Here is a 93,336-nt window from a genome sequence, read left to right as displayed (position 1 = left end):
TTGAAAAAGCATGGTCTGTCTTAAAAAGTAAAGTCAGGCACATCATTGCTCAGAACAATAAAACCATTCAGGAAGCTCTGGATATCGTATTTAAGATGATGTAGCTTATGTTTCATATTTGGCTATAGAACGTCCCCAAAAAAATCAGAGTAAGTTTTACAGTGGTAAAAAGAAGAAACATACGCTCAAAGCGCAAGTGATCTATCATCCAAAGAGCCAACAAATCATAGGTCTAGATCTATCGAGTGGTAGTCAACATGACATTAAATTGGCAAGGAAAACGATTGCAAAATTCAAGCATTGTGAATATGTGATTACTGATTTAGGATATCATGGACTAGAGGAATGTGGATTTAAGCTATTGACTCCTATTAAGAAAAAGAAGAATTCTGCCTTATCTGATATTGAGAAAAAGTACAATAAAATGATTGGAGAAATACGAATTGTGATTGAACACATCAATCGTCAATTAAAAACATTTAGAATATTGAGTGAACGCTACCGAAACAGACGTAAGCGATTCGGTTTACGCATCAACTTAATTGCTGCACTTGTAAACCGGATAAACTTGCAATAACGACTTTCGCAAGAGGTCTACTATCGTTATACCAGTAAGTGGTTAAGATGTGAGGTAAATATAATTGAAGGCTGAAAATAAAATTATTTTAAGCCTTATCAAAAATTTATATATGGAATTTAAAAGACCATTTCATTTGGATGATTGTTGTAAGTAAGCAACTTTTAAAATTCCTCTACCAGTAGTACTTATCATAATTCAGTATTACTTATCATAATTGAAATAAAAAACCGAGCTATACAGCTCAGTTTTTTATTTCAATCAATTCGATGACTAGTTTTCTAAAGCAGGAGTTGCAGCAGCAATGGCAGCCGCTACAGCATCATCTTCAGATTGGCTTGTAGAAGAACTTGATTTCGGAGATGGTGTTGGCTTTTCCACTGCTGGCTTAGGCTCAGACTGTACCGTTGGTTTCGGTTCTGTTTTTGGCTCTGGCTTTGGAGCGGCTTCTTCAGTAGCTGGTGTATCACGATATTCACGAGTAATGGTCGCAGTTGTATTATTTGAAACTTGATGCTCCACTGCCACAGGTGGTGCAGGAGGAATCTCAGCTTCTGTCGGCTCAACTGGATCTAATTGAGTTGGTTGTTGCTCAGTCGTTTCAACCGGTTGTTCCTGCTCTTGTTTCGGTTCTTCTTTTTTTACACATGCTGTTAAAACCAATGCAGTCGCAATTGCACCAGCAATTAAAAGTTTCTTATTCATAATCACTCAAAACAAAACTTGATAAATTGATGTTGCTAGTATAACAGCAAATTCACATGATGAAATCACCCTAAGTTTGTCTAAATCTTTATTGGAAATGATGATAGAATAACCAATTGTTTATTGTTCTTTGAATTGATGCGGATTGACTTTGCTTTATTGGTACAAGGTAAAGTAAAATTGCGCAACATTGTAGGCCGAATTAGGCTTGATTGTACGAGAAACCCAATGACCCATTTTATTTTCGTGACTGGTGGTGTAGTTTCATCACTAGGTAAAGGTATTTCAGCTGCTTCAGTTGCTGCACTTTTAGAAGCCCGTGGTTTAAAAGTTACCATGGTCAAAATGGATCCATACATTAATGTCGATCCAGGGACAATGAGCCCATTCCAACATGGAGAGGTTTTTGTCACTGAGGATGGTGCTGAAACTGATTTAGACTTGGGTTATTACGAACGTTTCTTACGTCGTGCAAAAATGACTAAGTTAAATAACTTTACTTCAGGCCGTGTTTACCAAGATGTTTTAAACAAAGAACGTCGTGGTGACTATCTTGGCGGTACAGTTCAAGTTATTCCACATATTACGGATAATATTAAAGAGCGCGTACTTCGCGCTGGTGAAGGTTATGACGTTGCCATCGTTGAAATCGGTGGAACAGTAGGTGACATTGAATCTCTCCCATTCATGGAATCTGTACGTCAATTGATGGTTGAGCTTGGTCATAAACGTACCATGCTGATGCATCTTACTTTACTCCCATATATTAAATCAGCTGCTGAGCTTAAAACCAAGCCGACACAACACTCTGTTAAAGAGTTATTGTCGATTGGTATTCAGCCAGACATCTTAATCTGCCGTACTGAATACGATGTAGATGCAGACACTAAACGTAAAATCGCGTTATTTACCAACGTAGAAGCACGTGCGGTTGTTGTCTGTAAAGATGCACGTACGATTTATGAAATTCCACGTACGTTTTATGAACAGGATGTTGATGATCTGATCTGTGAACGGTTTGGCTATAACGATTTACCTGAAGCAGATTTGACGGATTGGGATAATGTTGTTGAGTCTTTATTGAATCCTCAATACACAGTACGTGTTGCAATGGTCGGTAAATACGTCGAACTTCCAGATGCATACAAATCTGTCAACGAAGCGCTTTTACACGCAGGTGTTAAAAATCGCGTTAAAGTTCAGATTGATTACGTCAATGCAGAAGAACTTGAAAGCCAAGATGTAAATGAAGTATTGAAAGATGCTGATGCAATCTTAGTTCCAGGTGGTTTCGGTGAACGTGGTACTGAAGGCAAAATGAAGGCAATTCAATTTGCACGTGAAAACAAAGTGCCATTCCTTGGTATTTGTTTAGGTATGCAGTTGGCAGTCATTGAATATGCACGCAATGTTGCGGGTATTCTTGACGCAACGTCTACTGAATTCAACCGTTCAACAAAATCGCCATTGATTGGTTTAATCACTGAATGGTTAGATGAACGCGGTGAAGTCCAACAGCGTACAGCTCAGTCAGATCTTGGTGGTACGATGCGTCTTGGCGCTCAAAAATCAGAATTGGTTGAAGGTACGAAGACTCGCGATGTATATGGCAATGCTGAAATTATCGAACGCCACCGTCATCGTTACGAAATGAATAACCGTTTTATTCCAACTCTTGAAGAGAAAGGTATGAAAATTTCAGGTTATTCACCAGTACAACGTCTAGTAGAAACTGTTGAAATCCCTGAACATCCTTGGTTTATTGCTGTACAATTCCATCCGGAATTTACAAGTTCACCACGCGATGGGCATCCATTATTTGCGAGTTTTATCGATGCTGCAAAACAGCAATACGCTAAAACTAAATAATAACTGTATCGACGTTTTGATCGTTTAGGAACACACTAGGAAGTTTAAATGTCGCAACTAAAACCACAAGAAATTGTACGTTTAGGCGATATACAAATGGCAAATCACTTGCCATTTGTATTATTCGGCGGAATGAACGTACTTGAGTCAAAAGATTTGGCTTTTGAAATTGCTGAAACATATATTGATATCTGTACACGTTTAGATATTCCTTATGTATTTAAAGCAAGTTTTGATAAAGCCAATCGCTCAAGCTTAACTTCTTTTCGAGGTCCTGGTCTTGAAAAGGGTCTTGAATGGTTAGCCGACATTAAAAAACAATTTAATGTTCCGATCATTACTGATGTACACGAACCGTATCAAGCAGCACCTGTGGCTGAGGTGGCTGATATTATTCAGCTACCTGCCTTCCTCAGTCGTCAGACTGATCTGGTTGAAGCAATGGCAAAAACAGATGCCATTATCAACATTAAAAAAGCCCAATTCCTTGCACCGCATGAAATGCGTCATATTATGAATAAGTGCTTAGAAGCAGGAAATGACAAACTGATTCTGTGTGAGCGTGGCTCGGCATTTGGTTACAACAACTTGGTTGTAGACATGCTAGGTTTCGACACCATGAAAGAGATGAATGTTCCTGTATTTTTTGATGTGACGCATTCGCTTCAAACACCAGGTGGTCGTGCTGACTCAGCGGGTGGTCGTCGTGCGCAGATTTCGACACTAGCACGTGCGGGTATGGCAACAGGTCTTGCAGGTTTGTTCCTTGAGGGACATCCTGATCCAGATAAAGCGAAATGTGATGGTCCTTGTGCGCTGCGTATGTCGCAACTAGAACCATTCTTAGCGCAACTGAAAGAATTAGATACCTTGGTGAAAGGTTTCAAAAAATTAGATACTCATTAATGCTAATTTTAGCATTTCGTTATTAATCAACTGAGGAATTGTTCATGAGCCAAATCGTTGACATTCGTGCACGTGAAATTTTGGACTCTCGTGGTAACCCAACCATCGAAGCAGACGTAATCTTAGAATCTGGCGTAGTTGGCCGTGCATGTGCACCATCTGGTGCTTCAACTGGTTCTCGTGAAGCTTTAGAACTTCGTGATGGCGATAAAGCTCGTTACTTAGGTAAAGGCGTTAAAACTGCGGTGAACAATGTAAATACATTGATCCGTGATGCATTGTTGGGTAAATCAGTTTTCGAACAAAAAGACATCGATAACACGATGATCGCTTTAGACGGTACTGAAAACAAAGAAAAATTAGGTGCAAATGCAACTTTGGCAGTGTCTTTAGCTGCTGCGCGTGCTGCTGCAACTGAAAAGAACATTCCGCTTTACCAATACATCGCAGACTTACGTGGTCAGTCAATCTTGACAATGCCTGTACCCATGATGAACATCATCAATGGTGGTTCACATGCAGACAACAACGTTGATATTCAAGAGTTTATGATTGAGCCTGTTGGCTTCACTTCATTCTCTGAAGCGCTTCGTGCTGGCGCAGAAATTTTCCATTCTTTAAAATCAGTTTTAAACAAAAAAGGTTTAAACACTGCTGTTGGTGATGAAGGTGGTTTTGCACCAAACCTTCGTTCTAACGAAGAAGCGATTACTGTAATTCTTGAAGCAATTGGTCAAACTGGCTACAAAGCAGGTTCTGACATCATGCTTGCGCTTGACTGTGCATCTTCAGAATTCTATAAAAATGGTCAATACATTCTTGCTGGTGAAGGCAACAAAGCATTCACAAGCAACCAATTCTCTGACTACCTTGCAGGTCTTGTAAATCAATACCCAATTATCTCAATTGAAGATGGTTTGGACGAGTCTGATTGGGAAGGTTGGTCTTACCTGACTTCTATTCTTGGCGACAAAATCCAATTGGTAGGTGATGACTTATTCGTTACAAATCCTAAGATTTTACAACGTGGTATTAATGAGAAAGTAGGTAACTCGATCCTCATTAAATACAACCAAATTGGTACGTTGACTGAAACTTTAGATGCGATCTATCTTGCTAAAGCAAATGGTTACTCTACTGTGATTTCACACCGTTCAGGCGAAACTGAAGATTCTACAATTGCAGATCTTGCAGTGGGTACAGCAGCGGGTCAAATCAAGACAGGTTCATTGTGTCGTTCTGACCGTGTAGCGAAATATAACCAATTACTTCGTATTGAAGAATTGACTAATGCTGCATATCGCGGTAAAGCTGAATTCAAAGGTTTGAATTAAGTTTAGCTGTCCATGTTAGAAGTCTTTAAAACAACTTCCAGTAAAGTGATTTTGGTGGCTGCGATACTGATTATCGCAGTCTTCCAATATCGCTTTTGGTTTGGTGAGGGAGGTTATTTCCCTCATCAGGCTTTAGTTCAAAATATTCAACAACAAATTGAAACTAATGAAGAACTAAAAGAAAGAAACCGCATTCTCGCGGCAGAAGTGTATGATTTAAAAAATGGCGTAGAAGCGATTGAAGAACATGCACGTTTAGACCTAGGTCTGATTAAGCCACACGAAACGTTTGTACAAATGAGTACGGTAAGTACAAATTACAAACCGATTTATATTGATCCAACTGCACAAGTAGACTTAAGAACCAATGAGCGAGCTCCAGCTGAACCTGAACAACCGTAAGTTATGGGCTATTATTCCTGCCGCAGGTTCAGGGAGTCGTTTTTCAAAGACACAATTAAAACAGTATCAAACCATTCAAGATAAGACAGTCATCGAGCATACGGTTCAACGCTTGAATGATTTGCCACTGACAGCATATGTGTTAGCGATTGCTGAAAATGATGATTTTGCACAAACTTTAAATTTCAAAAATTCCGACAAAGCATTGTTTTGTTTGGGTGGTCAAGAACGAGTAAATTCTGTTTTAAATGCACTCAATTTTTTAAGTGATTTGGCAGATCCAAAGGATTTAGTCTTTGTACATGATGCAGCACGTCCGTGTGTGAGTCGTGAAAATCTTTTTAATCTGGTTCAAACAGCAATGAATGAAAATTGTAGCGCCATTTTAGCCACTCCAGTACGAGATACATTAAAGCGAGTACCTCAGATTCAACCTTCAACTCACGAAAATACCGTTGATAAAACGGTAAGTCGTGAAGAGTTATGGCAAGCACAAACACCGCAAATTTCAACGATTGGCTTGTTGAAGTCAGCCATTGAAACCGCTTTAAAAGACCAAATCACGATTACAGATGAAGCAAGTGCTTTAGAATATATTGGTGAAAAAGTCAAAGTGGTGATGGGGCGCTCAGATAATATTAAGATTACATATCCTGAAGATTTAGAGTTAGCCCGACTGATTATTGCATCTCAAAATAGTTAATTTATAAACAATCAAGTAAAGGTATTTCATAAAGATCATGAAATGCCTTTTTTTATGGCAATTTTTAATTTGAAATAGACTTGAATATGATGACTATTCAGCATAGTTTGGTAGAAAGATAAGAAAAATCTTAACAAAGTTGAATCTTAATTTGTTGTGTAGATTTAACTTCAAATATTCTGAAGAAGAAAATTCTGTTAAAACGATAATAATCTAATGAGGTGCTGTATGCATGTAGTTGTCATGGGTGCAGGTGTGATCGGAACCACCACCGCGTATTATTTGTCTAGAGCGGGTCATGAAGTGACGGTGATTGATCGTCAACCGAATGTAGCTCTAGAAACCAGCTTTGCCAATGCAGGACAAATTTCCCCAGGTTATGCTTCGCCTTGGGCTGCACCGGGAGTACCACTTAAAGCCTTTAAATGGATGTTTCAGCATCATTCTCCCTTAGCGATTAAGCTCACTGGAGATATGTATCAATACCAGTGGATGATACGCATGTTGGCAGAGTGTAATATTAATCGCTACCAAATCAATAAAGAACGCATGGTTCGCTTGTCTGAGTACAGTCGTGATTGTCTAGATCAACTGCGTCAAGACACTCAAATTCATTTTGATGAAAGGCAGTTAGGGACCCTGCAATTATTTAGAAAGCAAGAACAACTTGATATTGCGGGTAAAGATACAGAAGTACTTAAGGAAGAGAACGTTCCATTTGAACTCTTAGATAAAGAGGGGGTCATTCGAGTTGAACCTGCGCTTGCACATGCAACTGTGGATTTCGTAGGTGGTCTGCGTTTACCGAATGATCAAACGGGCGATTGTCAAAAATTTACGACAGAATTGTCTGAAATCGCGAAAAAGCAGGGTGTACAGTTTTTATTTAATACGCATATCAAATCAATTTTAAAAAGCAATGATCAAATCCAAGCGATTATTCTCAAAGACGGAACAAAGATTAAAGGCGATGTGTATGTGATGGCACTGGGCAGTTATAGCCACGAAATGTTGAAGCTGATCGGTACAGAGGCACCTGTTTATCCACTGAAGGGATATTCCATTACAACAAAAATATTAGACGAATCTAAATCACCGATTTCCACGATTTTAGATGAATCTTATAAAATTGCACTGACGCGTTTTGATGATCGTATTCGGGTTGGAGGGATGGCTGAAATTAATGGCTTTGACCGTAGTTTAAATAGCACACGTGAAGATACGCTTTTAATGGTATTACAGCAGTTGTTTCCAAATGCAAGTGATATTTCTGATGCACATTTTTGGACGGGTTTAAGACCTGCAACACCAGATGGAACGCCAATCGTAGGTAAAACAACATTTAACAATTTATATACCAACACAGGGCATGGAACTTTGGGCTGGACAATGTCATGTGGTTCGGCACAATTGTTATCGGATATTATTTCTCAGCAAAAACCAGCAATTGAATATGATGATTTGAATATTTTTAGATATCAATCTTAATACTCTTCCAAATCAGCTGGAAATAGAGGGTATGAGGCTAATCATTTTCAAATGAATTTCTAATTTAGAAAATAACTGTGTTATTCACGACACTTATTATTATTTGAGTCACATTTTCAATATAATGGCGCTCAACGATTGAAAATAAATATTTGCTTGAATGGAACCATCCCAACAGTATAAATTTTTACGTCACGCTTTGCGTGATGGACGAAGTTTTAATTCAAAGTCATCTTTTTGGCATCGTGTGCATCTTGATCCATGGTTGTTAATGCTGTTGGTGTTGAATGCTATATTTGGATTAATTATTGTCTACAGTGCGACTTCAGAAGATAGCAGTATGTTGGTTCGCCAAGCTTCTAGTTTTGTGATTGGATTCATTGTGTTGATTATATTTGCACAAATCCCGCCAAAAGTTTATCAGGTTATTAGTCCATATCTTTATGCCTTATCTATTGTCTTATTAGCCTTGGTTTTGGTGATTGGTGAGGTGCGTTTGGGTGCTAAACGTTGGATTTCTGTGCCAGGCCTCGGCAGTATGCAACCCAGTGAAATTATGAAATTTGCCATGCCTTTAATGATGGCATGGTATTTTTCACGAAAAGCAATTCCTCCGAAATTAATTCATGTGATCATTGCACTGTGCTTGATGATGATTCCATTTGTGTTGGTTGTATTACAACCTGACCTTAATATTGGACTGATTATTCCCGGCATTTTTGTTATTTTCTTAAGTGGAATATCTTGGCGTATTATTTTGGGGGGATTTGGTGCACTTGCTGCTTTAGCACCAATCGCTTGGATGTTTGTATTACAGGAATATCAAAAGAAAAGAATTGTGACACTCTTCGATCCTGAAGCAGATTCTTTAGGCGCAGGATGGAATATTATTCAGTCTAAAATTGCCATTGGCTCTGGTGGCTTGGTGGGTAAAGGATTTACCGATGGTACTCAGTCCCATTTGGGTTATCTTCCTGAACATCATACCGATTTTATTATGTCGACGCTTGCTGAAGAGTTTGGTTTTCTGGGTGTATTGACTTTATTTGTTCTATTTGCAGCGATCATTATGCGTTGTTTATTCATTTCCTTGAATTCTTTTCATAGTTTTGGGCGACTATATGTGGGTGCAACAGCATTAACCTTCTTCTTTTTTGTGTTATTAAATGCTGGGATGGTAAGTGGTGTATTGCCTGTAACAGGCGATCCTTTACCTTTGATGAGTTATGGTGGTACTGCTGTCATTGCAACACTCGCGGGAATGGGGATCGTGATGTCGGTGCATACGCATCGTTAATGTGCAGAATTTAAAGTTAACCTGAGCAAAATCTCAGGTTTTTTTACAATTGAATGCTGGTCAATGTTTATTAAATGGCATATTAATTGCCTTATAACAATGAAAGATTATTGCAGGAGAGATGTTCTTCTCTGAACGCGCCGAAGGAGCAACGACCCCGGAATCTCTCAGGCAAAAGGACTGTAATCATCGTAAAACATCTGGAGAGAAGCCTTTTTTTAATCAAAAATATAAGGCTCACCGAAGGGGATGGATAGATTCAAATGGATTGAATCTGATTCGAAGCTCTCAGGTACAGTGACAGATGGGGCATATATTGGAATTCATTCCAAGGAGTGTATTTATGCCGCATGTGGTTATTATCGGTTCAGGGATTACAGGTGTTACATCTGCCTATGAGCTGTCTCAACTGGGTTACCAAGTCACTGTCATTGATCGTCATCTATTCCCAGCGATGGAAACCTCCTTCGCGAATGGTGGGCAACTGTCCGCCTGCAACGCAGAAGTTTGGAATCAGAAATCGACTGTTTTAAAAGGCATTAAGTGGATGGCGCAAAAAAATGCACCATTACTGTTAAATCCATCTTTTAGTGTGCATAAATATGCATGGTTGATGGAGTTCCTGGGCAATATTAAACATTATGAAACGAATACCCATGAAACAGTGCGTTTGGCACTCTTGGCGCGTAAACGCTTATTTGATATTGCTGAACAAGAACATATCGATTTTGATTTGGAGAAAAGAGGAATCTTACATTTCTATCACTCAGAACAAGATTATATCTTTGCAACCCGTGTCAATGATCTGTTATGTCATGGTGGCTTAGAGCGTCATGCCGTGAGCTTAGATGAAATTCGAAAAATTGAGCCAAGTCTTACTGGAAATTATTATGGCGGATTCTATTGTCCGGGAGATGCTACAGGTGATATTCATAAATTTACAACGGGTTTGGCAGATGTCACCCAAAAAAATGGGGTCAATTACTTGTTTGGTATGGAAGTCGTAAATGTTGAGCATACACCAAACAAGGTTTTCATTAAGTATCATCAAAGTACTGAAAATATGTTGCAAAACTCCGCTGTGGTTGAACATTTAGAAGTCGATGCTGTATTGGTTTGCGCTGGGATAGGCAGTTATCAACTGGCGAATCAGCTGGGTGATCGGGTCAATGTTTATCCCGTAAAAGGATATTCAATTACAGTACAGTTGGAGGATCAAAGGAGTATCGAAAATGCCCCTTGGGTCAGTCTGCTAGATGAAAGCGCCAAAATTGTAACGTCTAGATTAGGCGTTGACCGTTTGCGTATCGCAGGAACGGCAGAGTTCAATGGCTATAACCGTGATATTCGCTCAGACCGTATTCAACCATTAATTGATTGGACCAATAAGAACTTTAATATATCGACAGAACATTGTGTGCCATGGGCAGGACTTAGACCGATGATGCCGAATATGATGCCAGTCGTGCGTCGAGGCAAGCGAGAGCGAGTATTTTACAACACCGGGCATGGTCATTTGGGTTGGACTTTATCAGCCGCGACAGCCGCAATGATTAGTCAAGAAATTGCGATTGCTTATCCGGTATAGATGATCATTGCAATGTAAAGCAGTGAATAGATCAATAAAGAAGGCATCAGGACGATGCCTTTTATGCTTTATTTAGTGCGATGATGCGTTTGAATTAGAGAACTGTAAAAATCTCTTCTTCCTTCAGTCGTGATTTCGGCAATTTAGCGTTGAAGTCATTTTCGCTTCGATAGCCTAAGGCTAGTAATACAGATGGAATTAAGCCTTTTTCAGCCAAGCCTAATTCTTTAGAAATGATGTCTTCATCGAAGCCACCAATGGGTGTGGCATCAATACCTTCGATACCAGCAGCCAATAAGGTTTGACCTAAGGCAATAAAGGTTTGGTTTTCAGCCCAGCGTTGAATATCACCTTTTTCATTGCGATAAAAATCCACATAACCTGTTCTGGCATCTTGTTGAGCTTGTTTAGCAGTTTCATCTTTAAAGCGCCCACTTAGCTCATCTTGCTGAATTAAATTGTCCAAATGTTGTTCCGTAATATCAGCTTTGGTGCAGAACAAAATACTATGTGACGAATCTAAAATTTTAGGCGCATTATAAGCATATTTGCCGACGAGTGATTTCGCGATTCGCTTCTTGGCATCATCATTTTCGATAATAAAAAAATGCCAAGGCTGAATATTGATTGAAGATGGAGTAAGGCGAAGAATCTGAATGAGGCGATCAAATTGTTCTTGAGGAATTTTTTTTGAAGGATCGTATGCTTTTGTGGTGTAACGTGATTTAGAAATATGCAACAAATCCATGGTGATAATCTCAAGAAGAATGAGATTGATTTTACTGCAATATAAATGGCTTGCAATCAATAAGATTCAATATCGATATTCAATTTCTGTAGTCAGATGTTGTAATTAATTTTATGGGTAGATTGAGAAAGAATGAAGCCAAAAGATGGCCTCATTCTTACGACCTGATGGATTAGTACGCGTATTTTAAATCTGTGTATTGCTTCATCGCGGTTTGTACATTTTTGCTAATAAATTCTTGAATTTCTTCTGGAGTTAAAAGTTTACCTTGATTGGTAATCGCATTTTCCATCGGTGGTTTGCCTTCAGACGTTAAACGATAAACAAAATTAGTTTGAATTTTAAAATTAGATTCGGTTTTAATGATGCTGGTCACGTAACGATATTTATGCTCAAAATTATGATCAGTATGAGAAAAAATAAATTGATCAAAGAGTTGTAGTGCCTTGCCATCTTCTAGTGCTTTAAGCTCATCAACAATTGAACTCTCAAACTGTACGCCAAATTTTTCTGAAATCGGTTTTCCATCAATTAATAATGAAACTTTATTGTCATCGTGGTTTTCGATAGTAATGTTGTTAAATGCAGACATGTTTATTTCATAAAATTAAAAAATATAGTGGATCATATCAAAGATCACTATTGATATTATAATCGGGAGGTTGAAAAATAAGCAAATATTCGTTTTAAAGCTTGATTGTTAGGTTAGCTTATTTTACTACCTTCTAATAATTTAATCTCTGTTGCACTTTAGGTAAGAATCTAAGATTTATAAAAAGTAGTATGAGATCAAAAAACATACTACTTATCTGTTTAGTTTTCTATAAATTGTTGAATAATTTTTTGTTTGGTTTTAATAGTTTCAGCTAAATCATGCCCACTGATATTCAAACTTAAAATACTTTGATTTGCATGTAAGGGAATACAATCAACTGTCATACGTTGATTGTTTAAAATAGCTGTTTTTGAATAACGATGCAGATGATCATCGTGATGATCTTTATCGTAATCCTCATTTGTATTTAAAGTAGTCGCATTCAATGTTTCGAAAATTAAATTTGATTTTTCAAGACATTGTTTAAAGTTGAGTGCGTGGTAATTGGTTGTTATATAAGGTGTTATTGATTTCTTTCTATTTTTATAGATGTGAATTGTTTTGTCTGCAAGAACTTCATAGTTTAATTTTTCTTGTTTTAATACGGTGTGTATCATTTCGTCTAATGGAACGTCTTTAAATTTCAATCTAAGCGGTCTGTTATGATCAATATCCTCATCAAGATAATAATTATACGAGGAGACGTGATCGGTTAATTCTAAAAATCTGGAAATTTCTAATTCTTCAAAATCAAAGCTAACCTTTTTAGTTCCTACAACATCGGCTAGTACTGAGTCTTTGGTCTGTTCAGCAAAACTCAAAATGGAAGTGCACATCAGGCTTATGAGTAATATAATATTTTTCATTGGTTTTCCGGTCAAGCAAATAGAATGTTTTGGAGATTTATTCACTGGTTTAATTAATTTAAGTTTATATAATAAGTTGTATTTTCATATTTCAAAACAAAAATTAAGAGGTTGAATGATTCACTCTAGTAATTAAGTTCTTAGGGTATCTCAAAATGAATTCTTAAGATCTCTCAAAATTGGATAAATTTTTTCACGTATAATATTCCTCTAAAAAAGTTGGTTGTTTTTTTGCATTTATTTGAAAATTATAGAATTATCATTAATGTTTTTATTGTACTTTATATACGAGATAAAAAACTACTGATTAAATAAATGATTATAAATTTTCAGAATAAGACCATGTACTTAAATTCAAAGGTTGACTAATATTATCAATAACAAGGATTTTCGCTTCAAATTCTCGCCAATCCCCTAAAACGATTCTCTTCTTACCATTTACATCATGAATCTCAGGACGATGCGTGTGACCATGGATCAAAATATCCGCATCATGAAGCGCATTTTCAACTGCATGTTGGTTTACATCCATGATGTCATAACTTTTCATTTGATTCGCTTGCTGACTTTTTTGTCGAAAACCATTGGCTAATGACTTGCGGAAAGAGAGAGGGGTGCGTTTGAGTAAACCCAATATAAACGGGTTCCGAATCACTTTGCGAAATCTTTGATAAGCGATGTCGTCGGTACAGAGCATATCACCATGTTCAATTCGAACTTTTAAATTGGCGATTGTTAAATAATCGACATCTGGAATCGATTGACCACCAAAGCGATTCAAAAATTTTTGTCCCAATACAAAATCACGATTGCCCACTTGGACAAATATATGATTGCCAGACTGAGTAAATAACTGAAGTGAATTAACGATTTCATCTAGCCAATCTGAATTGTCGTCATCTCCAATCCATGCATTGAACCAATCACCAAGGATATAAAGCTGAGTGTTGCTGTTTTTATATTGTTCTAATAAATCTAAAAACCCCCGAACAAGTCGAGGGTGATCAGGTGACAAATGTAAATCTGAAATAAACAGATAGGTCACTTTTTTTCCTTTTTGAAATCCCTCCCAACCTCCCTTTACGAAAGGGAGGAGAACCTAATTTTAAAAGAGGTTATTCCCTCCTTTATTAAAGGACTTGCGTAGCAGTGCTACTCAGGGAGGATTTACAATTATTCAGAAATGATTTTAGCAGATTCAATGACAACGTTTTCTAAAGGAACGTCAGCGTGATAGCCACGGTTACCAGTACGAACACCTTTAATTTCGTTGACAACTTCCATACCTTCAGTCACTTTACCAAATACTGCATAGCCCCAACCTTGCGCTGTTTTACCAGAATGGTTAAGGAAACCGTTGTTACCAACGTTAATAAAGAATTGAGCAGAAGCAGAGTGAGGAGCTTGAGTACGCGCCATAGCGATTGTACCCAAATCATTGGTTAAACCGTTGTCGGCTTCGTTTTCGATAGAATCACGCGTTGCTTTTTCTTTGAAGTTTTCATCCATGCCACCGCCTTGGATCATGAAACCGTCAATAACACGGTGGAAGATAACGCCATCATAAAAACCATCACGAACGTATTCTAAAAAGTTAGCAACAGTTTTAGGTGCTTTTTCAGAGTTAAGTTCAAGAACAATACGTCCTTTATTGGTGTTTAATTCGACTTGAGGAAAACTCATTCTATAATCTCCTGATCATGGACAAAAAAGCCATGGGTTTGTGGTTGAGAGAAGCATAAGCAAACTGTAAACTACAAGGCAAGCAAAAACGTTACTTTCTTTGTTAATAAACAAAAATTAGCGTTTTAATTATCCTATTTTATCTTATAGAAGTGATTTATCAACTATGAAGCCAAATGATGTTGTTTCATCCCTGCCAAATAACCCGACAACACAAAATCAATCTGTCGATGCTGCGCAGCAAGAACAACAGCCGGGCTTAGACTTTGTACGTCAAGTTATTACAGATGATCTAGCTACAGGTCGTACACAACAAGTTGTGACGCGGTTTCCACCTGAACCTAATGGCTACTTACATATTGGTCATGTCAAAGCAATTTGCTTAAACTTTGGTATCGCAGATGAATACCAAGGCTTATGCAACCTGCGTTTTGATGACACCAATCCAGATGCAGAAGAGCAAGAATATGTCGATGGTATTGCCAATGATGTGAAATGGTTAGGCTTTAACTGGAATGGTGAAACACGCTATGCATCAAGCTATTTCGATCAGTTGTACACATGGGCTGTGCAACTGATTAAACAAGGGGATGCATATGTTGATTTACAATCTCCTGAAGAAATCAAATTGAACCGCGGTAACTTTGTAGAACCCGGTAAAAATTCACCACAGCGTGATGCAACAGTAGAAGAAAACTTAGCCCGCTTCGAGCAAATGCGTAATGGTGAGTTGGGTGAAGGGCAAGCAGTACTTCGCGCCAAAATTGATATGACGTCTCCAAACGTCCATATGCGTGATCCAATCATGTATCGTATTTTGCATTCTGAACATCATCAGACAGGCGATACTTGGAAAATCTATCCAATGTACGACTACGCACATCCATTGTCGGATGCGATTGAAGGTGTGACGCATTCACTCTGTACTTTAGAATTCGTTGACCATCGTCCATTTTATGATTGGGTGGTTGAGAAAGTTAAATCTCCATCAGTACCACGTCAGTACGAATCAAGCCGTTTAAATATTGATTATACCATTACCTCTAAGCGTAAATTACGTAAATTGGTTGAAGGTGGCTATGTGAATGGTTGGGACGACCCACGTATGCCAACAGTTGTCGGTATGCGCCGTCGTGGCTTTACGCCAGAAGGTTTACGTGATTTTTGTAAACGCGTCGGTGTAACAAAAGTGGATGGTAGTATTGTTGATGTGGCAATGCTTGAGTTCTGTATTCGTCAGTCTTTGGAAAATACAGCAGCTCGTGGTATGGCGGTGTTAAATCCACTTAAAGTAACTTTGACCAATCTGCCTGAAGATATGGATTTAACCCATTCACGTCATCCAAACGTGGACATGGGCGAACGTATTATTCCATTGACCCAAGAAATCTATATTGATCGTAAAGATTTTGAAGAAATTGCACCGAAAGGCTTTAAACGCTTAATTCCAGAAGGTGAAGTGCGTTTACGTCATGCTTATGTGATTAAGTGCGATGAGGTGATTAAAGATGCAAACGGTGAAGTAATAGAGCTTAAATGTTCAATCGATCCTGAAACTTTAGGTAAAAATCCTGAAGGTCGTAAGGTCAAAGGCGTAATTCATTGGGTTTCAGCGACTAAAGGTGTCGAAGCAGAAGTGCGTATATACGATCGTTTATTTAATGTCGCTGCGCCGGATGCTGACGATGATTTCTTACAACACTTGAACCCTGAATCTTTAAAAGTTGTTCAGGCGGTGATTGAGCCTGCATTAGCTCAAGCTCAACCTGAAGATCGTTTCCAGTTTGAACGTGAAGGGTACTTTGTTGCAGATCAGCATGATCATAAAGCAGAGAAACCGGTGTTTAACCGTATTCTAGATTTGAAAGATAGTTTTAAACCAGCGAAGTAAGTTTTAAACAGTTACATTGTCCAGAACCTCATCTTAGGATGGGGTTTTTTAAAATCTGATTTTTATACACTCCGATGCTTATAAGGTAAATATATGTAAATAAATTTTCTTGATTCATGTGAATATTCATTTTATTTTTTTAATTATGACACATCAATAATAACTAAGTCTTAGGGATTAAAGGATTTTATATTGCTTGTTAGACATATTTAAATGATATTGTAGATCATTTAAATTGTTTAAAAACAGTAATTTGAGTTGACAATAGCGTCATCAGGACGCATATTGAATTTGAACCGAAAGGTTTATTTTGAAACTATGTTTTCCTCGAAACCCTGCTTAAGCGGGGCTTTTTTTTGCAAATTTTTTAATTGTCTTTGTTTGAGTGCAACATAAACAGGTTTATTCAGTTTCTTTTGATCATTCAATTTTTTCTTAATATAAAACACCAGTGCAAAACAAGTTGTTGCTAGTGTGAGGAATAAGCTATTTAAATAGCTGACCAAAGAACTGATATAACCAATAGTGGTTAAACGGTTCATCATCTTAATCACTTGGGGACTAGATTCTACGCCTGTAATTGCCCAGCTACACAAGTGCTCACAATTATTAATAATCAGATGATAGTTATTTTCATGCATTCGGGAACGCATACGTCTAACCACAAGGCGGCCTTTATATTTGGGTGAATCATAATGTCTGACTGTGATTTTGCGGTTGCGAGCGAATTGTTGAATTGAAGTGATTTCAATGGGATGTTTTTTAAATAAATGTGCAAATCCTGAGTAGTGGATCACTCGTCCTTTACCTGCATAGATACCATGATGGCTATAGCCAAAATGATTGACAATTAAGTGATTGCCGACTCTAAACTTAGTGACGTGTTTGGATTGCATATTTGATTCCAATAAAGAGGGATTGCATAGTTTTATTGAAAAGTGAGTGTTGATTATAACAAATATATAAGCAGGATGATTCAAGAGAAGTGATTTCAGATTGGATGAAGGCTTATTAATTTCTTAAGACTGCTAAAGACAAAAAGGTATATTTGTCAATCTAAAAATTAAAATATAAATTTGTCCGAGATCGCTTTTAAATAATCAGATCAGGGTTATTGATCAGCTAGGTCTAAAAAGGAATTTTGCATTTTACAGGTTTCAATCGCTTGTTCTTTTGACATGCCTTTAATCTGGGCAATAAATTCATCTTTTTGAGCTTTCATTGCATCTTTAGGTATTCCACTGTCAATTGCCATTTTTTCGATCTTTTCCCAAGAGCTCTCACATTCAGATGGCATTTGACTACATGCACTTAAAATAAGTCCTGAACTTAAAATTAAAACTAATAAATGTTCTTTCATAGTTATTCCTTAACGTTATAGTTATTTCCACATATGTATTTAAATATTTAATTTCTAAAGTAATTAATGAATGGTGACAATTTTCTCAATCATTTATAAAAAGAATAGCAATAAAAAAGCACTTATGAATAAGTGCTTTTTTAATTCAGTGACGACTTTGCAATTACTGAATAGGTGGTTTGGGTTGGATCAATGTCAATAAATCTTTACGATTATATCCTCTAGACATTAAAACTTTCTTGATCCCGAAAATCACATCTTCATCGGTCGCTTTTTGCAAAGCTGCAATGAGTTGATCATTCGTTTTACAAGAACAATCATTTTCAACACAAGCAATCTGATTTTTATGTTCATTTTGCTGTGGTGTGTTTAAAAACAACTTTTGCCAAAAACTCATATAGAGCCTTCACATACAACCTAACATAGAGTGAAATATAGCCAATCTAAAATATAAAACAAGTACCAAAATGTGCTGTGCGTCTCATTTCAACAGTTATTATTTCGATAACAAATATGAAGATAAACGAAATTATGACAATTTAATGACTTGATATTTTGTAGCTTATTGATTTTTCATTAGTAAATTTTATCGTATAAAAAAGCTACAAAATTATAGCTTTTTAAGTTAGGAAATAAATTGTTTAAATTTTAACTAATAAAACACCTGATTCCACATGATGGGTATAAGGGAATTGGTCAAACATCGCAAACTTTTCAATGCGGTGAGTTTGACTAAGTGTTTTGAGATTGTCATGTAGAGTATCTGGATTACATGAGATATAAATGATTTTCTCAAAACCTTGTAATAACTTTAAAGTATCCTCATCGATTCCTGCACGAGGTGGATCTACAAACACCGTTTCAAAGTCATAAGATTGGATATTAATGTCTGCTTCTTGTAAGCGTCTAAATTCGCGTTCAGCATTATAAGCTTGGGTAAACTCTTCAGCAGATAGACGTGCGACTTGAATATTGTCGATATTGTTTTGTTCAATATTCCATTGTGCAGCATACACAGAAGATTTTGCCAGTTCAGTTGCAAGTACGCGATTGAACTTCAAAGACAGAGGAAGGGTAAAGTTACCATTTCCACAGTAAAGTTCTAAAAGGTCTTTGTCCGATTTTTCTATGCTTGAACATGCCCATTCGAGCATCTTTTGACAGACCACAGCATTGGGCTGAGTAAAACTACTTTCGATTTGTTTGTATTTAAATGTACGATCAAAAACTTTGAGTTCTTCAACAACGAACTCGTCACTTAAAATCACTTTTTGACCGCGACTGCGACCAATCACTTTAATATTGAGTTTTTCAGCTAAGGTTTTAACCGCAATCTCCCAATCTTCTTTCAGTGTTGAGCGATAGATCATTGAAACCAGCATTTCGCCTTTTAAAGTGCTGAGAAAATGCACTTCAAATAATCGCTTGGACAGAATCTCTTGAGATTTCAGCTCTTCAAGCAAAATAGGCATTAAATCATTAATGCTTTTATCTGCGATTGGGAACTCATCTATACGAACAACGGTTTTGTGTTGTCCATCTTGGCTACGTTCAAACATTGCATAGAACATATCGTCTTCAGTATGCCAAATACGAAATTCTGCACGCATACGGAAGTTCATTTCAGGAGACGCAAATACCTCTAATTCAGGCGGATTATATTCGGCAAATTGTGAACGAATGCGATCAATTTTGGCATCAAGCTGTTGTTGGTAAGATGAATTCATAAAATAAAAAAACTAGCACAGAGCAGAGGCGATGGTATCAAAGATTAGCCATTTTTTCTGCATAAACTTAGCTTGAATTGAGTTTAGAATTATCTTTTGGTGAGATGTTCAACTAAATATTCAATGAACACACGCACTGCTGGGAGCAAGCCACGTCTTGATGGGTAAACTGCATGGAAAATACCATGCGGCGCTTTCCACTCTGGGAGAACTTTGACTAATTTCCCTGAGGCCACATAATCTTCTACGATATTGTCTGGTAATAATGAGATACCACAATTTTGAGATGCTAAATCTGCCAGCATCATCAGGTCTGAACCCATCAGAACAGGATTAATTTTCACTTTAATCGTTTGATTATTCTCGCCATTTAGAACCATCTGTTGATCAGTGAGTTCATCGACCATACTCAGGATGCGATGTTGAGTCAGATCTTCAGGTGTATTTAGCATACCAAATTCATTTAAATAGGCTTGGCTCGCGAATAAATGCTGTTCAATATTTTCAAACTTACGAACGATTAGGCTCGGATCATCATCCAAACTCGAACGTACACGAAGCGCAACATCAATCCCTTCATTGATAATGTCGACACGTCGATTACTCACGATCAATTGAACTTTAATCTCAGGATAAAGCTTTAAAAAATCGGGCAATACTTTCGCCATTTCACTTTGTGCAATGGTAACAGGTAGGCTAACTTTGATTAAACCACGCGGTTGTTCACTCAAGTGATCGACTAGATCATGTGCAGACTGCGCAGCATTCATCATGACTTTAGCATGTCTATAAATATTCATGCCAATATCGGTAACGGCAAAGTGTCTTGAGCTACGTTGAATCAATCGAACGCCTAGGCTTTCTTCTAGATTATAGACACGACGGCTGAGTTTTGACTTGGGAATATCTGTAGCACGTTCAGCTGCACTAAAGCCACCGTGTTCTACAACAAGCGCATAGCAATAAAAATCATCTAAGTCCGACAGCATTTCCCCATTCCATTGTTGCAACGATTTGGCTATTAAATGAAATATTGTCGCATGAGGTCAATATAAAGTTTGTTTTTAAATTCATATTTCTAGATTTGTTTACAGCTCTATCAGTTCTTGTATTAAATATTAGATCATTCAAATTAAAATCTATTTATTACTACTCTATGACAAGGGGAGTCGCTAAAATATCAAGCATTTTATTGATCATTTTAAAGTCCTGAATATGTCCTTTCAACTTGTCGAAGTTCAAACACCTCATGAAAATTTACTTTGCCCACACTGTCAGCGTGCTGTGTTGGATTGGGATCTAGAGCAATATATTCAGCCATGCGAACATACTTTATTTATTGCGATGGATTTAGGTTTTGAATATATCTCAGATGAGTTTGAGTCGACCATGCAAAAAACCGTCGATGAAATTCATGCCAATGATGAAATGATCAAGGTTATTGATGAAATCAAACAATCAACGTATTCTTCATTTTTGATTTATAAAGCTGATTTAGGTGTTGACGGTTATTATCGTTATACCGGTTTTAGTCAATGCGATTATCATTATTAAAACTTATTAAAAAAGCTTGATCGTTATTTCTATGGATCAAGCTTTTTTGTATTGTAATTTCAAAAGTGAAATTAATACTCAATTAACCAATCTGAATCTCAGTCTTGGGATGGCTTAAACGACTTTTCTTTGGTGTTGCAATCAAATAGGCAAGGGTCAAAGGTCCTAATCGTCCTGTAAACATGAGTATCATGATAATCATCAAGCTCATCGGCTGTAAGTCTGCTGTGATCCCACGCGACAACCCTACCGTACAGGCGGCTGACACTGCCTCAAACATGAGATCCAAAAAGCTTTTGTTCGGTTCTAAGATCAATAAACTAAAGAAACCTATAAAGATGAGCATTGAAGTAATCGAGACGACTGCGAAAGCTTTATAGGTGGTTGTGGCAGGGATGGAATGCTTGAAGACGCGTAATTCATCAGAACGTCTTAAGAAGGTTATTACACTTAAAACCATAATAATAAAAGTACCGACTTTAATACCACCTGCAGTACTCAGTGATCCCCCCCCAATAAACATGAGTAACATCGTGACTAAGGTTGCAGGATCACTCATATTGTTCATTTCAATACTATTAAATCCTGAAGATCGTGGCACAGTGGCATGAAACCATGCATTTAAAGCTTGATCACCAAGGGACATGGGTGCAAGTGTTAGCGGATTACTGGCTTCAATACTCCATAACACGATAAAAGCAAATACGTTAATGCCTGCGATTGTTGATAGAATAAGTTTGCTGTTTGTGGAAAGCTTTTTCCAAGATTGAGAGCGCTTAATATCCATGAGAACCAAGAAACCGATCCCACCAATAATATAAAGTAGACTAATGGTGAGCGTCACCATATATTGCCCTGAAAAGCTCATTAAACTATTGGGAAAGAGTGAGAATCCACCATTATTAAAAGCTGAAACACTATAAAAAGCAGCATAGAACAGCGCTTGCTTAAACTCGTAAGTCGGCATCCACGCAATGGTTAAAATGATTGTTCCTATACCTTCGAAAAATAAGGAATAGAGCAGTACGCCTTTCATGGTAAATGTGGCATTGGCTAGGCTGGTTTGCCCGATGGTTTCTTGTGCCATCACTTGTTGTTTTAAACCGATTTTTGTAGACAGGCTTAGTGCGGCGAGAATCGCAAAGGTCATAAATCCTAAGCCACCACACTGAATTAACAGCATGATAATAAACTGTCCGAGTGTGGTATAGGCTTCACCGATATTGACCACAGACAATCCCGTAATGGTGACGGCAGATGTGGCTGTGAAGATTGCATCTAACCAACTGATGTCGCCATGATGTGAAAATGGCAATTTAAGTAAAAGAGATCCGATAATAATGAAGCTCAGAAAGCCCAGTGCCAATAAGCTTGGCGGGCTGAGATTGATACTATTGCTTTGTTTATTGACCAATCTCGCATAGAACTTCATCATTTTTGTTTAAATCTCGATGAAAGTTTACGCAATCGATCGACAGGGCCTTCGATAATTAAAATATCATCCGCTTGTAGTAACAGACCGGGGGCAACATCATAAATAATATGCGTACCGCGTTGTAGTAATAAGGGGTTAACACCATCGGTTTGATCGACAATTTCTTTAAATTCTATGCCTTTTAAATGTTCTTCAACTTCAATTTTAACAATAAAATGGTCATCGTTGAGTGCCATATATCGCCGCACCATAGGATAGCTTAAGGACTGTGCAATACGAATGCCCATATCTTCTTCTGGGTGGATAATTTGTTCAATCCCAAGATGCGACAGAATCATGTGATGTGACTTAGACTTAGCTTTGGCTAGAATTTTTTCTACGCCTAAATTTTTTAAATGTAGGACACATAAAATGCTGGCTTCAATATCATCACCGATAGCCACTACAACAGCATCACAATTTTGAACATTCAGTTCTTGCAAAACATGCTCATCCGTCGCATCCGCAATCACTGCGTGGCTGATTTGTTCCGAGATATTTTCAACGAATTTTTTCTCAGTATCGATGCCGATCACATCATGTTTTAATTGAGTTAGCTCTAGGGCTACAGTTGCTCCGAAGCTACCTAAACCAATAACTGCAAACAGGGCCATAACTAAAATATTCCTGAGCTAAATTCGAGGTGAGTTTATATTTTGTCGTGATTTTATATTTTTGGCTGATAATTTGATAGATTGAGCACTGACTTTTATAAATTAAAAATCAATATAGAGAAGATCATCATGTCACAACACATTTATAGCGTATTACAATCCCTTATTCCTGAACTAAAACAACCTTTAGAGAGCCAACAGGATGACTTTGATTATTTCCGAGATTGGCTCAATCAAGATGCTGAATATTTACATTATATTGAGCTTAAAGAGTATTTTGATAATGGTATTGATGAAAATTACTATTTTAAAAAATTTAATGTCAATACACAGCAATTGAACAAGGACATTGATCAGCAACTTTCGAATTTATTTGAACAAAGTGAAGAGGGCTTTGGTGGAGATTCATTTGATCAAGAAATGGATCTCATGGAGCAAACAGAAACCATCCTTTTTGATAATATTAAAAAAGTTGCAGATGAGCATCAATTGTCTTTATTAGTTGTATATCGTGAGAATCCCTACTGGCTACTCTTACCTAGCCAAAATCAGCAACAACTTGAGATGATCGTCCAAGAATTCAATCAAGCTTTTAATGATGATGGAGATCTCAATATGGCGATTTATGAGTAATTTCGCCATAAAAAAAGAGCTTCGAAGACGAAGCTCTTTTTAAAATAATCGTGATGATTTATTTTAGGAAACGCTGATAACCCAAATTATTGGTAATTTCATCATATGGATAAGTAATATTTTCCAAAGTCTGAATCAGACCATCTGGATTTTGCTGAGCATCCGTCGCTTCTAAACCGACAAGTACACGACCTTCGGCAGCACCATGGTTACGGTAATGGAAGAGGGTAATATTATGTGTTGGGCCAAGGCGTTCTAAGAAAGTCAGTAAAGCTCCTGGACGTTCAGGGAACTCCACACGGAACAAGCGCTCATTTTCAATATCCGCATGACCACCAATCAAATAACGAATATGGAGTTTTGCGACTTCATCATCAGATAAATCATCGACATCATAATGGAATTTTAACGTATCAAAAATTTCATGACGTTCTTTTTCGCCACCTTTTAAGCTGATGCCAACAAAGACTTGCGCTGCTGAAGAATGACTTGCACGGTAATTAAACTCAGTAATGTTGCGACCTTGTAAGGCACGGCAGAAGTTTAGGAAAGAGCCTTTTTCTTCAGGAATCGTTACCGCAAAAATTGCTTCCTTACGTTCACCAAGTTCTGTCCGTTCAGCAATATAGCGAAGACGGTCAAAATTCATATTGGCGCCGCAGACAATTGACACAAGATTTTTATTTTCCAAGCCATGTTCAGCGACGTATTTTTTAATTCCAGCAAGTGCCATCGCACCAGAGGGTTCTACGATGCTACGGCATTCGTCATACGTGTCTTTAATCGCAGCACAGATTTCATCGGTATTCACTAAGACCACATCACGTTCAACGATCGGGCCTGAATTGTCAGATTTCATTAATTGAATCACTTCAAATGGTTTTTCACCAATTTGAGCAACTGCAGTACCATCTGCAAATAAGCCTACAGAAGGGAGGACAACACGTTCACCTGCTTCAAAAGCTGCTTTTAAACATGCAGATTCGTCATATTCAACAGGAATCACTTTGACATGTGGTGCTACATCACCAAGGTAGGCAGCAACACCACCAATCAAACCACCACCACCTACAGCCACGAAGACATAATCCACATCACGCCATTGACGTAAAATTTCATTGCCAATAGTACCTTGACCCGCCATGACCAATTCATCGTCATAAGGAGGAATAAAAGTCATGCCTTCATCTTTGGCACGTTGAATCGCGTATTTATTGGCAACATCAAAAGAGTCGCCGTGTAGTACAACTTCACCACCTAAACGCTTTACGGCCTGAATTTTAATGTCAGGCGTGGTTTTAGGCATCACAATAATCGCGCGAATTCCCAGTTTTTGACCAGACAATGCCACGCCTTGAGCATGGTTACCTGCTGAAGCTGTAATTACACCACGTTCTAGTTGAGATTTTGGCAGTTGGCTAATACGGTTATAGGCGCCGCGTAGCTTAAAAGAAAAGACAGGTTGTAGATCCTCGCGTTTAAAGCGAATGTTATTATTAAGCTTTTCACTAATTCGTGGTGCTGCTTCGAGTGGAGTTTCGATTGCAACATCGTAGACTGTTGCTTGTAATATTTGTCGAACCAAACGAGACAGCATGTTAATTTTCCATCTAACAGTTTAAAATAGGGCTTTATTGTAACAAACCCCTGTGCATTTGGGCTGTAAAATCAGCATCAAATGTCAAAAAATAGTTGAGCCAAGTTATGAGTCTGTATGCAACCCAAGATGAAAAGAAACAAGCTGCTGCTAAAGCTGCTTTAAAACACTTGCCTAAAGGCGGTATTTTGGGTGTTGGTACAGGAAGTACTGTAAACTTCCTAATCGAATTGTTACCAGAACTTCAGCTTGAAGCAGCTGTTGCAAGTTCAGAAGCAACTGCACAACGCCTGAAAAAATTAGGCATTGAAGTGGTTGATATGAACCATGTCGGTGGTTTAGACGCTTATGTTGATGGGGCGGATGAAATTGATCGTCATATGCACATGATTAAAGGCGGCGGTGCTGCTTTAACTCGTGAAAAGATCGTGGCATCGATTGCGAAGAAATTCATTTGTATCGTCGATGATTCTAAGTGGGTCGATCAATTGGGTCGTGGCTTTGCACTTCCAGTTGAAGTGATTCCAATGGCACGTTCTGCTGTAGCACGTAAAATTGTGTCTATGGGTGGTGATCCTGTGTATCGTGAAGGCGTGGTGACAGACAACGGTAACGTCATCTTAGATGTTCATAACTTGAATATATTAAATGCTTTACAGCTTGAAAAAGATATCAATGACATTCCAGGTGTGGTGTGTAACGGTATTTTTGCAATCAATAAAGCGGATGTAGCTGTGGTGGCAACTGACAATGGCATTGAAGAGCGTACTGCAATCTAATTCATATAAATAGTCATTTGACACTTTAAAACCTCCTTTTTGTAAAGGAGGTTTTTCAACCATAAGAATAGATTGAAAAAATAGGATTTTGAAAAATAATACGATGACTTTAGCAGACCTTCCTGAAATCCAAATCGTTCGTAATGTTCGATCTACCCGTTTAAGACTGCGAGTCGAACCGCATCAGATTCGCTTAACTGCTCCTGTATTTTGTACCAAATCCCAAATTCAGAAGTTTATAGATCAGTCTGAAAGTTGGTTGCTTGAAACATGGAATAAACAACAAAGTCGGGTAATTCAGAAGAGTGAGCCGAGAGTACTTCCGACTGAGTTAAAACTATTTAATCAAAATGTACCTTTACAGATTTCTTATACGACGCAAAAACAAAATTTTATCTTAGACATAGATGCATTACATTTGTCAGTTTCAGATCGACAACCTGAAGTTTATTTAAAAGCTTTTGTCATACAGTATGCCAAAGATTATTTGCCCAATTATTTAAGTCAGATTGCTCAGGAGTGTCATTTACCTTATGGAAAATGTTCGATTCGGCAGCCGAAGACACGTTGGGGGAGTTGTACCTCTAAGCATGACATTATGTTGAATAGTGGTTTAGTGCTTTTCCCTAAAGAAATCACGCGATACGTTGCTGTACATGAGTTGGCACATACGAAGCATTTTGACCATAGTCAGCGCTTTTGGAGTGAAGTTGAAAAGCATGATGTGAATTATCAACAGCATCGAAAAATATTAAAAACAAGTTCGATGCCGTGGTGGTGGACGAAAAAATAAACATAAATATTGTGAGAAGAAAAATTGAATAATAAAAATAAGGAATATGTTGAAGATGAAAACAGCGGACTTAAATTGTCAGATCTTATAAAATTTTTTGGTTTTATTGTTTTTTTCCAAACAATGATTTTGTCTGGCTGTATTTTATCAAATATTAATCATTATAAGATGGTTGATAAAGGAACATATGAAGTTGTTACTTTTAAGCAATCAAAAGATACATCTTTGGTAAAGCATATTAATACTGTAAGAGGTGATGTATATGCACACTTTTATGTTCATGGTCATCAATATAAAAGCTATACCTGTGAAGGTATATTGAAAAAAAGGGATCAAATTGAAATTTGTAAATTAATACGTGATGAGAATAATAAAATTTTAGAGATTGAAACTGATCAGAGAATCAATCAGCAAAATAATAATGTAACTTATGAAATCAGAGAAATTATCTATCAAGATGCAACTAACAAAACTAAAAAGCTAGTAATAAAGAAAATTAATTATTCTGAACAACAGTTATTATACCAATATAAAAATAAAGTCATTCTTTATGTAATACTTGATTCAATTTTATTGTTACTTGCATGTCTTGTTTTTTATAAGTGTCGATATAGCGATAATTATAAAAAGAACAGTAAATTTACAGCAAAACTTTTTGATATTTGCCGTGTTCTGATCTTTATTTTTATTGCTTTTCAATTTGCACTGATTTGGCAGCTTTTGCTGAGTCTGTAATAATGATCACGACATTTAGGTTTAAATATCTTAATTGATAGTTCAGTTAACAGTTCAGAAAGCACTAACTTCCTGTCATACTACGCGATGTAAATGGATACTTTTGATTAGAGGTTAAGATCGTGATTTCAGTTGGTATTGTAGGTGGTACAGGTTATACAGGCGTCGAATTATTACGTCTTTTGCTCAGACACCCAAACGTACGTGTAGATGTATTAACATCTCGAACTGAAGATGGTCGCCGTGTTGACGATATGTTCCCAAGCTTACGAGGGCATACCGATCTTTGCTATTCAGATTTAAATATCGACGCCCTTAAAAAATGCGATGTTGTGTTTTTTGCAACGCCTCATGGTGTAGCGATGAAGCATGCGGAAGAATTGGTCGCTGCCAATACCAAAGTGATCGACTTAGCTGCGGATTTCCGTTTGCAAGATCTTGAGCAATTTGAAAAATGGTATGGCATGCAGCATGCTTGTCCAGAACTATTAAAAGATTCAGTGTATGGTTTATCTGAACTGAACCGTGAAAAAATTAAAAATGCACAAGTGATTGGTAATCCAGGTTGTTACCCAACTACGGTTCAGTTGGGTCTTGCACCTTTATTTAAGCAATCTGAAACCTTAGTTAAACCTGAAAGTATTATTATTGATGCGAAATCTGGAGTGTCTGGTGCAGGTCGTAAAGCCAGTTTAGGCATGATTTATTCTGAAAATGCAGATAATTTTAAAGCCTACGGCGTAGCAGGTCATCGTCATCAACCTGAAATTGTAGAAGCATTGGAAAATATTTCAGGTCTAAAAGATGTGTTTGATCACATTGTATTTGTTCCACATTTGGTTCCCATGATTCGTGGTATGCTCAGTACGATTTATGTGGATTTAACCGATGCAGGTGATCAAGCAGACTTACAAAGTTTATATGAAGATTTCTATGCCAATGAAACCTTTGTCGATGTGATGCCAGCGAACAGCTCGCCTGAAACACGTTCAGTGCGCGGAGCCAATCAGTTACGTATTGCATTGTATAAACCACAACCGAAGAAATTAGTGGTACTTTCAGTTCAAGACAACTTGGTGAAAGGTGCAGCAGGTCAAGCGGTTCAAAACATGAACTTGATGTTTGGTTTTGCAGAAGATGCTGGATTGCAAGGTATCGGATTATTACCATAAAAAACGCTTTTCAACTTCACACACATTTAACTTTAGCGTTAAATGTGTGTTTTGATACTAAGAATATTTAGAGATAACGATGTCGAACGCAGAAATTCATAACTTACCACAACCGAATAAGAAGGCTAAAAAGTCATTCTTAAAAGGAAATACGCCACTTTTGGTCGGTGGAGTTGTTCTTTGCGCAGGTAGCGTATTGTTAGGTTATACGGTCGGTCATCGCCAAGGTTTAACTGTTGTTGGTTATGATGCTGATGCTGAACAATTGGTTGAAGTGGTTGCTAAACAAAAGCATGAATTGTCAGAACTCAATAAAAACTTGAATTTGGCAGTGCAAGAGCGTGACGTAGCAGTTGCGAATTCGAATGATTTGTTTGCTTCATTTAACCAAGCCAAGGCAGATAAGGTTCAAGTTGAAGGAATGAGTGCGATTTATCGTGAAGTTCTTCGTCAACGAGGTGGGTTAAGTTTAACTGTACAAAACCTTGCGATTTTACCCTTACCTGAAAATATTTATGAGTATCAAATTGATTTAGTACAGGTGAGTCCAAACAAACGTCGTGCTGCAGGTGAGATTGAGTTACGTTTAATCCAAGGTACCGAAGTATTGGTTGTTCCGATTTCTGAAAATCGTTATAACTTTGAAGACTTTCAGCGTTTAACAGGTCGTTGGACCATGCCTAAAGGCTTCAGTCCTCAGTTCATTGAAATTCGTGTGAAAGGTGCTACGCCTGTGACTAAGCGATTTAGTTGGGGGCGTGGTAAAGCAATCGAAAACAGTCCTACGGTGGCAGCGGATGTACCGCAAGCTGCTGCTAACTCTCAATAATTGTAGATTTATAGAATTATGCGTAGAAATAAGCGTCATATGAGCTTAAATGAAATCAAATCATCATTTCATCAAACGGGTTATGTAGATTGGCACTTTAATCCACGCTTAGGTGATACACAAAACAACGATGTAGATCCAGATCATTCAGAGGGTGATTTGGCAGTTGAAACTGCACCGCCTCAATTTAAGCGTCCACCTTTATATCATGTAGTTTTACTTAATGATGATTACACACCAATGGATTTTGTAATTGAAATTTTACAACAATACTTTGGATTGAATCTTGACCAAGCGACCGAAGTAATGCTAACAGTACATTATGAAGGAAAAGGTATTGCTGGTGTCTATCCAAGAGACATCGCCGAAACCAAAGCCAATCAAGTTAATAATTATGCTCGCTCACAAGGTCATCCATTACTTTGTCAAATCGAGCCACAAGAATAAGGGGATCTCATGCTCAGTCGTCAATTAGAAGTTTCTTTACGTTTGGCTGTAAGCATGGCTCGTCAAAAGAGACATGAGTTTCTTACGGTCGAACATTTATTATTAGCATTATTAGACAATGACTCTGCCGTAAATGCATTGAAAGCATGTGGCGCAGAAATTGTAAGTCTACGTAAAGAATTAGAAGAATATGTAGAGCAACATACCCCAAAACTTGGTGAAAATAGCGAACAAGCACCGCATCCTACAGAAAGCTTTGACCGTATATTACAGCGTGCGATTTTCCATGTTCAATCGAGTGGTGGAGATCGTACTGTTGAAGGTGCCGATGTTTTAGTTGCAATGTATTCTGAGCGCGATTCATTCGCTGTGTATTTGCTTAAACGTCACCAAATTAACCGTTTAACATTAACTCAATATCTTTCTCACGGTGGTCGTAAGGAAGAAATTCATGTTGAGGAAGAAGTTGAAGATCTGGATGGTGAGTCGGGTGCTTCTGCAAATGCAGGACCTCTAGAACTCTATACGGTTAATCTGAATGTGGAAGCACAAAAGGGGAAAACTGATCCTTTAATTGGTCGTGAAAAAGAAATTGAGCGTGCGGCTCAAATCCTATGTCGTCGCCGTAAGAATAATCCGCTTCTCGTCGGTGATCCAGGTGTAGGTAAAACGTCGATTGCTGAAGGTTTGGCTTGGTTAATCGTCAATGGTAAAGCACCGAAACCTTTAGAAAATGCTGAAATTTTCAGTTTAGATATTGGTTCATTGGTTGCAGGTACAAAATACCGCGGTGACTTCGAAAAGCGTTTAAAACAACTTTTAAATGCTTTGAAAAAGAAACCAGATGCAGTGTTATTTATTGATGAGATTCATATGATTATTGGCGCTGGCTCTAGTATGGGCAGCACAATGGATGCATCGAACCTGATTAAACCAGCATTGGCGAATGGTACTTTACGTTGCATCGGTTCAACGACCTTCCAAGAATATCGTCAAGTGTTTGAAAAAGATCATGCTTTATCCCGTCGATTCCAAAAAATTGATGTGAATGAGCCATCAATTTCTGAAACAATTGATATTCTGCGTGGTTTGAAATCAAAATTCGAAGAATTTCATCATGTTGAGTATGAAGATAAGGCTTTAGTGTCTGCTGTGGAGCTATCTGCAAAATTTATTAATGATCGTTTCTTGCCAGATAAGGCGATTGATGTGATTGATGAAGCTGGGGCGCAACGTCGCTTGAAAGCTGAACAGGATGGCACTGTCATCACAGTTGAAAATATTGAAGATATCGTGTCTAAAATTGCACGTATCCCACCTAAAACTGTGTCTAAAGATGATAAATCAGTGCTTGAAAACATTGAACGTGATTTGAAACGTGTTGTATTTGGTCAAGATGAAGCAATTACAGCCCTTGCATCTGCAATCAAGTTATCTCGTGCAGGTCTAAAAGCACCAGACAAACCAGTCGGTAATTTTGTATTTGCAGGTCCGACAGGTGTAGGTAAAACCGAAGTCACCAAACAACTGGCTAAACTCCTTGGTGTGGAGTTGGTTCGTTTTGATATGTCTGAATATATGGAACGCCATGCGGTGTCACGTTTAATTGGTGCACCTCCTGGTTATGTCGGATATGACCAAGGTGGGTTGCTCACTGATGCGATTCATAAAAATCCGCATTGTGTTCTTTTGCTGGATGAAATTGAGAAAGCACATCCAGATGTGTTCAATTTGTTGCTCCAAGTGATGGATCATGGTTCATTGACGGATAACAATGGCCGTAAGTCAGATTTCCGTAATGTGATTATTGTGTTGACGACCAATATTGGTGCTGAAAGCATTTCACGTACCAGTATTGGATTCACAGAACAAGATAATAGTAACGACAACCAAGAAGCGATGAAAAAGGCATTCTCTCCAGAATTCCGTAACCGTCTAGATGGTGTAATTCAATTTAAAGCTTTACCAACCACGGTTATTGAATCTGTTGTGGACAAGTTCTTAACTGAACTTCAAGCACAGTTGGATGATAAACAAGTTGTACTTGAGGTTGATCAGTCTGCTCGTGATTGGATGGCAGAGCAAGGCTATGATCGTCTGATGGGTGCACGCCCTATGCAGCGTCTCATTCAAGAGCATTTGAAAAAGCCATTGGCTGAAATGATTCTGTTCGGTGAGCTGGCTGAAAATGGTGGTAATGTTGCAGTTACAGCGAAGAAAGAGAATGGTAAGTCTGTTGGCTTGAATCTTGAAGTATTTGAAGATCAAGCTGCTGAACCCGCTTAAGTCTGATTAAATTTAATAGCCCGTGCTTGCACGGGCTATTTTAGTTTTAGCTTAATGAAATTTTGATGAGAGCAACATTTATAAGTTTTGTTTTAATCTAATTTTTCCTCAATCATTTGACCCAATTATTTGATCTAATTTTGAGATAAATCACTATGGAATTTCAGTTCACAAAATTCATCACGACTTGTGCATTGTTTTTTATAACCGCATTGATGGAAATTTTAGGGTGTTATTTTCCGTATTTGATTTTAAATCAAGGAAAAAGTCACTGGTACTGGGTTCCAACAGTGTTGGCTTTGACAGTATTTGTGTGGTTACTGACTTTGCATCCTGCGGCATCTGGTCGTATTTACGCGGCTTATGGTGGAATTTATATCTTTAGTGCATTGATGTGGTTGAGGTTCGTAGATCAAGTTGATTTGACGTGCTGGGATATTTGGGGTGGTGCGGTGGTTTTAGTAGGGGTGGCACTGATTATATTACAACCACAAGGTTTGATTCGATAATTACGTCTTGTGGTTGCGCGGTGTAAGGAAAGGACTGAAACAGGAATTATTGGAACTTACATTCAGTGTTTTTGATATTAATATCATAAACTTGACTGCTTGATGCAAGTTTTAGATTTAAATCATACGGATTAACACGCTGAAAAGTGTGTTCAAAAAGTAAATCGCAATTTTTCAGTGAATTTTTTTTGATTAAATCCTTCACAGCTTTTATTCCAACGTCTTTTTCAAACTGTTCAAAGTCTGAAGTGGTGATCACGCCTTCAATTTGAATATGCTCAGCATTGGAAGTCATTTTTTCCATAATCATGTTTTGGTCAACTTGATAAGGTAGGGTACGTGAATCCTCTTCACTCATCGCCAGCAAAATTTCATTGAGTGCAGTTTTGTTTTTGATCTTAAATTGCGGATCTAAAATATTCTTTTCAATCAAATATTGGTCAAATTCAGTGCCTGCGGTGTCTGCTGCGTTAGTTGTACTTACAATGGAAAAGCAGCCAATGGATAAAACCAAAGATAGTAAACGCATAATCCCTCAATCCCTGATTTAATTTATAGATTAATTATAGTCATAAATAACTTCAAACGAGAATAAAAACCTGATATTGATTTAGTATTTGCAACACGTATTTAATTTATTGAAAAATATAAAAATTATAGATGGATGAACCTAAGAAAATCATTTCTAGATTAATTATGTAAGTTTTTAGGCAGATTTATTACGATAAATATACTTTGTTAAAAACCATTTAAGACCAATATTTAGCAGTGGAATTGAGTCATTGTATATCCCTTAATTTTTTAATGGGACAAGAAAAATATAACAGATAATTTTTTAAGATTACGGTTCATAAAAATGACAATTCAATTTCCATGTTTTGCATATAGTTTTGCACATAGCTTTGCACATAATATTTTACAAGGATGCATATATGGGTCAGGTTTATTCCAAGCAAGAAAAATCAAGTCGAATAAAAGGTATCGTCGGCGCCGCCTCGGGTAATTTGGTCGAATGGTTTGATTTTTATATCTACGCGGTATTTGCAGTTTATTTTACTAAAGCGCTAACTGCACCAGATATGGATTCATCGACTCAAGCAATTTACGTTTGGGGTGTGTTTGCAGCTAGTTTTTTTATGCGTCCAATTGGCAGTTGGTTGTTCGGTCACATTGCTGATAAGCATGGACGAAAGAAATCCATGGTGATTTCGATTTGCTTAATGGCAATCAGTTCTTTTTTGTTTGCAGCACTCCCAACTTATGAGCAAGTAGGTATGGCGGCGCCATTTCTTTTGCTTTTAGTACGTTTACTGCAGGGCTTATCGGTCGGTGGTGAGTACGGCGCAGTAGCTACCTACATGAGTGAGCTAGGGCTCAAAGGACAGCGTGGTTTTTTCTCATCTTTTCAATATGTCACTTTAACAGGTGGTCAACTTCTAGCCAGTCTATTGGGTGTTTTGTTCTTGGCATTTATGTCGGAACAGCAGTTACTTGATGGTGGATGGCGTATTCCGTTTGTGATTGGCGGTGTGGCAGCCATTATCTCTTTGTTAGCGCGTAGTCGTTTAGAAGAAACATTATCCAATGAAGATAGTGATAAAGAAGAATCAGGAACCTTAAGAGAGTTATTTAAAAATCATTGGAAAACATTTTTGCTTGTTGTGGGGTATACCTCAGCAGGTTCATTAAGTTTCTATGTGATTACCGTTTACTCTAAAACGTACTTGACCAATATTGGAATGGATTCCAAAACAGTCGGTCTGATTATGACTGGCTGTATTTTTGTGTTGATGGTTGCTCAACCGTTCTTTGGTGCTTTGTCTGATCGCATTGGTCGACGTCTATGTATGCTTTTATTTAGTTCATTGATGGCGATTTCTATCTATCCTGTGATGGTAATTGGTATGCGTTACTTTAGTGATACCCCAATAATGGTTGCCGCACTATTAATCTTCTTGATGTTACTGCTTAGTTTGTACACTTCGATTGGAGGAATTGTAAAAGCTGAAATGTTCCCAACGCATGTACGTGCACTGGGAGTTGGTTTTTCTTATGCAGTGGGTAATGCCATCTTTGGTGGCTCAGCGCCATCGGTGGCTTTGCAGTTCAAATCGGCAGGCATTGAAAATACGTTCTTTATTTATGTGATTGTGATGCTGATTATTTGTTTCTTTTGTAGTTTGAAACTGCCTAAAGAACCAGAATATTTGAAAGATGATCACTGATTCATAAAACTCATGACATAAAAAAGCCCACATTAATGTGGGCATTTTTATTTCTCATATTTCTAGAAATGGAATTATTTCAAATTTTCATTAATCAAGAATTCAACCAATGCTTTTTGTGCATGTAAGCGATTTTCAGCTTCATCCCACACCACTGCATTTTTGTGATCAAGCATATTTTCTGAAATTTCTTCGCCACGGTGTGCAGGCAAGCAGTGCATAAATAAGCAATCAGAGTGAGCAAGATCCATGAGGCGCTCATTCACTTGATAGTCAGCAAACGCTTTTTCACGAATTTTTTGCTCTTCTTCTTGACCCATGCTCGCCCATACATCAGTTACGATCATATCAGCATTGACAGCAGCGTCTTCGGCTGAGTTAACCACTTCTGCACAATGCGCAAATTCAGCTAAAAATTCTGGCTTAGGTTCATAACCCTTAGGTGCTGCAATTTTCAGTTTGAAGCCCCACATATGTGCAGCCTCAATATAAGAATTGCACATATTGTTGCCATCACCAATCCATGCAACTGTTTTACCTTCAATAGAACCACGATGCTCTACAAAAGTTTGGACGTCTGCTAATAGTTGGCAAGGGTGGTGATCATCTGTTAAAGCATTAATTACGGGCACTTTAGAATATTCAGCGAAACGTGTCACGATGTCATGACCAAAGGTGCGAATCATCACAATATCAAGCATGCTTGAGATTACACGTGCAGAATCTTCAATCGGTTCACCACGACCCAACTGTGTATCGCGTGATGAGAGGAAGATGGCACTACCACCAAATTGGCTCATACCTGCTTCAAACGATACACGAGTACGCGTACTCGATTTTTCGAAAATCATTCCCATTACTTTACCAACAAAGGGTTGGTAGACAACATGATTATGTTGCATGCGTTTGAGTTCAATCGCACGTTCGATGATACGGTTTAATTCTGCAGTAGAAAGGTCACGTAAAGTAAGAAAATGTCGTAGAGCCATGGTTACTCCACAATAATTGTGCCTTCAAAGCCGGATATGGCATTGAATAAGGACAATTGATTGTTGGTTGGTAAGAAAATCAAAGAATCGACTAATATACTATAAGATGTAGGAATTGCAAAAAAACTAGACTTTTTGATGAGCGTCTAAGAAGCGTTCAACGCAATAAGTAATATAACTGGTTACTTCTTCGTCATTTTCAGCGATTGGAATCCCCATAATGATTTGCCATTCAATATTTCTTAATATTCCAAAGAAAAAGTGTGCTGAATACAGAGGTTGCTCGCATAAAATTAAACCATTTTGATGCGCATTGCTGAGGGCGACCGCAATCGCGGATTGGATCTCTTTGGGACCTTTTTCATGAATGTTCAGTGCAAGTTCGGAATTACGCTGTGCCTGTTCCATGATAAGGTGAATGAAGGCAACGTTTTCAGGTAGTTTAATATGTGCATAAAAGTTGAAAAGCGTACTAATTAAATAAGATTTTAGATCAAAGGTTGTAGGATCATGCGAGCTACAGATATCTTTAAAAAATAACTCACGCCTATAGTCACAAATTGCTGAAAATAAGCCTTCTTTACTACCAAAATACTTATAAATCGATGCTTTAGAACCGCCTGCATGTTGAACAATATCATCTAAAGACACAGCATCATAACCATGTTTCAAAAACAATTTATTAGCACTTAGCAAAAGTGCCATACGGCGCTCAAGTCCACGGCGGGTCTGGGGGAGATCGCAACCCACCGTTTCAATTTGTGCTAATGGATTGATCATAAAAATGTATATCAATAAATATTCTAGGGTTATTACGATTATAGCAAAGTTGTCAATCAAAATCTGAATATAAACATGATTCAATTAATGAATGAAAATTCACTTTATATGACTAAAGTTTTAGAGCAAAAGCACTATTGGGTCATTTTTCAGCAAAAATTTATGGTTATACTCAAAGTTCGAGAATTATAGAACAACTGTGGAAAAGGATATGACAGAACAAACGTCTGCAGGCTTAAGATTTAGAAAAGCATTAGAAATTGAAAAGCCATTACAAATTATGGGCACTGTAAATGCTTATGCTGCCATGATGGCAACGCAAGTCGGTTATAAAGCGATTTATGTATCTGGCGCAGGTGTTGCAAATTATTCTTATGGCTTACCTGATTTGGGTATGACCAGTTTAGATAATGTACTTGAAGATGTTCGTCGTATCACTGAACGTGTCGATACACCTTTGTTAGTCGACATTGATACCGGTTGGGGTGGCGCATTTAATATTGCTCGTACTGTGAAGCAGATGATTGCTGCAGGTGCTGCAGCAGTGCATATTGAGGATCAAGTTGCGCAAAAACGCTGTGGTCATCGTCCAAATAAAGAAATCGTGACTCAGCAAGAAATGGTTGACCGTATTAAAGCGGCTGTAGATGCTAAGACAGATTCTAACTTTGTTGTAATGGCGCGTACCGATGCATTGCAAAAAGAAGGTCTTCAAGCGGTCATTGATCGTGCATGTGCATGTGTTGAAGCAGGTGCAGATGCAATCTTTGCTGAAGCTATGACCGATATCACCATGTATAAAACAGTTTGCGATGCGGTAGGTGTACCCGTTTTAGCCAATATTACTGAGTTTGGTGACACACCTTATTACACCACTGAACAATTGGGTGGGCAAGGTATTGCGATGGTGCTTTATCCTTTGTCGGCTACACGTGCGATGCAAAAAGCGGCTTTAGAAGTGATGCAATCTGTACGTCAAAATGGCACGCAAGTGAATGTATTAGACATCATGCAACAGCGTAAAGAGTTGTATGAATTTTTGGATTATCACACTTTTGAAAACACATTAGATAAACTCTTTACGGAAGGAAAATAAAAAATGGCTGAAGGAAAAGTACTCACTGGCGCAGGTCTGCGCGGACAAGTTGCAGGAAAAACCGCACTATCTACCGTTGGTAAAAGCGGTGCGGGTTTAACTTATCGTGGTTATGATGTGCGGGATTTGGCTGAAAACTGTCAGTTTGAAGAAGTGGCTTATTTAATTTTCTTTGGTGAGTTGCCAACGACAGAACAGCTTGCTGCTTATAAAGCAAAATTAAAATCTTTGCGTCAGCTTCCACAAGCGCTTAAAGAAGTCCTTGAGCGCATCCCTGCAGATTCTCATCCGATGGATGTGATGCGTACAGGCGTTTCAATGTTGGGTAATCTTGAAACAGAGCAATCTTTTGATCAACAGCAAGATGTAGCGGATCGTATTCTGGCAACATTACCTGCAATCATCTGCTATTGGTACCGTTTTAGTCATGATGGTGTACGTATCAATGAAAACACGGATGATGATTCAATTGGTGCGCAATTCTTGCATTTACTTCGTGGTGAAAAGCCAAACGAGTTGCATGAGCAAGTGATGAATGTGTCATTGATTCTTTATGCAGAGCATGAATTTAATGCTTCTACGTTTACTGCACGTGTTTGTGCTTCAACTTTATCTGATATGCATTCATGTATCACAGGTGCAATTGGTTCGCTTCGTGGTCCATTGCATGGTGGTGCAAATGAAGCTGCAATGGAAATGATTGAGAACTGGACGTCTCCTGAAGAAGCTGAACGTGAGATGCTAGGCAAGCTTGAGCGTAAAGAGAAGATCATGGGCTTTGGTCATGCGATCTATAAAGACAATGATCCACGGAATGACATCATTAAAATTTGGTCTGAAAAATTGGCTAAAGATGTTGGTGATACAGTGCTTTATCCAGTTTCCGTACGTTGTGAAGAAGTGATGTGGCGTGAGAAGAAATTATTCTGTAATGCTGATTTCTTCCATGCATCGGCATATCACTTTATGGATATTGCAACCAAATTATTCACACCAATCTTTGTGATGTCGCGTGTAACAGGTTGGGCAGCGCATGTGATGGAACAACGTGCGGATAACCGTATTATTCGCCCGAGTGCGGATTATACAGGGCCAGAATTGCGTAAAGTGGTGCCGATTGCAGAGCGTTAAGCTGATTAGAATATCAGAGAAAAAATAAAGCCTCGTGAAGAGGCTTTATTTTATGGTGATTCCAATAAAACTGCATCTTCAATCATGTAGCCGAATTCAGTGGGGATGCCAAGGTATTCGATGATCGCGATTTGATATTTTTTGCTCTTAGTTTCTGGGGTGCTAGACAGATTTAAAATATTGATTTTTGGTGTTGAGTAGCTGATAACACGCTGATTTTTACTCTTAAACGAAGTGTTTATGACTACATATTCTTGGGTGAACTTTGTGATTGATAGTTCTGAAGCATTTAACCAGAAGTGACCTAATTCACTACGGTTTTTTAGGACAAGAATATTTGCTTTTGCTTGTGTTAAGCATTTGAGTGGGGTAAGCCGTTTTTGAATTTTAGAGATTTCATTTTTAATTTTTGAAGTATGCATAAAGTAATCTTCATCGTTGATTTTTTTATAAATAGATTTTACTTCAATGGGTGTGTGGCTATTTTTTGTGTTTAGTGAAAAATAATAAAGTGCAGGTGGGCGATCGGATTCATCATAATAGTTACGGGTAAAGTAAATTTTATGATCAACTTTGTCATAGCCGAGGAGTTCGATCTTTTCAGGGCCGCCAACAGTTGCATGGATCAAGGTAGAAAAACTGATAGCAGAGCAAAAAGCGAATAATCTAATTTTATAGTTCATTAATAAAATAATTTATATTTATAATGAATTAATATCAGATTATTCGCTTAAATTAAAGTCTACTCCGTTAAAGACACAATTTCCTCTTCATCATCTTCCGCAGTATCCATACCTAATTCTTTCAGTTTACGGGTCAGTGTATTGCGTCCCCAACCCAGTAGCTCTGCAGCATGACGCTTACGACCACGGGTTTGCTGCAGTGCAGCGTTGATTAGGGTGCGTTCAAACATTGGAGTGGCAATATCAAGCAACTTCATCTCACCATTCTTCAACTTTTGGATTGCCCATTGATTGAGTAATTCATCCCAGTGTTGAATGATGACACGATCAGGATGGCTTGCTGAAAGGTTATCTTCAGACTTATGGATTGGCAATTGTTTAAGTTCTGATGGCAAATCTTCAGGGTAAACTTCACGTCCCGTAATCATCACAGTGAGCCAACGACAGGTATTTTCAAGTTGACGCACATTGCCTTGCCAAGGCAACTGTTGCATATATTCAACAGTCTCAGTGCGTAAAATCTTTGGACTGACACCAAGTTCTTTGCCTGCGCGTGCTAGAAAATGCTGAGCCAGCATTGGGATGTCTTCAGAGCGATGCGCAAGCTTGGGAATATGAATACGAATTACATTTAAGCGATGATATAGATCCTCACGGAAGCGCCCATCAGTCACTAACTTTTCTAAATCTTGATGGGTTGCGGCAACGATACGAACATCCACACGCACTGGAATATGCCCACCAACACGGTAAAACTCTCCATCTGCAAGTACGCGTAATAGGCGCGTTTGTGTTTCAAATGGCATATCACCAATTTCATCGAGGAACAGTGTTCCACCGTTGGCTTGTTCGAAACGACCTTGACGCTGCGAGTTTGCACCTGTGAAAGCCCCTTTTTCATGTCCAAAAAGTTCTGTTTCGATCAGGTCTTTTGGGATCGCTGCCATGTTTAAAGCAATAAAAGGTTTGCTACCACGTGGTGAGTGGCGATGTAATGCATGCGCAACCAGTTCTTTACCTGTACCTGATTCACCATTGATTAATACAGTAATATGAGATTGTGATAATCGTCCAATGGCACGGAAAACTTCCTGCATAGCAGGTGATTCGCCAATGATCTCAGTAGATTGAATCGGTTGAACTGTTTTAGTAGATTCTTGTTGCTGTAATTTGTTGAGATGCATGATGGCACGATTGACCAATGCAAGAGCTTCATCAATGTCAAAAGGCTTTGGTAAGTATTCAAAAGCCCCTGTTTGATAACTTGAAACCGCGGATTCCAAATCTGAGTGAGCGGTCATGATGATGACAGGAAGGTCAGGGTAGTTTGCTTTCACTTTTCCTAGAAAAGTTAGACCATCAATACCGGGCATGCGGATATCAGTGAGAATCACATCAGGGGTATTATCCGCCAACTCATCCAATGCAGATTGTGCTTCTTCAAAACTGGTAACTTCAAAACCTTCTTCTTTGAATGTTTTTTCTAATACCCAGCGCATAGCACGATCGTCATCAATGACCCAAATTTTATTTCGTGACATGTTTAAGCTCCCAAGGTATGTAAAGGCTAAATATTGTTTTTCCTGGAACGGATTGGCATTCAATCATTCCGTTGTGTTGATGCATAATATTCTGGGCGATACTGAGTCCAAGCCCAGTTCCTTTTGCTCGTCGAGTAACGAGTGGATAAAAAACAGATTCTAAAATATCTTCAGGCACGCCCGGTCCATTGTCTTCAATATCAATACGGACTGTAGAACGGTGGGTAATACCATTGATGGTGACGAGGCGCTGAATACGCGTTCTTAAAATCAGTTCAGGTTGTTCTTCTGTGAAAAATTCTTTGTTTTCGGTCATAGCTTGAACAGCATTAACGCTGATATTCAACATGACTTGTATGAGTTGATCGCGATCAGCATATACATCAGGTAATGAGAGATCATAATCACGAGTGATTTTAATTTTCTTTTTAGTTTGGTTAATAATTAGAGAGCGAACCCGTTCCAGAGGTTCATGTACATTTACGGGTTCGTAGCTTGGTAGTTGACGGGACCCCAGCATGGTATCGGCTAAGTTTCTTAAACGATCCACTTCACTGATGATAATGTCAGTGAATTCTGCATATTGAGGGTCATTGAGACTACGAGCAAGCAGTTGAGTTGCACCACGAATACCACCTAAAGGATTTTTGATTTCATGGGCGACACCTCGAATCAATTGTCGCGCAACTTGATGTTGTTGGAGCAGATTTTCTTCTTTAGAAATTTTCAACATGCGATCAATGGGATTTAATTCAATCAATAGCAGAGGGTGATAGGACTTGCCTGAACTGAGTCGAGCAACTGAATAATCTACATGCACATCTTTAAAGTTGATGGTAATGGTTGCATCACGCCGTGTATAGGCTTGACCATTTTCAAGTGAGTTGAGTAAGGCTTCATGCGTATTAAAGGTATCTGTTGGTGCTTCAAGGATATTGAGTACAGGTGAGCCTTGCGCTCGAAGTAAGCTGATGTCAAAAAGCGCTTCACAAGAAGAGTTAAGGTAAAAGATATTAAGCTCTGCATCGACCAAGAGAACGGCTGTAGCTAAGTTGTCTACCAGTAGTCGATAGTCGATGGGTGGTCGTTGATCCATTTACTTTAAAATCCTGTATTAAAATAGCGCAATTGCAGTAATGCCCTTTAAAAATTGCTCATTAAGAGGGAGATGTTTGCATAAAGCGTCCTCAAATAAAGCAAAATGCAAGCCAACTTTAAGTTATGAGTTTTTTATTATCTATTTATGATTGAAATGATCAAAACTTAAAACAGATTTATGTGATTTATTGCGGAATGCCACTCTATCAATAGCATTTTGCACTATATAAGTGCAAGAATATTATTTTAATAAATAATTAGAATTATTTTGGTGCGTTGCATATTCTCATAGCGTATCGGCTATTTTTATGAATCGAAAAGTCTTACAATACGCGCATTATAGTGGAGTGCAGATTCATGAAATCCCCCAAAGTCGGTTTTGTTTCTTTAGGTTGTCCTAAGGCATTGGTCGATTCCGAACGAATTTTAACTCAGTTGAAGACTGAAGGTTATGATGTAGCGTCTGATTATGACGGTGCTGATTTAGTTGTTGTAAATACCTGTGGTTTTATTGAATCTGCGGTACAAGAGTCTTTAGATGCAATTGGCGAAGCCATGAGTGCCAATGGTCGTGTTATTGTGACAGGCTGTTTGGGTAAAGATGAAGACAAAATTCGTGCAATGCATCCAAATGTTCTCAAAGTGACAGGTGCGGCAGCATATCAAGAAGTGATGGAAGCCGTACATCAATATGTACCTGAGCCACCAAAACATAATCCTTTTATTGATTTGGTACCTGAACAAGGTATTCGCTTAACCCCAAAGCATTATGCATATTTAAAAATTTCAGAAGGCTGCAACCACCGCTGTACATTCTGCATTATTCCAAGTATGCGTGGTGATTTAGTCTCTCGTCCAGTCGGTTCGGTATTGTCTGAAGCGCAAGCCTTAAAAAATGCAGGCGTAAAAGAAGTTTTAGTCATCTCTCAAGACACGTCTGCTTATGGTGTAGATACCAAGTACAAACTTGATTTTTGGAACGGTCAGCCAGTTAAAACCAAATTCTATGATATGTGCGAAGCACTGGGTCAGTTAGGTATTTGGGTGCGTTTGCATTATGTCTATCCATATCCACATGTGGACGCCGTGATTGATTTGATGGCGCAAGGTAAAATTCTTCCGTACTTGGATATTCCTTTTCAACATGCCAGTCCACGCATCTTAAAATTGATGAAGCGACCAGCCCATAGTGAAAATACATTAGAGCGGTTGAAGTTGTGGCGTGAAAAATGCCCTGAACTTGTCATTCGTTCAACTTTTGTTGTTGGCTTCCCGGGTGAAACGGAAGAAGATTTTGTTCAATTACTAGACTGGTTGAAAGAAGCTCAACTTGATCGCGTGGGTTGTTTTACTTATTCACCTGTTGAAGGTGCTACAGCAAATGATTTACCTGATCATGTGCCTGAAGACATCAAACAAGAACGTTACGAACGTTTTATGGAAGTTCAACAAGCAATCTCTGCTGCCAAACTTCAAAAACGTATTGGTCAGACCATGACAGTATTGGTGGATGACTTGGATGAAGAATTCCCAGTTGCGATTGCACGTTCATATGCAGATGCACCGGAAATTGATGGTAATGTTTTTGTTGAAGACATCGATAAGAGTCTCATCAAAGCTGGTGATTTGCTTGAAGTACGAATCACGGATGCAGACGAATATGATTTATTTGCTGAATTGATTCAAATTAAATCAGCATAATTGAAACAATGAACAGCAACGCAGAATACATTAAATAAATAGATATCGGAGCTTGAGATGCTAGATTCAAAAAAACCACGCTTTGGGCGTATCTTGTTGAAATTGTCTGGTGAGGCATTGGCAGGTAATAAAGACATGGGTATTGATGCTCAAGTCCTTGATCAAATGTCGTTATCGATTGCACACTTGGTGGGTTTAGGCGTTCAAGTGGGTATCGTGGTGGGTGGTGGTAATTTATATCGCGGTAGCCAATTGCAAAAAGATGGTTTAGTGGGTCGTGTGACTGGCGATCAAATGGGTATGCTCGCAACTGTCATGAATGGTTTGGCGCTACGTGATGCATTGGTGCGCCGTAATATTAAAACTCGTTTAATGTCTGCTTTACCGATTGGTACTGTGGTTGAGTCTTACTCAAGCCGTGATGCGATTCGTCATTTAGCGCGTAATGAAGTTTGTGTATTTGTTGCAGGGACGGGTAATCCATTCTTCACAACAGATACAGCGGCTTGTTTACGTGGTATTGAGATTGAGGCGAACCTCATTCTTAAAGCCACTAAAGTTGATGGTGTGTACAATAAAGATCCAAGCAAATATGAAGATGCTGTTAAATATGACACGCTGACCTTCGATCAAGTATTAGATGAAAAGTTGGGTGTCATGGATTTGACGGCAATTTGTCTATGTCGTGATCATAATGTGCCATTACAAGTATTCGATATGAATAAGTCAGGTGCGCTACTTTCAGTGGTTATGGGTGAAAAAGAAGGGACTCACGTTACAAACTAATGTACGTGAGGGCTAAAGCTCTTTATACTAGCCTGAATTAAGCTCAACACTTTAGATAAATTAAGTAAGGAAGATCAGATGATTAACGATCTTAAAAAAGACAGCGAAGACCGTATGAACAAAACTCTAGAATCTTTAGAGCATGGGTTTGCAAAAGTTCGTACAGGTCGTGCGCATCCATCAATTTTAAATAATGTTATGGTGTCTTACTACGGTTCTGACGTGCCACTGAATCAAGTTGCAAACGTCGGTGTTGAAGATTCACGTACATTATTGGTTCAGCCATTTGAGCGTTCAATGGTTGCTGCTATTGATAAAGCAATTCGCGAGTCAGATTTGGGGCTCAACCCAATCAGTGCTGATGCGATTCGTGTTCCTATGGCTGCATTGACTGAAGAAACGCGTCGTGATATGCAAAAAGTTGCACGTAATGAAGCAGAAAATGCAAAAGTTGCAATCCGTAATATCCGCCGTGACGTTCTAGGTGATATCAAAGCATTGTTGAAAGAGAAAGAAATCTCTGAAGATGATGAACGTCGTGCTGGTGATGATATTCAAAAAATCACGGACAAATTTGTAGCTGAAGTTGAAAAACGTTTAGCTGCTAAAGAAGCTGAACTGATGAAGGTTTAATCTCTCGGATGACCATTTCTGAAGAACAGATTATTCCTCAACATGTTGCCATCATTATGGATGGCAACAATCGTTTTGCCAAAAAGAAAGAAATGCAAAAAGGTGATGGGCATCGTGAAGGTAAACACGTCCTTGATCCGATTGTAGAGCATTGTCGTAAAGTCGGTGTTAAAGCCCTAACGGTTTATGCTTTTTCTAGTGAAAACTGGAATCGTCCCCAATACGAAGTTGATTTGCTGATGCAATTGTTGAAAGAAACAATTCATGAGCAGATTCCTCGTATGATCGAATTTGAAATTTCCTTGCGTTTTATTGGTGATCGTAGCCGACTCTCTTCAGAGTTGCGTGAATTAATGTTGCACGCTGAAGAAAGGACTGCTAAGTTTACCAACATGACGCTGACTATTGCAGTGAGTTATGGGGGGATGTGGGATATTGCACAGACTGCTCAAAATCTTGCGAAAATGGTTAAAGAACAGCAGCTAGATGTCGAGCAAATTGATGAAAAACTCTTTGCTCAGCAGATTAGTTTAGGTGATTTGCCTTCAGTGGATCTTTTGATTCGTACGGGTGGTGATTATCGCTTATCTAATTTCTTATTGTGGCAGTCCGCTTATGCAGAGTTGTATTTTACTCCAACTTTGTGGCCTGAATTTACCACGGAAGAACTGGATCATGCCTTCGGAGTGTTTTCAGGGCGTGAAAGACGGTTTGGTAAAACGTCAGAGCAAATTCAACAAGAGAAAATAGAGAACGAATAATGTTTGAGCGGATAATTACCGCCTTGGTTTTGGTTGCTGTTGTACTAAGCTGTATGTTTGCTACAACATCACCTGATCCAATGTTGGTGTTAATGATTGTCGCTGCGGGGGTAGGTGGTTATGAGTGGTTTAAACTCATGCCACGTCAAACTGATCAAGTGAGTAAAATCAAAGCAGGATGCTTTGGCATATTAACTGCCTTTTTTTCTGGTTTAGCATTATATTTTAATGATTTAGCACTGCTTTTATGGAGTGCATCCATTGTTACATGGTTGATTAGTCTCTTTTGGGTCAGAAGTTATCCATCGAATGATGGATGGTATAACCCAAGTCTTAATTTTATTGGCTTAGTGATTATCAGTGCTGCTGTTACAGCAATCTTTGAGGTATGGTCAAGTTCACCTTGGTGGTTAATGTATTTATTCCTTCTTGTTTGGGGGGCTGATAGTGGCGCTTACTTTGTTGGACGTAAATTAGGAAAGCGTAAATTAGCGCCTGAAGTGAGTCCAAATAAGTCAATTGAAGGGTTGGTTGGTGGAATCATTACCGCCGCAATAATCATCGTAGTAGTTCAATCGCTATATCTGAATTTGTCTTTAACACAACACATCTTATTCCTGATTCTTTCACTTGTCACTGTATTTAGTTCGGTATTGGGTGATTTGTTTGAGTCGATGATTAAGCGTCGAGCTGGAATAAAAGACTCAGGTCGTGTATTGCCAGGTCATGGTGGCGTACTAGATCGAATTGATTCATTGCTTGCTGCGGCGCCAATTTTTGCAGCGGGTATGTATGTTTTAAAACTTATTGGTGTAGATTTATAGATGTCTCAATCTGTTTGTATATTAGGTGTCACAGGTTCAATTGGTCAAAGTACGTTAAGAATTTTAGATCAGCATCCAGATGAGTATTCAGTCTTTGCTGTTTCGGCATTTAGTCGACTTGAGCAATTGAGTGAAATATGCAAACAGTATCAACCTAAGATCGCTGTAGTTCCTTTAAATAAAGTGGATGAACTACAAGCAATTTTTAAGCAAAAAAATATTCAAGGCGTTGAAGTTTTAGCAGATGAAGCGGGTTTAATCGCTGTTTCTGAGCATGTTGATGTTGATGTGGTCATGGCAGCGATTGTAGGTGCTGCAGGACTCCTGCCAACATTGGCGGCTGTAAAAGCTGGAAAGCGAGTGCTGTTGGCAAATAAAGAAGCATTGGTGATGTCTGGTGACATTATGATGCAGACTGCTCGTGAACATCATGCATTATTGCTTCCTGTAGATTCGGAACATAATGCAATTTTTCAGTGCCTCCCTCAGAATTATTTAGAAATCGAAAAGAAAGGTCAGCCAACCTTAGGTGTTGCTCAAATTTTATTGACTGCATCAGGTGGCCCATTCCTTAATCATAGCTTAGAACAACTTAAACAAGTGACTCCTGCGCAAGCATGTAAACATCCTAATTGGTCTATGGGTCAGAAGATTTCAGTCGATTCAGCAACGCTGATGAACAAAGGCTTGGAGTTAATTGAAGCCTGTCATTTATTTTCAATTGAAGAACAATTTGTTACAGTCGTTGTTCATCCGCAAAGTATCATTCATTCTATGGTTCAATATGTGGATGGTTCAACTTTGGCGCAAATGGGAAATCCTGATATGTGTACGCCGATCGCGCATGCTTTAGCGTGGCCGAAGCGTATTCAAACCGATGTGCCTGCTTTAAATGTATTTAATACTCAGCTCGATTTTCAAGAACCCGACTTACAGCGTTTTCCATCACTCAAACTCGCGCGTGATGCAATGCGTCAAGGTGGTGTGGCACCTGCAATTTTAAATGCTGCGAATGAAATGGCTGTCGAAGCATTCTTAGGTGAGCGTATTGGCTTTCTTGATATTCCACGAGTGGTTGAACATAGCTTAAATAAAATCGAAAATATGGCTGCAACTAGTATTGAAATGATTCTCGATATAGATCAACAATCACGTCAAATTGCTTCACAATATATTGCTAAGTTGAGCAGTTAATATGAATGTTCTATTTATTATCGTCGCTGCAATTTTGCTATTAGGGCCACTTATTGCCATTCATGAATTTGGTCATTATTGGGTGGCAAGAAAACTAGGTGTAAAAGTCTTGGTTTACTCCATCGGCTTTGGTCCAACGATTCTAAAATGGACATCAAGAAAATCAGGAATCCAGTATCAGCTTTCCGCATTACCACTGGGTGGTTATGTCAAAATGTTGGATGAGCGTGAGGGAAATGTAAGTGCAGAAGACTTACCCTACGCATTTAATCGACAATCACCATGGAAACGTATTGCGATTGTCGCGGCTGGCCCTTTGGTTAATCTGATTTTTGCTGTGCTTTTATTTTGGATTTTATTCTTACCTGCTCAAGAGCAATTGAATACTCGTATTGGTAAAGTGATTGAGAATACACCAGCCGCGTCTGTTCAAATGAAAGCTGGCGATAAAATTGTGGCTGTCGATGGTCAAGACACTCCAACTTGGGAAAAACTCAACTATGCGCTGGTTGATCGTGTAGGTGAGACAGGTTATATCCATTTAGAAACTTTACGTGATGGTCAGACTCAAAATGTGCAACTGCCTATTCAGGATTTTTTAAAAGATCAGTCACAGTCACCACTAGATATTTTAGGTTTTACACCATATCGACCCGTTATTCCTGCTGTTGTTTACAAATTAAGTGATGATGGTGCGGCAGTACGCCAAGGGATGAAAGAGGGGGATAAGATTATCTCTATCGACAATCAACCAATGAAAGGTTGGTTTGATGTGGTTGATGTGGTTCAAAAGTCGCCTGAAAAACTGTTGGCTATTTCTGTTTTACGTGATGGTCAAGTGATTAATTTACAGGTGATGCCACAAGGTAAACGTGACAATATGGGGAATACAACGGGTATGTTGGGCGTTCAAGCGCAAACATCTCAAATCAATATTCCTGCTGAATATAAGCAAACGATTCAATACAATCCAGCTGAAGCTTTTGTGGTTGCTGTTGAAAAAACAGGTCAGCTTTCTTCGATGATTTTAAACTCGATTGTTAAAATGGTTCGAGGTTTAATTGGGTTGGATAACTTGTCTGGTCCTATCACGATTGCAAAAGTTGCAGGTCAAAGTGCTGAAATGGGTTGGAAAACATTCATTTCATTTATGGCGCTGATGAGTGTAAGTTTAGGGATCTTAAATTTATTACCGATCCCTATGTTGGATGGTGGGCATCTTGTCTATTATTTTATTGAATTAATTCGTGGTAAACCTGTTTCTGAACAAATACAATTGGTTGGATTAAAAATAGGTATGTTATTGTTAGGAAGTATGATGTTCCTTGCAATATTTAATGATTTTATGCGTTTATAGCGTTTGATTGAAAAATTAACTTACTGGAAAACAATAGGCATGCAGCACAAACATTTATTTATGCCATTGGCACTCGTTAGCGCAATGGCAGCAGTACAACAAGTATATGCAGCAGACGAGTTTATCGCACGGGATGTGCGTGTAGATGGCTTGGTACGACTTACTCAAGCCAATGTTTTGGCAATGTTGCCAATCAATGCGGGAGAGCATGTAAATGATCCTGCGATTGCCAATGCGATTCGTGCTTTGTATGCCTCTAATGCCTTTGATGATATTCAAGCTTCTGAAGAAAATGGCGTTTTGGTTTTTAAAGTGGTTGAGCGACCAATCATTGCTAAAATCAATTTAAAAGGAAACAAGCTCATTCCAAAGGAAGCATTGGAAGAGGGTTTGAAGAAAATGGGCTTAGCTGAAGGTGAGATTTTCACAAAATCAGCAGTTCAAACTTTGGAAACAGAATTAGAACAACAATATGTTCAGCAAGGTCGTTATGATGCCGATGTAAAAGTTGAAACAGTTGCTCGTCCGAATAACCGTGTTGAGTTGAACGTCGACTTTAATGAAGGTAAAGCAGCAAAAGTTTTTGACATTAACATCATTGGTAATACTGTTTTTAAAGAAGATGATATTAAGCAAGTATTTGCTGTTAAAGAAAGCGGTTGGATGTCAGTAATTTCACGTAATGATCGTTATGCACGTGAAAAAATGGCAGCGAGTCTTGAATCTTTACGCGCTCTGTATTTAAACAAAGGTTACATTAATTTTGAAATTAACAATTCAAATTTAAATATTAGCGAAGATAAGAAAAAGATCTTTATTGAAGTGTCTATTGAAGAAGGTCAACAATTTAAATTCGCTGAATCTAAATTCTTGGGTGATGCACTTTATAAAACCGAAGAATTGGAAGCGCTTAAACTTTATAAAGAGGGTGATGTTTATTCTCAAGAGAAAGTAAATGCTGTTAAGCAATTGCTTCAAAGAAAATATGGCAATGCCGGTTATTACTACTCTGAAGTCAATGTTGTTCCTGAGATTGATCAGCAGAACAATACGGTTGCGCTGAATTATTATATTAATCCGGGCTCGCAAGTCACTGTGCGTCGTATTAACTTTAGTGGTAATACCAAGACTGCAGATGAAGTATTGCGCCGCGAAATGCGTCAAATGGAAAGTGCGCTAGCAAGTAATGAGAAAATCGAGCTTTCTAAAATTCGTTTAGAGCGGACAGGTTTCTTTAGTAAAGTCGACATGAAGTCTGTTCGTGTGCCAGGTGCGCCTGATCAGGTCGATCTGAATGTTAGTGTTGAAGAGCAACACTCAGGTACAAGTACCTTGGCAGTAGGTTATTCTCAAAATGGTGGTATTACTTTCCAAGCGGGTTTAAGTCAAACCAACTTTTTGGGTACTGGTAACCGTGTTTCAGTGGATTTCTCCCGTTCTGAAACTCAAGATTATTATAACCTGAGTGTTACAGACCCGTACTTCACGATTGATGGTGTGAGTCGTGGTTATAATATGTATTACCGTAAAACAAAGCTTGATGATGACTACAACGTCAACAACTATGTCACAGATAGTTTTGGTGGTGGTTTAACCTTTGGTTATCCAATTGATGAAAACCAAAGCATCAGTGCAGGTTTGAATGTTGATAATACTGAAGTGACTACAGGCCCTTACGTTTCTACCTATGTCCGTGATTATTTGCTTGCCAATGGTGGTAAAGGGTCAGGTAAAACAGGAATTTATTGTCCAACAGGTTTGTGGAATGAGACTGATAAAGTTTGTGGTGTAAATGATGAGGGGTGGGAGTCTTTTGAAAATGAATTTAAGGGTGAGTTCTTAACCTATAATTTGAATTTGGGTTGGTCGTATAATACTTTAAACCGTCCAATGTTCCCGACCTCAGGTATGTCACATCGAGTGAATGCTGAAGTTGCACTACCAGGTAGTGATGTTGAATTCCAAAAAGTGACTTATGATGCACAGGCTTTCTTTCCTTTAGGAAAGGACTTTGTACTTCGTGGATATGGTAAGTTAGGTTTTGGTAATGATTTACCTTTCTACAAAAATTATTATGCGGGTGGATATGGCTCGGTACGTGGTTATGACAACAGTACTTTGGGTCCAAAATATCCAGGTGTGACGTTTAATGAGCAGAACCAATTAGATCGTGATCCAGAAGAAGTGGGTGGTAACGCCTTAGTTCAATTTGGTACTGAATTGGTTTTGCCTGTTCCATTTAAAGGTGATTGGGCTCGCCAGGTTCGTCCTGTTATCTTTGCAGAAGGTGCACAAGTCTTTGATACCCAGTGCGATATTCCAAATGGTAATTTATATTTAAATGAAGCAAATCCAACTGTAGATGCTAAACAATATTGTAAAGATAATTTTGGCTTTAAAACCGACAATATGCGTTATAGCGTAGGTGTTGGTTTTACTTGGATTACCATGATTGGTCCATTATCTCTGAGTTATGCATTCCCATTAAATGATAAGTTGGGTGATGAAACGAAGAATGTCCAATTCGAGATCGGTCGTACTTTCTAAGTACGATCGCTACTTATTCAAAAATCGATTTAATTTGATTTGTGGAAGAGGCGATATAACAATGAAAAAATTAAGCTTAGCAATTTTGTCGCTTAGTTTATCTGCAGTAGTGAACGCGGCTGGTTATGGTGTGATTGATCTTGAAAAAGTTGTAGAGAGTAGTCAGTACTTGAAACAACAAAATGCAAGTTTAGAAGCATCTATTAAGCCTCAGGCCACCAAGCTTGAACAGTTGAACAAAGAGTTGTCAGCTTTGCAACAACAGTCTCAAGCGAAAGGTGCAAACCTAAAGCAGATCGAAACACAATACCAAGCTAAAATGACTGAATTTACGACATTGCAGCAAAGTGTCCAATCGCGTGTTCAAACGACGATTCAGACCACCAATAAGACATTTGAAACCCGTGTAAAACAAGCAGCAGAGCAGCTTCGTCAAGAAAATGGCCTTGATTTGGTTTTAAATAAAAATGCTGCACTGGCGTTTGACTCTAAATATGATTTAACTGCTAAAATGATTCAAAAGGTCAATGCAATCAAATAAGCAATGAAATCAAATCAGTTTCAACTCGATCATTTGGCTCAGCTTGTTCAAGGTGAGCCAATTGGTCAATCTCATCTCAAGCTGGTCGGTCTTGCTAGCTTAGGTCAAGCACAATCACATCACATTTCATTTGTAAATGCTGAAAAGTATTTGGATGAGGCGTTATCCTCTCAAGCGGGTGCGCTCATCGTCACTGCTGAAATGAAAGAAAAGTTAAGTACACATCAAAACTTCATTGTCGTTAAAAATCCATATCTTGCTTTTGCGATTCTGACGCATGCCTTTGAATCTAAAGTGACCAAACGCGGCATTGAAGCCACAGCTCAAATTGATCCATCCGCTATCGTCGCTGATGATGCTTATATTGGTCATTATGTAGTGATCGGTGAAAATGCTGTTGTAGGATCAAATACTATTGTTAACTCTCATACTAAAATTGATGAATATGTAGAAATTGGTCGTGATTGCTTTATTGATTCTCATGTCACTGTCACTGGCGAATCTAAAATTGCTGATCGCGTACGTATTCATGCTAATACCGTTATTGGTAGCGAAGGTTTTGGCTTCGCACCTTATCAAGGAAAATGGAATCGAATTGCACAACTGGGTTCGGTGATCATTGGAAATGATGTTCGAATTGGATCAAATTGTAGTATTGATCGGGGTGCACTTGATGATACCGTGATTGAAAATGGTGTCATTATTGATAACCTTGTGCAAATCGCCCATAACGTAAAAATCGGTGCTCATTCAGCATTTGCTGCTAAATCCGTTATTGCAGGCAGTACAACAATTGGCAAAAACTGTATTGTGGGTGGAGCTTCTGCAATCTCAGGACACTTAAATATCGTTGATAATGTAACATTGACAGGAATGTCAATGGTGACAAATAATATTTCTGAGGCTGGAACTTATTCTTCGGGAATCGGATTATTTGAAAATCAGAAATGGAAACGTACAGTTGTTCGCCTTCGACAATTAGCAGATGTGCCATTGACCAAACTTGTGAAAAAAATAGATGATATGCAGTCTCAAATCGAGTCAATCGAATCAACTTTAAATTTGCGTAAATAATTATGACTGAGTCTTCAACTTTACCTTTCGCGGTTCCTGAATTACCGATGCAGATCCAAACGATTCGTGAGTATCTTCCACATCGTTATCCATTTTTGCTTGTAGATCGTGTGACTGAAGTTCATGAAAACAGTATCGTGGGCTATAAGAATGTTTCCATAAACGAAGAGTTTATGCAGGGACATTTTCCTGGATATCCAATTATGCCAGGTGTGTTGATTGTGGAAGCGATGGCGCAAATCTCAGGAGTACTTGGTTTTATTATGAACGATGAGAAGCCGCGACCAGGTTCTTTGTTCTTATTTGCGGGTGCTGAGCGGGTTCGTTTTAAAAAACAAGTCGTTCCGGGTGATCAACTCGTGTTAAAATCAGAACTCATTATGCAAAAACGCGGCATTTACAAATACCAATGTACTGCCAGTGTTGATGGTGTGATGGCAGCGACAGCTGAAATTATTATCTCTCATCAGAAACTAGAGCAGGCATGAGTAAAAACGACTTAATTCATTCTACTGCAATTATTGATGCTTCAGCAGTTATTGCTGACGATGTCAAAATTGGTCCCTTCACGATTATTGGTCCAAATGTTACTATTGGTTCAGGCACGACAATACACTCCCATGTAGTGATTGGTGGTTACACACGTATTGGAAGCGGAAATGAAATTTTCCAATTCGCCAGTGTGGGCGAAGTTTGTCAAGACCTTAAATATTCAGGTGAAGAAACCTGGCTGGAAATTGGTGACAACAATAAAATTCGTGAGCATTGTAGTTTGCATCGTGGCACTGCTCAGGATAAGTCGTTAACTAAAATTGGTAGTAATAACCTGTTAATGGTCAATACGCATATTGCACATGATTGCGTTGTTGGAAGTAACAATATTTTTGCAAATAACGTGGGTGTTGCTGGCCATGTTCAGATCGCGGATTACGTGATTGTTGGTGGTAACTCTGGGATTCATCAATTTTGTAAGGTGGATTCTTATAGCATGATTGGTGGTGCATCTTTAATTGTTAAAGATGTTCCTGCCTATGTTATGGCGTCTGGAAATCCTGCACATGCGTTCGGTCTTAACCTTGAAGGTATGCGTCGTAAAGGTTGGTCTAAGCAAGTGATTAATGGCTTACGTGATGCTTTTAAACTAATTTATAAATCAGGCTTGACGACTGAACAAGCGATTGAACAAATAACAGCTGATATTTTACCAAACGTTACTGAAGTTCAATTATTGATTGACTCATTGATTGAATCTAAGCGCGGTATTGTGCGTTAAGTTATGTTGTAACTACTCTTTGTTGATAAGCTCTTTTCATATTTTACATGGATATAAAATATTGATTTGCAATAAATGGGTAGTGAATAAAAAAGACATCTTTGGATGTCTTTTTTAATGTCTAGTATTTCTGACTAAGCTGATTTAGCTATTTTTAAAGAAACCCGCTTCTTCAGATTGTGGATAGGTCGCAATCAACTTGTTTTTATAGACTTCAGCCGTTTGTGTGTTTTTATTTACATCTTTCGCAATGCTGTAGAGTTGGTAAAGTGATCTGGGAGCTTTGCTAGAATCTGGAAATTTGGCTGCTACCGTTTCATAGTTCTTTTTAGCTTCATCATAATTGGGTGGTTCAATCGCTAGATTGAATTCAGCCAACCAAAAATAGGCATTACCAGTATAGACACTATTTGGATTGTTCTTTACGAAATTTTGCATGGGCGCTATGGCTTTTTTAGCACCACCTTGTTTATAAGCTTCTAGTGCAACCGTATAAGCAGCTTTATCTAATTCGGCTTGATTAGTGCTACTTACAGTTTGATTGCCTGTTGATGCAGGCGTAGAGTTGCTTACTGGCTCTGAATTATCTAGCGGTAAATTGTGACCAGAAGTGGGATTTGTTTCTTCAGACTGACTTTCAGGAGCAGTTTCATCGGTTGGATCGATTTTTTGCTGTAGTAATTCTAATCGTTGGTCTAGATCAGTATAGCGATTGGTTAATTCTTTATTGAGTTGATCTATTTGGTGATCTTGTTCTTCAATTTTTCCACGTAACTCACGTAATTGATTCTCTAAACGCTGATTTTGCTGAATTAAATCCCAGCTGGTATTGGTTGGGGTAGGAGTAGCTTGTGGCGTATTAAAGGTTCCAGAGCTACTTTGGCTCAGACCGCGGGATTCAATTGGAATATTGGCATAAACTTGCCCGATACCGATGAATGTAAGAGAGAGGGCAAGTAGCGTATGCTTAATGAGCATTTTATTAATCCAAAATATCAAATATTTAATCTGTAGGTTAGATTAAATGTGAAAGTCAAAATTTAATCCAATGTAAAACAGCTTAGGATTGAATTGCAATACGTATTTACAATGTTGGTATACAAATTAAATAGATGAAAATTCACGAGTTGAATTTGAAGATTGCTTTAATTCTACATGGGTTGTTTGTAAAATAATCAGTTGAATGAAACACTTGGATATATTGTAAAAAGACTCTTGCAAGATTGCTAAAAGTCTCTATACTCTGACCTTGCAATGGTAGCCCCGCTGGTGGCTTCGCAATTGTACTCTGAAAACCCCGCCAGGACCGGAAGGTAGCAACGGTATCAGAAATACGATGTGCCGAAGTTTTGCTAGTGGGGTTGCCACCAGTTTCTTATAATAATATTATTTAATTCTAATTTATCATTTCACAATTTTTGTTTTAGCTTGATCTCGATTTAAACTTTATTTTTTATTCATGATCACTTTCTTTACGTGAAATCGCTTTCATAATCGCATCCATTTCAAACCCCCGATATTGTAAAAATCTGATCTGTTTGGCTTTAATTTTGGGATCTTTAGAAACGTCAATTCCATATTTTTTGATTTTTAATTGATAAGCTTCTTCATACCAATCAATTTCATTCATGTCATTTTGAGCAAGCTCTTTATCTATACTCTTTGCACGTAGCGCGAGTTTAATGCGATTGGGTCCTTTACCTTTTCGTATTTGGCTTCGTACCACCATTTCAGCAACTCGTTGATCACTCTGGTAGTTTTCTTTTGAAAGCTCATCGACGAGAGTAAGTACTTCTTCACGGTTATCAGCATATAAAGCGAGTTTTTCAATCAAATCTTTCTTTGAATATTCTTTACGGGTTAATACTGCAAAAGCGTAGGATCTTAATCGTGTGCCTGTTAATCCAGGTCGCTTAGTTTTTTGACCTGAATTCTCGGTATCTTCTAAAGTATCATCACTCGTATTGTTGGTTTTTTTTGAAAATGATTGATGATCAAATATTAATTCTGAGTGTGTTGAATTTGATAAATCTGAGGAGTTTGAATCTTTTGAGCTTAATTCATCACCATATTGATCTTTAAGTTTTTGGTAATCGATGAATTGAGGGAATTTAGCATCTTTTGAAGAGTCATTCATAACAGGATCTGCTCAAGTACAAATAAAATAAAACGCCCAAAAGGGCGTTTTATAGTTTAACGATATATGATGAGTTTAAACATCTAGAAAGTCAGTTTCTTCTTCTTTTTCATCGGTAGGTGCTGGAGTTGCAGTTACAAGTAGACGTTCGCGAATCATGCGATCGAGCTCGATTGCTATTTCAGGGTTTTCTTCCAAATGGCGTATCACGTTGTTTTTACCTTGGCCGATCTTATTGCCTTGGTATGAATACCAAGCACCTGCTTTTTGAACGAGTTCTTGCGCGACAGACAGGTCAACGAGTTCACCCAAATGATTCACGCCTTTGCCGTACATGATTTGGAAAACAGCTTCACGGAATGGGGGGGCCATTTTGTTCTTCACTACTTTCACACGTGTTTCAGAACCAACAATCTCATCGCCTTCTTTGACTTGACCAATACGACGAATATCAAGACGAATAGAGGCATAGAATTTCAGTGCATTACCACCAGTTGTTGTTTCTGGACTACCAAACATCACACCAATTTTCATACGAATTTGGTTAATGAAGATCACCATACAGTTTGAGCGTTTCGCATTACCTGTAATTTTACGCAGTGCTTGACTCATAAGACGTGCTTGAAGTCCCATATGCGAGTCACCCATTTCGCCTTCAATTTCGGCTTTAGGGGTGAGTGCAGCAACAGAATCGACAACGATCATGTCTACAGCACCAGAGCGTACAAGCATATCTGCAATTTCAAGGGCTTGCTCACCATGGTCAGGCTGAGAAACTAATAGGTTATCGAGGTCTACACCCAGCTTGCGCGCATATTGTGGATCTAATGCGTGTTCAGCATCGATGAACGCACACGTTCCGCCTGCTTTTTGGCATTGAGCAATCGCTTGTAAAGTCATTGTGGTTTTACCTGAAGATTCAGGACCATAGATTTCTACAATACGACCTTTTGGAAGTCCGCCAATACCTAATGCAATATCAAGTGTTAAAGAGCCTGTTGATACAGCTTCAACTGCTTGAACAGTATTGTCACCCAAACGCATCACTGAGTTTTTACCAAATTGTTTTTCAATTTGACTTAAAGCTGCAGTAAGCGCTTTGCTTTTGTTCTCATCCATCTCGTAACCTCAAAAACGATGTAATATCACTAATAACTTAAGTGGATGTATTAAATAAATTCTCATGTCCACAAGGCTTATAGTGACAGAAAAAAACTATGTATTCTATGTCATTCTAATGAGCTACGACATAAATTGTCGTGCTATTAGTCGTCATCATAAGACCATTGCTGATCGAACTGTTGACCATTTTCTTGTCTAAACTTACTGATATCTCGACGATCTTTTTTACTTGGTCGGTGGTCAGGTCGTGCAAGATTATGCAATTTTCTTTGCGAAGAAAGCAACTCGCGTTTTGCAATACTGGCTTCAGTCTCTTCATATAAGAGTTGTGCTGATGGAGCGCCACCGCGTACAGCGGAGAGTGCTTTTACCACGACAGTCTTTTTTTCAAAACCTTGTTGGATGGTAAGTTCCATACCAATACGAACTTCACGAGAAACTTTAATACGGTCATTATTGTGGTGAACCTTACCACCTTCAATCGCATGCTTGGCAATCGAGCGTGTTTTAAAAAAACGAGCTGCCCAAAGCCATTTATCGATGCGCATTGATTCATTCAGTTGCTCAGGCTGTTTTGACATTTAATTCCTTAAATTCAATCATGTCTAATAAGTTGAGTAATTCTGTAAGATTGTTAATCGCAGAGTATCCCAATTCATCAATATTGCGTTCTGGTCGATCACTCGACGGTTGGGTAATGGTGACCAAATGCTGAAGCCCAAATTTTTCAGCGCCTTTAAGCACTGGTGCAGTGTCATCAACGAGCATGGCATTGTTTGGATCGAATGGGAATTTCTGCTGGAGGATTTGCCAAAATTCAACAAATTCTTTGGAATATCCAATTTCTTCGCTACTGATCATGACTTCAAAATATGGGCTGAGATCGACATTTTCAAGTTTAAGTTTTAAACCTGCGCAATCAGCATTGGTCAGTAACCAACAACGATAGCCTTGCTCATTAAGTGTTTTTAATAGTTCAAAACATCCTTTGCGTGGACGGATTTTATCTTTAAAGTCGTGTTGAAGTTGAAGAACATCAATGCCCACTTTAGCCGTCCAGTAGCGAGATGAATACCATGATAATGTATGCTTGTGTTCTTGATAGAATGCATACAAAGTGTCATGACTTTGCGCTAAAGTACATTGATGTATTTGCGCGTGACGTTCTGGGAGTTTGACATTCCAGATCGAATCATCGAAAGCAAGGTCGAGTAAGGTGCCATCCATATCGAACATGATAATTGGCTTGGTTAAATCAGACATAAAATAGGTTTTTATCCATGTTTATTACAACTCAAGCACCACAAGATCAACAAATTTTAAATTTGGTTCCAATCATGGCGTTTGCAAGTAAAATTCTATTGGAAGAATACCAAAATTATTGCGCTGGGCGTGAGTTTAAAATTATAGAAAAAGATGATCATTCGCCTGTGACACAAGCGGATTTAAAAGTGAATGCTTATTTAATTGAACAATTGGCTATTTTAACCCCTGACATTCCTGTGCTTTCAGAGGAAAATGATCACTCTGAACGTCATACGTGGTCAACCTGTTGGATGCTTGATCCTTTGGATGGCACAAAGGAATTTATTCATGAGCGGGATGAATTTACCATTAATTTAAGTTTGATTGAAAATAATCAAACGGTATTTTCTGTGATTGCAGTGCCAACCGAACAAGTCATGTATGTCGGGTATTTAACTGAATTACCTTATAAATATTCATTTAGTCAAAAAACGTGGGAACGTTACTGTAAGTTTAAAGATAATGAAACTGATGCGATTCAAGTCGGTTTAAGCCACAGTAGTAAAAATCCAAAATACCAACAATATATTGAATATCTCGAACAAGACAATCCTGTGATTCGTCGTGAGGCGGGGAGCGCATATAAGTTTTGTATGATGCTTGAAGGTGAAATTGATATTTATCCTAGATTTCACCCGACTTCAGAATGGGATACCAGTTCTGGACAGGGATTGTTAGAAAGTATCGGTGGTGGTTTGGTGAGTTTAAGTGCGATTCCCTTTACCTATAATCAAAGAGATACAGTTTTAAATGATGGATTTATTGCCTTTAGAGATAAAGATAACCAAAAAATAGCATTAGAAGCCCTTACTAACGTCGTATTGTGAACTGGTTTACTGAAAAAGCCATGCTATAGTGTGTATTGATTAGACTATTTTACAATTCTTATGTCGCTGAAGTTGTTGCCACCCAGCATGTTACATGCTTTGGATTTGTTACCGGATCCAAAAATCCCTGTCACTTTGTTCACGCGTCATTCTGTGCGTGAGCAAGTCGCTGGGCAGGGGTTGGCGGGGTATGACTTACAGTTAACCGAATCCGGGCGTGAGCTTGCACAAGCTTGGGGGCAACATTTAGTTGAAAATACTGATCGGGTTATTCAGCATTGTATTTCAAGCCCGATCCAACGTTGTGTTGATACAGCTGCCTTGATGATTGAGGGTGCGGATCAGATTATTCAACCGAATACCCATCATATTGAAATTGTTGAACAAGGGCTATTGGTTGAACCTGGAAGTTTTGTTTTGGATATTCAGCAGGCAGGCCCTTATTTTCAAGACCAAGGTGCTTTGGGGTTTATTAATAGTTTTGTGAAGAATGCTTTACCTGGCATGAAGCATCCCATTGGTGGGGTGATTGATGTGCTTGAGTTAATTTATAATACTCATCCACAGCATAACAATGGTCTAAGCTTGGCTGTGAGTCACGATACTATTTTGGCTGCGATTATTACGGTCATCTCGGGCAGAACAAGTTTAGATCAAAGAGACTGGCCACAGATGATGGAAGGTTTGTTTGTGTGGTTTGAAGGTGATAAATTTCTAGATTCTAAACTGCGCTGGATTTGGCGTGGCGAACGGCACGAATTGGCAATCCGTAATTTTAAAAATTTATCTTTGCAATAAAGTTCAATATTAGCTTTTTCTTCATCAATTAAGTTATTTGAGCATGATTAAAGTGCGAACAGCTGAGGTGAAGAGTATTTTGAGTATTTATCTGTAAGTTAAATGGTTTAAATTATAAATTTTAGATATAAAAAAAGCCCTTAAAAGGGCTTTTTTACAATGCAACTTAGTTAGCAGCTAAAGCTTTAACTTGTGCATTTAAACGGCTCTTGTGACGAGCAGCTTTGTTTTTATGGATGATACCTTTATCAGCCATACGGTCAATTACAGGTACTGCAGTTTTGTAAGCTTCAGTAGCTGCTGCATAGTCACCAGCTGCGATAGCTGCAACTGTGCGTTTAAGATATGTACGAACCATTGAACGTAAGCTAGCGTTGTGTTTACGTGCTTTAACGTTTTGACGAGCACGTTTTTTAGCTTGAGCAGAGTTTGCCACTCGTGCACTCCTTGAAAATAGATTGGTCTGGGCGGGCTGAAATTACATCTAAAAATCTTCATCAGAAGAATTTTCACCAGCCCGTAAACAAGTGCCACATTGTGATTAATTGAGTCGGTAAAGTCAAGTCTTGACATGCTTTGACAACATTTAAGATGCATATAAAATCAATATAATCCGCTAAATTACATGAATCCAAGAGGGAATGATTAAAAAATGACTAAATTGATAAATAAAGCGGTCGTCATTGGAGCAACAGGATTGGTCGGACGAAAGTTGGTAAATGAATTACAAAACTTAGCTATATGTAAAGCTATATTGGTTATTGTTCGTAAAGAAGACGAGCAATTTAAACAGTTGAGCAAGGTTGAGCAATTGGTTATTGAAGACTTTCTGATGCTGAATGATCAGGATGTGGCGGGATGTAGCCATGCTTTTAGTTGTTTAGGCACTACGATTAAGAAAGCAGGTTCTAAAGCCAATTTTTATGCCATAGATTTTGAGATAAATGCTCATTTTGCAGATTTGTTTGAAGCCACCGAAACACATTATTTAGTGGTGAGTGCTGAAGGTGCGAATCCAAATTCTCCATTTTTCTATAATCAAGTGAAGGGTGAGCTCGAAAAGCATTTAGAGCAATCAGCATTGGCGCGTATTTCTATTATTAGACCTTCTTTGTTATTAGGAGAGCGTAACGAGTCACGTACTTTAGAGGATGTTTCACAGGCTGTATTTAAGCGTGTATCGCATTTTATGCCGAAGTCTTTTAAATATAAGCCAGTGACAGCAGATCAAGTGGCTCATACTATGGTCGAGGTGGCGCAGTCACAAACTGAAAAATTCAAAATATATGATAATTTACAGATCCAAAATATCAAATAAGAGGGAATTCAACAGTGTCTAATCCAGCATTTGTGACATGTGATTTATTAGATGATCATCCAGAGCATGATTTTCAAGTGGTTTCCCCATCGATTGATGGTAAGTTTTTCAAAAGCTATGGCGCTGTAAAGAGCTTTGGTGGACAAGTCGTTACTGTTAAGTGTTTTGAAGATAATTCACGTGTTAAAGAGCTATTGGCCACAGATGGTCAAGGTAAGGTCTTGGTTGTCGATGGTGGTGCTTCTATGCGCTGCGCGTTGATGGGTGACATGATTGCTGAATCAGCAGTGAAGAATCATTGGAATGGTGTGATTATCTACGGTTGTGTCCGTGATGTGGACGCAATTGTTGAATTAGATCTAGGTGTCCATGCCTTGGCTGCCATCCCTCAAAAAAGTAACCGTAAAGGTTTGGGTGAGGTCGATGTTAGTTTGAGTTTTGGCGGTGTCACTATTCATTCAGGTGATTATGTCTATGCGGATAATAATGGCATTATCATCGCAAAGGAAAAGCTTGTTGATCTATAGTGGTTATTGATCAAAAGAATCAGTTGGTAATAAAAATTAAAAGGACAATAAAATGGTAAATCATCAAATTAAAGTGGTGCAGGCTTTGCTCTCAGGTTTAACCGAAGGTGGTCGTGGTGTTTCAGGTACGCCGTTTCCGAAGCAACCTGAAAAAGCATTAAAGCTTTATGAATTTGAAGGTTCGCCATTTTGTCGTCGTGTTCGTGAAGTGTTGACCACCCTAAATTTGGATTATGAGGTTTATCCATGCCCTAAAGGTGGAAGAAAGTACCGCAAAGTTGTGAAGGAGCTAGGGGGCAAGACACAATTTCCATTTTTGCTGGATGAAAATACAGGTGAAAAACTGTATGAGTCTCAAGACATCATTCATTATCTTTTTAAACATTATGGCAATACAGGTCGTACACCTGTGAAATTCTCCCATTACCCGAAGATTCCTGTTGCAGCATTTGCAGGAACTTTAGTCAATGGTGCGCGTGGTGTGTTTATTAATAAGAACATTCTTGATCGTAAAGCACCTGAACAGCTTATAGAGTTATGGGGGTTTGAAGCGAGTCCTTATACACGTGTTGTTCGCGGTGTGCTTACAGAATTAGAACTCCCGTTTAAATTCCATAATGTTCCTAAAGAGCGCTGGCAAGACCAAGGTCCAGCCATACTACGTTTAAAACCAGGCAAATATATCCCTTTAGCTGGCGGTAAGCGTGAAAGAGTCGTGAAGGTGATGAATCGTGAAGCACAAGATATCCAAGTACCCTATTTAGTTGATCCGAATACAGCAACAAAACTGTTCGAATCTAAAAAAATTGTGGACTATCTTCTGCATCAATATGGTGAGTGATGATTCTTTTGTTGTTCATTGCTGATGGTTAAGCTATTAGAAATCATTTGATTGGAGATAAAGCGTTTGCTTTAAAAGGTATTTGTTAAATTTGATGGCAGATTCATGGTGTGATTTCGATTAAAATCCTAAATTAGTCTTTTCCTAATCGTGTCTATCATTATGTTGAATAAGCTTGTGCAAATCTTGAGCAAAAAACCTTCTGCGGAACAGGTTTACTTAGAGCAAAATCGAATTGAGCTTGATGATAGCCAAGGCTTTATTGTAAATGGTTTTGTGCTGAATGATCTGTCCGAGCGATTAGAGTATTTTTCAAACCGTAAACTTAAGAAATTTGATGATCTGAAAGAGCTTTACTTCAAATCCATGTTAATCAATGAAAAAATTGATTTAGAAATTGCCAATCAGCGATTTGTCGCACGATTGGGTAATACAGAAGAAAATTTGCTACAGCTCAAAGCCTATATTGCATTATTGAATGATTATTACCGTCAATTTAAACGCGAAAAATAAAAATAACGTTGCTTATTCCGTTGTTAAGCACTTTGATTGGGCATGATCTCATCTTAATTTCTAAAGGTGGATCACTATATTTCAGCATGTAAAATTCACGCATGGCTGGAATTCAACATGATAAGATAGCGCACATGTGATTTAGACCATAAAGCGATCTTCATGTTTCAGAATGAAATTTCACAACTCAATATAAAACAACTTAAATCGAATGAAAAAAGATGGGTCGGTACCATTCAGGGATCTGCCGTAGCTTTGTTATTTAAAGAAATAGCGGAAAGTTCGGATCGCTTATTTGTATTGGTTGCTCGAAATAATCAACATTTAGGTCAGCTTGAAAGTGAATTAGAGTTTTACGGCATTAAACCCACGATTTTTCCAGACTGGGAAATTCTTCCTTATGACCGTCTATCACCGCATCAAGATATTGTCTCTGAACGATTAGCCATTTTGTCAAATATGCCTCAAAAGGGGGTGTTATTGCTTTCGAGTACAACCTTAGCACAGCGAGTTGCACCAACGTCTTGGGTATTGGGTGAGCACTTTGATATTCACGTGGGTCAAAAATTTGATTTGGAACAACAGAAGCGACGCTTGATACAAGCAGGATATCACTTGGTGGATACTGTTTATGATCATGGTGAGTTTGCTGTTCGCGGCAGTATTATGGATATATATGCTTCGGGGCAAGACGCCCCGATTCGTATTGATCTATTTGATGATGAAATTGAAACCTTAAAGTTCTTTGATCCTGAAACACAAAGAACCAGCAATAAAATTGAAGCTTTTACTGTATTACCTGCAAAAGAATTTCCACTAAAAGAAGGGCGATCCGTCTTTAGAGATCGTTATGCAGAAGCATTTCCAAATTCAAATCCGAAGAAAAACCCCATTTATCAAGATGTCATGGAAGGCATAGCATCGCCAGGATTAGATTTTTATTTCCCCTTGTTTTTTGATAAAACAATGATGCAAAGTCACTCGAGTATTACATCTTACTTACCAAGTCATTCCGTTGTCATTACAGATAAGAGCATTGATGATGGTTTAACAGGGTTTTGGAAAGAAGTTTATCGACGTTACGAAGACCGACGCCATAATGTTGATCAGCCTTTATTAGCACCTGAAGACCTCTTTTTTCAACCCAATCAAGTTTTTGAACAGTTAAATCAATTTTCTCGAATCATCGCTACACCTGAACCCATTGATGAAAAAGCAGGTTCGATTAATTTACATACCTTGGAACTGCCTCGACTTCCTGTCGATCCAAAGCATGAAAGACCATTTCACTTGGTCAAAAGCTATATTGATCAAGCCAATCATCCAGTTTTATTGGTGGCTGAGAGTGCGGGTCGTCGTGAGTCTTTAAAGGATTCTTTACGTGCCAGTATGGGTGAGATTCCTGTTGTTGAGAACTATGATCAATTTATTCAAAATCAATATTCTGTAGCGATTACCAATGCGCCTTTAGAGCGTGGTTTGGTGGTTGCAGATAAACTAACGGTCATCTCAGAAAACCAGTTGTATGAACATCGTGTTGTTCAGCGCCGTCGTAAGCGTCAACATGAAGTGTCTGAAGAGTTCTTGATCAAGAGCTTAACTGAGTTAAGTTTAGGTTCACCTGTCGTTCATATTGATCATGGTGTGGGGCGATACGCTGGCTTGGTGACGCTCAGTATTGATCAGCAAGATCATGAGTTTCTACAATTGGATTATGCAGATGCAGCTAAGGTGTATGTGCCTGTTACCAATTTGCATTTAATCAGTCGTTACAGTGGTGGTGATCCAGATTTAGCACCATTGCATAAATTAGGGACAGATGCATGGAGTAAGGCAAAACGTAAAGCTTTAGAGCAGATTCATGATGTGGCGGCAGAGCTTCTACATATCCAAGCGCGTCGAAAATCAAAACCAGGGATTAGTTTTGAGGTGGATCAATCCGCATATATGCAATTTGCCAGTGGTTTTGCTTATGAAGAGACCTTAGATCAGGCTAATGCGATTGATGCAACTTTACATGATATGCAACTTGCCAAACCCATGGATCGTTTGGTATGCGGTGATGTGGGTTTTGGTAAAACGGAAGTCGCAATGCGCGCGGCATTTGTTGCCGTGCAGAACAATAAGCAAGTGGCAGTTTTGGTTCCGACCACATTACTTGCGCAACAGCATTATGAATCGTTCAAAGATCGTTTTGCGGATTGGCCAATTCGTATCGAAGTCCTTTCACGCTTTGGTTCGAATAAAGCTCATCTTATAATTATCGAAGATCTTATCGATGGTAAGGTAGATATTGTCATTGGTACGCATAAAATCTTGCAGGAAAATGTTCAATTTAAAAATTTGGGCTTAATGATCGTCGATGAGGAACACCGCTTTGGTGTGCGTGATAAAGAGCGTATCAAAGCCATGCGTGCCGATGTTGATATGTTAACTCTAACTGCAACACCGATTCCAAGAACGCTGAATATGGCTTTCTCTGGGATGCGTGATTTATCCATTATTGCAACACCGCCTGCGCGTCGCTTAGCGGTCAAGACGTTTGTCAATGAACATACTGAAGCCACGATGAAAGAAGCAATTTTGCGTGAATTGCTTCGTGGTGGACAGGTTTATATCTTACATAATGAAGTCGATACCATAGAACGTGCTGCTGAAAATGTCCGTGTGCTTGTGCCAGAAGCACGTGTCGCGGTCGCTCATGGTCAAATGCGTGAACGTGAACTCGAACAAGTGATGCAGCAGTTTTATCATAAAGAATATAACGTATTGGTGTGTTCAACGATTATTGAAACAGGGATCGATGTACCGAATGCCAACACCATTATCATCGAGCGAGCAGATAAGCTGGGTCTAGCACAATTACATCAACTTCGAGGGCGTGTGGGACGTTCACATCATCAAGCCTATGCTTATTTGATGGTGCCTTCAATTAAAGGATTGAAAGGTGACGCTGAGAAACGTTTGGATGCGATTCAACGTGCTTCAAATCTAGGAGCTGGCTTCATGTTGGCGACAGAGGATTTAGAAATTCGAGGTGCAGGTGAGTTGTTGGGTGAGCAACAAAGCGGTTCGATGAATGCGATTGGATATAGTCTGTATATGGAAATGCTTGAAAAAGCGACCAAAGCCATTCAACAAGGTAAAACACCAAATTTTGATGCACCTTTATCATTAACCTCTGAAATCAGCTTGCATATGCCTGCACTGATACCAGATGAATATTTGGGTGATGTACATCAACGCTTAATGTTCTATAAGCGAATCAGTAATACCGATTCACAAGAAAAATTAGATCATATTCGTATGGAGTTGATCGATCGTTTTGGTGTTCCACCTCAGCAAGTTAAATACTTATTTAGTGTGCATCAGCTTCGAATCAAAGCTGAACAATTGGGTATTACGAAGATTGATTTGGGTACACATGGCGGTAGTATTGAATTTTCACCCGATACACCTGTACAAGCGATGAGTATTATTCAGATGATGCAAAAACATCCAACTTTCTTCCGTATGGATGGGGGGCAACGTCTTAAAGTCATGGTCATGCTTGAAGAGTCTGATCAACGTATCCAGTTTGCCAATGATTTACTTGAGCAGTTACTTCAGACTTTGAATGCAACTTAACTTTTTCAAAGCTAAGTATAGTTCGAGAAGAAACGATGTTTTAAATCAGGTTTTAAGATGAGTACTGATCAAACCTTATAAGTACAAATAACTGATTAAAGTGGTCTAAATCTTTAATGTTTCAACATTCGATCTAAGGTCATATAGTGAATCAATTATTTTGCAAATGTTTTTATATCAAAAGGGCATACTAATAATATTCAGCTCAAAACTGTTGTGTTAGTATTGGTTTATCAATTTAATTTTGCGTCATTTATAAATATATGTTTAGTTTGCACCCACAACTTGCTCAAGATACTTTTTTTGTTGGCGATTTTCCGCTTTCTACATGTCGTTTAATGAATGATATGCAATTTCCTTGGTTGATCCTTATTCCTCGCGTACCTGGTGTGACTGAGTTGTATGAACTCAGCCAAGCAGATCAAGAACAGTTTCTAAGAGAATCTAGTTGGTTGTCTAGTCAATTGTCACGCGTATTTCGTGCTGATAAAATGAATGTTGCTGCATTGGGTAATGTAGTTCCGCAATTACATTTCCATCATGTCGTTCGCTATCAAAATGATTTGGCTTGGCCAAAGCCAGTTTGGGGTGTTGCACCAGCAATTCCTTATAGCAATGATGTGCTTGCACATATGCGTCAAACATTAATGCTTGCGTTACGTGGTCAAGGTGATATGCCTTTTGATTGGCGTATGGATTAATTTTTAATCAATATTAAATAATATTATAAAAAACAGTGTGATTTGAGGTAATAGCCATTGCCAATGGAAAGAATGCTGGACAAAGAACCACAACAATTTGAAGTACTCCAAAGGATTATGGGGTACTTAATGGTGGCATTACTTGTTATTGTCTATTATTTCACGTCACCCAATACAAATTATCAGATTTTATTTCCTATATTTATTTGTATTCTGCTGTTATTCACGCCTAAGATTTCCCATTTAATTCAATATAAATATGGCAGTCGGGCACATCGTAATGGTTTTTTCCTGATTGATGTTGTGGTTGTCGCTTCTGCATTGGCAGCAGTACATTTGAGTCTATTGGTCACCTTTGTATTGTTATTTGGTCTGATTTATACTGCTTTTAACAATAAAATTGCGATGATGGTGAGCTCTATTTCTATTCTGCTCGGTATCATTGTCTTTTATTTTAATACAATTTTCATTTATGGCTTTGATGACTATTTCCAACAGACATCGATCGAACTTTCGGTTATTTCCTGTTTATGTACGATCATTTTTGTCAATTTTGCAAATTATTATCAAAATCGCCGTGTAAAAAAGCTTGATATGCAACGACAAAGTTATTTCAAGGAAATGAACCGTTATATTGAATTGTCAAATCAGCTAAGTCGTTATGCGCCGATTCAGCTTTGGCAATCGATCATGCGCGGTGAGTCAGAAGCAAAACTAGAATATAAACGTAAAAAAATCACCATCTTCTTTTCAGATATTCAAGGTTTTACGGAACTATCAGAAACCCTTATTCCTGATGATCTAGCATTTGTACTCAATGATTACTTGAGTCATATGACGGAGATCGCGAAGCAATATGGTGGAACGATTGATAAGTTCATGGGTGATGCTATTCTGATTTTCTTTGGTGATCCGGATTCTCAAGGTGTAGAACAGGATGCTAAAAACTGTATAGATATGGCGATGGCAATGCGTCAGCAAATGAAGTTTTTGCGTGAGCGTTGGGTGAAGATGGGTTATCCCGCTTTGCATGTTCGAATGGGTGTGAGTACGGGATATTGTCACGTTGGAAATTACGGTGCAGTACATCGGATGGCATATACCATCGTTGGGCGTGATGCGAACTTAGCCGCACGTCTACAAAGTGCAGCCGATATTGATGAAATATTGATTTCTGATGAAACTTATAAATTAGTGCGTAATCATTATCTGTGTGCACCTCAAGCACCTGTTGAATTAAAGGGAATTCAAGGTGATGTCAAAAGCTGGCAAGTGATGGAAAAGTATAGTTCACGCGAAGACAATCAGCAGTGGTTTGATTATGAGTATAAAGGTTTTCAGCTTGTGTTGAATTTAGAGGAAATTCAGAATTATGAATATCCTGAGTTAGTTAATGTGCTCGAAAAAATGGTAGAGCGCCTTAAAGTTCAACAGCGTTTGACTACAGTTGCAGGAGTAGTGAAGCTCAATCCTGAAGATGAAGTCAGATAATCTTTAAAACTAGTATGGTTCAAGTTTACTTTTTTGAGTGGAAGATTAAAAAAGGTCGCATAAGCGACCTTTTTATTTGTTTCTGTTTTAGTGATTCTCAGATGCATGATTAATTGTATATTTGGGAATTTCAACTTCTAGGTCTTCATTCTCAATTTTAACTTGACATGATAAACGTGAATCTGGCTCTAAGCCCCAAGCACGATCTAACAAGTCAGCTTCAACGTCATTCATTTCATCTAAACCATCAAAGCCTTTACGAACCACAACGTGACAAGTCGTACATGCCGCAGACATATCACAAGCATGCTCAATTTTGATGCCATTTTTCAATAGGCTTTCACAGAGATTTGCATGAGGCTCAACTTCAAACTCAGCACCTTGTGGGCAAATTTGCGCATGTGGAAGAACTTTTATACGTGGCATAATTTTTACCTATTTAGTTTGAGTTTGACCAATCATCAAGCTTTGTACCTTTGAGGGCTTGATCAATGTGTTGATTCATACGTTTTGCTGCGAAAGCATCACTATGAACTTTGAGTGCTTCAACAGATTGCTCAATTGCTGTAATTTCATCTGATTGAAGCTGAGTTTGTAATTCATTTTTCGCAAGATTTAAAGCATTTAATTCAGCTTCATTTAAAAGCAGTGCATCCACTTTAAGCGCTTGTTCCAAAGCTTCAAGTTCGCGTTGTGCTTCTACTTTAGTTTCTTGCAAATGACGAGACGCTTTGTCTTCAGCAGCAAACTTAAAACCATCGACCAACAAACGCTCCATATCGGTATCAGATAAACCATAAGAGGGTTTGATATCAATCTGGGCTGAAACATTAGAAGTGGTTTCACGTGCTGAAACTGCAAGAAGACCATCAGCATCCACTTGATATGTAACTTCAATACGCGCTTGACCAGCAGTCATGGGTGGAATACCGCGCAGTACAAAACGACCTAAGCTACGACAGTGTTCAACTAAGTCTCGCTCACCTTGCACCACATGGATTAACATCGCAGTTTGACCATCTTGGTAAGTCGTGAATTCTTGGCGACGTGCAACAGGAATTGCAGTATTGCGTGAAATGAGACGCTCGACTAAACCACCCATGGTCTCGATGCCCAATGAAAGTGGGGTAACATCGAGAAGGAGAGAACCATCAGTAGAATTACCAATCAATTGATTTGCAGTGATTGATGCACCAATCGCAACCACTTCATCTGGGTTAATGGTACATAAAGGTTCTTGCTTAAATACATCACGGACAGCTTTTTGTACTGCATATGAGCGCGTAGAGCCACCCACCAATACGACGTTTTGAATATCGGTTAGTTCAAGCTTTGCATCACGTAACACGCGTTTGCACACGCTAATAGTCTTATCGAGTGCGACTTGAATAATGGATTCAAATGTTAGTCGATCAAGCGTTAAATGTTGGTCGAGTAATTTTAATTCAACAGATTCAACATCTGAAAGCGCTTCTTTCGCTTTACGTGCGTTGACAATGAAATGTGCATATTCTGTATCGTTTAAAGTCTCGATACTTAATTGTTTCTTTGCCCATTTTACGATTAAGCGATCAAGATCATCACCACCCAATGCTGTATGTCCACCTGTGGCTAGAACTTCAAATACACCTTGTGAAAAACGTAAAATTGAAACATCAAAAGTACCACCGCCTAAGTCATAAATGACATAGTTTTGATCTGAGCTTAGATTGGTTTCTTGATCTAAACCATAAGCAACCGCAGCTGCTGTCGGTTCATTCAATAGACGAAGTACATTAAGACCAGCAAGTTCAGCGGCATCTCGAGTCGCTTGACGCTGTGCTTCATCAAAATAAGCGGGGACGGTAATGACTGCACCATTGATTGGATTTTGTAAACTTAATTCAGCACGGTCTTTAAGATTTTTTAAAATTTCAGCAGAAATCTCAACAGGGGTTTTACGACCTTGATTCGTTTCAAATGCAGGCATTTGATTGTCTTCACCGACGAGTGCATAAGGGTGTTGAAACTTAATATCTGCTTTTGAACGACCCATAAAACGCTTAACAGAACTAATGGTATTGCGTGGATCTGTTGTTACAAAAGGAATTGCTTCATAGCCAAATTGAGTTTGGTCTTTTGCATAATGTACAACTGAAGGAAGAAGTACACGGCCTTGTTCATCATTGAGAACTTTAGCTTTGCCAGAAAGAACAGTTGCTACAAGGGAATGGGTTGTCCCAAGATCGATACCAATTGCGATACGATGTTCGTGTGGCGCACTTGATTGTCCAGGTTCTGCAATTTGCAAGAGTGCCATGTGTTAAATCCCTTGAGAATATGTCAAAAAATTAAAATTAAAATTCATCATCTAAATCAAAATCTTCATCATCTAAAATTCGATCTTCAGCTTTTAGGATGTCATTCATGACTTTTTGAAAAAATCTGAGTTTACGAACCGTATCTCTCGACTCTGCCCAATCTGCAGCATCATAATCGATTTTGAATTCACGGACTAAACCATCCATCCATTGTTGGACTTCATTTTTAAGTGATTTAAGTTGATCGCTTTCCGTTGCTTCATCCAGTTGTTCACGGATTTCTAAAGCAGATTGTAGAAATTCGAAGTCACTAATGGATTGATCGAGATGATGATCCTGCTTTTTAAGTGCAAGTAAATATCCTGCACGACTATCGACCTGAGATAATATTTTGTAGGCATGATTAATCTCGCTTGATTTAATCAATGCCTTGTCTTTATCTTCAGCTTTGTCTGGGTGATATTGTTGCTGCAATTTTAAAAAATGAGCTTTTAAAGTTGCTAAATCAATATCGAGTGCTTCAGGGAGATCGAACAACTCAAAATGATTCATTAGGAGAAAATTCCAAGATGATTATGGGAAAAACATATCTTTAATAAAATTAAAACAGTGTTGGACACTGTTTTAATTGGAAAGGGCGCACGTGCAAAATTATACAGTGAAAGATTCACCACAACCACATTCGCCTTTCTTATTTGGGTTATTGAATTCGAAACCTTCATTCAAGCCATTTTTAACGTAATCCATCTCCATACCTTCAAGATAGACTAAGCTTTTAGGGTCAACAAAAACTTTAACACCGTGCTGTAAAAATACTTGGTCATGCGTATCAACTTCATCAACGAACTCGAGTACATAAGCCAAACCAGAACAGCCAGAAGTTTTCACACCAACGCGAATACCTTCGCCCTTACCGCGATTTGATAAATAATTGCTGATATGGGTTGCAGCATTTTCAGTTAAATTGATCATGAAAACTCCATTCAATCATCAATAAAGCAAGTCTTAAAGCAAATTAGGCTTTAGTTTTTTTGCTACGGTAATCTTCAACAGCTGCTTTGATTGCATCTTCTGCAAGAACAGAACAGTGAACTTTAACAGGAGGTAATGCCAATTCAGTTGCGATATCAATATTTTTGATTGCTTGTGCTTGATCGAGAGTTTTACCTTTCAACCATTCTGTCACCAAAGAACTTGATGCAATTGCAGAACCACACCCATAAGTTTTGAAACGTGCTTCTTCAATTACACCGTTATCATCGACTTGAATTTGTAGACGCATAACGTCGCCACAAGCCGGCGCACCGACCATACCTGTACCCACATTTTCAGCATTTTTATCTAAAACGCCAACATTACGAGGGTTTTCGTAATGATCAATTACTTTTTCGCTATAAGCCATGATGCTTCTCCAAAACTCGGGGTCAGCTTGATAAGTTTAAATATGGAGGCATCTTAAAAGTTTTCAAGCTGAAATATGCTTAAGATGCCATGAGACTTGTTCGGTCTTAGTGCTCTGCCCATTCTACTTTAGACAGATCAATCCCTTCTTTGAACATGTCCCAAAGCGGTGAAAGATCGCGTAGCTTTTGAACAGCAGTCTTGGTCACTTCAAGGACATGGTCAATATCTTCTTCAGTGGTATATTTACCGAAACTGAAACGAATTGAACTGTGTGCAAGTTCATCAGATAAACCTAGAGCACGAAGTACATAAGAAGGCTCTAATGTTGCAGATGTACATGCAGATCCAGAAGATACTGCAGCATCTTTCAATGCCATCATAAGTGATTCACCTTCAACAAAGTTGAAGCTGACGTTTAAATAGTTAGCAACATTTTGAGTAGGGTGACCATTCAGGAAAACTTGTTCAAGATCTTGAACACCATTCCATAATTTGTCACGCAGTACACGAATACGTGCCTGTTCAGATGCTAAGTTTTTACCTGCTAGTTCAAATGCTTCACCCATACCGACGATTTGATGCGTAGCAAGGGTGCCAGAGCGCATACCACGCTCATGACCGCCACCGTGCATTTGAGCTTTCAAACGTACACGTGGGGAACGGCGAACGAACAATGCACCAATACCTTTAGGACCATAAATTTTGTGGGCAGAGAAACTCATCAAATCAACTTTCATCACGCTTAAGTCAATTTCAACTTTACCTGCAGCTTGTGCAGCATCAACGTGGAAATAAGTCTTGTTTGCGCGAGTCAATTCGCCGATTGCAGCAACATCTGTCACAGTACCGATTTCGTTATTGACCATCATCAAAGACACAAGAATCGTATCTGGACGAAGTGCAGCAGCAACCATTTCAGGAGTAATTAATCCTGTTTGAGCTTCTGGCTCTAAATAGGTGATTTCGAAACCATCTTCTTCCAGTTCACGACACGTATCTAAAATTGCTTTATGTTCAATTTTACTGGTGATGATATGTTTGCCTTTAGAACCGTAAAACTGAGCAATTCCTTTGAGTGCAAGATTGTCAGATTCAGTTGCACCAGAAGTCCACACGATTTCACGTGGATCAGCTTTAATGAGGTTAGCAACTTGTTCACGTGCATATTCTGCTTTTTCTTCAGCTTGCCAACCGTAGGCATGCGAACGAGAAGCAGGGTTACCGAAAGTGCCATCGAAAGTTAGGCATTCCATCATACGTTCAGCAACTTGCGGATCAACAGGAGTTGTTGCTGCATAATCAAGATAAATTGGACGTTTCATGTCAAATACCTGTAACCGATAAAAGGGCTGAATCTAAAGGTGCTGTGTTTTGACGAATGGCAACAGTTTGAACGTTGTCACGGGCGACTAAGTCAGCAAGAGTGATTTTAGCTAAATAATCGGCAATATGAAGGGAGAGTTCTTGCCATAAGTCGTGAGTTAAGCACATTGCACCATTTTGACAATTGCCTTTATGGTCACAACGTGTTGCATCAACAGTTTCATTTACAGCTTCAATAATTTCTAACACGGTGATTTCTTCTGCGCGACGAGCCAAATGGTAACCACCATTTGCACCACGGACGCTTGATACCAAACCATGACGTTTTAATTTGGCAAAGAGTTGTTCTAAGTAAGCAACAGAAATTGTTTGGCGGGCAGCAATTTCAGCTAACGTAATCGTTTGCTCAGATGGCTGCAAAGCTAAATCAAGTAATGCAGTCACTGCGTAACGACCGCGAGTGGTAAGGCGCATGATTCGATACACGTGTTTAGAGTAGATGTATGAATTTTATGAATCCTGACTAAATTAGTCAAGTTTTATTTGTAAATTCCTACTAAAATAGTAGGAATTAAATCGAAAGGGGTTTAATTCCTGTTTTTATTGAAATTATTATTTATGTTATTGAAAATAATTCCAAATATTATACACGATTAGAGTACAGAAAAGAACAGCTGTAATAATAAAGGCGACATTAATACGTTTCTGATTCATCTGCATACGGCGTATACGATTTTTGTACTGTTTTACTTCAACTTCTAAGCCATTGATTTTAGAGCGTTGAAGGTCAATTTTTTCAAGCAATGGTGCAATCCGTTTCTTAGAGGCGATACTCAGACCATCGTCATCGTTATTGATCAACCATTGTTTCCAGTCTGAAACTATTTTAGGAATAGAAAGGTGCAAAGATAAATCTTTAAATTCATCTTTTAAGACAATATCACCTTCAATACGCATTTTTTTCAAGCTACGGCGGTTACCAAAGACAAAGATCTGAATCATGTCAATTAAGGAACTATTCACCGTTAAATCAACAGGCTTTTCTGGTGCTTTTAAATCAAACAGTAGGCCTTTGTCTGTAAATTGTATATAAAAGTCAAAAAATGGGATGTAGCTATTCATTTTTATAGTAATTTGTCGTTCAACAAATTTTTTAGCTTGAAGGCGAACAACACGGTCATGTTTGAGGATAAAAGAATAGAATGTCTCTAATATCACCATGGCAATGTTAAGCAACAAACGAGTTTGACCTTGTTGATGTTGCGATTCACTCATAAAAAAAATCCTATTTAAAGTTTTCAATTTCCAAAGAAGTTCAGCTAATATTTATATATGCCAAACTAAATAATAATTTAACCAATGCTTTGTAGAACAGTTTAGCCAAAGGTTCAAGTGCTGAATTTGATAATATTAAGGTAATTTATGCATAAAATGGTTAATGCGTCGATAAAATATACAGGAGTAACACGGTGAAACAAGATTCTGATAACAATAAAGAACATGGATCGTTAGAAAATCAAGTTGAATCTCGTCCCAAACGCCAACGTTTGAATCGCAAGGCTTCTTTAGATTTTAGGAAATATACCAAACAAATTTGGTTGGCTGGTCTAGGTGCTTTTTCACGTGCTGAAGAAGAAGGCAGTAAAATGTTTGATACTTTAGTCCAAGTTGGCGAGGAACTAGAGTCTAAAACAGTTGAGATTACTGACCAAACTGTGAATAAAGTCGCTGAGAAGACCAAAGAATCTGTCACAGATACAAAAGATAAAGTTGAGAAACTACTTGATCATGGTGTCAGTACATCGTTAAATAAGATTGGTCTAGTGACAACTAAGGATGTTCAGCAGTTAGAGGGACTCATTCTTGCTTTACATCAAAAGGTAGATGCGTTGGTTGAAGAAAACAAAAAATTACACGATTTTATACAGAAAAAATGATCTAAATCTTTATAAAACAGCTTTTTTATTAATTTTTGGTCGTTATTTTGCAGAAAACCAGTCGAGTAGTCTTGCGTTCCCCCCCAAAGCATTGCTATAAAGTCGTCATGGCCTTTTTTAACTATAGCCTTAGATTTTAAACAAACGATATAAGAGGACGTAATCTTCATGAATAAATCAGAATTGATCGACGCGATTGCAGAGAAAGGGGGATTGTCTAAGACTGATGCAGGTAAAGCATTGGACGCGACTATTGCTTCAATTGGTGAAGCGTTGAAAAAAGGTGATACAGTAACTTTAGTTGGTTTCGGTACTTTCAGTGTTAAAGACCGCGCAGCGCGTACTGGCCGTAATCCTAAAACTGGTGAAGAGCTTCAAATTAAAGCAAGCAAAGTACCAAGCTTCAAAGCAGGTAAAGGTTTAAAAGATTCTGTTGCATAATAGACTCTGCTCTTAAAACGCGCCTTAGAGGCGCGTTTTTTATTTATTCGAAAAATATCCTACAGTTGTGATTCATTCGGATTTGAATATCAGTTAGAATCGCTTTGAAATAAAATATTGGATTACTCATGGAATCGTTTCGTAAACTCATTAAGGGGTGGCTTGGCAAAGTACTACTTGTTTTATTTTTAGCACCTTTGGCACTTGTTGGTATCGACGGGTACTTTAGTGGTGGAAATAAAGACGGTGTTGCCAAAACTGTTAATGATTTAGAAATTTCAAACAAAGATTTGGAAGCTCAAACTAAAAATTATAAAGAACAATTTTTACAAATGGTTCAGGGTGATGAGTCATTATTAAATCAAGAGTATATTAATAATGCAGCGCTCGATAGTTTAGTTGACCGAGCTTTACTGATTCAACAAGCGAAGAAGTTGGGTATTTCGCTCAGTGATGCACAAATTGAACAGATGATTGCGCAACAGCCGAGCTTGCAAATTGATGGTAAGTTTGATCAGAAGGCATATGAAAATTACCTACGTTCGATTGGTATGACCAGTCAGGCCTTAATTGAGAACTTACGTCAAGATCATGGTTTGAAAATGTTGACTTCAACGATCATTAATAATGCATTGGTCAGTGAACTTGATATCCAACAAATTTCAAATTTACAATCTGAACAACGTGAATTGTATTTGTCATCTGTTAAATTGGATGATTACAAAAAATCAGTGAAAGTGACCAATCAAGAAATTGCAGATTATTACGCTAAACATCCCAACAAGTTTAAGCAGATGGCCTCTGTGGATGTAGATTATGTTGTTGTTTCTCCATCTATGGTTGCCCCTGCAAATACAACGGCTACGGATGAAGAACTACAGCAAGCTTATAAGCAATTTGTTGAGCAGCAAAATAAAAATGCAGTAAAACAAGTTAAGCATGTCTTGATTACTACTGACGCTCGTACTGATGCAGAAGCAGCTAAACTTGCAAACGAAGTATATGCAAAAATTCAAGCAGGGACTTCATTTGCAGATGCGGCTAAACAATACTCTGAAGATCCGACTTCTAAGGCCAATGGTGGTTTGATTGAGGGTTATGCTGCAGGTGTATTTGGTAATGCATTTGATCAGGCAGTAGATGCATCTAAAGGCGTCGTTTCTAAACCTGTGAAAACTGATTATGGCTATCACATTGTGTCATCGACATCTGAGGGCAGTCCAGTACCAAGTTTCGAAGCTGAGAAAGAACGCCTTACTGCAGAAGTCATTAAAAATAAGTCAGCAAATGTATTCTCGGATACAGTGAATGGTCTTAATGAGCTTGTAGTAGACAGCGATGCTTTAGATGTGGTCACTCAAGAAGTGAAAACGGCTAAAGTTATTACGTCAAAAGGTGTGACTTTAGGCACTCAAGACCCTGTTCTTGCTGATCCAGCAGTAAAAGTAAAATTGTTTAATGAGGATGTTAAAAATGGTGATCGTAATGCATCATCAAGTCTTCAGTTGGCGAACGGTGATACGGTGTGGATTAAGGTGCGTGAATATAATGCGGCAGGTGTACAACCTTTAGCAAAAGTAACGCCTCGTGTGAAAACATTGCTCATTAACCAGAAGGCATATGAGGCCGCAAAAGCACAAATCGTGAATGTCTTAGCTGACTTTAAAGCATTGCCAGCTGAGCAAGCTTTAGCGAAAAATAAGCAGTCTTTTGAGCGCGCAGGTGTGTTTACTCGTTCTCAAGGTTTAAAACGTGAAATTGAACGTGCTGCGTTTAGTTTAGCTGCGCCTAAGGCGGGTATGTGGTCAGTAACAACGGCTGCTTTAGCTGACGAAATGGTGATTGTTGCTGTCGCGGATATTCAGAAACCTGATCCAAGTAGTTTAAGTGCTGAAGAAAAACAGCAATTGATTAAGTTGTATCAGGGTTACCGTGGCACTCAATTGTTAAAAGATTATACTGAGTATCTAAAATCGGTTGCTAAGATTAAGTAATTTCTATTGAGTTATAAAAAAAGCGCTACGGCGCTTTTTTTATTTGTTGGATTTAGACCCGTCTGCATAATGTTGTTTTTTGTATTGACTTGGACTCATCAAAAAATGTTTTTTAAAGGCTTGACTAAATGCTGTTTCAGAGCTGTAACCGACTTTATGTGCAATTTGCTGAATGGGCATTTGTCCATTTATGAGTTGTTGACAGGCAAGTCGAAGACGATGTTGTTTGAGATAGCTGAGTGGCGGTTCACCGACAATACGATGGAATAAATCTGCAAATTTTGATCGAGACATAAAACATAATTCTGCGAGGCTTTCTACTGTCCAATGATATTCGGGTTGTCCGTGGATTGCATTAAATGCATTTGTTAGCTCAGGATGAGTGAGTGCCATTAACCAATTTGTGTTTAAATTATGCTGATCGTCTATAATGAATGTTTGATTATTATTAGACTGATTTAAGCCGTTTTCAGAATATTCTGTTGAGTTATTCTTTTGTTGCAGAATAAAGCCTCTCACTGACTCGATGAGCATAATACTCACGACATGATCCATAATTTTATGACGCCCAGGATGATTGTTTTGAGTCTCATTGGCAACAAAATATAGACCGATGCGTAGCCATTCAGGTTCTTGAGCATTTAAGGCATTACGCATATGCAGATAGTTGGGGAGAGCATTAATCAGTGGTATTGCCATGACACTATCTAGATGCGAACGGATCGTAAAAATAAGGCTTTGTGACTTTGTAGATTGATCGCCGAGGTGAATGGCATCATCCCGTAGCCCTCGAAACTGCTGGTCAATTAAATAGTTTTCCACGAGCTTTTGATTTGCATGGCTATGTCCGACATGCTTCATCCCTGAAGGGATAATCACCATATCTCCCGTGTTTAAATGCAGTTCAATGCCATTTTCAAATTTTAAAAATAACTCGCCAAACAGTGCGATATGCGTAATGACACTTTCTTGTTGATTGGATTGAAATGACCAGGTTCCTTGCCCTTGTAAATATAAATATTCGGTTTTTTTAAAATGAATATCCTCGAAAACCTGACTTAAAGCATCCATAACGATTTAATTTCCATTATTAAATTTAATATTATTGTTTTATTGCTGAATTTAAATGTGTTTAAAGGACAATTTCCATTCTAAAAGTGTCAAGGACTGAAGCATAGTTAATTTGGACGATTGCAACTGTAATCCTATTCATCAATCTCTAATGATATGAATAACAAAAATAGAATAGGGAATGCAAATGAATGCGCCTCTAAAATTAGAACAGCATCAGATCAATACTACAGCATTAAAAGGTCTTTCACTGGATAAAAAAAGATACCTTTGGCTGATTAGTCCAGCTTTGCCTGTGATTGGTTTAGGAATATTAGCGGGTTATCATTTTGCGCCGAAACCATTGAAGATTGTTTTTGCATTAGGTGGACCATTGGTGCTTCATGTCATCATTCCAACGATTGATACCATCGTGGGTACCGACAATAACAATCCTAGTCCTGAAGATATTAAATTACTTGAAAAAGATCCGTACTACGCGCGCTTAGTGAAATCTTTTATTCCAATTCAGTACGCAGCCAATATTTACGCCTGTTATTTAACATCGCGTAAAGAAACATCATTATTGGATAAAGTGTTACTCGGCATGTCCATGGGTGCGATCAATGGTATTGCGATTAATACAGCACATGAGTTAAGTCATAAGTCAGGACGTTTAGATCATATTTTATCGCATTTGGCTTTAGTGCCATCAGGTTATAACCATTTTCGTATTGAGCATCCTTATGGGCATCATAAGCGCGCAGCAACGCCTGAAGATCCAGCATCATCTCAAATGGGGGAAACTTTCTATGAGTTCTTGCCTAGAACGGTGATTGGATCATTTAAATCTGCGATAGAAATCGAACGTACGCGTTTAAAGCGCAGAGGATTGTCATTTTGGTCTAAGGATAATGAATTGTTACAAGGCTGGTCGATGTCTCTTGCTTTTCATTCGAGCATGATCGGGATATTTGGAAAAAGGGTATTGCCTTATTTAGCTGTTCAATCGACCTATAGCATTACATTATTTGAAATTATTAACTATATTGAACATTATGGATTATTGCGTCAAAAGGATACGAATGGTAAATATGAGCGGGTTTTACCAGAGCATAGTTGGAATAACAATAATATTGTGACCAATTTATTTTTATATCAGTTACAACGTCATTCGGATCACCATGCATTTCCAACTCGACCATTTCAAGCGCTACGTCACTTTGATGAGGCACCAGAGTTACCGAATGGGTATGCCAGTATGCTATTGCCTGCCTTGATTCCAGCTTGGTGGTTTAAGATTATGGATCAGCGAGTATATGATCACTACAAGGGTGATTTAAACAAAGCCAATATTCATCCTAAAAAACGAAAGAAAATATTTGAAAAATTTGGTTTAAACTTTAATTAGAGTGATCCTTACTGCAATACAAGCCGCAATCAAAACAATAAGCCTATCTTTTAAATAAGCTTATTGTTTATTTGATATTTAGTTAAAAAAATCTATATGACATTGTCCAACTTGGATGGTACGACCATTATTTTGAATAATCCAGTGACCTTGTTTACGGAAAGACTTTGCAGATGCGTAAGTATCTTCCGTGAATTGTAGGAAGGTAATTTGACTATTGATGACTTTAGCTTTGATCGCGAAAGGGGATGTAAACGTATTTTCCAGCTCTACCGATGTGTATGTAAACGTCCGGTAAACCGCAACAGTTTCATCTTCAGAGAGGATATCTGTAATTTGAAAATCATCAACATTCCAGTAGGTTCCAATATTTGAGAAAGTATCAATATAAATTTGGCGTCCTTTGCGTGTACCAGCCCAAGGTTCAATCAAGCCAAGTTCAGGATTTTCAAAATTAAGCGAGGTGTAAATCGCATCTTCGTGTATCAGTGCTTCACTGACATTTTTTACGGTTTCTTTTCCTGAATTGGCTAAGAAGGCTAGAACAACATCTTTAGCTGTTTGGGTTTGGAGTGCTTTCGTAATGTGTCACCTACAGGACAATCATTGGATTGATTAGGGTGAATGTATGTAAATATGTCCAAGCTATAGATCTTTTTCCATTCTGATTTCACAGGCATGGCTATGTCCTGTATTTCCTTTGGGATGATCTAGGTGTTGAAAGCCTAATTTTTCATAAAGCTTTACCGCTTGCCATAATTGCTGAGTCGTTTCTAAATAGATTGAACTAAAACCATTCGATTTAGCAAAATAGACACACTGCTCAATGATTTGTTTGGCAAATCCCAACCGGCGAATATCTTCTAAAAAATACATTTTTTGTAGCTCGAGTATTCCTTCAGCACCTTGCAAAGGAGATATACCACCACCACCCAAAATTGTACTCACTTCGTTTTCAATAACCCAGTATTGCGCATTGGGTTGTGAATACACTGAGTACAAGTCGTCTACGGCTGCATCTGCAACAGCAAATCCTGATTCGGCTGCAAGACCAAACTCTTTAGAAACTTCTCGGATGATATATGCAAGTTGAGTATTATCAGATGGTTGGATAGGGCGAAGTTGATACATATGAAAATAATGAAATTAAAGAAGAGATGAATTTTATAATACCTTATGGTTTTAAAATCCATCTCTTTTCATGTTTTATGATTATTGATTGAGTGCTAGACAAACATTCTATTGAACTTCATTTTATTATTTGAGTTCTCTTGAAGATTTCCCTAATTCACGACGAGCAACAATCAATTGCTGAATTTGTTGAGTTCCTTCAAAGATATCCAAAATTTTAGAATCGCGTGCCCATTTTTCTAACAGTTCATCTTCGTTATAGCCCACACTTGCTGCTAACTCGACACATTTCAATGTAATTTCATTGCATATACGTCCAGCTTTTGCTTTAGCGATAGATGCTTCACGAGAGTTTGGTTTTTTGTTATCGGCCATCCAGGCTGCTTTCAACGTGAGTAAGCGTGCAGATTCCCATTCTCCTTCCATGCGGTAAATCTGTGCTGCAATGTTTGAAGTCTGTAAATAAGGTGTTGCATAGTTTGGATCTAATGAATCTTCAAAAATTTCCTTAATCCGTTCGAGTGAGGCTTTAGAACAACCCACTGCCATTGCGGCAACAAGCGGTCGAGTATTATCGAAAGTCTCCATCACGCCTGCAAAGCCTTTTGCAACATCAATTTCTTCATTACCTAAAAGGTTAGCAGCTGGAACACGACAGTCAATAAAGCTGATCACAGCAGTATCAGATGCTTTAATGCCCAGTTTGTGTTCTAGACGCTCGACTCTCATACCTGGTGTGCCTTTAGGAACGACAAAGGATTTGATTGCAGCACGTCCGAGCTTTTTGTCTAGAGTTGCCCACACCACGACGGAATCTGCACGTTCACCCGAGGTCACAAAGATTTTTTCTCCATTGAGAATGTAATCAGATCCATCTTTGGTTGCTGTGGTACGAATGGCAGCAGAATCTGAACCACAACCAGGCTCTGTAATTGCCATGGCTGCCCAAGTGCCTTTGAATCGTTCCAATTGTTCATCATTGGCTACAGCTGCAATGGCTGAATTACCTAAGCCTTGACGTGGCATAGAAAGCAATAGTCCAGTATCGCCGTAACACATTTCAATGACACCAAGTGCCGTTGACATATTCACGCCATTTTTATTGCCTTGTTGAGTGTCTCCACGTTTATTGACAGCAGCACCGGCATTCATACCATCGCCACCATCATTCATGCCATCCAATAATGAAGCCAGCATGTTGAGCTCTTTAGGATAAGCGTGTTCAGCTTTATCATATTTACGCGAAATTGGGCGAAGTACGTTTAGTGCCGTCTCGTGAGCTTGATCGATAAGCAATTTAAATTTTTTTGGATTTTCTAAATTCATGATTATTTTCCTTTTTATTTATGAATTAAGCATGTAAGCCAGAATGTAAGATCGCAGTCGCACGTAAATCACGATACCAACGCTCAACAGGATGCTCTTTGGTAAATCCGTGACCACCTAAGAGTTGAACACCATCCGTTCCAATTTTCATCGATTTTTCAGCACATAGAATACGAGCTAAGTAAGCTTCACGATGAAATGGTTGACCTGCTTCAGCCAGACTCGCCGCATTGAGAATGAGCATCCGCATAGCTTCTATCTCTATGGCCATATCTGCAATCATGAAAGCGACACTTTGACGATGTGAAATAGGCTCACCAAATGCCGTACGCTCATTGGCATATTGAATGCAATATTTTTTGACTGCTTCGCATGTTCCAACAGCCATTGCACACCACATCAGATTGCCGAGATCTAAGAACTCGCTATAGTTGAGGTCATCATCACCTAAGCGCTCAGCAGGCGTATTTTCAAAGATTAAATTGACCGTTTCCGTTGCTTTTAATCCCATGGCAGGGCTCTTTTTAAAGCGAATGCTCGAATCACGCTTTACAATAAACAGATCGGGTTTACCGTTAAAGTCTGCATTGACTAAAATCAGATCAGCTGTTTCACCAAGTATCACCAATGTTTTTTCACCATATAGCGTGAATTGACCATTTAACTGTGTAGCTTTGGTTTTTAACTGAAACGGGTTAAAAGCTGGAGTCGCTTCTTGAACTGCAAAGGTTGCTTGAATATCGGTGTCTTCTGAGATACTTGAGAGGTATTTATTTTGAATGGATTCGGAGCCCCATAGGGTTATTGCATTGATCACGCTAAATGTAGACAATAAACCCGCTGTAAGGCTGAAATCACCTTGAGCAAGATGTTCAGCAATGAGAATATTACTGACAATATTTTTTTCATTCGCAACACCACCAAAGCTTTCAGGTAGCGCATAATAATTCAAACCTAAATCGTTACCATGTTTCCAAAGTTCAGCGGGGAACTTTTCATGATGATCCGCATCATGTGCAAGGGGGTATAGAACTTCTAACGCAAATTGATTCATCGCATCAGCAGTCATTTGTTGTTCTTCAGTCAAACTTAAATCAAATAAAGATTTCTCTTGATGGGGGAGTCGTTGTTTGGCATTGTTGGGATTCGATTTAAATGCTTTTTGTGTTGCTGTTAAAGTTTTGAAGCCAGCCTTCGAGCTTTGATACAGTGATTTTTCAATGAATCCGCGGAGTTTAAATTGATCCAGTAAATCACTACCTGCAAGTTTGGTGATAAAAGCGAGTCCTAAACCCTGTGCTTTATTTGCGATATTTGTCATTTTTATTTCCCTTTTATATCAATATTGCTCGATTCAGATCAATGAATGTAGAGGCTATTACTAGGGGAATTATGCTGACATGGGAGTTGAATTAAGACTATGTCTAATTTGACATGGAATTGACAATAGATACATATTTCGATAAGTGGTATTTAAAATAATAAGTATTTGAAAATAAAAGATTATGTATTTTTAATTATTTTATAATAAATATTTTTATTGACCAAGATGACAAATATATAATTATCATCTTGGTGGTGAATGGTTGCTTTAATTCAATCTTAGATAAAAGGTTGAATCATTTTACGGACATTGGTTTTGGCTTCAATCACAGTCATAAATGTATAAGCACCAATAAACTTACGGCTAATAAACATAAACTCTTTCGGTGGAACTGAGAAATAACGTGAAGCCATTGATTTTGAAGCGCGTTGCATCACACGACTATGCAACTGGCTTTTTTTCCAATCGTAGCGTTGCTGATCATCCATGACACCTTCAGGTAGATCTGGATTGTTGTCTTTAGAACTAAAAGCTTCAGTTGCGAGTAAAAATACTTTTGCCATATCAGGTTTGACACTGTAAGGCATGCCATCGAAGAACTCATAGCCTGTCATTGAATTCACCATGGCTTCGGCATCATGGTCATAGCCAGCTTTAATTAAATTACGTGCAACCTTGAGTAGCTGAGTATCAAACTGGCGAATTGCACCAAAATCTAATAATACAATTTTATCTTGAATATTTTCGCCATCACCGAGACGTACAAGATAATTACCGAAATTAGGATCGGTCTGCATTTCGCCCCATTCGAATATCTCGCGAACAGCAATTTCTAAGGAAGCTTCGCCGAGTTTATTGCGACGCTCTTGAGGAAGAGACAACATCACTGGACTATTAATTGGTACGCCACGTTCAAAAGTCATGCACAAAACTTGATCGGTACAGTAGTCATCAATGATTTGAGGCACACTATAGCGAGGATCTTCTTTTAAGCGTGATGCGAAGCGACGAGTCGTTTCTGCCTCAATTCGATAGTTAACTTCACGATGCATCATTTCACGAACTTCATCAAACCATTGATCAAATTCACGAGTTTGAGGAACAATACGGGTCAATTTGAGCATATTTTTAAATAAGCTCATATCTGAATCTATCGCACTTGCAACGCCAGGATATTGGATTTTGAGAACCAACTCTAAACCATCGGACTTACGTGTGGCACGATGTACTTGCGCTAAAGAGGCTGTTCCTAATGGCTCATGATCAATATTTAAATCATCAAGTTTAGAGCCGAGCTGTCGGACTAATTGGGTTTTTATAGCAGGCCAGTCTAAAGCGACAGTTTGATTGTTCAATGTATTTAGAGCTTGAGTGATCTCTTCTGGTAGGAAATGTTCACCATACAGCGCCATCATTTGACCAATCTTTACGATTGAGCCTTTAAGCTTGCCAATTTCAGCAACAAGATAGTCCGCTTGTTCCTTCATGGTTTGCTTACGTTTTTTTTCTTTATCTTCTTCACTTGAAAAGATAGAAGTCGCACTAGAGGCTGCCCAACGCGTACCAGCTAAAAAAGATGCCTTTGCAATCGAAAGACGTCGATCCATAGAGGATGTTTTTAACTGTTTGAGCTTTTCATTCTGATCTGACATGAAGATAAAATCCTGTAAGCGAATCGAGCTGATATCCTATTTTAATGAATATTACAGCCAAAGACCGTATTAAAATAGTTCAACTGGTTGAATATCTGATGTAAATAATGTCAATTCAGTCTTAAATTTAAAATAGCCTAAGCAATTTAGAGGTGTTTCTATAGTTTATACGTAATTTTTAATTCAGCACGAGAACTTAATAGTGATTTATTTGAAATCACAAATTGATCGATCAAGATTTTAATATTTTCATCGGAAAAACCTGAAGCATAGCCCTTAACAATGATGATGCTTGGAAGTGAAAAAAATAAATACTTTGCATCATCTAAAGTGGCAGATTGAAAGACCTGATGTTCATTCAAAATTTGCTGAAAAAAGCTTTTTTCCTTTTTGACAATATGAGAATCAGCGTCATTCCAGTAATTAACACGCATTGCCATTAAATTATTGTGTTTATAGCTCATCGGGTTATGCGTCTTAAAGTTGAGTTATGATCTTATATATAGTCATAGCAAGAGTAATTCAAGTTGTACTTAGATCTGTAATGATTGTTTTTTGAAATATTGCTGGAAAAGACAGTTTTGATAGAGGGGAGTGAGGGGTGAATGTTAGGCTAAGCGCTAATAAATATTTTATAGAGCTAATCATTTAAGCGGGTTGTAGAAAAGGGCAGACACAAAAAAGCGAGGTAAAACCTCGCTTTTTTATCTATTGCTGAGACTTTAAGTCTTAAACAGCAACGATATCAACAGCGTTAGGACCTTTAGGACCTTGAGTTACGCTGAATTCAACTTGTTGGCCTTCAGCCAAAGTTTTGAAACCAGAACCTTTGATTTCGCTGAAATGAGCAAAAACGTCAGGACCGTTTTCTTGTTGAATGAAACCAAAACCTTTAGTTTCGTTGAACCACTTTACAGTACCTTTAACAGTATTAGACATAATAAAACCCTATTGAAATTTGATGTTTTGAGTAATGAAACTCATTTGTAACTTTGAAAAAAAATGAAACTTAAAATCTGAAACCAAACGTAGGATTATGACTAACACTGCGAAATAAAAGATTTACCGAAACAACATAAATTTTCTAGTTAGCCAGAATTATACACGATAAAAAAATAAAGACGACTGTTAAATAACAAAGTTTGGTTATTTTTTCGTATATCGATATCAAAAAATGTAAAAAACAACCTTTTTGAGCATAAAACCTTTCGAAAGTGAAAGATTCTGTCTACAGAGTTTTATCATTATCACTAAAACGCGCTATTATAAGCCGCTTTAAAAATTTACCTATTGGAGATACCTTAAGTGGATCAACTGACGATTAGCCCTGAACACTTGCAGGAAGCTGCTGATAATTTAACAACAATTCGTGATTTCATTCGTTTTGGTGTAACAGCACTACGTCAATATGATGCACATTTAGGTCAAGGTACTGAAGATTTCTTTGCTGAAAGCTCTGCATTGGTTCTTCAAACGCTTGCTTTAGATTGGAATGCTAACCCAGAAATTTTGGATTCAAAATTATTACCAAGCGAAAAAGCTGAATTTATCAGTTTACTTGAACGCCGTATTAATGAAAAAGTGCCAACGTCTTATTTATTAAACTTGGCCTATTTCTGTGACAAACCATATTATGTCGATGAGCGTGTATTGATTCCGCGTTCTCCCATTGCTGAATTGATTAACAATCGTTTTGCACCTTACTGTTTAGATGAAAATCACCAACCACGTGAAGCTGCTAATAATTTACCTGAAAATCCAAATCCAAAAATGCCACGTCGTATTTTAGATATGTGTACAGGTTCAGGTTGTATCGCAATTGCATTGGCTTATGCATTCCCAGAAGCCGAAGTCGATGCTACAGATATTTCAAAAGAAGCATTAGAAGTGGCTGCAATCAATGCAGAACATCATAACAAACAGTTCGAAGTGGCTTTGCTTGAGTCTGATTTGTTCTCGAAAATTCCTGCTGAAAATCAGTATGATTTGATCGTTTCAAATCCTCCGTATGTAGATGCTGAAGATATGGCAGATTTACCTGCTGAATTCTTACATGAGCCTGAGCTTGCACTTGCGGCAGGGCAAGATGGTTTGGATTTGGTTCGTAAAATGTTGGCTCAAGCGGCAGATTATTTAACTGAAGATGGTTTGATTGTGATTGAAGTAGGTAATTCTGAGTGGGCAATGCGTCAGAACTTTAATACTGTCGATTTCTACTGGTTACAATTCCAAAAAGGTGGTTCAGGTATTTTTGCGCTTACAGCAGCACAGTGCCGTGAATACCGTGATTTATTTATTCAATCTGTTCAAGCATAAGGAGTCATGATCGTGGCAGGTAATAGTATTGGACAACTTTTCCGTGTAACGACGTGTGGTGAATCTCATGGTGTTGGGCTCATGGCGATTGTCGATGGTGTACCGCCGGGGATTGAACTTACTGAAGCTGATCTACAACATGATTTAGATCGCCGTAAACCTGGAACTTCTAAGTTTGCTACACAACGGAAAGAACCAGATCAGGTTGAAATTATTTCAGGTGTCTTTGAAGGTAAAACAACAGGGACTTCGATTGGTTTATTGATTCGTAATACGGATCAAAAATCAAAAGACTATGGAAATATTGCACAGACTTTCCGTCCTGGTCATGCGGACTATACTTACACACACAAATACGGTTTCCGTGATTATCGTGGTGGTGGTCGTTCAAGTGCGCGTGAAACAGCAATGCGTGTTGCAGCTGGTGCAATTGCAAAAAAATATCTCGCTGAAAAATTTGGTATCGTTATTCGTGGTCATGTGACTCAAATAGGTACTGAAAAAGCAGAAGTGTTGGATTGGAATGAAGTTCCAAATAATCCATTCTTCTGTGGGGATATAAATGCAGTGCCTCGTTTTGAAGCTTTAGTCACATCATTGCGTGAACAAGGCACCAGTTGTGGCGCAAAGCTTGAAATCATTGCTGAAAAAGTTCCTGTCGGCTGGGGTGAACCTGTCTTTGATCGTTTGGATGCTGATATTGCGCATGCCATGATGTCGATTAATGCTGTAAAAGGCGTTGAAATTGGTGATGGTTTTGCAGTGGCTGAACAGTTTGGTCATGAATCACGTGATGAGTTGACGACAGATGGCTTTCTTGCAAACCATGCGGGCGGAATTTTAGGTGGTATTTCATCAGGTCAAAATATTCGTGTCGCTATCGCATTGAAACCTACAGCATCGATTACGACTCCTGGTAAAACCATCAATCTTGATCGTGAAGATACTGATGTATTGACCAAAGGTCGTCATGATCCATGCGTGGGGGTTCGTGCAACACCTATCGCTGAAGCGATGTTAGCGATTGTATTGATGGATCACTTCATGCGCCATCGAGCACAAAATGCAGATGTTATTTCTCCGTTTGAACCGATTGAACCAAAATAATTTATGATCCATATAAAAAAACCAGACTTTAAGTCTGGTTTTTTTATTTATAAATTTTACTGCTTTATTTGACCAGTGTAACCCTTAAGAAAAGTAAGATAAGCAGAAGATTTTTCACCATTGTCTTTCAGAATAGGACGTGAAATCTCTTGTTTATCTGTGACTAGTTTCAAGTCAATTTTTTTAGCATCTTTGAACGAGTTTAAGAAACTCACTGGAACGCGGATAGCATTACTTGAAGTGATTACACCTGCATTGGTAACATTTTTGGTTGAATCAATTGTAGAGTAAATATAGGGTTGATCATCGACTAAGAAAACCATCTGTTTGATGTTATAAGCTGAAGAATCGTTAATTTCAGCTGTGATCTTAAATCCATCACGCGTTTCATCGTTCCAACGTAATGCTAACTCAGGGCAAATCTCATCTGCTGCACAGATAAGTGGCCCTTTAGTGACAATTCGATCGGCAGGATTATTGACGCATCCACCTAAAATAAGCAAAGAAGTAATAAGTGCTAACTGAATTTTCATGAATTGACCTTATAATCGAGTTTTTATAACCAAGAGACATTTTTTAAACATTACTCATTAAATGTTCTTCTATGGCATTAAGTATTACTTTTGAAAATTGTACCAAATAAGTATAAAAAAAACTCTCACAATATGCATTGGAGAGTTTTTTATTTAAACTTTAAAATTACTCAGAGTGACCATAGCCATTTTTAAAAGTTTTGTAAGCGAAAGACTCTTTACCATCTTTAAGCACAGCGTGGGTAATGTCACCTTTATCTGTACCAACTGTCACAATAATTTCTTTTGCTTTGTTAAAGCGATTGATAAAACTCAAAGGTACTTCAATAAAGTTTGATGAATTCGTTAAAGTGCTATTTAGAACGGAACGTGTAGACGGTGTAGCAGAAGCTGTAAAGGGAAAAGAGTTACCATCGATTTGGAAATCTACACGCTGGATATTAAATTGTTGCTGATCGTACAAATCTGCAGTCACTTTATAAAGTGTATTATTTTGTCTTTTCCAATCGAAAGTAAGCTCTGTACATGGTTTGCTTGCTTCACAGATCACCTGACCTTTAGTTTCGACACGCGTAACAACATCGCTAGGTTTGAAGTCTATGACATTTGAGCTTAAAGATTTTACCGTTTCTGCTTCTTCTACTGGCTTGTTCTTAGAGATAACTAAACATCCTGAAAGCGAAAACGCTGTAATTAAAGCAACAACTTGTAATTTCATTATTATCAACCATTATATCATTTAGTTCTTGTTAATGATTAATTTAACATAAATAAAGAATAAGTGTGATGTAGTTACCATAATTAATTATGAAAAATTGTAAAGATCTTCTTACAAACTAAATGGGTATTAAGTAAAAACTTACTTTTTCAAGATTACATATTGGGTTGATATAGAGCTAATTCGGCAGTGAATTTATTTTTTGGCTACTTTGAAGGTATGCAAAAGTACGCGTACTGTCCAATTGAGTCTTAATCTTATTTGATCTGGTTAAAAAAGCTGATATAACTAAAAATAAAGGGTGACGTAGAAGGCTAAACTTTATGAAAACTACAGTGAAGTATGTTGTGCTTAAAAGCAAAGATTATCAGTTGGGAACGCCACTTTTTGAGGAAGATCTTGATGTAAGTCAAAGCTACTTTGATGAGATTCCTTCAATTATCAAATTTCAGAACCATGACTTTAAAGTAAAATCTAAAGAGTTAGTTCGCAAGCAAATTTTTGATGAGTTTGAAGAGTCTCAAACAATACTGGTTAAAGTGATTGCTTTGCATGATTGATCCACCGGTTTGATTACTGAATGATTAAAACAGAAGAAGGTTGAATTTGATTCAACCTTTTTTATTGAGTATCGAGTTTACACCATCGCTAAAATTCTAACTTATATTTCTAAGCACTAAATTTAACTGCAGCTAAGAGTGATCTAATGTTTAACTTTTCTATACAACACAGGCTTGCAGGCTTTTACTTTTTCTACTATTCAATCG

95 protein-coding genes, 1 other RNA gene, 1 pseudogene and 1 riboswitch (1 of these 98 cut by a window edge) are annotated in these 93,336 nt (G+C 38.3%); of the genes and pseudogenes, 53 read left to right on the top strand and 44 right to left on the bottom strand.

Annotated elements, in window-relative coordinates:
- Positions 1-121: 121 nt before the first annotated feature.
- Positions 122-577 (top strand): annotated as a pseudogene (locus AC5YCE_RS03115) (transposase family protein); the annotation flags it as partial.
- A 273-nt stretch (positions 578-850) separates the two neighbouring features.
- Here AC5YCE_RS03115 and AC5YCE_RS03110 read toward each other — a convergent pair.
- Positions 851-1,282 (bottom strand): internalin, encoded by a 432-nt coding sequence (locus AC5YCE_RS03110; RefSeq protein ID WP_496171019.1) that lies wholly within the window; start codon positions 1,280-1,282, stop codon positions 851-853.
- A gap of 228 nt (positions 1,283-1,510) precedes the next feature.
- Here AC5YCE_RS03110 and pyrG point away from each other — a divergent pair, with 228 nt between their 5' ends.
- The 8 genes from pyrG to AC5YCE_RS03070 all read left to right on the top strand — a co-directional run bounded on the left by pyrG (position 1,511) and on the right by AC5YCE_RS03070 (position 10,869).
- Positions 1,511-3,151 carry a CTP synthase gene (gene pyrG, locus AC5YCE_RS03105; RefSeq protein WP_496171018.1) on the top strand — a complete coding sequence of 547 codons (1,641 nt, stop codon included), beginning with the start codon at positions 1,511-1,513 and terminating at the stop codon, positions 3,149-3,151.
- Between the two features lie 48 nt (positions 3,152-3,199).
- Complete coding sequence (gene kdsA / locus AC5YCE_RS03100; protein ID WP_496125932.1) at positions 3,200-4,057, top strand: 3-deoxy-8-phosphooctulonate synthase; 858 nt, start codon at positions 3,200-3,202, stop codon at positions 4,055-4,057.
- Between the two features lie 44 nt (positions 4,058-4,101).
- The gene (gene eno / locus AC5YCE_RS03095; RefSeq protein ID WP_496125933.1) at positions 4,102-5,391 is read left to right on the top strand and encodes a phosphopyruvate hydratase; all 1,290 of its coding nucleotides are present in this window, start codon (positions 4,102-4,104) and stop codon (positions 5,389-5,391) included.
- A gap of 12 nt (positions 5,392-5,403) precedes the next feature.
- Positions 5,404-5,793, top strand: a complete 390-nt coding sequence (locus tag AC5YCE_RS03090; protein WP_496125934.1) for a septum formation initiator family protein — start codon at positions 5,404-5,406, stop codon at positions 5,791-5,793.
- Positions 5,759-6,496: a 2-C-methyl-D-erythritol 4-phosphate cytidylyltransferase gene (ispD, locus tag AC5YCE_RS03085; RefSeq protein ID WP_496171017.1), complete on the top strand. Its 738-nt coding sequence runs from the start codon at positions 5,759-5,761 to the stop codon at positions 6,494-6,496. Before AC5YCE_RS03090 ends, ispD begins: the two co-directional genes overlap by 35 nt.
- Positions 6,497-6,724: 228 nt before the next feature.
- Positions 6,725-7,984 carry a D-amino acid dehydrogenase gene (locus AC5YCE_RS03080; RefSeq protein ID WP_496171016.1) on the top strand — a complete coding sequence of 420 codons (1,260 nt, stop codon included), beginning with the start codon at positions 6,725-6,727 and terminating at the stop codon, positions 7,982-7,984.
- Between the two features lie 160 nt (positions 7,985-8,144).
- Complete coding sequence (rodA, locus tag AC5YCE_RS03075; RefSeq protein WP_496127257.1) at positions 8,145-9,281, top strand: rod shape-determining protein RodA; 1,137 nt, start codon at positions 8,145-8,147, stop codon at positions 9,279-9,281.
- A 103-nt stretch (positions 9,282-9,384) separates the two neighbouring features.
- A riboswitch (glycine riboswitch) is annotated at positions 9,385-9,474 on the top strand.
- Positions 9,475-9,624: 150 nt separating this feature from the next.
- Complete coding sequence (locus AC5YCE_RS03070) at positions 9,625-10,869, top strand: D-amino acid dehydrogenase (protein ID WP_496171015.1); 1,245 nt, start codon at positions 9,625-9,627, stop codon at positions 10,867-10,869.
- Between the two features lie 94 nt (positions 10,870-10,963).
- On the opposite strand, the gene nfsB is transcribed toward AC5YCE_RS03070, so the two are convergent.
- The 5 genes from nfsB to AC5YCE_RS03045 all read right to left on the bottom strand — a co-directional run bounded on the left by nfsB (position 10,964) and on the right by AC5YCE_RS03045 (position 14,761).
- Positions 10,964-11,617: an oxygen-insensitive NAD(P)H nitroreductase gene (gene nfsB, locus AC5YCE_RS03065; RefSeq protein WP_496171014.1), complete on the bottom strand. Its 654-nt coding sequence runs from the start codon at positions 11,615-11,617 to the stop codon at positions 10,964-10,966.
- 172 nt (positions 11,618-11,789) lie between these two features.
- Positions 11,790-12,209: a hypothetical protein gene (locus AC5YCE_RS03060; protein ID WP_496171013.1), complete on the bottom strand. Its 420-nt coding sequence runs from the start codon at positions 12,207-12,209 to the stop codon at positions 11,790-11,792.
- Between the two features lie 221 nt (positions 12,210-12,430).
- Positions 12,431-13,078: a hypothetical protein gene (locus AC5YCE_RS03055; protein ID WP_496171012.1), complete on the bottom strand. Its 648-nt coding sequence runs from the start codon at positions 13,076-13,078 to the stop codon at positions 12,431-12,433.
- Positions 13,079-13,397: 319 nt separating this feature from the next.
- Positions 13,398-14,123: a UDP-2,3-diacylglucosamine diphosphatase gene (locus tag AC5YCE_RS03050; protein WP_496171011.1), complete on the bottom strand. Its 726-nt coding sequence runs from the start codon at positions 14,121-14,123 to the stop codon at positions 13,398-13,400.
- A 128-nt stretch (positions 14,124-14,251) separates the two neighbouring features.
- Positions 14,252-14,761: a peptidylprolyl isomerase gene (locus tag AC5YCE_RS03045; RefSeq protein WP_496171010.1), complete on the bottom strand. Its 510-nt coding sequence runs from the start codon at positions 14,759-14,761 to the stop codon at positions 14,252-14,254.
- A gap of 166 nt (positions 14,762-14,927) precedes the next feature.
- Between AC5YCE_RS03045 and AC5YCE_RS03040 the strand changes: the two genes are divergently transcribed.
- The gene (locus tag AC5YCE_RS03040; protein WP_496171009.1) at positions 14,928-16,652 is read left to right on the top strand and encodes a glutamine--tRNA ligase/YqeY domain fusion protein; all 1,725 of its coding nucleotides are present in this window, start codon (positions 14,928-14,930) and stop codon (positions 16,650-16,652) included.
- Positions 16,653-16,957: 305 nt separating this feature from the next.
- On the opposite strand, the gene AC5YCE_RS03035 is transcribed toward AC5YCE_RS03040, so the two are convergent.
- From AC5YCE_RS03035 to AC5YCE_RS03015, 5 genes are all read right to left on the bottom strand, one after another.
- On the bottom strand, positions 16,958-17,548 hold the full coding sequence (locus tag AC5YCE_RS03035) for a lecithin retinol acyltransferase family protein (protein ID WP_496125202.1): 591 nt from the start codon (positions 17,546-17,548) through the stop codon (positions 16,958-16,960).
- Between the two features lie 215 nt (positions 17,549-17,763).
- Positions 17,764-18,012, bottom strand: a complete 249-nt coding sequence (locus AC5YCE_RS03030) for a hypothetical protein (protein WP_496171008.1) — start codon at positions 18,010-18,012, stop codon at positions 17,764-17,766.
- 163 nt (positions 18,013-18,175) lie between these two features.
- On the bottom strand, positions 18,176-18,409 hold the full coding sequence (locus AC5YCE_RS03025; protein WP_496125204.1) for a hypothetical protein: 234 nt from the start codon (positions 18,407-18,409) through the stop codon (positions 18,176-18,178).
- A 244-nt stretch (positions 18,410-18,653) separates the two neighbouring features.
- On the bottom strand, positions 18,654-19,739 hold the full coding sequence (gene trmA, locus AC5YCE_RS03020; protein WP_496125205.1) for a tRNA (uridine(54)-C5)-methyltransferase TrmA: 1,086 nt from the start codon (positions 19,737-19,739) through the stop codon (positions 18,654-18,656).
- Between the two features lie 89 nt (positions 19,740-19,828).
- A complete protein-coding gene (locus tag AC5YCE_RS03015) occupies positions 19,829-20,728 on the bottom strand; it encodes a LysR substrate-binding domain-containing protein (RefSeq protein ID WP_496125206.1) in 900 nt (299 codons plus the stop codon).
- A gap of 226 nt (positions 20,729-20,954) precedes the next feature.
- On the opposite strand from AC5YCE_RS03015, the gene AC5YCE_RS03010 reads away from it, so the two are divergent.
- Complete coding sequence (locus tag AC5YCE_RS03010) at positions 20,955-21,293, top strand: hypothetical protein (RefSeq protein WP_496125207.1); 339 nt, start codon at positions 20,955-20,957, stop codon at positions 21,291-21,293.
- Positions 21,294-21,375: 82 nt separating this feature from the next.
- Here the strand turns inward: AC5YCE_RS03010 and AC5YCE_RS03005 are convergent, their stop codons facing one another.
- Positions 21,376-22,725, bottom strand: a complete 1,350-nt coding sequence (locus AC5YCE_RS03005) for a TrkH family potassium uptake protein (RefSeq protein ID WP_496171024.1) — start codon at positions 22,723-22,725, stop codon at positions 21,376-21,378.
- Entirely contained in the window at positions 22,725-23,381 is a 657-nt protein-coding gene (locus AC5YCE_RS03000; RefSeq protein WP_496125208.1) for a potassium channel family protein, read from the bottom strand. The genes AC5YCE_RS03005 and AC5YCE_RS03000 overlap by 1 nt, the downstream gene beginning before the upstream one ends.
- 129 nt (positions 23,382-23,510) lie before the next feature.
- Here AC5YCE_RS03000 and AC5YCE_RS02995 point away from each other — a divergent pair, with 129 nt between their 5' ends.
- Positions 23,511-24,014 (top strand): hypothetical protein, encoded by a 504-nt coding sequence (locus AC5YCE_RS02995; protein WP_496171007.1) that lies wholly within the window; start codon positions 23,511-23,513, stop codon positions 24,012-24,014.
- Between the two features lie 58 nt (positions 24,015-24,072).
- On the opposite strand, the gene ilvA is transcribed toward AC5YCE_RS02995, so the two are convergent.
- Positions 24,073-25,611: a threonine ammonia-lyase, biosynthetic gene (ilvA, locus tag AC5YCE_RS02990; RefSeq protein WP_496171006.1), complete on the bottom strand. Its 1,539-nt coding sequence runs from the start codon at positions 25,609-25,611 to the stop codon at positions 24,073-24,075.
- 107 nt (positions 25,612-25,718) lie between these two features.
- Between ilvA and rpiA the strand changes: the two genes are divergently transcribed.
- From rpiA to AC5YCE_RS02950, 8 genes are all read left to right on the top strand, one after another.
- Positions 25,719-26,390, top strand: coding sequence for a ribose-5-phosphate isomerase RpiA (gene rpiA, locus AC5YCE_RS02985; RefSeq protein WP_496171005.1), 672 nt, complete (start codon positions 25,719-25,721; stop codon positions 26,388-26,390).
- A 103-nt stretch (positions 26,391-26,493) separates the two neighbouring features.
- The gene (locus tag AC5YCE_RS02980; protein WP_496171004.1) at positions 26,494-27,183 is read left to right on the top strand and encodes a YgjP family zinc-dependent metalloprotease; all 690 of its coding nucleotides are present in this window, start codon (positions 26,494-26,496) and stop codon (positions 27,181-27,183) included.
- A gap of 24 nt (positions 27,184-27,207) precedes the next feature.
- On the top strand, positions 27,208-27,918 hold the full coding sequence (locus AC5YCE_RS02975; RefSeq protein WP_496171003.1) for a hypothetical protein: 711 nt from the start codon (positions 27,208-27,210) through the stop codon (positions 27,916-27,918).
- 122 nt (positions 27,919-28,040) lie between these two features.
- A complete protein-coding gene (gene argC / locus AC5YCE_RS02970; RefSeq protein WP_496171002.1) occupies positions 28,041-29,090 on the top strand; it encodes an N-acetyl-gamma-glutamyl-phosphate reductase in 1,050 nt (349 codons plus the stop codon).
- Positions 29,091-29,169: 79 nt separating this feature from the next.
- The gene (locus tag AC5YCE_RS02965) at positions 29,170-29,919 is read left to right on the top strand and encodes a DUF6776 family protein (protein ID WP_496125215.1); all 750 of its coding nucleotides are present in this window, start codon (positions 29,170-29,172) and stop codon (positions 29,917-29,919) included.
- Between the two features lie 18 nt (positions 29,920-29,937).
- Complete coding sequence (gene clpS / locus AC5YCE_RS02960; protein ID WP_496125216.1) at positions 29,938-30,366, top strand: ATP-dependent Clp protease adapter ClpS; 429 nt, start codon at positions 29,938-29,940, stop codon at positions 30,364-30,366.
- Positions 30,367-30,375: 9 nt separating this feature from the next.
- Positions 30,376-32,652, top strand: coding sequence for an ATP-dependent Clp protease ATP-binding subunit ClpA (gene clpA / locus AC5YCE_RS02955; RefSeq protein ID WP_496171001.1), 2,277 nt, complete (start codon positions 30,376-30,378; stop codon positions 32,650-32,652).
- Between the two features lie 155 nt (positions 32,653-32,807).
- Complete coding sequence (locus AC5YCE_RS02950) at positions 32,808-33,161, top strand: YnfA family protein (RefSeq protein WP_496125218.1); 354 nt, start codon at positions 32,808-32,810, stop codon at positions 33,159-33,161.
- A gap of 46 nt (positions 33,162-33,207) precedes the next feature.
- On the opposite strand, the gene AC5YCE_RS02945 is transcribed toward AC5YCE_RS02950, so the two are convergent.
- Positions 33,208-33,690, bottom strand: a complete 483-nt coding sequence (locus AC5YCE_RS02945; RefSeq protein WP_496171000.1) for a hypothetical protein — start codon at positions 33,688-33,690, stop codon at positions 33,208-33,210.
- Positions 33,691-34,093: 403 nt separating this feature from the next.
- Between AC5YCE_RS02945 and AC5YCE_RS02940 the strand changes: the two genes are divergently transcribed.
- A complete protein-coding gene (locus AC5YCE_RS02940) occupies positions 34,094-35,386 on the top strand; it encodes an MFS transporter (protein ID WP_496170999.1) in 1,293 nt (430 codons plus the stop codon).
- 74 nt (positions 35,387-35,460) lie between these two features.
- On the opposite strand, the gene argF is transcribed toward AC5YCE_RS02940, so the two are convergent.
- Both argF and AC5YCE_RS02930 read right to left on the bottom strand, forming a co-directional pair.
- On the bottom strand, positions 35,461-36,375 hold the full coding sequence (gene argF / locus AC5YCE_RS02935; protein ID WP_496125221.1) for an ornithine carbamoyltransferase: 915 nt from the start codon (positions 36,373-36,375) through the stop codon (positions 35,461-35,463).
- A 126-nt stretch (positions 36,376-36,501) separates the two neighbouring features.
- Positions 36,502-37,155 carry a TetR/AcrR family transcriptional regulator gene (locus AC5YCE_RS02930; RefSeq protein WP_496170998.1) on the bottom strand — a complete coding sequence of 218 codons (654 nt, stop codon included), beginning with the start codon at positions 37,153-37,155 and terminating at the stop codon, positions 36,502-36,504.
- Between the two features lie 211 nt (positions 37,156-37,366).
- On the opposite strand from AC5YCE_RS02930, the gene prpB reads away from it, so the two are divergent.
- Entirely contained in the window at positions 37,367-38,251 is an 885-nt protein-coding gene (prpB, locus tag AC5YCE_RS02925) for a methylisocitrate lyase (RefSeq protein WP_496125223.1), read from the top strand.
- Positions 38,252-38,254: 3 nt separating this feature from the next.
- Positions 38,255-39,382, top strand: a complete 1,128-nt coding sequence (gene prpC / locus AC5YCE_RS02920; protein WP_496170997.1) for a bifunctional 2-methylcitrate synthase/citrate synthase — start codon at positions 38,255-38,257, stop codon at positions 39,380-39,382.
- A gap of 50 nt (positions 39,383-39,432) precedes the next feature.
- On the opposite strand, the gene AC5YCE_RS02915 is transcribed toward prpC, so the two are convergent.
- Genes AC5YCE_RS02915 through glnL form a run of 3 tightly spaced genes read right to left on the bottom strand, consistent with a single transcriptional unit; the run spans position 39,433 to position 42,702 of the window.
- Positions 39,433-40,065 (bottom strand): hypothetical protein, encoded by a 633-nt coding sequence (locus AC5YCE_RS02915; RefSeq protein WP_496170996.1) that lies wholly within the window; start codon positions 40,063-40,065, stop codon positions 39,433-39,435.
- Between the two features lie 59 nt (positions 40,066-40,124).
- On the bottom strand, positions 40,125-41,606 hold the full coding sequence (gene glnG, locus AC5YCE_RS02910) for a nitrogen regulation protein NR(I) (RefSeq protein WP_496170995.1): 1,482 nt from the start codon (positions 41,604-41,606) through the stop codon (positions 40,125-40,127).
- Entirely contained in the window at positions 41,593-42,702 is a 1,110-nt protein-coding gene (gene glnL, locus AC5YCE_RS02905; protein WP_496125227.1) for a nitrogen regulation protein NR(II), read from the bottom strand. Before glnL ends, glnG begins: the two co-directional genes overlap by 14 nt.
- Before the next feature lie 359 nt (positions 42,703-43,061).
- Between glnL and rimO the strand changes: the two genes are divergently transcribed.
- The 12 genes from rimO to lpxA all read left to right on the top strand — a co-directional run bounded on the left by rimO (position 43,062) and on the right by lpxA (position 55,395).
- On the top strand, positions 43,062-44,405 hold the full coding sequence (gene rimO / locus AC5YCE_RS02900) for a 30S ribosomal protein S12 methylthiotransferase RimO (RefSeq protein WP_496125228.1): 1,344 nt from the start codon (positions 43,062-43,064) through the stop codon (positions 44,403-44,405).
- A gap of 57 nt (positions 44,406-44,462) precedes the next feature.
- Positions 44,463-45,191 (top strand): UMP kinase, encoded by a 729-nt coding sequence (gene pyrH, locus AC5YCE_RS02895; protein WP_496125229.1) that lies wholly within the window; start codon positions 44,463-44,465, stop codon positions 45,189-45,191.
- Positions 45,192-45,269: 78 nt separating this feature from the next.
- On the top strand, positions 45,270-45,824 hold the full coding sequence (frr, locus tag AC5YCE_RS02890; RefSeq protein ID WP_496125230.1) for a ribosome recycling factor: 555 nt from the start codon (positions 45,270-45,272) through the stop codon (positions 45,822-45,824).
- Positions 45,825-45,832: 8 nt separating this feature from the next.
- Positions 45,833-46,585, top strand: a complete 753-nt coding sequence (uppS, locus tag AC5YCE_RS02885; RefSeq protein ID WP_496170994.1) for a polyprenyl diphosphate synthase — start codon at positions 45,833-45,835, stop codon at positions 46,583-46,585.
- Positions 46,585-47,409 (top strand): phosphatidate cytidylyltransferase, encoded by an 825-nt coding sequence (locus AC5YCE_RS02880; RefSeq protein ID WP_496170993.1) that lies wholly within the window; start codon positions 46,585-46,587, stop codon positions 47,407-47,409. The genes uppS and AC5YCE_RS02880 overlap by 1 nt, the downstream gene beginning before the upstream one ends.
- Positions 47,410-48,603: a 1-deoxy-D-xylulose-5-phosphate reductoisomerase gene (ispC, locus tag AC5YCE_RS02875; protein WP_496170992.1), complete on the top strand. Its 1,194-nt coding sequence runs from the start codon at positions 47,410-47,412 to the stop codon at positions 48,601-48,603. It begins immediately after the preceding gene.
- Position 48,604: 1 nt separating this feature from the next.
- Entirely contained in the window at positions 48,605-49,960 is a 1,356-nt protein-coding gene (rseP, locus tag AC5YCE_RS02870) for an RIP metalloprotease RseP (RefSeq protein ID WP_496170991.1), read from the top strand.
- A 39-nt stretch (positions 49,961-49,999) separates the two neighbouring features.
- A complete protein-coding gene (gene bamA / locus AC5YCE_RS02865) occupies positions 50,000-52,507 on the top strand; it encodes an outer membrane protein assembly factor BamA (RefSeq protein WP_496170988.1) in 2,508 nt (835 codons plus the stop codon).
- Between the two features lie 61 nt (positions 52,508-52,568).
- A complete protein-coding gene (locus AC5YCE_RS02860) occupies positions 52,569-53,048 on the top strand; it encodes an OmpH/Skp family outer membrane protein (protein WP_496170983.1) in 480 nt (159 codons plus the stop codon).
- Between the two features lie 3 nt (positions 53,049-53,051).
- Entirely contained in the window at positions 53,052-54,122 is a 1,071-nt protein-coding gene (gene lpxD, locus AC5YCE_RS02855) for a UDP-3-O-(3-hydroxymyristoyl)glucosamine N-acyltransferase (RefSeq protein ID WP_496125237.1), read from the top strand.
- Positions 54,123-54,124: 2 nt separating this feature from the next.
- Complete coding sequence (fabZ, locus tag AC5YCE_RS02850; RefSeq protein ID WP_496125238.1) at positions 54,125-54,610, top strand: 3-hydroxyacyl-ACP dehydratase FabZ; 486 nt, start codon at positions 54,125-54,127, stop codon at positions 54,608-54,610.
- Entirely contained in the window at positions 54,607-55,395 is a 789-nt protein-coding gene (gene lpxA / locus AC5YCE_RS02845; protein WP_496125239.1) for an acyl-ACP--UDP-N-acetylglucosamine O-acyltransferase, read from the top strand. Before fabZ ends, lpxA begins: the two co-directional genes overlap by 4 nt.
- Positions 55,396-55,539: 144 nt before the next feature.
- Here the strand turns inward: lpxA and AC5YCE_RS02840 are convergent, their stop codons facing one another.
- On the bottom strand, positions 55,540-56,373 hold the full coding sequence (locus tag AC5YCE_RS02840; protein ID WP_496170979.1) for a YbgF trimerization domain-containing protein: 834 nt from the start codon (positions 56,371-56,373) through the stop codon (positions 55,540-55,542).
- A gap of 286 nt (positions 56,374-56,659) precedes the next feature.
- On the opposite strand from AC5YCE_RS02840, the gene ffs reads away from it, so the two are divergent.
- Positions 56,660-56,756: signal recognition particle sRNA small type (gene ffs / locus AC5YCE_RS02835), an RNA gene on the top strand.
- 92 nt (positions 56,757-56,848) lie between these two features.
- On the opposite strand, the gene AC5YCE_RS02830 is transcribed toward ffs, so the two are convergent.
- The 4 genes from AC5YCE_RS02830 to AC5YCE_RS02815 all read right to left on the bottom strand — a co-directional run bounded on the left by AC5YCE_RS02830 (position 56,849) and on the right by AC5YCE_RS02815 (position 59,917).
- On the bottom strand, positions 56,849-57,532 hold the full coding sequence (locus AC5YCE_RS02830) for a regulatory protein RecX (RefSeq protein WP_496170974.1): 684 nt from the start codon (positions 57,530-57,532) through the stop codon (positions 56,849-56,851).
- 75 nt (positions 57,533-57,607) lie between these two features.
- Positions 57,608-58,651, bottom strand: a complete 1,044-nt coding sequence (gene recA, locus AC5YCE_RS02825) for a recombinase RecA (protein WP_496125242.1) — start codon at positions 58,649-58,651, stop codon at positions 57,608-57,610.
- A 146-nt stretch (positions 58,652-58,797) separates the two neighbouring features.
- Positions 58,798-59,235 (bottom strand): RNA-binding S4 domain-containing protein, encoded by a 438-nt coding sequence (locus AC5YCE_RS02820; protein WP_496125243.1) that lies wholly within the window; start codon positions 59,233-59,235, stop codon positions 58,798-58,800.
- Positions 59,219-59,917, bottom strand: coding sequence for an HAD-IA family hydrolase (locus tag AC5YCE_RS02815; protein ID WP_496170970.1), 699 nt, complete (start codon positions 59,915-59,917; stop codon positions 59,219-59,221). The genes AC5YCE_RS02820 and AC5YCE_RS02815 overlap by 17 nt, the downstream gene beginning before the upstream one ends.
- A 17-nt stretch (positions 59,918-59,934) precedes the next feature.
- Between AC5YCE_RS02815 and AC5YCE_RS02810 the strand changes: the two genes are divergently transcribed.
- Positions 59,935-60,786, top strand: a complete 852-nt coding sequence (locus AC5YCE_RS02810) for a 3'(2'),5'-bisphosphate nucleotidase CysQ family protein (RefSeq protein WP_496125245.1) — start codon at positions 59,935-59,937, stop codon at positions 60,784-60,786.
- 60 nt (positions 60,787-60,846) lie between these two features.
- Positions 60,847-61,584: a histidine phosphatase family protein gene (locus AC5YCE_RS02805; protein WP_496170965.1), complete on the top strand. Its 738-nt coding sequence runs from the start codon at positions 60,847-60,849 to the stop codon at positions 61,582-61,584.
- Positions 61,585-61,750: 166 nt separating this feature from the next.
- Here AC5YCE_RS02805 and rpsT read toward each other — a convergent pair whose 3' ends face one another.
- Entirely contained in the window at positions 61,751-62,020 is a 270-nt protein-coding gene (gene rpsT, locus AC5YCE_RS02800; protein ID WP_067659159.1) for a 30S ribosomal protein S20, read from the bottom strand.
- Between the two features lie 216 nt (positions 62,021-62,236).
- On the opposite strand from rpsT, the gene AC5YCE_RS02795 reads away from it, so the two are divergent.
- The 7 genes from AC5YCE_RS02795 (at position 62,237) to AC5YCE_RS02765 (ending at position 70,602) form a co-directional block, all read left to right on the top strand.
- Entirely contained in the window at positions 62,237-62,902 is a 666-nt protein-coding gene (locus AC5YCE_RS02795; RefSeq protein WP_496170960.1) for an NAD(P)H-binding protein, read from the top strand.
- 14 nt (positions 62,903-62,916) lie between these two features.
- Positions 62,917-63,429, top strand: coding sequence for a ribonuclease E activity regulator RraA (gene rraA, locus AC5YCE_RS02790; RefSeq protein ID WP_496125248.1), 513 nt, complete (start codon positions 62,917-62,919; stop codon positions 63,427-63,429).
- A gap of 52 nt (positions 63,430-63,481) precedes the next feature.
- A complete protein-coding gene (locus AC5YCE_RS02785; protein WP_496170957.1) occupies positions 63,482-64,270 on the top strand; it encodes a glutathione S-transferase N-terminal domain-containing protein in 789 nt (262 codons plus the stop codon).
- A 162-nt stretch (positions 64,271-64,432) separates the two neighbouring features.
- Positions 64,433-64,783, top strand: coding sequence for a hypothetical protein (locus tag AC5YCE_RS02780; RefSeq protein WP_496170953.1), 351 nt, complete (start codon positions 64,433-64,435; stop codon positions 64,781-64,783).
- A gap of 162 nt (positions 64,784-64,945) precedes the next feature.
- Entirely contained in the window at positions 64,946-68,410 is a 3,465-nt protein-coding gene (gene mfd / locus AC5YCE_RS02775; RefSeq protein WP_496170949.1) for a transcription-repair coupling factor, read from the top strand.
- A 263-nt stretch (positions 68,411-68,673) separates the two neighbouring features.
- Positions 68,674-69,111: an HIT domain-containing protein gene (locus tag AC5YCE_RS02770; RefSeq protein WP_496125252.1), complete on the top strand. Its 438-nt coding sequence runs from the start codon at positions 68,674-68,676 to the stop codon at positions 69,109-69,111.
- Positions 69,112-69,168: 57 nt separating this feature from the next.
- Entirely contained in the window at positions 69,169-70,602 is a 1,434-nt protein-coding gene (locus AC5YCE_RS02765; RefSeq protein ID WP_496125253.1) for an adenylate/guanylate cyclase domain-containing protein, read from the top strand.
- 87 nt (positions 70,603-70,689) lie between these two features.
- Here the strand turns inward: AC5YCE_RS02765 and fdx are convergent, their stop codons facing one another.
- The 8 genes from fdx to AC5YCE_RS02725 all read right to left on the bottom strand — a co-directional run bounded on the left by fdx (position 70,690) and on the right by AC5YCE_RS02725 (position 76,904).
- On the bottom strand, positions 70,690-71,028 hold the full coding sequence (gene fdx / locus AC5YCE_RS02760; RefSeq protein ID WP_496125254.1) for an ISC system 2Fe-2S type ferredoxin: 339 nt from the start codon (positions 71,026-71,028) through the stop codon (positions 70,690-70,692).
- 13 nt (positions 71,029-71,041) lie between these two features.
- Positions 71,042-72,901 (bottom strand): Fe-S protein assembly chaperone HscA, encoded by a 1,860-nt coding sequence (gene hscA / locus AC5YCE_RS02755; protein ID WP_496170947.1) that lies wholly within the window; start codon positions 72,899-72,901, stop codon positions 71,042-71,044.
- A 37-nt stretch (positions 72,902-72,938) separates the two neighbouring features.
- Complete coding sequence (hscB, locus tag AC5YCE_RS02750; protein ID WP_496170943.1) at positions 72,939-73,454, bottom strand: Fe-S protein assembly co-chaperone HscB; 516 nt, start codon at positions 73,452-73,454, stop codon at positions 72,939-72,941.
- 99 nt (positions 73,455-73,553) lie between these two features.
- Positions 73,554-73,874 carry an iron-sulfur cluster assembly protein IscA gene (iscA, locus tag AC5YCE_RS02745; protein ID WP_496125257.1) on the bottom strand — a complete coding sequence of 107 codons (321 nt, stop codon included), beginning with the start codon at positions 73,872-73,874 and terminating at the stop codon, positions 73,554-73,556.
- 43 nt (positions 73,875-73,917) lie between these two features.
- A complete protein-coding gene (gene iscU / locus AC5YCE_RS02740) occupies positions 73,918-74,304 on the bottom strand; it encodes a Fe-S cluster assembly scaffold IscU (RefSeq protein ID WP_067667749.1) in 387 nt (128 codons plus the stop codon).
- 106 nt (positions 74,305-74,410) lie between these two features.
- Positions 74,411-75,628 (bottom strand): IscS subfamily cysteine desulfurase, encoded by a 1,218-nt coding sequence (locus tag AC5YCE_RS02735; protein WP_496125258.1) that lies wholly within the window; start codon positions 75,626-75,628, stop codon positions 74,411-74,413.
- 1 nt (position 75,629) lies between these two features.
- Positions 75,630-76,103 (bottom strand): Rrf2 family transcriptional regulator, encoded by a 474-nt coding sequence (locus AC5YCE_RS02730; RefSeq protein WP_496125259.1) that lies wholly within the window; start codon positions 76,101-76,103, stop codon positions 75,630-75,632.
- Between the two features lie 147 nt (positions 76,104-76,250).
- Positions 76,251-76,904: a hypothetical protein gene (locus AC5YCE_RS02725; RefSeq protein WP_496125260.1), complete on the bottom strand. Its 654-nt coding sequence runs from the start codon at positions 76,902-76,904 to the stop codon at positions 76,251-76,253.
- 194 nt (positions 76,905-77,098) lie between these two features.
- On the opposite strand from AC5YCE_RS02725, the gene AC5YCE_RS02720 reads away from it, so the two are divergent.
- The 3 genes from AC5YCE_RS02720 to AC5YCE_RS02710 all read left to right on the top strand — a co-directional run bounded on the left by AC5YCE_RS02720 (position 77,099) and on the right by AC5YCE_RS02710 (position 80,001).
- Positions 77,099-77,566, top strand: coding sequence for a phasin family protein (locus AC5YCE_RS02720; RefSeq protein WP_496125261.1), 468 nt, complete (start codon positions 77,099-77,101; stop codon positions 77,564-77,566).
- A gap of 168 nt (positions 77,567-77,734) precedes the next feature.
- A complete protein-coding gene (locus AC5YCE_RS02715; RefSeq protein ID WP_067659107.1) occupies positions 77,735-78,007 on the top strand; it encodes an HU family DNA-binding protein in 273 nt (90 codons plus the stop codon).
- Positions 78,008-78,135: 128 nt separating this feature from the next.
- Positions 78,136-80,001, top strand: coding sequence for a SurA N-terminal domain-containing protein (locus tag AC5YCE_RS02710; RefSeq protein WP_496170939.1), 1,866 nt, complete (start codon positions 78,136-78,138; stop codon positions 79,999-80,001).
- Between the two features lie 39 nt (positions 80,002-80,040).
- Here AC5YCE_RS02710 and AC5YCE_RS02705 read toward each other — a convergent pair whose 3' ends face one another.
- Entirely contained in the window at positions 80,041-81,072 is a 1,032-nt protein-coding gene (locus tag AC5YCE_RS02705) for an AraC family transcriptional regulator (RefSeq protein WP_496125263.1), read from the bottom strand.
- A gap of 187 nt (positions 81,073-81,259) precedes the next feature.
- Between AC5YCE_RS02705 and AC5YCE_RS02700 the strand changes: the two genes are divergently transcribed.
- Positions 81,260-82,462 carry an alkane 1-monooxygenase gene (locus AC5YCE_RS02700; protein ID WP_496125264.1) on the top strand — a complete coding sequence of 401 codons (1,203 nt, stop codon included), beginning with the start codon at positions 81,260-81,262 and terminating at the stop codon, positions 82,460-82,462.
- 78 nt (positions 82,463-82,540) lie between these two features.
- Here the strand turns inward: AC5YCE_RS02700 and AC5YCE_RS02695 are convergent, their stop codons facing one another.
- The 7 genes from AC5YCE_RS02695 to AC5YCE_RS02665 all read right to left on the bottom strand — a co-directional run bounded on the left by AC5YCE_RS02695 (position 82,541) and on the right by AC5YCE_RS02665 (position 88,834).
- A complete protein-coding gene (locus AC5YCE_RS02695) occupies positions 82,541-82,894 on the bottom strand; it encodes a nuclear transport factor 2-like protein (RefSeq protein WP_496125265.1) in 354 nt (117 codons plus the stop codon).
- Positions 82,895-83,107: 213 nt separating this feature from the next.
- A complete protein-coding gene (locus tag AC5YCE_RS02690) occupies positions 83,108-83,593 on the bottom strand; it encodes a GNAT family N-acetyltransferase (RefSeq protein ID WP_496170936.1) in 486 nt (161 codons plus the stop codon).
- A 126-nt stretch (positions 83,594-83,719) separates the two neighbouring features.
- Positions 83,720-84,919 carry an acyl-CoA dehydrogenase family protein gene (locus AC5YCE_RS02685; RefSeq protein WP_496170933.1) on the bottom strand — a complete coding sequence of 400 codons (1,200 nt, stop codon included), beginning with the start codon at positions 84,917-84,919 and terminating at the stop codon, positions 83,720-83,722.
- 25 nt (positions 84,920-84,944) lie between these two features.
- Positions 84,945-86,231 (bottom strand): acyl-CoA dehydrogenase family protein, encoded by a 1,287-nt coding sequence (locus tag AC5YCE_RS02680; RefSeq protein WP_496171023.1) that lies wholly within the window; start codon positions 86,229-86,231, stop codon positions 84,945-84,947.
- Positions 86,232-86,521: 290 nt separating this feature from the next.
- Positions 86,522-87,895 (bottom strand): ABC1 kinase family protein, encoded by a 1,374-nt coding sequence (locus tag AC5YCE_RS02675; RefSeq protein WP_496125269.1) that lies wholly within the window; start codon positions 87,893-87,895, stop codon positions 86,522-86,524.
- 158 nt (positions 87,896-88,053) lie between these two features.
- Entirely contained in the window at positions 88,054-88,359 is a 306-nt protein-coding gene (locus AC5YCE_RS02670) for a hypothetical protein (RefSeq protein WP_496125270.1), read from the bottom strand.
- Positions 88,360-88,624: 265 nt separating this feature from the next.
- Entirely contained in the window at positions 88,625-88,834 is a 210-nt protein-coding gene (locus AC5YCE_RS02665; RefSeq protein WP_035263597.1) for a cold-shock protein, read from the bottom strand.
- A gap of 366 nt (positions 88,835-89,200) precedes the next feature.
- Between AC5YCE_RS02665 and prmB the strand changes: the two genes are divergently transcribed.
- Complete coding sequence (gene prmB, locus AC5YCE_RS02660; RefSeq protein ID WP_496125271.1) at positions 89,201-90,211, top strand: 50S ribosomal protein L3 N(5)-glutamine methyltransferase; 1,011 nt, start codon at positions 89,201-89,203, stop codon at positions 90,209-90,211.
- Between the two features lie 12 nt (positions 90,212-90,223).
- Positions 90,224-91,318, top strand: a complete 1,095-nt coding sequence (gene aroC / locus AC5YCE_RS02655; protein WP_496125272.1) for a chorismate synthase — start codon at positions 90,224-90,226, stop codon at positions 91,316-91,318.
- A gap of 56 nt (positions 91,319-91,374) precedes the next feature.
- Here aroC and AC5YCE_RS02650 read toward each other — a convergent pair whose 3' ends face one another.
- Positions 91,375-91,851 carry a hypothetical protein gene (locus AC5YCE_RS02650; RefSeq protein ID WP_496125273.1) on the bottom strand — a complete coding sequence of 159 codons (477 nt, stop codon included), beginning with the start codon at positions 91,849-91,851 and terminating at the stop codon, positions 91,375-91,377.
- Positions 91,852-92,017: 166 nt separating this feature from the next.
- Complete coding sequence (locus AC5YCE_RS02645; protein ID WP_496125274.1) at positions 92,018-92,569, bottom strand: hypothetical protein; 552 nt, start codon at positions 92,567-92,569, stop codon at positions 92,018-92,020.
- Positions 92,570-92,892: 323 nt separating this feature from the next.
- On the opposite strand from AC5YCE_RS02645, the gene AC5YCE_RS02640 reads away from it, so the two are divergent.
- The gene (locus AC5YCE_RS02640; protein ID WP_496125275.1) at positions 92,893-93,129 is read left to right on the top strand and encodes a hypothetical protein; all 237 of its coding nucleotides are present in this window, start codon (positions 92,893-92,895) and stop codon (positions 93,127-93,129) included.
- Between the two features lie 146 nt (positions 93,130-93,275).
- Positions 93,276-93,336: the start of an MFS transporter gene (locus AC5YCE_RS02635; RefSeq protein ID WP_496170929.1), read on the top strand. 1,091 nt of this gene lie beyond the right edge of the window; the window shows 61 of its 1,152 coding nt (coding positions 1-61); it begins with the start codon at positions 93,276-93,278; the stop codon falls past the right edge of the window.

The sequence above is a fragment of the Acinetobacter sp. CY79 genome, from assembly GCF_059515845.1.
Note: the sequence above shows the minus strand (reverse complement) of the source record. Positions and strands in the feature narration are given on the sequence as shown.

Coding starts and splice junctions, on each gene's coding strand:
- AC5YCE_RS03110 (WP_496171019.1), bottom strand. CDS start 1,282: ATGAATAAGAAACTTTTAATTGCTGGTGCAATTGCGACTGCATTGGTT.
- pyrG (WP_496171018.1), top strand. CDS start 1,511: ATGACCCATTTTATTTTCGTGACTGGTGGTGTAGTTTCATCACTAGGT.
- kdsA (WP_496125932.1), top strand. CDS start 3,200: ATGTCGCAACTAAAACCACAAGAAATTGTACGTTTAGGCGATATACAA.
- eno (WP_496125933.1), top strand. CDS start 4,102: ATGAGCCAAATCGTTGACATTCGTGCACGTGAAATTTTGGACTCTCGT.
- AC5YCE_RS03090 (WP_496125934.1), top strand. CDS start 5,404: ATGTTAGAAGTCTTTAAAACAACTTCCAGTAAAGTGATTTTGGTGGCT.
- ispD (WP_496171017.1), top strand. CDS start 5,759: ATGAGCGAGCTCCAGCTGAACCTGAACAACCGTAAGTTATGGGCTATT.
- AC5YCE_RS03080 (WP_496171016.1), top strand. CDS start 6,725: ATGCATGTAGTTGTCATGGGTGCAGGTGTGATCGGAACCACCACCGCG.
- rodA (WP_496127257.1), top strand. CDS start 8,145: ATGGAACCATCCCAACAGTATAAATTTTTACGTCACGCTTTGCGTGAT.
- AC5YCE_RS03070 (WP_496171015.1), top strand. CDS start 9,625: ATGCCGCATGTGGTTATTATCGGTTCAGGGATTACAGGTGTTACATCT.
- nfsB (WP_496171014.1), bottom strand. CDS start 11,617: ATGGATTTGTTGCATATTTCTAAATCACGTTACACCACAAAAGCATAC.
- AC5YCE_RS03060 (WP_496171013.1), bottom strand. CDS start 12,209: ATGTCTGCATTTAACAACATTACTATCGAAAACCACGATGACAATAAA.
- AC5YCE_RS03055 (WP_496171012.1), bottom strand. CDS start 13,078: ATGAAAAATATTATATTACTCATAAGCCTGATGTGCACTTCCATTTTG.
- AC5YCE_RS03045 (WP_496171010.1), bottom strand. CDS start 14,761: ATGAGTTTTCCTCAAGTCGAATTAAACACCAATAAAGGACGTATTGTT.
- AC5YCE_RS03040 (WP_496171009.1), top strand. CDS start 14,928: ATGAAGCCAAATGATGTTGTTTCATCCCTGCCAAATAACCCGACAACA.
- AC5YCE_RS03035 (WP_496125202.1), bottom strand. CDS start 17,548: ATGCAATCCAAACACGTCACTAAGTTTAGAGTCGGCAATCACTTAATT.
- AC5YCE_RS03030 (WP_496171008.1), bottom strand. CDS start 18,012: ATGAAAGAACATTTATTAGTTTTAATTTTAAGTTCAGGACTTATTTTA.
- AC5YCE_RS03025 (WP_496125204.1), bottom strand. CDS start 18,409: ATGAGTTTTTGGCAAAAGTTGTTTTTAAACACACCACAGCAAAATGAA.
- trmA (WP_496125205.1), bottom strand. CDS start 19,739: ATGAATTCATCTTACCAACAACAGCTTGATGCCAAAATTGATCGCATT.
- AC5YCE_RS03015 (WP_496125206.1), bottom strand. CDS start 20,728: ATGCTGTCGGACTTAGATGATTTTTATTGCTATGCGCTTGTTGTAGAA.
- AC5YCE_RS03010 (WP_496125207.1), top strand. CDS start 20,955: ATGTCCTTTCAACTTGTCGAAGTTCAAACACCTCATGAAAATTTACTT.
- AC5YCE_RS03005 (WP_496171024.1), bottom strand. CDS start 22,725: ATGAAGTTCTATGCGAGATTGGTCAATAAACAAAGCAATAGTATCAAT.
- AC5YCE_RS03000 (WP_496125208.1), bottom strand. CDS start 23,381: ATGGCCCTGTTTGCAGTTATTGGTTTAGGTAGCTTCGGAGCAACTGTA.
- AC5YCE_RS02995 (WP_496171007.1), top strand. CDS start 23,511: ATGTCACAACACATTTATAGCGTATTACAATCCCTTATTCCTGAACTA.
- ilvA (WP_496171006.1), bottom strand. CDS start 25,611: ATGCTGTCTCGTTTGGTTCGACAAATATTACAAGCAACAGTCTACGAT.
- rpiA (WP_496171005.1), top strand. CDS start 25,719: ATGAGTCTGTATGCAACCCAAGATGAAAAGAAACAAGCTGCTGCTAAA.
- AC5YCE_RS02980 (WP_496171004.1), top strand. CDS start 26,494: ATGACTTTAGCAGACCTTCCTGAAATCCAAATCGTTCGTAATGTTCGA.
- AC5YCE_RS02965 (WP_496125215.1), top strand. CDS start 29,170: ATGTCGAACGCAGAAATTCATAACTTACCACAACCGAATAAGAAGGCT.
- clpS (WP_496125216.1), top strand. CDS start 29,938: ATGCGTAGAAATAAGCGTCATATGAGCTTAAATGAAATCAAATCATCA.
- clpA (WP_496171001.1), top strand. CDS start 30,376: ATGCTCAGTCGTCAATTAGAAGTTTCTTTACGTTTGGCTGTAAGCATG.
- AC5YCE_RS02950 (WP_496125218.1), top strand. CDS start 32,808: ATGGAATTTCAGTTCACAAAATTCATCACGACTTGTGCATTGTTTTTT.
- AC5YCE_RS02945 (WP_496171000.1), bottom strand. CDS start 33,690: ATGCGTTTACTATCTTTGGTTTTATCCATTGGCTGCTTTTCCATTGTA.
- AC5YCE_RS02940 (WP_496170999.1), top strand. CDS start 34,094: ATGGGTCAGGTTTATTCCAAGCAAGAAAAATCAAGTCGAATAAAAGGT.
- argF (WP_496125221.1), bottom strand. CDS start 36,375: ATGGCTCTACGACATTTTCTTACTTTACGTGACCTTTCTACTGCAGAA.
- AC5YCE_RS02930 (WP_496170998.1), bottom strand. CDS start 37,155: ATGATCAATCCATTAGCACAAATTGAAACGGTGGGTTGCGATCTCCCC.
- prpB (WP_496125223.1), top strand. CDS start 37,367: ATGACAGAACAAACGTCTGCAGGCTTAAGATTTAGAAAAGCATTAGAA.
- prpC (WP_496170997.1), top strand. CDS start 38,255: ATGGCTGAAGGAAAAGTACTCACTGGCGCAGGTCTGCGCGGACAAGTT.
- AC5YCE_RS02915 (WP_496170996.1), bottom strand. CDS start 40,065: ATGAACTATAAAATTAGATTATTCGCTTTTTGCTCTGCTATCAGTTTT.
- glnG (WP_496170995.1), bottom strand. CDS start 41,606: ATGTCACGAAATAAAATTTGGGTCATTGATGACGATCGTGCTATGCGC.
- glnL (WP_496125227.1), bottom strand. CDS start 42,702: ATGGATCAACGACCACCCATCGACTATCGACTACTGGTAGACAACTTA.
- rimO (WP_496125228.1), top strand. CDS start 43,062: ATGAAATCCCCCAAAGTCGGTTTTGTTTCTTTAGGTTGTCCTAAGGCA.
- pyrH (WP_496125229.1), top strand. CDS start 44,463: ATGCTAGATTCAAAAAAACCACGCTTTGGGCGTATCTTGTTGAAATTG.
- frr (WP_496125230.1), top strand. CDS start 45,270: ATGATTAACGATCTTAAAAAAGACAGCGAAGACCGTATGAACAAAACT.
- uppS (WP_496170994.1), top strand. CDS start 45,833: ATGACCATTTCTGAAGAACAGATTATTCCTCAACATGTTGCCATCATT.
- AC5YCE_RS02880 (WP_496170993.1), top strand. CDS start 46,585: ATGTTTGAGCGGATAATTACCGCCTTGGTTTTGGTTGCTGTTGTACTA.
- ispC (WP_496170992.1), top strand. CDS start 47,410: ATGTCTCAATCTGTTTGTATATTAGGTGTCACAGGTTCAATTGGTCAA.
- rseP (WP_496170991.1), top strand. CDS start 48,605: ATGAATGTTCTATTTATTATCGTCGCTGCAATTTTGCTATTAGGGCCA.
- bamA (WP_496170988.1), top strand. CDS start 50,000: ATGCAGCACAAACATTTATTTATGCCATTGGCACTCGTTAGCGCAATG.
- AC5YCE_RS02860 (WP_496170983.1), top strand. CDS start 52,569: ATGAAAAAATTAAGCTTAGCAATTTTGTCGCTTAGTTTATCTGCAGTA.
- lpxD (WP_496125237.1), top strand. CDS start 53,052: ATGAAATCAAATCAGTTTCAACTCGATCATTTGGCTCAGCTTGTTCAA.
- fabZ (WP_496125238.1), top strand. CDS start 54,125: ATGACTGAGTCTTCAACTTTACCTTTCGCGGTTCCTGAATTACCGATG.
- lpxA (WP_496125239.1), top strand. CDS start 54,607: ATGAGTAAAAACGACTTAATTCATTCTACTGCAATTATTGATGCTTCA.
- AC5YCE_RS02840 (WP_496170979.1), bottom strand. CDS start 56,373: ATGCTCATTAAGCATACGCTACTTGCCCTCTCTCTTACATTCATCGGT.
- AC5YCE_RS02830 (WP_496170974.1), bottom strand. CDS start 57,532: ATGAATGACTCTTCAAAAGATGCTAAATTCCCTCAATTCATCGATTAC.
- recA (WP_496125242.1), bottom strand. CDS start 58,651: ATGGATGAGAACAAAAGCAAAGCGCTTACTGCAGCTTTAAGTCAAATT.
- AC5YCE_RS02820 (WP_496125243.1), bottom strand. CDS start 59,235: ATGTCAAAACAGCCTGAGCAACTGAATGAATCAATGCGCATCGATAAA.
- AC5YCE_RS02815 (WP_496170970.1), bottom strand. CDS start 59,917: ATGTCTGATTTAACCAAGCCAATTATCATGTTCGATATGGATGGCACC.
- AC5YCE_RS02810 (WP_496125245.1), top strand. CDS start 59,935: ATGTTTATTACAACTCAAGCACCACAAGATCAACAAATTTTAAATTTG.
- AC5YCE_RS02805 (WP_496170965.1), top strand. CDS start 60,847: ATGTCGCTGAAGTTGTTGCCACCCAGCATGTTACATGCTTTGGATTTG.
- AC5YCE_RS02795 (WP_496170960.1), top strand. CDS start 62,237: ATGACTAAATTGATAAATAAAGCGGTCGTCATTGGAGCAACAGGATTG.
- AC5YCE_RS02785 (WP_496170957.1), top strand. CDS start 63,482: ATGGTAAATCATCAAATTAAAGTGGTGCAGGCTTTGCTCTCAGGTTTA.
- AC5YCE_RS02780 (WP_496170953.1), top strand. CDS start 64,433: ATGTTGAATAAGCTTGTGCAAATCTTGAGCAAAAAACCTTCTGCGGAA.
- mfd (WP_496170949.1), top strand. CDS start 64,946: ATGTTTCAGAATGAAATTTCACAACTCAATATAAAACAACTTAAATCG.
- AC5YCE_RS02770 (WP_496125252.1), top strand. CDS start 68,674: ATGTTTAGTTTGCACCCACAACTTGCTCAAGATACTTTTTTTGTTGGC.
- fdx (WP_496125254.1), bottom strand. CDS start 71,028: ATGCCACGTATAAAAGTTCTTCCACATGCGCAAATTTGCCCACAAGGT.
- hscA (WP_496170947.1), bottom strand. CDS start 72,901: ATGGCACTCTTGCAAATTGCAGAACCTGGACAATCAAGTGCGCCACAC.
- hscB (WP_496170943.1), bottom strand. CDS start 73,454: ATGAATCATTTTGAGTTGTTCGATCTCCCTGAAGCACTCGATATTGAT.
- iscA (WP_496125257.1), bottom strand. CDS start 73,874: ATGATCAATTTAACTGAAAATGCTGCAACCCATATCAGCAATTATTTA.
- iscU (WP_067667749.1), bottom strand. CDS start 74,304: ATGGCTTATAGCGAAAAAGTAATTGATCATTACGAAAACCCTCGTAAT.
- AC5YCE_RS02735 (WP_496125258.1), bottom strand. CDS start 75,628: ATGAAACGTCCAATTTATCTTGATTATGCAGCAACAACTCCTGTTGAT.
- AC5YCE_RS02730 (WP_496125259.1), bottom strand. CDS start 76,103: ATGCGCCTTACCACTCGCGGTCGTTACGCAGTGACTGCATTACTTGAT.
- AC5YCE_RS02725 (WP_496125260.1), bottom strand. CDS start 76,904: ATGAGTGAATCGCAACATCAACAAGGTCAAACTCGTTTGTTGCTTAAC.
- AC5YCE_RS02715 (WP_067659107.1), top strand. CDS start 77,735: ATGAATAAATCAGAATTGATCGACGCGATTGCAGAGAAAGGGGGATTG.
- AC5YCE_RS02710 (WP_496170939.1), top strand. CDS start 78,136: ATGGAATCGTTTCGTAAACTCATTAAGGGGTGGCTTGGCAAAGTACTA.
- AC5YCE_RS02705 (WP_496125263.1), bottom strand. CDS start 81,072: ATGGATGCTTTAAGTCAGGTTTTCGAGGATATTCATTTTAAAAAAACC.
- AC5YCE_RS02700 (WP_496125264.1), top strand. CDS start 81,260: ATGAATGCGCCTCTAAAATTAGAACAGCATCAGATCAATACTACAGCA.
- AC5YCE_RS02690 (WP_496170936.1), bottom strand. CDS start 83,593: ATGTATCAACTTCGCCCTATCCAACCATCTGATAATACTCAACTTGCA.
- AC5YCE_RS02685 (WP_496170933.1), bottom strand. CDS start 84,919: ATGAATTTAGAAAATCCAAAAAAATTTAAATTGCTTATCGATCAAGCT.
- AC5YCE_RS02675 (WP_496125269.1), bottom strand. CDS start 87,895: ATGTCAGATCAGAATGAAAAGCTCAAACAGTTAAAAACATCCTCTATG.
- AC5YCE_RS02670 (WP_496125270.1), bottom strand. CDS start 88,359: ATGAGCTATAAACACAATAATTTAATGGCAATGCGTGTTAATTACTGG.
- AC5YCE_RS02665 (WP_035263597.1), bottom strand. CDS start 88,834: ATGTCTAATACTGTTAAAGGTACTGTAAAGTGGTTCAACGAAACTAAA.
- AC5YCE_RS02650 (WP_496125273.1), bottom strand. CDS start 91,851: ATGAAAATTCAGTTAGCACTTATTACTTCTTTGCTTATTTTAGGTGGA.
- AC5YCE_RS02645 (WP_496125274.1), bottom strand. CDS start 92,569: ATGAAATTACAAGTTGTTGCTTTAATTACAGCGTTTTCGCTTTCAGGA.
- AC5YCE_RS02640 (WP_496125275.1), top strand. CDS start 92,893: ATGAAAACTACAGTGAAGTATGTTGTGCTTAAAAGCAAAGATTATCAG.